The sequence below is a fragment of the Rhizobium sp. ZX09 genome, from assembly GCF_017357485.1.
Taxonomy (GTDB): domain Bacteria; phylum Pseudomonadota; class Alphaproteobacteria; order Rhizobiales; family Rhizobiaceae; genus Agrobacterium; species Agrobacterium pusense.
This window is the reverse complement of the sequence record NZ_CP031364.1, coordinates 851600-942500: the sequence shown is the minus strand read 5'-3', so window position 1 is coordinate 942500 and position 90901 is coordinate 851600. Positions and strand designations below refer to the sequence as shown.

General features: G+C 58.3%; 77 protein-coding genes, 1 tRNA gene, 2 rRNA genes and 3 pseudogenes (2 of these 83 cut by a window edge). 43 read left to right on the top strand and 40 right to left on the bottom strand.

The window, feature by feature from the left end:
* From BTN45_RS19035 to BTN45_RS19025, 3 genes are all read left to right on the top strand, one after another.
* Positions 1-2762 (top strand): 23S ribosomal RNA (locus BTN45_RS19035); it begins 38 nt to the left of the window's first position.
* Between the two features lie 265 nt (positions 2763-3027).
* Positions 3028-3142 (top strand): 5S ribosomal RNA (gene rrf, locus BTN45_RS19030).
* Between the two features lie 219 nt (positions 3143-3361).
* Positions 3362-3438 (top strand) — tRNA-Met (locus tag BTN45_RS19025).
* 189 nt (positions 3439-3627) lie between these two features.
* Here BTN45_RS19025 and BTN45_RS19020 read toward each other — a convergent pair.
* Together BTN45_RS19020 and BTN45_RS19015 are read right to left on the bottom strand one after the other, a co-directional pair.
* A pseudogene (locus BTN45_RS19020) lies at positions 3628-3847 on the bottom strand (IS3 family transposase); the annotation flags it as partial.
* Between the two features lie 23 nt (positions 3848-3870).
* Entirely contained in the window at positions 3871-4821 is a 951-nt protein-coding gene (locus BTN45_RS19015; protein WP_207590555.1) for an AraC family transcriptional regulator, read from the bottom strand.
* Between the two features lie 96 nt (positions 4822-4917).
* Between BTN45_RS19015 and BTN45_RS19010 the strand changes: the two genes are divergently transcribed.
* Positions 4918-5670 (top strand): SDR family oxidoreductase, encoded by a 753-nt coding sequence (locus BTN45_RS19010; protein ID WP_207590553.1) that lies wholly within the window; start codon positions 4918-4920, stop codon positions 5668-5670.
* 87 nt (positions 5671-5757) lie between these two features.
* Here the strand turns inward: BTN45_RS19010 and BTN45_RS19005 are convergent, their stop codons facing one another.
* A complete protein-coding gene (locus BTN45_RS19005) occupies positions 5758-6489 on the bottom strand; it encodes an SDR family oxidoreductase (protein ID WP_207590551.1) in 732 nt (243 codons plus the stop codon).
* Between the two features lie 81 nt (positions 6490-6570).
* On the opposite strand from BTN45_RS19005, the gene BTN45_RS19000 reads away from it, so the two are divergent.
* The 6 genes from BTN45_RS19000 to BTN45_RS18970 all read left to right on the top strand — a co-directional run bounded on the left by BTN45_RS19000 (position 6571) and on the right by BTN45_RS18970 (position 11981).
* Positions 6571-6963, top strand: a complete 393-nt coding sequence (locus BTN45_RS19000) for a helix-turn-helix domain-containing protein (protein WP_022563258.1) — start codon at positions 6571-6573, stop codon at positions 6961-6963.
* Between the two features lie 169 nt (positions 6964-7132).
* The gene (locus BTN45_RS18995; protein WP_207590549.1) at positions 7133-7762 is read left to right on the top strand and encodes a hypothetical protein; all 630 of its coding nucleotides are present in this window, start codon (positions 7133-7135) and stop codon (positions 7760-7762) included.
* 233 nt (positions 7763-7995) lie between these two features.
* On the top strand, positions 7996-8307 hold the full coding sequence (locus BTN45_RS18990; protein WP_207590547.1) for a hypothetical protein: 312 nt from the start codon (positions 7996-7998) through the stop codon (positions 8305-8307).
* Positions 8308-8486: 179 nt separating this feature from the next.
* Positions 8487-8876 (top strand): hypothetical protein, encoded by a 390-nt coding sequence (locus BTN45_RS18985; RefSeq protein WP_112416201.1) that lies wholly within the window; start codon positions 8487-8489, stop codon positions 8874-8876.
* A 224-nt stretch (positions 8877-9100) separates the two neighbouring features.
* Entirely contained in the window at positions 9101-9523 is a 423-nt protein-coding gene (locus BTN45_RS18980; protein WP_082055359.1) for a hypothetical protein, read from the top strand.
* 1498 nt (positions 9524-11021) lie between these two features.
* Positions 11022-11981, top strand: a complete 960-nt coding sequence (locus BTN45_RS18970; protein ID WP_207590540.1) for a 2-hydroxyacid dehydrogenase — start codon at positions 11022-11024, stop codon at positions 11979-11981.
* 610 nt (positions 11982-12591) lie between these two features.
* Here BTN45_RS18970 and BTN45_RS18965 read toward each other — a convergent pair.
* Entirely contained in the window at positions 12592-13695 is a 1104-nt protein-coding gene (locus BTN45_RS18965) for a hypothetical protein (protein ID WP_207590538.1), read from the bottom strand.
* A 149-nt stretch (positions 13696-13844) separates the two neighbouring features.
* On the opposite strand from BTN45_RS18965, the gene BTN45_RS18960 reads away from it, so the two are divergent.
* Positions 13845-14693, top strand: a complete 849-nt coding sequence (locus tag BTN45_RS18960) for a LysR family transcriptional regulator (protein WP_207590537.1) — start codon at positions 13845-13847, stop codon at positions 14691-14693.
* A gap of 266 nt (positions 14694-14959) precedes the next feature.
* Here BTN45_RS18960 and BTN45_RS18955 read toward each other — a convergent pair.
* From BTN45_RS18955 to BTN45_RS18945, 3 genes and pseudogenes are all read right to left on the bottom strand, one after another.
* Positions 14960-15790 (bottom strand): annotated as a pseudogene (locus BTN45_RS18955) (LacI family transcriptional regulator); the annotation flags it as partial.
* A 72-nt stretch (positions 15791-15862) separates the two neighbouring features.
* Positions 15863-17214, bottom strand: a protein-coding gene (locus tag BTN45_RS18950) for an IS3 family transposase (protein WP_111794956.1) whose coding sequence is annotated in 2 segments (ribosomal slippage) — positions 15863-16878 and positions 16878-17214 — 1353 coding nt in all. Because the reading frame shifts where the segments join, the coding sequence is not laid out codon by codon here.
* Positions 17215-17304: 90 nt separating this feature from the next.
* Positions 17305-17817: pseudogene (locus BTN45_RS18945) on the bottom strand (MBL fold metallo-hydrolase); the annotation flags it as partial.
* A gap of 123 nt (positions 17818-17940) precedes the next feature.
* On the opposite strand from BTN45_RS18945, the gene BTN45_RS18940 reads away from it, so the two are divergent.
* On the top strand, positions 17941-18837 hold the full coding sequence (locus BTN45_RS18940; protein WP_207590535.1) for a LysR family transcriptional regulator: 897 nt from the start codon (positions 17941-17943) through the stop codon (positions 18835-18837).
* Positions 18838-18904: 67 nt separating this feature from the next.
* On the opposite strand, the gene BTN45_RS18935 is transcribed toward BTN45_RS18940, so the two are convergent.
* Complete coding sequence (locus BTN45_RS18935; RefSeq protein WP_022563187.1) at positions 18905-19279, bottom strand: VOC family protein; 375 nt, start codon at positions 19277-19279, stop codon at positions 18905-18907.
* Between the two features lie 39 nt (positions 19280-19318).
* A complete protein-coding gene (locus BTN45_RS18930) occupies positions 19319-20125 on the bottom strand; it encodes a helix-turn-helix transcriptional regulator (protein WP_022563186.1) in 807 nt (268 codons plus the stop codon).
* A 220-nt stretch (positions 20126-20345) separates the two neighbouring features.
* Between BTN45_RS18930 and BTN45_RS26400 the strand changes: the two genes are divergently transcribed.
* From BTN45_RS26400 to BTN45_RS18905, 5 genes are all read left to right on the top strand, one after another.
* Positions 20346-20570, top strand: coding sequence for a hypothetical protein (locus tag BTN45_RS26400; protein ID WP_246751711.1), 225 nt, complete (start codon positions 20346-20348; stop codon positions 20568-20570).
* The gene (locus BTN45_RS18920) at positions 20567-22570 is read left to right on the top strand and encodes an FUSC family protein (protein ID WP_207590533.1); all 2004 of its coding nucleotides are present in this window, start codon (positions 20567-20569) and stop codon (positions 22568-22570) included. Before BTN45_RS26400 ends, BTN45_RS18920 begins: the two co-directional genes overlap by 4 nt.
* Positions 22567-22773 carry a DUF1656 domain-containing protein gene (locus tag BTN45_RS18915; protein ID WP_004446037.1) on the top strand — a complete coding sequence of 69 codons (207 nt, stop codon included), beginning with the start codon at positions 22567-22569 and terminating at the stop codon, positions 22771-22773. The genes BTN45_RS18920 and BTN45_RS18915 overlap by 4 nt, the downstream gene beginning before the upstream one ends.
* Positions 22774-22775: 2 nt before the next feature.
* Entirely contained in the window at positions 22776-23696 is a 921-nt protein-coding gene (locus BTN45_RS18910) for an HlyD family secretion protein (protein ID WP_207590531.1), read from the top strand.
* 109 nt (positions 23697-23805) lie between these two features.
* A complete protein-coding gene (locus BTN45_RS18905) occupies positions 23806-24666 on the top strand; it encodes an alpha/beta hydrolase (protein WP_207590529.1) in 861 nt (286 codons plus the stop codon).
* Positions 24667-24776: 110 nt separating this feature from the next.
* Here the strand turns inward: BTN45_RS18905 and BTN45_RS18900 are convergent, their stop codons facing one another.
* Genes BTN45_RS18900 through BTN45_RS18890 form a run of 3 tightly spaced genes read right to left on the bottom strand, consistent with a single transcriptional unit; the run spans position 24777 to position 28350 of the window.
* The gene (locus tag BTN45_RS18900) at positions 24777-26693 is read right to left on the bottom strand and encodes an iron ABC transporter permease (RefSeq protein WP_246751710.1); all 1917 of its coding nucleotides are present in this window, start codon (positions 26691-26693) and stop codon (positions 24777-24779) included.
* Between the two features lie 56 nt (positions 26694-26749).
* A complete protein-coding gene (locus BTN45_RS18895) occupies positions 26750-27607 on the bottom strand; it encodes an ABC transporter ATP-binding protein (protein ID WP_207590525.1) in 858 nt (285 codons plus the stop codon).
* Positions 27604-28350, bottom strand: a complete 747-nt coding sequence (locus BTN45_RS18890; RefSeq protein WP_035208712.1) for a helix-turn-helix transcriptional regulator — start codon at positions 28348-28350, stop codon at positions 27604-27606. Before BTN45_RS18890 ends, BTN45_RS18895 begins: the two co-directional genes overlap by 4 nt.
* A gap of 285 nt (positions 28351-28635) precedes the next feature.
* Here BTN45_RS18890 and BTN45_RS18885 point away from each other — a divergent pair, with 285 nt between their 5' ends.
* The 5 genes from BTN45_RS18885 to BTN45_RS18865 all read left to right on the top strand — a co-directional run bounded on the left by BTN45_RS18885 (position 28636) and on the right by BTN45_RS18865 (position 34583).
* Complete coding sequence (locus BTN45_RS18885; RefSeq protein ID WP_207590523.1) at positions 28636-30831, top strand: TonB-dependent siderophore receptor; 2196 nt, start codon at positions 28636-28638, stop codon at positions 30829-30831.
* A 35-nt stretch (positions 30832-30866) separates the two neighbouring features.
* On the top strand, positions 30867-31700 hold the full coding sequence (locus BTN45_RS18880; RefSeq protein ID WP_234826156.1) for an ABC transporter substrate-binding protein: 834 nt from the start codon (positions 30867-30869) through the stop codon (positions 31698-31700).
* A 235-nt stretch (positions 31701-31935) separates the two neighbouring features.
* Positions 31936-32454 (top strand): siderophore-iron reductase FhuF, encoded by a 519-nt coding sequence (gene fhuF / locus BTN45_RS18875; protein WP_246751709.1) that lies wholly within the window; start codon positions 31936-31938, stop codon positions 32452-32454.
* Between the two features lie 309 nt (positions 32455-32763).
* On the top strand, positions 32764-33225 hold the full coding sequence (locus tag BTN45_RS18870) for a DUF4126 family protein (protein ID WP_112556323.1): 462 nt from the start codon (positions 32764-32766) through the stop codon (positions 33223-33225).
* Positions 33222-34583 carry an FAD-containing oxidoreductase gene (locus BTN45_RS18865; RefSeq protein WP_207590519.1) on the top strand — a complete coding sequence of 454 codons (1362 nt, stop codon included), beginning with the start codon at positions 33222-33224 and terminating at the stop codon, positions 34581-34583. Before BTN45_RS18870 ends, BTN45_RS18865 begins: the two co-directional genes overlap by 4 nt.
* A gap of 400 nt (positions 34584-34983) precedes the next feature.
* Here the strand turns inward: BTN45_RS18865 and BTN45_RS18855 are convergent, their stop codons facing one another.
* From BTN45_RS18855 to BTN45_RS18845, 3 genes are all read right to left on the bottom strand, one after another.
* Positions 34984-36786 carry an NAD(P)/FAD-dependent oxidoreductase gene (locus BTN45_RS18855; RefSeq protein WP_207590511.1) on the bottom strand — a complete coding sequence of 601 codons (1803 nt, stop codon included), beginning with the start codon at positions 36784-36786 and terminating at the stop codon, positions 34984-34986.
* Positions 36787-36904: 118 nt separating this feature from the next.
* Positions 36905-37978 carry a 2,3-butanediol dehydrogenase gene (locus BTN45_RS18850; RefSeq protein WP_207590509.1) on the bottom strand — a complete coding sequence of 358 codons (1074 nt, stop codon included), beginning with the start codon at positions 37976-37978 and terminating at the stop codon, positions 36905-36907.
* Positions 37979-38142: 164 nt separating this feature from the next.
* Positions 38143-40029, bottom strand: coding sequence for a sigma-54-dependent Fis family transcriptional regulator (locus BTN45_RS18845; protein ID WP_207591677.1), 1887 nt, complete (start codon positions 40027-40029; stop codon positions 38143-38145).
* 285 nt (positions 40030-40314) lie between these two features.
* Between BTN45_RS18845 and BTN45_RS18840 the strand changes: the two genes are divergently transcribed.
* Entirely contained in the window at positions 40315-42081 is a 1767-nt protein-coding gene (locus BTN45_RS18840) for a diguanylate cyclase (protein ID WP_207590507.1), read from the top strand.
* Positions 42082-42320: 239 nt separating this feature from the next.
* Here the strand turns inward: BTN45_RS18840 and BTN45_RS18835 are convergent, their stop codons facing one another.
* The gene (locus tag BTN45_RS18835) at positions 42321-43394 is read right to left on the bottom strand and encodes an NAD/NADP-dependent octopine/nopaline dehydrogenase family protein (protein ID WP_207590505.1); all 1074 of its coding nucleotides are present in this window, start codon (positions 43392-43394) and stop codon (positions 42321-42323) included.
* Positions 43395-43781: 387 nt separating this feature from the next.
* Between BTN45_RS18835 and BTN45_RS18830 the strand changes: the two genes are divergently transcribed.
* The 10 genes from BTN45_RS18830 (at position 43782) to BTN45_RS18785 (ending at position 53426) form a co-directional block, all read left to right on the top strand.
* Positions 43782-44762 (top strand): LysR family transcriptional regulator, encoded by a 981-nt coding sequence (locus tag BTN45_RS18830; RefSeq protein WP_207590503.1) that lies wholly within the window; start codon positions 43782-43784, stop codon positions 44760-44762.
* Positions 44763-44815: 53 nt separating this feature from the next.
* Positions 44816-45916: an extracellular solute-binding protein gene (locus BTN45_RS18825; protein WP_052808808.1), complete on the top strand. Its 1101-nt coding sequence runs from the start codon at positions 44816-44818 to the stop codon at positions 45914-45916.
* Between the two features lie 80 nt (positions 45917-45996).
* Positions 45997-46980 (top strand): ABC transporter permease, encoded by a 984-nt coding sequence (locus BTN45_RS18820; RefSeq protein WP_077985860.1) that lies wholly within the window; start codon positions 45997-45999, stop codon positions 46978-46980.
* 9 nt (positions 46981-46989) lie between these two features.
* Complete coding sequence (locus BTN45_RS18815; protein ID WP_207590502.1) at positions 46990-47781, top strand: ABC transporter permease; 792 nt, start codon at positions 46990-46992, stop codon at positions 47779-47781.
* Positions 47782-47784: 3 nt separating this feature from the next.
* A complete protein-coding gene (locus tag BTN45_RS18810; protein WP_044459068.1) occupies positions 47785-48855 on the top strand; it encodes an ABC transporter ATP-binding protein in 1071 nt (356 codons plus the stop codon).
* A gap of 53 nt (positions 48856-48908) precedes the next feature.
* Positions 48909-50390 (top strand): NAD(P)/FAD-dependent oxidoreductase, encoded by a 1482-nt coding sequence (locus tag BTN45_RS18805; RefSeq protein WP_207590501.1) that lies wholly within the window; start codon positions 48909-48911, stop codon positions 50388-50390.
* Between the two features lie 10 nt (positions 50391-50400).
* On the top strand, positions 50401-50994 hold the full coding sequence (locus BTN45_RS18800; RefSeq protein ID WP_022563159.1) for a 2-hydroxychromene-2-carboxylate isomerase: 594 nt from the start codon (positions 50401-50403) through the stop codon (positions 50992-50994).
* 7 nt (positions 50995-51001) lie between these two features.
* Positions 51002-51508 (top strand): CMD domain-containing protein, encoded by a 507-nt coding sequence (locus BTN45_RS18795; RefSeq protein WP_042935840.1) that lies wholly within the window; start codon positions 51002-51004, stop codon positions 51506-51508.
* A gap of 1 nt (position 51509) precedes the next feature.
* Positions 51510-52088, top strand: coding sequence for a peroxidase-related enzyme (locus tag BTN45_RS18790; protein ID WP_207590499.1), 579 nt, complete (start codon positions 51510-51512; stop codon positions 52086-52088).
* Positions 52089-53426: an MATE family efflux transporter gene (locus BTN45_RS18785; RefSeq protein WP_077985855.1), complete on the top strand. Its 1338-nt coding sequence runs from the start codon at positions 52089-52091 to the stop codon at positions 53424-53426.
* A 24-nt stretch (positions 53427-53450) separates the two neighbouring features.
* On the opposite strand, the gene BTN45_RS18780 is transcribed toward BTN45_RS18785, so the two are convergent.
* On the bottom strand, positions 53451-53714 hold the full coding sequence (locus tag BTN45_RS18780) for a hypothetical protein (protein WP_077985854.1): 264 nt from the start codon (positions 53712-53714) through the stop codon (positions 53451-53453).
* Between the two features lie 165 nt (positions 53715-53879).
* Between BTN45_RS18780 and BTN45_RS18775 the strand changes: the two genes are divergently transcribed.
* Both BTN45_RS18775 and BTN45_RS18770 read left to right on the top strand, forming a co-directional pair.
* Positions 53880-54629 (top strand): cytochrome c oxidase assembly protein, encoded by a 750-nt coding sequence (locus BTN45_RS18775; RefSeq protein ID WP_246751708.1) that lies wholly within the window; start codon positions 53880-53882, stop codon positions 54627-54629.
* Positions 54626-55126, top strand: coding sequence for a CopD family protein (locus tag BTN45_RS18770; protein WP_034497460.1), 501 nt, complete (start codon positions 54626-54628; stop codon positions 55124-55126). Before BTN45_RS18775 ends, BTN45_RS18770 begins: the two co-directional genes overlap by 4 nt.
* Here BTN45_RS18770 and BTN45_RS18765 read toward each other — a convergent pair.
* The gene (locus tag BTN45_RS18765) at positions 55104-55601 is read right to left on the bottom strand and encodes a DUF2231 domain-containing protein (protein WP_004445991.1); all 498 of its coding nucleotides are present in this window, start codon (positions 55599-55601) and stop codon (positions 55104-55106) included. The genes BTN45_RS18770 and BTN45_RS18765 overlap by 23 nt on opposite strands.
* 51 nt (positions 55602-55652) lie before the next feature.
* Here BTN45_RS18765 and coxB point away from each other — a divergent pair, with 51 nt between their 5' ends.
* Both coxB and ctaD read left to right on the top strand, forming a co-directional pair.
* Positions 55653-56321 (top strand): cytochrome c oxidase subunit II, encoded by a 669-nt coding sequence (coxB, locus tag BTN45_RS18760; RefSeq protein ID WP_162699273.1) that lies wholly within the window; start codon positions 55653-55655, stop codon positions 56319-56321.
* Positions 56321-58819, top strand: coding sequence for a cytochrome c oxidase subunit I (gene ctaD, locus BTN45_RS18755; RefSeq protein ID WP_207590497.1), 2499 nt, complete (start codon positions 56321-56323; stop codon positions 58817-58819). The genes coxB and ctaD overlap by 1 nt, the downstream gene beginning before the upstream one ends.
* A gap of 403 nt (positions 58820-59222) precedes the next feature.
* Here the strand turns inward: ctaD and BTN45_RS18750 are convergent, their stop codons facing one another.
* The 7 genes from BTN45_RS18750 to BTN45_RS18720 form a co-directional block, all read right to left on the bottom strand.
* The gene (locus tag BTN45_RS18750) at positions 59223-60344 is read right to left on the bottom strand and encodes a P1 family peptidase (protein WP_207590495.1); all 1122 of its coding nucleotides are present in this window, start codon (positions 60342-60344) and stop codon (positions 59223-59225) included.
* A gap of 26 nt (positions 60345-60370) precedes the next feature.
* Complete coding sequence (locus tag BTN45_RS18745; protein WP_004445980.1) at positions 60371-61132, bottom strand: DeoR/GlpR family DNA-binding transcription regulator; 762 nt, start codon at positions 61130-61132, stop codon at positions 60371-60373.
* A gap of 141 nt (positions 61133-61273) precedes the next feature.
* Positions 61274-62026: a cysteine hydrolase family protein gene (locus tag BTN45_RS18740; RefSeq protein WP_044459075.1), complete on the bottom strand. Its 753-nt coding sequence runs from the start codon at positions 62024-62026 to the stop codon at positions 61274-61276.
* 10 nt (positions 62027-62036) lie between these two features.
* Positions 62037-62843, bottom strand: a complete 807-nt coding sequence (locus BTN45_RS18735) for an ABC transporter permease (RefSeq protein WP_004445974.1) — start codon at positions 62841-62843, stop codon at positions 62037-62039.
* Positions 62844-62846: 3 nt separating this feature from the next.
* Positions 62847-63743: an ABC transporter permease gene (locus tag BTN45_RS18730; RefSeq protein WP_207590493.1), complete on the bottom strand. Its 897-nt coding sequence runs from the start codon at positions 63741-63743 to the stop codon at positions 62847-62849.
* A 1-nt stretch (position 63744) separates the two neighbouring features.
* A complete protein-coding gene (locus BTN45_RS18725; protein ID WP_207590491.1) occupies positions 63745-64875 on the bottom strand; it encodes an ABC transporter ATP-binding protein in 1131 nt (376 codons plus the stop codon).
* A 29-nt stretch (positions 64876-64904) separates the two neighbouring features.
* Positions 64905-66044, bottom strand: coding sequence for a PotD/PotF family extracellular solute-binding protein (locus tag BTN45_RS18720; RefSeq protein WP_006697825.1), 1140 nt, complete (start codon positions 66042-66044; stop codon positions 64905-64907).
* A 305-nt stretch (positions 66045-66349) separates the two neighbouring features.
* On the opposite strand from BTN45_RS18720, the gene fabG reads away from it, so the two are divergent.
* Positions 66350-67123, top strand: coding sequence for a 3-oxoacyl-ACP reductase FabG (gene fabG / locus BTN45_RS18715; protein WP_207590490.1), 774 nt, complete (start codon positions 66350-66352; stop codon positions 67121-67123).
* A 58-nt stretch (positions 67124-67181) separates the two neighbouring features.
* On the opposite strand, the gene BTN45_RS18710 is transcribed toward fabG, so the two are convergent.
* From BTN45_RS18710 to aspT, 6 genes are all read right to left on the bottom strand, one after another.
* Complete coding sequence (locus tag BTN45_RS18710) at positions 67182-68510, bottom strand: aspartate aminotransferase family protein (protein WP_004445965.1); 1329 nt, start codon at positions 68508-68510, stop codon at positions 67182-67184.
* 9 nt (positions 68511-68519) lie between these two features.
* Positions 68520-69509: a phosphotransferase enzyme family protein gene (locus BTN45_RS18705; protein WP_207590489.1), complete on the bottom strand. Its 990-nt coding sequence runs from the start codon at positions 69507-69509 to the stop codon at positions 68520-68522.
* A 63-nt stretch (positions 69510-69572) separates the two neighbouring features.
* Positions 69573-69734, bottom strand: coding sequence for a hypothetical protein (locus BTN45_RS18700; RefSeq protein WP_207590488.1), 162 nt, complete (start codon positions 69732-69734; stop codon positions 69573-69575).
* A 133-nt stretch (positions 69735-69867) separates the two neighbouring features.
* The gene (gene dinB, locus BTN45_RS18695; protein WP_207590487.1) at positions 69868-70965 is read right to left on the bottom strand and encodes a DNA polymerase IV; all 1098 of its coding nucleotides are present in this window, start codon (positions 70963-70965) and stop codon (positions 69868-69870) included.
* Between the two features lie 418 nt (positions 70966-71383).
* Positions 71384-72973, bottom strand: coding sequence for a bifunctional aspartate transaminase/aspartate 4-decarboxylase (locus BTN45_RS18690; RefSeq protein ID WP_077985841.1), 1590 nt, complete (start codon positions 72971-72973; stop codon positions 71384-71386).
* An 18-nt stretch (positions 72974-72991) separates the two neighbouring features.
* Positions 72992-74677, bottom strand: a complete 1686-nt coding sequence (gene aspT / locus BTN45_RS18685; protein WP_207590480.1) for an aspartate-alanine antiporter — start codon at positions 74675-74677, stop codon at positions 72992-72994.
* Between the two features lie 128 nt (positions 74678-74805).
* Here aspT and BTN45_RS18680 point away from each other — a divergent pair, with 128 nt between their 5' ends.
* Positions 74806-75132: a hypothetical protein gene (locus tag BTN45_RS18680; RefSeq protein WP_207590479.1), complete on the top strand. Its 327-nt coding sequence runs from the start codon at positions 74806-74808 to the stop codon at positions 75130-75132.
* Between the two features lie 227 nt (positions 75133-75359).
* Complete coding sequence (locus BTN45_RS18675; RefSeq protein WP_207590478.1) at positions 75360-77234, top strand: methyl-accepting chemotaxis protein; 1875 nt, start codon at positions 75360-75362, stop codon at positions 77232-77234.
* A 148-nt stretch (positions 77235-77382) separates the two neighbouring features.
* On the opposite strand, the gene BTN45_RS18670 is transcribed toward BTN45_RS18675, so the two are convergent.
* Together BTN45_RS18670 and BTN45_RS18665 are read right to left on the bottom strand one after the other, a co-directional pair.
* On the bottom strand, positions 77383-78465 hold the full coding sequence (locus BTN45_RS18670) for an aldo/keto reductase (RefSeq protein ID WP_113381442.1): 1083 nt from the start codon (positions 78463-78465) through the stop codon (positions 77383-77385).
* A gap of 30 nt (positions 78466-78495) precedes the next feature.
* Positions 78496-79488, bottom strand: a complete 993-nt coding sequence (locus tag BTN45_RS18665; protein ID WP_207590477.1) for an MBL fold metallo-hydrolase — start codon at positions 79486-79488, stop codon at positions 78496-78498.
* A gap of 157 nt (positions 79489-79645) precedes the next feature.
* Between BTN45_RS18665 and BTN45_RS18660 the strand changes: the two genes are divergently transcribed.
* Entirely contained in the window at positions 79646-80560 is a 915-nt protein-coding gene (locus BTN45_RS18660; RefSeq protein WP_034497436.1) for a LysR family transcriptional regulator, read from the top strand.
* A 71-nt stretch (positions 80561-80631) separates the two neighbouring features.
* Here BTN45_RS18660 and BTN45_RS18655 read toward each other — a convergent pair whose 3' ends face one another.
* Together BTN45_RS18655 and BTN45_RS18650 are read right to left on the bottom strand one after the other, a co-directional pair.
* Positions 80632-81288, bottom strand: a complete 657-nt coding sequence (locus BTN45_RS18655) for a nucleotidyltransferase family protein (RefSeq protein WP_207590476.1) — start codon at positions 81286-81288, stop codon at positions 80632-80634.
* 366 nt (positions 81289-81654) lie between these two features.
* Positions 81655-82398, bottom strand: coding sequence for a helix-turn-helix transcriptional regulator (locus BTN45_RS18650; protein WP_207590475.1), 744 nt, complete (start codon positions 82396-82398; stop codon positions 81655-81657).
* 308 nt (positions 82399-82706) lie between these two features.
* Here BTN45_RS18650 and leuA point away from each other — a divergent pair, with 308 nt between their 5' ends.
* Positions 82707-84377 (top strand): 2-isopropylmalate synthase, encoded by a 1671-nt coding sequence (gene leuA, locus BTN45_RS18645; RefSeq protein ID WP_207590474.1) that lies wholly within the window; start codon positions 82707-82709, stop codon positions 84375-84377.
* A 340-nt stretch (positions 84378-84717) separates the two neighbouring features.
* Here leuA and BTN45_RS18640 read toward each other — a convergent pair whose 3' ends face one another.
* The 4 genes from BTN45_RS18640 to BTN45_RS18625 form a co-directional block, all read right to left on the bottom strand.
* A complete protein-coding gene (locus BTN45_RS18640) occupies positions 84718-87021 on the bottom strand; it encodes a xanthine dehydrogenase family protein molybdopterin-binding subunit (protein ID WP_207590473.1) in 2304 nt (767 codons plus the stop codon).
* Complete coding sequence (locus BTN45_RS18635; protein ID WP_207590471.1) at positions 87018-88007, bottom strand: xanthine dehydrogenase family protein subunit M; 990 nt, start codon at positions 88005-88007, stop codon at positions 87018-87020. Before BTN45_RS18635 ends, BTN45_RS18640 begins: the two co-directional genes overlap by 4 nt.
* Entirely contained in the window at positions 88004-88537 is a 534-nt protein-coding gene (locus tag BTN45_RS18630) for a 2Fe-2S iron-sulfur cluster-binding protein (protein ID WP_022563126.1), read from the bottom strand. Before BTN45_RS18630 ends, BTN45_RS18635 begins: the two co-directional genes overlap by 4 nt.
* 118 nt (positions 88538-88655) lie before the next feature.
* Positions 88656-89645 (bottom strand): XdhC family protein, encoded by a 990-nt coding sequence (locus BTN45_RS18625; RefSeq protein WP_022563125.1) that lies wholly within the window; start codon positions 89643-89645, stop codon positions 88656-88658.
* A gap of 228 nt (positions 89646-89873) precedes the next feature.
* On the opposite strand from BTN45_RS18625, the gene BTN45_RS18620 reads away from it, so the two are divergent.
* Positions 89874-90455, top strand: coding sequence for a TetR/AcrR family transcriptional regulator (locus BTN45_RS18620; protein WP_022563124.1), 582 nt, complete (start codon positions 89874-89876; stop codon positions 90453-90455).
* A 98-nt stretch (positions 90456-90553) separates the two neighbouring features.
* On the opposite strand, the gene ggt is transcribed toward BTN45_RS18620, so the two are convergent.
* Positions 90554-90901 carry the 3' end of a gamma-glutamyltransferase gene (gene ggt, locus BTN45_RS18615; RefSeq protein WP_207590470.1) on the bottom strand. The gene runs 1410 nt beyond the window's last position, so only the last 348 of its 1758 coding nucleotides appear in the window; the start codon falls outside the window, past its right edge — the gene reads right to left on this strand; the stop codon is at positions 90554-90556.

Below are 90901 nucleotides of genomic sequence, written 5' to 3'. Positions count from 1 at the left end.
ATGCACAGGCGAAGAAGGACGTGATACGCTGCGAAAAGCCGTGGGGAGCTGCGAATAAGCTTTGATCCATGGATCTCCGAATGGGGCAACCCACCTTAAATGCTTGGAAAATCCAGTCTGTTTTAACGAACGGCCTGGGTTTCCAAGCATTGTGATAAGGTATCTTACTTTCGAATACATAGGGGTAAGAAGCGAACGCAGGGAACTGAAACATCTAAGTACCTGCAGGAAAGGACATCAACCGAGACTCCGCAAGTAGTGGCGAGCGAACGCGGACCAGGCCAGTGGCAATGATGAATAAAGCGGAACGATCTGGAAAGGTCGGCCATAGAGGGTGATAGCCCCTTACGCGTAGAACAGTCATTGTCCTTGAGTAGGGCGGGACACGTGAAATCCTGTCTGAACATGGGGAGACCACTCTCCAAGCCTAAGTACTCGTGCATGACCGATAGCGAACAAGTACCGTGAGGGAAAGGTGAAAAGCACCCCGACGAGGGGAGTGAAATAGAACCTGAAACCGGATGCCTACAAACAGTCGGAGCCCGCAAGGGTGACGGCGTACCTTTTGTATAATGGGTCAACGACTTAGTGTAACTAGCAAGCTTAAGCCGGTAGGTGTAGGCGCAGCGAAAGCGAGTCTGAATAGGGCGATTGAGTTAGTTGCATTAGACCCGAAACCGAGTGATCTAGCCATGAGCAGGCTGAAGGTTGGGTAACACCAACTGGAGGGCCGAACCCATAACTGTTGCAATAGTTCGGGATGACTTGTGGCTAGGGGTGAAAGGCCAATCAAACTCGGAAATAGCTGGTTCTCCGCGAAATCTATTTAGGTAGAGCGTCGACCGAATACCCTCGGGGGTAGAGCACTGGATGGGCTATGGGGACTCACCGTCTTACTGATCCTAACCAAACTCCGAATACCGAGGAGTACTAGTCGGCAGACACACGGCGGGTGCTAACGTCCGTCGTGAAAAGGGCAACAACCCTGACCTCCAGCTAAGGTCCCCAAGTCATGGCTAAGTGGGAAAGGATGTGAGGATCCCAAAACAACCAGGATGTTGGCTTAGAAGCAGCCATCATTTAAAGAAAGCGTAACAGCTCACTGGTCTAAATAAGGGTCTTTGCGCCGAAAATGTAACGGGGCTAAAGCCATGCACCGAAGCTGAGGATTTGCACTTTGTGCAAGTGGTAGCGGAGCGTTCCGTAAGTCTGTGAAGGCGGACCCGTGAGGGCTGCTGGAGATATCGGAAGTGCGAATGTTGACATGAGTAACGATAAAGGGAGTGAGAGACTCCCTCGCCGAAAGACCAAGGGTTCCTGCTTAAAGTTAATCTGAGCAGGGTTAGCCGGCCCCTAAGACGAGGCGGACACGCGTAGTCGATGGGAACCACGTTAATATTCGTGGGCCTGGTGGTAGTGACGGATCTCGTGTGTTGTTCAACCTTATTGGATTGGTTGGGCGGCGAAGAGGTTCCAGGAAATAGCTCCACCGTATAGACCGTACCCGAAACCGACACAGGTGGTCAGGTAGAGTATACCAAGGCGCTTGAGAGAACTATGTTGAAGGAACTCGGCAAATTGCACGCGTAACTTCGGAAGAAGCGTGACCCTTTTGTACGCAAGTATGATGGGGTGGCACAGACCAGGGGGTAGCGACTGTTTATCAAAAACACAGGGCTCTGCGAAGTAGCAATACGACGTATAGGGTCTGACGCCTGCCCGGTGCTGGAAGGTTAAAGGGAGGGGTGCAAGCTCTGAACTGAAGCCCCAGTAAACGGCGGCCGTAACTATAACGGTCCTAAGGTAGCGAAATTCCTTGTCGGGTAAGTTCCGACCTGCACGAATGGCGTAACGACTTCCCCGCTGTCTCCAACATAGACTCAGTGAAATTGAATTCCCCGTGAAGATGCGGGGTTCCTGCGGTCAGACGGAAAGACCCCGTGCACCTTTACTATAGCTTTACACTGGCATTCGCCAAGGCATGTGTAGGATAGGTGGTAGGCTTTGAAGCAGGGACGCCAGTTTCTGTGGAGCCATCCTTGAAATACCACCCTTATCTTCGTGGATGTCTAACCGCGGTCCGTTATCCGGATCCGGGACAGTGTATGGTGGGTAGTTTGACTGGGGCGGTCGCCTCCGAAAGAGTAACGGAGGCGCGCGATGGTTAGCTCAGACCGGTCGGAAATCGGTCGTCGAGTGCAATGGCATAAGCTAGCCTGACTGCGAGACTGACAAGTCGAGCAGAGACGAAAGTCGGTCATAGTGATCCGGTGGTCCCGTGTGGAAGGGCCATCGCTCAACGGATAAAAGGTACGCCGGGGATAACAGGCTGATGACCCCCAAGAGTCCATATCGACGGGGTTGTTTGGCACCTCGATGTCGACTCATCGCATCCTGGGGCTGGAGCAGGTCCCAAGGGTATGGCTGTTCGCCATTTAAAGCGGTACGTGAGTTGGGTTCAGAACGTCGTGAGACAGTTCGGTCCCTATCTGCCGTGGGTGTAGGAATATTGACAGGATCTGTCCCTAGTACGAGAGGACCGGGATGGACGTATCTCTGGTGGATCTGTTGTCCTGCCAAGGGCATAGCAGAGTAGCTATATACGGAATGGATAACCGCTGAAGGCATCTAAGCGGGAAACCAACCTGAAAACGAGTGTTCCCTATCAGAGCCGTGGAAGACGACCACGTTGATAGGACGGGTGTGGAAGCACAGCAATGTGTGAAGCTTACCGTTACTAATAGCTCGATCGACTTCTTCGTTCCCATTGTTCATGCTCATCAAGCGAAGCTTGATGATCTGTTCTGTCTTCACGCTGACGTGGCCTTCGGCCACTACGCTGCAGACGGCGCGCCAAACGATTGGCGACGGACTAGCGTCCTGTATGGGCGCCACGCTCGACCTCGAGCAAGGCAACATACGGATAAGTCACAGAAACGACGTGTAAATTAAAAACGAAGCGCAAGCTTCCCAGCTTCTCGAAAACAACGTTCATGTGAAAACATGAACAATGTTGCGTTTTGCCGACCTGGTGGTTATCGCGGGGCGGCTGCACCCGTTCCCATTCCGAACACGGCCGTGAAACGCCCCAGCGCCAATGGTACTTCGTCTCAAGACGCGGGAGAGTAGGTCGCTGCCAGGTCTGCAAAACGCATCAAAAATCTTCTCATCACATCCCTCGGCCCAGCCGAAAAAAAGGGCCGCCAAAAGCGGCCTTTTGCAGTTTAAGACAAAACTTAAGGAAAACGCCAAGTGCGTCCCTTACAGGAGATAAATTGCTCCGCAATTTACTCCGGCAAAGATCCGTCGTCGCTAAAGCAACGACGTAACCGCGACATTCGGCCTTGCCGAATGCGCTGGACGCGGGGTGGAGCAGCCCGGTAGCTCGTCAGGCTCATAACCTGAAGGCCGCAGGTTCAAATCCTGCCCCCGCAACCAAACCCCTACGCTACAGTATTCCACAATAGCCAAAAAACTACGAGCCAGCGCGCTAAACAGCCACGATCAAACAGGCAAAATTCTCGACTTAACAAAGCTCCTCCGCGTCAGCGTCGAGGAGCTTTTTGTGTTTCTGTTGCGTGTCGATCTCTCAACCTCCATGACCTTTGACCCTGTCCCCAGACTTTGTCCAGTTTTGAGTTCGCTCCAGCGGTTTGGGTTGCTGTATTCTGGACGGTAACGGCGGGTTGAGGTGCGGATCCATTCTGGCTTCGCAGCACCTCATCACGTCACGTCGCGGGTTGATTGTCTGAGCGAAGAACTAGGCGGATGTCAGCCACCCGAGTCCAGAGTTTAGTCGATGATCGTTGGAATCGCTGCGCCAGTTTGAAGGCGCTGGTCGGGCGTATTGTCGATAGGCCAACTGCATTGTTATAATTCTGTCAGTGGCCGTAGCAATCGGTTGTCTCCTGCCTCGCCGTTCTGTGCGGCCATACGGGCGTATCGAGCAGGAGGGATGCCGGTGCGTCGGGCAAAAGCCACGCTGAACGTACTTGCTGATCCATATCCCACCCGCTCGGCTACATCGTCGATTGCGAGATCACCACTCCGCAAGAGCTGCCTCGCCAACGCCATACGCCATGTCAGCAGGTATTCCATCGGCGCAACCCCGACTATTCGGTTGAAGCGCGCAAAAAATGCCGAACGGGAGAGCGCCGCCTCTTTCGCCAGATCAACGACGGTCCAGGGATGGCCGGGACGGTCATGCATAGCCCGAAGTGCCGCCGAAAGGCGCTCATCACCAAGCCCTCTGCCGAGGCCCTGTGCAGAATTGGTGTCGGTTGAGGACCGTAATGCCTCGATCAACAGCACCTCGATAAGTCGTTCCAGAACCGGTTCGCGCGCTGCGCGCCGTTCCTGCGTCTCCTCGTCGATCAACTGCATCAACGTCGCAAGCCGGGGTTTCTCGCGAACCAGAATCACGTCCGGCAACAAAGAAACGAGCAGGGCCGCATCCGGTGTGCCGAAGCTGCAATGTCCGATACGCATTCGTAGTGCGGGTGGGCCGTCATGTGGTCCCACACGAAAATGTCCCTCATTGATCTTTGTCGGAACCGTTGCCGGCAAGTCGGCTGTGGCGTCGGAGCTTTCATTGACGAGATCGCGCATGGCAGGCGCGAGAATGAAGTCTCCGGCCTGCAGGATAAACGTTTGTCGGCCACCGAAAGTGACCCGGCATTGCCCTTCCAGGATGGCACAATAAAACGGATCGCCTGTGCCCTCACGACGTATGCGCCATGCACCGGCGCACTCCACCAGTTTCGACGCCCGGGCGGCGGGTTGCAGGAGTGCAACGATCTCGGTGAGTGGGTCTGTTGTCATATCCAGGACTATTACTAAAGAAATGAGGAGCCTGGAACATATAAAGTCTCCCTTCGGGTCGCTACCATAATGACACAGCCACCTATGGAGAAAATAATGCCCGCAATTCTGATAACCGGTTGTTCCTCGGGCTTTGGCCTGGAAACTGCAAAACTGTTCCTCGAAAAAGGTTGGGACGTGATCGCCACGATGAGAACGCCCGACGAGAGCTTACTCCCTGCGTCCGGGCGTCTGCGTGTTCTAGCACTCGATGTCACCGTCCCGGACAGCATCTCACAGCTTGTGAAGGCAACGGGTCAAATCGATGTGCTCGTCAATAACGCCGGGTTCGGAGCACCATCTCCTGTCGAACTGATTGCATCCCAGACCGCACAGGCACTCTTTCAGACGAACACGATAGGCACTCTGGCGATGATCCAGGCCGTCGGCCCGCAAATGCGTCGTCGCCGGGCCGGCGTCATTATCAACGTTACGTCCTCGGTCACACTGAAACCGCTGCCGGTCATCGGGGTTTATCGCGCCAGCAAGGCCGCAGTGAATGCGCTCAGCGAGTCCCTTGCGATTGAAATGGAGCCCTTCGGCGTTCGCGTCCACATCGTTTTGCCCGGACGTTCGCCGGAAACGAGTTTCGGCGCCAGTGCCCGCCCACACCTGCGCGGCATGGACGATGCGGACTATGCGCCTCTTTTGCAGCAGTTCGTCAGGAATGTTCAGGACGACAAGGGCCCTGTGACCCACGCGCGCGATGTCGCGGAAGCGATCTGGAAGGCTGCCACCGATCCGTCTGCGCCACTGCGCATACCGGCAGGTGCAGACGCAGCGCTATGGATGGCTGAGGCGGGCCTGTAATCAGCGAAATTGCGATCCGTCGCTTCTCTGTCGAGCGTTTGCTGTACCCGGTCATTCCAGATCGGGTACAGCGCTTCGAATTCTGGCTCAGACCTGCCGCAAGCCGCCATCGACGCACAGTTCGGCACCGGCGATGTAACTCGCCTCATCGCTCAACAGGAACAAGGCAGCTGCAGCCACTTCGGCGGGTCGCGCCATCCGTCCCATCGGGATCGGAGCGACAATGGCCGCACGCATGTCTGGCTGAACCGCAGCCATCATTTCCGTATCGGTTGGGCCCGGTGCGACGACGTTAACGCGTATACCTTTGGATGCCAGTTCTGCAGTCCAGGTTCGTGCATAGGAACGCACGGCTGCCTTGGTCGCAGCATATGTGCCATAGGAAGCATAGCCGCCGCTATCGGCAATTGACCCGACGAGGACGACCGAGCCGCCTTCCCTCATCGCCGTCAGAGCCGCCTGGAAGCCGAAGACCATTCCTCGAACGTTGATGTCGAAGTGGCGGTCAAAGTGTTCAGGCGTTATCTCCGTGATCTGGGCGGGCTCGGAAAGACCGGCGTTCAAGACCAGCGCGTCGATACGGCTGTGTTCCCTTCTCACTTTTTCGACCGCCTCCCGCATATCTTCGGGGAGCGCCGCATCGGCGACAATGCCGACCGCACCATGACCGATGGCACTTGCCGCCCTTTCGGCATCTTCGCTTCGGCGACTGGTGATGAAGACCATCGCTCCTTCGGCCGAAAGCCGCTCTGCAATTGCCAAGCCGATACCCTTGGCGCCCCCGACAATCAGGGCAACCTTGTTACTCATCCGAGCCATCGTAAGTCCTTTCAATTGATGGTCGCTGCATGATATACATTAGATATCTGGTATCAATTACGCACCTTAAGTAGCCTAGATATGGACGAGTATACTGACCTTGAAGCACTTTCTCAGTGCGCCCTTAGAGACATGGCGCAGGTTCGCCCCGTGCTCGACAAGATCGCGGACAAATGGACAATCCTGATCCTGACGGTGATTTGTCCCAGGCCCTCGCGCTTCAACGAGATCAAGCGCCGTCTCGACGGTATCACCCACAAGGCCTTGGCCGATGCTCTAAAGAGGCTTGAGCGGAACGGTCTTGTGACGAGGACCGTCCTGCCGACCCAGCCGGTGGGTGTAGAATACGCGATCACCCCGCTGGGCCATTCTCTGCGGCAACCGTTTGAGGCCCTGTGCTCATGGGCAGTAGCTAATGGCGATAAGGTCGAGGCCGCTGCGCTGCTTTATGACAACAGGGCAAATCATCGCTGATATCCCGATGGCCGCTTGAGCACCTGCTGGCCGGAAGGTTCGTCGTTTTAAACCGGAGAGCCATACCCGCTAAGCAGGGCGTTTCCGCTAATCTTAGAATGGTTCGGATCTGCGGTCGCCGAACAGTTCACCTCGTTGAACGAAAGGAGATCGGCATTATCTAGGAGAGATGCGGAAACTCGAGAAGAGCGATATCGAACTGATCAGGACGTGGATGTTGTCGCCTGCGATGACGCTGGGATCGTCCGTGCGAGCGAAAGGCATTCTGCAGGAAATGCAGGCCCGACTGCCTGCGGCTTTGAAGAAAGCGATCAGCCTGGAGGGCAACGAGATCACGCTCGCGATGCCAGCCCGCGACAAAAACGCCTTCGACGCCGCTGCGAGGACCGTGGCCGGCGTGATGATTGAAGCCGAAACTCTTCCGGTGATCCCGCGCGAGATACAGGACATCCTCGCCATCAAGACGAGCGAGCGACATCGCTGGCTTGCGGATGGGCGTCTCAAGAGCGCCGGGACGAGAACCGTGCGGCTGAACGGCCGTGCCCGGCGGATCACCTTCCATGTCTTCGATCCGAAGGTGGTCGAGGACCTTCTCGATCGCGGGGTCGTGGAAGAGTGGCGGGTGGAGGACGCCGAGGCGAAGGCAGAGAAACGACAGAAAGCGGCCTATCAGAGGCGGCTGGCTCGATCGCTCAAAAAGAAGATGACGCCGGGAGACAAGACGGGTCAAAAGGTCGACGAAGGTGCGACCGACCTTCGTGGATGGGGAGAGTTCGATCGGGATGGGTTCCTTCGGTAGGCAATCGGGCCAAACGTGGTGCCTCCAGCGTTACGGAACGTTCTGTTGTTATCACGCAGCATCAATCGCGGCGCGGGCCTGGGTCGACCTTCGCGGAATGGAAGGTGGCATAGACTTCCGGCCGGGACATAATGGAAGCCGCCCCACCACAATGTGGGATAAACTTCTGATTGAGGGAACAAACAGGGCAAAATCCCCGTTGCTCGTCACAATAATTTCTTTGGAGGCGCGTCATGAGACTCAAGCTGGCTTTAAGCGTGGTTCTAAGCGTTACCTTTACGGCGGCAGCGGCGGAAGTGCGGACCCAATTACATCTTTACGGCACCGTTCCGGTGACGGGTAGCCATGTACTGGAGATGGCCTATCAGGCAGCCCTCGACAGATGCAGTATCGAACGTTACCCATCATATGGCGACGTGGGTTTCTATGCAGGTGCCTATGGCTCCGCCCAGGTGCGCAGTTGCATGTATCGCAAGGGTTTCGTTTTTGAGAATGGTGAGCCTTTCGCATATCCTGTGAGAAAAGCGACCTACCTTTCATGGTGACGAGATCACGAAACGTCTGACGGCGGAGCGCCTGAGGGTTGCAACCTCGGAGTGAGGGCCGTCTTCGTAATTCACAAGTTGCGGATTTCAGGAGCATGTGATTTTTCAGTCGAGTGGCCCGAATCCGTATTGAAAACCGGCGGCAGAGTATCGATTTCAGGGGTAACCTGGAGGTCGAAATGATCTACGTTATTTTCGCGTTGTGCGCGCTCGCGGTAACATTCTTTGCCTGTCGGTATTTCGCCGCCAAGGCTCTCCTTGTCCAACGCGAAATCGACAAAGCCATCGCAAGGCGGTTTGAATCGAGCGGAAAGGTTATCGAACTGGCGAAGCTGCGAGAGGAAAATGCGGTCATGCGTAATCTTCTGCTGGATCTTCTGGAAAACGAAGCCGTTTTTCCAGTCCAGTCAGCACCTCCATCAAGGGTCGATTTGCGCAGGATGGGCGCCGCAAAGGTCCAGAGGTATCGCGAAATACTTGCTGAAAGTCAGTACGTCTTGCAACAGCGTGGAGCCATTGGGGTCTTCGAAGACCATGGCGCATTCAAGGACGATCAACGCAGGTCTTGAGTTTAGGAACAGCTCGCGGAGCTTCCTCGTGGGAGTGCGGTAGGAAGAAAGGCCTGAAGTTTTCCTTGTAGAGCGAGGCAGCCTCACGCTCCTGGATTGCTTTACCCGATGCGACCGTCTGACGAACCGGTTCTGCGTGGACTTCATCTGGAATTCCCGGTGTGTTTTGACTATCAGGGTAGCGCCTCGCGTCGCAGCTGGAGCGAAGCAAAGAGTGTATTCGCATGAGAGCTGACAAAGGAATCCGGATGTCGATCACTGTACAGAGAACAATTCCTGCCGAGCGGATGCGCCAGTTCCATCAGATGGTTGATCGCTGGCTGGAAGAAGGTCCGATCAAGCTCGCGACGAACGCAACGATAACCGCCATGGAGAACGCCGGCATCCCAAAGGCCGAACAGGCAGCGATCATCGAGGACCGCGATATCATCATGAAATACAATATGCGCCTCGGTGTAATCAGCGAGGTATTCGGCCCCGCCATCGAGAAGGCGGTGGGGTCGTACCGCTCGGGAAGTGAAGCACAGGACGAGATCGCGCGTTTGATTGTAACTGCCATGGGTCTCCGGCAGGACGATGACAGCGAACTGGTCACGTTCACCTTCACGACCCAGAGTGAGGCAGATGTATTCGAAAAAGCCACTTGAAACATCAAATTCTGCCCGCCGCGCGCGGTCGCCTGCGAATCAGAGCTTGGGAACGTGACCGTCAATGCGGCTGAAGAGCAGGCAAGATTAGCTCGGGGCTGTCATCGATCAATGTGATCTCGTCCTGGGCGAACTCATCGATGGTATCGGCGATGGGACCGATATCGCCGGCATGAAGCGCGGTCGTTTGTCGACACTTTCACCAAGACAGTCGGTCAGGCGCCAGCAGCATATCTCACGGATCGGTCTTGCACTGGGCCGGACGCACCTGCTTTCCGGCAGGAGCGTCAAGGCCGTCGCCGCATTCGTTGGGTTTGGTAGCGCTGAGGCCCTTTGTCGATCATTTAGCCGCAAACACGGCTATCCCCCCAGTCGGGAGGTTAGGGAGGCCTAGCAACCGTGTCCACGAGAACGGTTATGGGCGTTAAGGGAAGCGCATTCTTCTCTCAACCACGCTGAAAACAAACCTGCGCCCGTGCGCGGGCTTCGCCAGCGCATCTGCAACCAAACTCCTCGATCGCATTGATACCGCCTATCACTAAGCATGACTAAGCGCCCGGCAAGAACATCGTCAATAGCCAAGTGTTCGCTTAACAGCGCTGCACCTAGCCCCTCGATCGCAGCTCTGAGTATGGCTGTCGCTTCCCGCAGGCGAAGTGCCAAGAGTGTCGGGCTCTTTGGAACCGGCCCCTCCCCGAACCACCTAGACCAATCTGTCCCGAAGGTGTCAATTCTGGGTATGCCTTCAAGCGTATCTCCACACTCCCGATACAGCTTTGCTAATCGCGGCGCAGCGACCAAAACCAGGTGATCGACCCAAAGTAATTCGCTGTCCTGAGGTGGCGAAGCGATCGATGCGGTGACCACGCTGATGTCGGCTGCAGTATCGACAACCCCGGGGTTGGTCCCAACAACTTGTAGCGGCACATTGGGATGTAGTCTCTGAAACAAAGCTAGTCTGGGGAGCAGCCAATGGTTCAAGACCGATCTCGCACATGAAATTGTGACAGGTGTCTCCTGAGCCGCGACCGCATTCGTGGCCTCAAGCAGATCGTCGAGTATCAAGCTTAACCTGGTTCCGAATTGTGCGGCCGCTGACGTCAGTTCCACACCGGCCGGTATCCTATTGAAGAGATCGCGCCCCAGGTGTTTCTCGAGCTGGCGAACGGACTGGCTTACAGCAGACTGCGTGACATTCAATTCCTGGGCGGCGGCAGTAAAGCTACCCAATCTTGCGGATGCTTCGAATGCCCGCAGAGCGGTTAGGGGTGGAAGGTGTTTGATAGGCATCACTATTAGTACCACTAATGAGCGCGGCAAGAAAATACCGTTCGACGCAGTCCGGTCATTCGCAATATTAATGGCCATGCGCCGCCCGGCGAGCGTTCCATCGGACTAGCTATTACACGAACTCGCCACACGATTTGTGTCTTGTACCAGCGCCAATGTTATCGTTCGAGACTGCGGCAACCGTTCAATTCCCTACAAGGGCATATACATGCTTAAACCCAAGCTCCTCCTGGGCTGTAATTTTTCCGACCGGTTCAACCGCCTTCTTTCCATGCATTATACGATTGCAGGCCCCTTTGAAGTCTCGCGCATTGATGAGCTCCTGTCTGCTTCAGTCGATGCAAGGGCCCTCATCACCAAAGCAGGCCTCGCAAGCAATCAAGAGATCATCGATGTCTGCCCAAGCCTTGAGCTGGTGGCCTGTTTTGGCACGGGTTACGAAGGCATTGATTTGGCGCGTGCACTGGAGCGAAATCTCATCGTGACACATAGCCCAGGCGCAAATGCTTCGAGCGTCGCTGACTTCGCGATTGGTTTGATCCTCGCGTCCACACGTCAGATACTTGCAGCTGACCGCTTCGTTCGCGAAGGACACTGGGTTGATAGCGGAGTGGTCAATATGCCTGCAGTTCCGGGCTTGAGGGGCGCTAAGCTTGGCATCTTCGGGCTCGGGGCCGTCGGTAAGAAGGTGGCGAGTAGGGCGGTGGCTTTTGATATGGAGGTCGGTTACCACGGCCGGTCTCCTAAAGACGGCGTTCCCTACCTATTCCTTCCGACGCTGGAGGCGTTGGCAGATTGGGCTGACGTGCTGGTCATTGCTGCACGGGCTGATGGTAATAATCGGCATATCATCAACCAAGACATTATGAGACGCGTTGGTACCTCAGGACATATTATCAATATCGCGCGCGGCTCTTTGGTCGATCAAATGGCGCTTGTCGAAGCCCTTGAGAAAAAGACGCTGGCTGGCGCCGCATTGGATGTGTTTGAAAACGAGCCCAATCTGCCGGAAAGGCTATTGAAAGCGCCCAATCTCGTACTTTCCCCGCATTTGGCTTATGCAACCATTGACGCGCGAAACGCTCAGGAGGACATGGTATTGGCCAACCTGGAAGCACACTTTCACGGCTTACCCGCCCCAAATAGAGTACCATTTGTCAGCGACTGATCCACATTCGACGACAAGGCCTTCGGTGTATTTCGCGACCCTCACCGCGAAATCAGTTCCCAGTATCCCAGCGCGGCTGCCGACGTTGACGTCAGGTAGGATATTCCGCCTTTGGGGTCCAGTGGAAGCAACCCGCCACGAGCCGGTTTTCTCTTTTCCGCTCGCGGCCATTTTTTGGGGTCCAGAATGACCGACCATCCCTGCAAACGCTTATCGAGCCGCTGGCCGGTCCATGTCGGCAAAGACTTTGACGGCTTGATCAATTTTACACGGACGATGCCACGTTGGTTGTCAAGGCAGGCATGTATGCCAGAGGCAAAGATCAGATCAGAAAAGCGTCTGAAGCGATCTCCGCCATTTCCAAGGGTCGCTTGAGTGTTCGGCAGGGAAAGATGGAGATGATTGAGAATGGAGACATAGCGTTGGCGGGCCTCTATCGATCAATCCATCAATCGGAAAGCGCGACTGGAAACCGATATCGAATTGCCAGACGGATTGTTGGAAGCGTCTCCATAATATTCGATCGTGGCCGGCACGTCCGCGACATAGATCATTATGTAGCCAATCTCATTCGACGTTCCTTCTGCGGTTCAGATGCATATGCATCCCTCTAGTCGAACGCTCGCAACTCGCGCCGCATCAGGAGCCACCATGTCAGGGTCAAGAGAATACCGATCCCAGCGACGAGTATGGCGCTGAACGAAAACGATACCCAGCGCATGAGCCCGACAGTCAACGCCGCACCGATGCCTATGCAGATCTCCTTGATGAACATGGTTTTCTGCCGGACAGAATAGTAGTCGATATGACCAAAGGTACATTCTGCCAGCGACATCAGGAACACCCAGACCACAGCGCCGGTGAATGTATGCACGTGGAATGCACCCGGAAAAGCCAGAAGAAGAAAGCCGGAGAAGATAAAGGCAAAGATCACCAACAGTCGGAAGCGGCCGGTCATCTCGATGAATTTTAACGTCGGTATCTGGCCAAGGACCACCACCGCACTGTTGAGGATGATCATCAGACCATACCAAGCAGGAAGCGACTGCCCCGATTTCAAAATTGTCTGTGGTAGCACCGAAAAAACACCAAAAAGCATCATTCCCATTGCTGTGCCGACAGATATCCACGCGACGATGGCACCGGCTGATTGCCCCTGGAATATTTTGACGTGAATGAGGGTTGTATCGAAGCGTCGAGGCATTGCGACAAGCGCGCAACCCGCGATCAGCGCGGCGGCGCCCCAGAAAAACACGTCCTGTCTAAGAAATGGCAGCATGATCACAAGTCCCGCCGTGAACGCACCGACATTCATGGCGATGCGGTTATTGGCCGAGCCGCGTTTGGATTGCGCAGCGACGTTCTTGATCAGATAGCCGCTGTTTGCCGCGCCATAAGAAAAGAGGCATGCCGCAGAAAGCGATTGTATCAGGCTTCCATTGAGAGACAGCAAGCCGGCGCCTGCCGCCATGGCGGCAAGTGAGACCAGCAAGGACCGGCCACCAAACAGATGAATTGTCACTGGCAGCAAAACGAGGCCAAAGCGATAGCCGAGGGCCAGCACGGTATTCGTGGTAGCATCGAGCCAGATATTAGCTTCGCCCAAAACGGCAAAGAGCGTGACTGCCGTCACGATACGGATGCTGATTAGATTAAAATCATATGTCAATCGGCCACGGGAGGCCCCGATTTCAGGTTCGGCAATTTCAGCCACTTTTCAAGCTCCGCTGGACCTTAACGCGAGAGGCGTCCAGCCCTGTTGTTTTATGAATTGGATACGCCGTTTTTGCAGTCTGGGATGGCCTTTAGAAGCAGGTTGGAATAGATTTCAGTGATCACGATCTGGAATAAATGGCTTTACTAATGTTGGATCCCGAGGCGGTGCTGACCTTCATTTTGGTGAGCGAACACAAGAGTTTTACCAAGGCGGCGCACGCGCTTAACACCACTCAATCGGCCGTCAGCATGCGTTTGCGTCGGTTGGAAGAACAATTGGGGGTCCTGCTTGTCGAGCGATCGACACGGAGCCTGAAACTTTCCTCGCCAGGGCAGGCTTTTATACAGCCGGCGCGAGACTTTCTGAGCGCGCATGACCGGGCGATGGGAATGTTCGAAACGCATCGACCACAATTGAGCATAGGAATAAGCCACCATTTGGTGGGCCTCGACGTCTCACAGGTTTTAGCATCTATCGCTCGCGAGAATCCCGGCCTGATTGTCAATCTCACTGTGGACGGATCGCAGGCCCTTCTCGCCCGCTATGAGCAGGGCGAAATGGACGCAATTATTTTGATGAAGCACGCCTCAGGGAGACGGCATGGAGAGAAGATCGGCGTTGCCCGTTTTGGCTGGTTCGGGGCGCCGGATTTCGAGAGCGGGACGTGCGAAGAAATTCCGATCGTCATCTATCCCGAAGGATGCAGTATGCGAAATATGGTCATTAACTCGTTGGGCGATGCGAACGTGCAATGGCGCGAAGCCTTCATCGCTACGTCAGCCACTAACCTCCGCGCGGCGATCCTGGCGGGATTTGGCGTCGGCGCGCTATCGATCAATGTGACAGAAAACGGTTTGCTCGACCTTGGCGATACTTTCGGCCTTCCGCGGCTGCCGTCTCGCGATATTATGCTCTTGTCGCAGGTCCGCTCGCACCAGGCGCAGCGAGGCATCGAGACGATCAAAATGGCAATCAGCGATTTGAGTAACAGCTGAAGCGAACTGCGGTTTCGTCGGGCTTTCGGCAGGTCGGATTCCGTATGCGAAAGCGGCGGTCATCTTGTCGAGTTTACGACAGGTTGCCGACTGATCTGCGGGGCGAAAGGAGATACTCGTGGATGAAAACAGCCTCCACGTTCATCTTGCGCCGATCACCAGCGGTCGCCGAGGGTGCATTCGTCAGCCATGGCGCTCCAGTGCTCCAGCCGATTGAAATCTATCGCGACGCGCCGACCGTTGAGGTCACGTGGCATTACGCATGTTCATCGCGCCATGCGGCGCAATGCCAGGGGGTCCCATATGTCGTCGAGTGGACCTTCGAGAGCGGTTCGCGGCGAAATGAGCGTCGGTTCGATAATGGTGACTTCGGGTTCGGTCCGGTTCTCTGCCAGAAGTTCGAACCCCTTGTTGAGCATTTGCGCTATATCGGGCTTGATCATGTAGACCGGGAACGGAAGGAACGATGCGAAGGGGTCGTAGTCAAAACAGCCGACAACGATATCGCCAAACGCCTCGCCGTCATGGCGCCCCATGAAACGCAGCAATCCTTCGAAATTGATCGATGAATTGACGAAGAAGCAGCGGGGCAGGCGGCCTTTGCGTTCAAAGAAACGTTCGAAAGCGAGTTCCGTCATGCGTGGTGAATAGCCGGTGATTTCGATATCCTCTCCGTTATCGACCCCGAAATAGGCGGCCTTGGTGGCGTGGAAGCCATCTATACGAGCGCGGCTGGCGTGGTCCGCACCATGTCTGTTGTCGGAAATGACCGAGGGTACAAATTTGCCGGGAAGGTCAATATTGACATGCGGCAGTGCTGCGCGGGCGCAGACCTGGTGCACGCCGTCGGGATCGGTCGCGCCCGCAATGAAGAGTGCATCGATCGAATAGGCGATCAGTGTCTCCACCGTGCGGCGTTCTTCTTCAGGATCGCGCCGCCCCGATACAACCATCGGCGAAAGGCCGCGCTTGCGTGCCTGTCCCTCGAATGTTTGTGCCATCGAGGAAAAGAACCGGTTGTCATAAATCGGGACCAGTAGGCCAATGAGTCCGGATTTCGAGCTCCTCAAACCTCTCGCCTGCAGGTTGGCGGTGTGTCCGTCGTCGAATGATTTGAGACTTTTTGGGCTTTGGAAGAATGGAGTTTCGGGCTCGGTTAGCTGGTTAATTTAAGCCGCTTTGGCCTGGTGGTTCAAGCGGCGCTGTCTGATGGTTTCTCGTTTGATCCTTTCACGTTCGAGCAGGATTGTTTGGCCGCGTCCGAAGTAGACGTCGGCGGGCGTGAGATTGTCGAGGCTCTCGTGGTATCGGCGATGGTTGTAATGCTCGACGAAAGCCGCGATCTCAGCTTCGAGGTCTTCCCGGAAGAAGTAGTTTTCCAATAGGATGCGGTTCTTCAGCGTCTGATGCCAGCGTTCGATCTTGCCCTGTGTTTGCGGATGGCCGGGAGCGCCATGGACCTGGTCAATCTTGTATTTCTCAAGCCATTCACCGAGATCGGAAGCGACGTAACACGGACCGTTGTCGGACAGCAGGCGCGGCCTATGTTCGACCTTGACCTTGTCGCAGCCTGAGGCGGCCAGTGCCAGGTCGAGCGTGTCGGTGACATCATCGACTTTCATGCTGGTGCACAGCTTCCACGCAATGATGTAGCGGGAATAATCGTCGAGGATGGTCGACAGGTAAAACCAGCCCCAGCCGATGACCTTCAGGTAGGTGAAGTCGGTTTGCCACATCTCGTTCGGCCGCGTGGTCTTGTCCTTGAACTCGTTGTTGGCCTTGATGACGATATAGGCTGGCGAGGTGACCAGGTCATGGGCCTTGAGTAGGCGGTAGACCGAAGCCTCTGAGACGAAATAGCTTTCCATGTCGGTGAACTTCACCGCCAGCTCGCGTGGCGACAGATCGGCATGATCGAGCGCGAGTGTGATGATGCGATCCCTGATATCGTCGGGGATACGGTTCCACACCCGTGACGGCGCGGATGTCCGGTCTTCCAACCCCTCAACACCGTGGGTCTGGAAGCGATCATACCAGCGATAGAAGGTTGGTCTTGGAATGCCGAGCTTGTCGAGGGTTTGCCTGGCTGGCAGATGAGACCCCTCGACAAGCCGGATGATCTCGAGCTTTTCGGTGGCGGGATATCTCATTCTTCGTCGCCCCCATCCGCGATCATGCTTTTTTTAAGCAGGCGGTTTTCCAGGGTGAGGTCGGCCAGCGCCTCTTTCAGGTCGCGGCTTTCACGGCGCAGCGCCTTGACCTCGTCACTGGTGGCCGAACGGGCGGTGTCACCAGCAAGCCGCTTCTTGCCAGCTTCGAGGAATTCCTTCGACCAGCTATAATACAGGCTCTCGGCGATCCCTTCGCGGCGGCAGATCGCGGCAATACTGTCTTCACCGCGCAGACCTTCCAGCACAATGCGAATTTTCTCCTCCGACGAATGCAGCTTGCGCGTCGCGCGGCGAATATCCTTGATCGTCTTCTCGGCCGACGATGTCTGCGGCCCGGTTTTCTGTCTCATCTTCGCTTCCTTTGAATGAGCTACGATGAGCCGAAAATCCTCTCTTCTCAATTAAACCAGTTCTGTCTCATAGGCGTTGATGGCGGACAGATCGATATAGACTTCCGCGTTCGGATAGTTGTTCCTGCCGCCGGCGATCAGGCCGCCCATGTGGTCCTGATGCATGTGCGTCACGATCACCGCGTCAATCTGATCAAGCCGCAGACCGAGCCTGGCAAGCGCCTGCGGCAGGTTGCCGGTTTGCCCGATGGAGCCCGCTGCGCCGGCATCAATCAGGATGCGGCGTTGGCCGTCATCGACGAGATACTGATTGAACAGAAACCGCACTCCGCTTGGCCTGGCGGTGAACTGGGCGGCAGCCGCCTGTTCCACCTGGGCCGGATCCCGCCCCGGGAAGAAGTTGTAGGGCATATCCGCATAACCATCCGTCAGCGCCGTCACCGTAAAGCGGCCGATGCGGATCTGTGCCAGCGGGGTTACGCTGGCCAACGTCGCGACCGGTTCCGGCGTTGCGGCGATGGCCTGCGCACTATGGACCAGTCCTCCCGCGAGGAGGCCAAAAGGAAGGGCGCTTGCAAAGGCACGACGCGAAAGATCGGGCATGATGTCTTTCTCCTTATTGTGGCAATGGGGAAGATCCCCGACATCATGAAAGCTAGGATATCCAAAACCGATAGGGTATCCTGCGATTTCAGGAGATTACCTCTCAATTTATGGAAGGATGGAATGGATCGGTTTGAAGCGATGTCAGTGCTGCTCGCGGTGGTCGATGCCGGCAGCCTCTCGGCCGGCGCACGGCGATTGCAGGCGCCGCTCGCCACGGTCAGCCGCAAGGTCGCCGACCTCGAAAAGCATCTTGGTGCCCGTCTGGTGCTGCGTACCCGCCGCGGCCTGACCTTGACGGAGGAAGGGCGAAATTACGTCGCCGCTTCCCGGCGTATTCTGGGGGAACTGGACGCGGCTGAGCGGCAGGCGAGCGGCGATTACGGCGCGCTGCGCGGAGGGCTGCATATGACCGCTCCGATCGCGTTCGGGGAGCGCCACGTTCTGCCCATAGTGCTCGAATTCCTGAGGGAACAAACCGAAATCGACATGCGGCTGACGCTGACGGACCGCCAGATAAGTCTGGCGGATGAACCCGTTGACGTGGCGCTGCGTATCGGCCATCTGGCCGACAGCGCGCTGATCGCAACCCGTGTCGGTTCGGTCCGTCGAGTCGTCTGCGCCAGTCCTGACTATATCGCCCGGCGAGGCGTTCCGCTTGATCCCGATGACCTCGCCCAGCACGACGGTATAAGCTTCCAGGGCTTCGCAACCGCGCCCGAAGTTCGTTACCGCCGCGACGGGACGGCCTTCACTGTCGAACCCCGCCCCAGGCTTGCGGTCAACACGACAGAGGCCGCAATTCAGGCAGCCATGTCCGGTATTGGCATCATCCGGGTGCTCTCCTACCAGGTCGCCGATCAACTGCGTTCCGGCGCCTTACAGGAAATTTTGACCGAGTTCGCACCTGAACCTTTGCCTGTTAATGTCATTCATGGGCCGGCCGAGCCCTTGTCGATGAAAGTGCGGTGCTTTCTCGACTGGCTCACACCCCGCCTGCGCGAGCGGATGGCTCAATGAGGTCCGCTCCGGACCCACGGCCGATTTGCTTCATTTCTGCAGCCAACCGAGCGCAAGGTCGCCTGCCTCATGTCGTCGGAGGCGTTCGCGCGGTCAGTTTATTTCCATCCGGATCGCGAAGATATGCGACGAAAGCCCCGTTCGGCCGCGCCGTCGGCGGGCTCTCGATTGCCGTGCCGCCATGCGCGACGCCGGCGGCATGCCAGGCTAAAACATGATCGGGGGTCGCCGCCGCAATACCGATCGTTCCGCCGTTGGCGGCAGTCGCCGGCTTGCCATCGATCGGTTTCGTGATCATGAGCCGCCCACCCTCATGGGCGTAAATCAGTCGGCCTCTTGCATCCATTTCGCCGGGCTTGCCGCCCAGTGCAACAAAGACGGCATCGTAGAATTTCCTGGCCCGCTCCAGGTCGTTGCTGCCGATCATGACGTGGGTGAACATGTTTTATCTCCTCTCAGGTGTGGCGGTCTTTTCTGACGTTCAGCGGTCGAAATTTCCCAGATATCGGGCAGGTGATGTGCCAAGCGCTTTCTTGAACATGGTTATGAACGCAGACACGGATTGATATCCAAGATCGCCCGAAACCTGCTGCACCGTTGCCCCCGCGGCAAGGCTTCGGATCGCGACAATCACCTGCAATTGCTGTCGCCAGCGGCCGAAGGTCAGGCCCGTCTCGTTTTGGACGAGGCGGGCAAGCGAATTCTCGCTCATCGCCATTCGTTTTGCCCATTGTGCCATCGTACTACGGTCGGATGGATCTTCCGCCAGTTCCGATGCAATGCGTGCAAGCCGGGGCTCATCCGTCAGCGGCAGATGAAGATGCTCAACCGGCATCCGCGACAAGGCCGACAGAAGCAGGGTTGCCATGACTTCCGAGTCAGCAGTCGCCACAGCAGACTGGTCGGCCATCTCGATGATCAACTCCCTGACGAGCGGGGACAGGGAAAGCGTGCAGCACCGGTTCGGCAGATCGGCGGCTCCCGGCTCGATGAACAGGAAGAACAGACGCGCGTTGGCGGTCGCCACGTTGCTGTGACGCATGCCTCCTGGAACCCAGACGCCACAATGAGGCGGAACCATCCACATGCCGCTTGGGACGCGGCATGTCACGCCTCCCCGCAGAGGCATGACAAGCTGGCCCTTGCGGTGCTGGTGTTCCGGAGCCTCGCGTTCGTTCTGCGACACGTCGATCCTCACAGCGCGAACGCGCGACGAGGAGCTTTCGAGATCATGGTCGGCGAGGGCGCCGGACAGGGATATCGGCGTCTGGTGGTATTTAGTTATCATTAGAGAGAATATCTAAATTCTTCTTCCGGTTTTGTCGATAGGGTCATCCGGAAAGATGCTGGAGAAGAAGATTATGGCACTTCAAAAATACGACGACCGCTGGTGGTCGGATATTATCCGGACTGAAATTCGTCTTCCCCTGAAAGGACCTCGCGGGTTCTGCGCCCTTCTCCCGTTACGACCGGGAGCAAGGTTGGCCCGGGCTACGGTGCTGAAAAAGATGACAGACGGGCTCGTTTCGAAAGCCCGAGCGCTCGTTGCCCGCCACCCACCGGCCATGTCGACCGGTGAGTCCGCCGACCCGGCCGAAGCCTATCTGCACGCCTGCCTCGCCGTACCCTTCTTTTGTTATGTGTCGCCAGCGACTTATGGCCTCGCAGACGAGATCACCAGCAATAAACAAGGCATCGAGCGTAGCGCCCCCGCGCCGGAGGATGCGGTGTGAGCAGCCGGCCAGTTGTCACCAGCGGGAACGTCGTCTTTTCGCTGAAATCATTCCTTGCGGCCATGCTGGCATATTTTGTTGCCATCAGCTTCGATTTGAACCGACCGTCCTGGGCAGTTGCAACCGTCTATATTGTCGCTCATCCCCTCTCCGGTGCGATATCGTCGAAATCGGTATATCGGCTTCTGGGCACGGTCATCGGCGGCGGTGCGACGATCCTCATGGTCCCGAACCTGGTGAACGAACCGATATTGCTTTCCGGCGCGATCATCGTATGGGTCTCCGGGTGCACCTTTGTCAGTCTTCTCGATCGCACACCACGCAGTTATGTTTTTCTGTTAGCCGGCTATACCGTTCTTCTCGCAGGACTGCCGCTCGTCAACGCCCCGGCAAACACCTTCGATATTGTCGTTTCCCGCACCGAAGAGATCGGGCTCGCGATCATATGCGCGTCGATTGTCAGTCACGTTGTTTTTCCGGTTCACGTGGGGACAGCGCTTCTCAACCGGATCGATGGATGGATGGCCAGGGCGCAGAAGCTTTTCGAAGTCACAGCAACCGGCAAAATGGACGAAACCCAAAATCGGATGGAACGCCACGCCCTGGCGGGGGAGGCGGCCGATCTGCGGTCGTTCGCGGTGCATCTTCAGTATGACGGATCCAGATACCGAAGCAGAGTGGCTCTGGTGAAGTCGCTGCAGCACCGGATGGTTTCCTTCCTGCCCCTACTGAGCGAACTGGAGGATTTGCGACGATCGCTGGGGAGGTTGGACCCTGCCGGCCGGGAAAAGGCATTGGCGATAGTCGCGGAGGCGGATTCGCGTCCGGGAGGCTCCTTCTCCACGATCGGTGCGCTGGCCTTCCCCGGCTCGCTGCCGACATGGGAAAAACTCCTCCTTGTCAATTTCGCCCGAGACTTGCGGACTTTTTCCCGGCTCTCTGACGAGTGCCTTACTCTTCGAAAATCCATTGAAGATGAAAACGGAGCAAGAGGCGCCCGCGCGCCCGACAGAGCGCCCGCACCGCATCGCGATATCGGAATGGCGTGGCTGTCGTCGGTAACGGTTGCAGTATGCCTCGTAACATCGCTCTTCTTCTGGATCGCCACCGGCTGGTCCGACGGAGTTACCTTCGCCCAGATATCCGGTGTCCTTTGCTGCCTCCTTGCCACCATGGACGACCCGGTTCCTGCCATGCGCAAGTTTGTTAATGTGACGATCGGTGCAGCCATTGCGGCATTCGTCTACGGCTTTGCAGTCCTTCCGGCAATCGACGGGTTTGCACCGCTCTCTGCTGCTTTGGGGTTGTTTCTGATACCGGCGGGCATATGTCTTGCAGTGCCTTCACTCGCCATTGTCGGCATGGGGCTTTGCATAAACTTTCCCCTTCTTCTCACCCTTCAGGCATATCCCGCGACAGACTTCGGCACATTCGTGAATGCCGCGGGGGCGACCATACTCGCAATGGTCTGGACGATCACGGTTTGCGGTCTCTTTCGATCCGTGCGAGTTGAGACAAATGTGAGAAGGCTTCTTTCTGTTGTCCGGAAACATGTCGCGAACATCGCCGTTGGTAAACAAACCGACGTTCTCGCCGCCCATTATCGCATGATTGACGTTGCCGGCCTGTTCGCCTCAAGACTGGCGAAACTGCCTCCGGCGTCGGAGGTCGGCGGCTATGACCCGTTAAGGGATATCCGGGCAGGGCTGCATCTGATTGCAATGCAGGAGCTTTTACCCAAGGTTTCGAACGGTATTCACCTTGCTGCGCAACCGGTCTTTCAGGCGGTCACAATCCTATACCGCGGCCGTGCCGGTAAAGGTGGAGAAATCCTGGAAAGCGCCGTCCGGGCGCTGGATGATCTGATCCTTTCTCCTGCGGCCATCACCGTGATGGATGACGAACTTCTGCTGCGCGCCGCTGCTCTTCGCCTGTGCATTGCTCCGGACGCTGACGCGCCCGTTCCCCAGATACCCGGGTCTTGGAGGAAAGCCGCTTGAAGGAACAGGTCGATCTCTATGGCATTTTTCTGCCCTCGTTCGCAGCGCTCGCATTGTTTGCGTATGCAGGATTTCGTCTTCTCACATCACTTCTCGAAAAGATGGGGTTTTACCGGATGGTCTGGCACCGCTCCCTGTTCAACCTTGCGCTTTACATTACCCTTGTCGGCGGATTTTCTGCCGCTATCGACTGGTTTCCATGATCATGAAAAATCTGACGTTTACCGCGGGTCGAGTGCTTCTCACCTTCTCCATGACGGGATGCGCTGCGGTGCTGGGCTGGCACCTATGGTCTTTCTACATGGAGGCACCATGGACGCGTGATGCCCATGTCCGGGCGGATATCATCCGATTGGCACCAGATGTTTCCGGGCCTGTCGCCGAGGTTCTGGTGTCGGACAATGCACAGGTGGAGAAGGGAACGCCGCTGTTTCGCATCGAAACAGATCGCTTCGAGCTCGCGTTGCGCGAGGCAGAAGCGCAGGTAACAGCGACAAGGGCGGCGGCGGAGCTGGCGAAAACCGATTTCGAACGGTATCAACTGCTTGCGTCAAAGGAGGCGGCAAGCCTCAAGGAGCGTCAATACGCCGAAAGCCGGATGTATCAGGCAGAGGCCGCCTATCAGTCTGCGCTGGTTGCCCGCGATCTGGCAAGGCTCAACCTTGAGCGCACGACGGTCAGGGCACCGGCATCCGGTGCAATCACCAACTTTTCCCTGCGCAGGGGTAACTATGTCGTTTCCGGCAACGCCGTGGGAGCCCTGGTGGAAGAAGAATCCGTCTATGTCGCAGGATATTTTGAAGAAACGAAGCTCCCCCGGATCCACATTGGCGATCCGGTAACGATCAGTATCATGGGCGAAGCTCAGTCGGTCACCGGACGTGTCGCAGGCATTGCCGCGGGCATTGAAGATCGGGAGCGAAGCGATAATGCGGGTTCTCTGGCAAGCGTCGCTCCGACATTCTCATGGGTCCGACTTGCCCAGAGAATCCCCGTGCGGATTGAGATCGATGACGCCCCAAAGACGGTTCGGCTCGTTGCGGGAAGAACCGCAACCGTTTCGATCGAGCAGAGGAGTAACCAGGCGGCACTTCGTCATCCGTTACCCTCCGCGATGACACCCTGATCGCTACCGAAGCAGAGTTTTGAGGGGGGCCGCGGTTCCAAGCCACGGCAGGCCGAGATGGAACCGCTGGTGGCAGAGACCGTTCGTTCCATGATCCAGGGGGAGCGCGATGTTTGAAAATTTCAGGCTGGAAATGATCAATGTCCCGGAAACGACACTACGGGTTCGCCATGGCGGCAAGGGCCCGCCGCTTCTTCTGCTTCACGGACATCCGAGAACACACACAACCTGGTACAAGGTGGCTCCCATTCTGGCCGACAAGTTCACGGTTGTTTGCCCCGATCTGCGAGGTTTTGGCAAGTCTGGCAAGCCGTCTGACCCCTATGATCATGAAGCGTCGTCAAAGCGGGCCAAGGCTCGTGACTGTGTTGCGCTCATGGAACATCTCGGTTTCGACCGGTTCTTTCTGGCCGGCCACGACCGTGGAAGTTACACGGCATTTCGCACCGCGATGGACCACCCGGCAAGAGTTGAGAAGCTCGCGATCCTCGACGGTGTTCCGATCCTCGAAGCGCTGGAGCGATGTAATCTTCGCTTTGCACAGCAATGGTGGCACTGGTTCTTTTTTGCTCAACACGACAAACCCGAGCGGGCCATCCTTGCCGATCCCTTGGCATGGTATGGCGGGAGCGAGGCTTCGATGGGAAAAGAAAACTTTGCGGACTTCCGCTCGTCCGTCGAAGACCCCAGGACTGTTCAGGGCATGCTTGGTGATTATCGCGCGGGTATCCACATAGACCATCTCCACGATCTTGATGATCGAAATTGCGGAAGAAAGCTGACATGCCCACTTCATGTCCTTTGGTCGCTGCAGGACGATCTGGAAATGTTGTACGGAGATGTCCTGTCGGTATGGCAGCCCTGGTCAACCCTTCCCGTTTCGGGTCTGGGAATAGACGGCGGACATCACATGGCAGAAGAGGCTCCAGCGGAACTGGCGCATGAGCTCATCTCGTTTTTCACCGCATAAGGCTATCGATTTCGTCCGCCCCTTGCTGTGTAGGCGATGGGCATTGTCGCCGGATTTTACCGCCCCGCAGTCGAATACCCGAGACCATAGAGTTGCCCTCTTCCATTCGATCAGGACCGCGACCTCAATCCGGAACGGAGCAGCAGCATAAAGGCGGGCGCACCGATAATTGCGGTGATGATGCCCGCCGGAAGTTCAAGTGGCGCGATAATGCTGCGACCGATCGTGTCGGCGAAAGCGAGCATCACAGCGCCGAGCGCCATCGCGACAGGAAGGCTTTTTGCATGGCGCGCTCCGGCAAGGAGCCGAGCCGCGTGGGGCGCGAGCAAGCCAACGAAACTGACGGCTCCGATGGAAGAAACGGCGATTGCCACCGCGACGGCGGCATAGAGCATCGCGTATTTGCTCGCATTTCCCGTCGCGAGGCCCAGTGAGCGGGCTTTTTCGTCCCCAAGCAAAAACGCATCAAGATGACGGCTGAACAACAGGCCGGTGGCCGACAGGGCGAGGACCCATGGCATCAATACGACTGCGTCGGCGTAGCCACGGGCGTGCGTGGAGCCGATGAGCCATGAAAGTGCCTGCGCCGTTTGCAGGCGAGCCTCCACGACGATGATCGTTGCGGCCGCGCCCAGGCTTGCTGCGATTGCGACACCGGCCAGGACGAATTTCTCGGGAGAATATTTTGGCGCCAGCAACCGGAGCAGCAAGAGCACGGTAATGGCCCCGGCCAGAGCGACCGCCTGGAAAGTTGGCGTTGCGGGCGCAAATCCCAACAGGAGCGCGACGAGGCTAAACAGCGCTGCTCCCTGTGTAAGGCCCAGCGTCTCCGGCCCGCACAGCGGATTGCGCGTCACCGCCTGAAGGACGGTGCCGGCAGTAGCCAGCAATGCACCACAGCCAAGTGCCACAAGAAGGCGAGGCGCGCGCAGGTCGAGGTTTCCCGTCACCTCGGCAATCGTCAGTGACAGCCCGTCGCCTGTCGCGAGACTTGCCGCGATGACTATCAGGCCCAAGGCGGCAAGCGCTGCCGCGGCAAGGGGCAGGGGCGGGGGCGCTATCCCTACGGGCAAGCCGATTCGGCGCTCTCCCCCGATCTTCGCCTTCCGGAGCAGGAGCAGCATGGCCGGTGCACCAAGGCAGGCAACCGTAACGCCTGTGGGTATGCTCGTGCCATTGTGCGCGAGGGACTGCGTGACGACATCTGCGAGGAGCAGGGTGTTTGCTCCCCAAACCATCGAAAGCGGCAGATGGCGATGATGCCGAATTATACCCAATGCGCGCAAAACATTCGGGACTGCAAGGCCGATGAAGCCAATCGGCCCTGCGAGGGTAACGGCGGCGCCGCAGAGAAGAACGCCGACGAGCAGACCGAAAAGTGTGACGGCCCGCGTCACCCCGAGACTGGCCGAGGCCTGATCTCCCAGTCCCAGCAAGTCCAGGGCGCGCGCCATCACCATCAGCATCAGGAAAGAAAGTAACACCAAGGGGATCGCCGTGGTGACCCTGGCCCATCCGGTCTGGTCCAGGATACCGGAGGACCAGAGCAACAGACCGGACGCCCGTTCGTCGGCGAGAAGCACGATGGCCGATGATATGGCGGAAAAACAAAGTGATACGGCGATACCCGAAAGAGCCAGCCGGCCGGGCGCGGCTTGAAAGCCGCCTGCCAGCGCGAGACATGCAGCTGCGCCGGCGAGGCCGCCTGCGCTTGTTGCGATGATGGGTGGTAGAGCCAAGGGCAGCAACAAGGTCGATACAACGAGGAAAAGCTGCGCGCCGCTGGTAACGGACAGTATATCCGGAGCCGCCAAAGGGTTTCGCAAGACGGTCTGGAGAACCGAACCTGCCAGCGCGAGGGCGGCGCCAGTTGATATTGCTGCGACCATACGCGGCGCCCGGGTCGTTTCCAGAATTGCCTGCGCGAGTGTTTCCGGGGCTGTCGGAAAAAGAAACACGTCCCTCCAGCCGACCAGACTGCTCCCCACTCTGAGTTCCAGCGCCGCCAGGAGCAGCAAAAGGATCACGCCAACGGGCCAGACAAGGGATGGAGCCAATCGATGAAGGGTGAGGCGAGACACAGTCATGGTTGAGCCAAAGCCGGGCGGTTTTGCTGATTGCCGGTGCCGACCCAGTCGACCATGCAATAGGTTCGCCCGCTTCCGTCGGGATGTGGGACGAGATCGACGTGGCACTCAAAGGCCTGCCGCAGCAGGTCAGCCCGAAGCACCTGGTGTGTCGGCCCAGCCGCGAGAACCTGACCCTTCTGCATCAGGACGACGTCATCGGCGACATCCATAACCTGATTGAGATCGTGAAGCACCGCGATGATCGTGAGCCCTTTCTCCGAGTTGAGTTTGCGCAGGAGTGTCAGCAGCTCGGCCTGATGTCTGATGTCGAGAAAGCTCGTGGGTTCATCAAGAAAGAGGACACGCGGTTCCTGCGCCAGAGCCATGGCCAGCCAGGCGCGCTGCCTTTCACCGCCGGAGAGGGTCGTGAGTTGACGTGCACGTAAGTCCTGGAGGCCGACGCGAAAGATGGCGCTTTCGATAATTCTGCGGTCCTGTGCCGACAGGCGTCCCAGCCAGGGGCGATGAGGATAACGGCCTTGTTCAACGAGTTCCTCGACGCTCAGACCGATCGGAACCTCCGGCGTCTGGCTCATGACGGCAACCTGACGGGCGACGGTGCGCCGTGACAAAGCGTTGAGTTGCCGCCCGGCCAGGTGGACCTCACCCTCCGTCGGTTGTTCGAGCCCGGCGAGGCATTTGAGCAGCGTGCTTTTCCCGGAACCGTTCGCGCCGCATATGACGGTAATACGGCCTTCGAATGCGATTGAATCGACCTGCCGAAGCGCTTGAGCCTGATCATAGATGACGCTGAGACCAATCGCCTGAGCGGCGATTGTCTCCGTCTTCTGTTTGCTTGCGAGCCCCGTCATCCGGCAGCCTCGCGCATGGCTTTGCGCAGAGAGGACAGGCTGCGATAACCGACGTCTGCGGCCGCCTCTTCCAGGCGCGCTCCCTCCGCCTGCCGGCGCATGACATGCGCCATGCGCAAGCGACGCCGCCATTCGGCGAAACTCATGCCCGTCTGGATTCGGAATTTCCGGGTCATGGTGCGCCGGCTCATGCCGAGATTGTCTGCCCAGCGGTCTATATCAAGATCGAGCGATGGGGTTTCGGAAAGATCCCGACACAGCCGCTGCAATCGCTTATCACTTGGCATTGGAAGCGCAAACGGGCCTTCCTCCGCATTGGCAATTTCTTCGAGTATCAGAGCTGCCAGATGTCCGCCGCGCCCATTTTCGTCATAAAGAGTTGGTTCCTTCAGGAACGCTCCAACCGTGGCCGAAAGGAGCGTCGAGGTCGAGATGACACGTGGCGGCTCCCAGGGCATGGCGATCCCCGGGTCCGGCTCGATATAGACCGACTGCATGGAAACCCGCCCGTGCGAATGGACGGCATGTGGTATCTCGGGCGTTATCAGCAAACCGTAACCACAGGGGATGATGAACGAGGTGTCGGGGGTGCGGGCGGTCATGAAGCCGTCGATGATCTGGAGCAATTGCCCTCGGCGATGGCTGTGCCAGCCAAAATCGACGCTTTGCTCGTAGGTCCGCGCCATGGCAGCGACAGGCCGCGGCACATTTTGAAGATCGGCTGCCCTTTGCGGCTGTTTCATCGTGTTTCCAGGCAATGGGATTCCTCACGGGGGCCTTGCCGCCGCATCCAACGGGAAGAGCCATAGTCGCGTCGCGTCTGTATTTCAAAAGGAAAAATTGGCCTGATAGAGCAGAATAATATCATCTAACAGGATCGGGCCACAAAATGGCCCGCGAGAGCTCGATTTTGACCTGACAATGCTGATAAAAAAAGTCTAGTTAAGCGGCCAAGCGTGCGGGAAAAGAAAATCACTGCGGACAGTCCGGAGTAGCCCTTACGCAGTATTCCTATCACAGGTCCTCGAATGCAGAACACCCACCTTCGCCTTCGCACATCAACCTGCCACGTCACCAGACAGCAGCTCCTGTTTCTGGTGTCAGGCGTTGCGTTGGGAGCACTTGTCCTCCAACCGGGAAGGGTTGAGGCGCAAGAGGCAAATGGGTCCACCGTGCTCGAGCCGATCGTCGTACAGGGAAAGACGGCGGCCAAAGGGGCGCGTGTCGAACAGCGTGGCTACGTTGCGACGCAATCGGCCTCGGCCACCAAGACTACGACGGCGATTGCCGAGACGCCGCAATCCGTCTCCGTGATTACCCGTGGCGCGATGACGGATCGAGCCGTGCAGACGGTGGCGGACAGCCTGCTCTATAGCGCGAACGTCAACGGCCAACGCTACGGTAACGACCCCCGTTCGGATTACTTCAGCATCCGCGGCTTTAGCGCCGATCTCTATCTCGACGGCTTGCGCGTGCCGCAGATTGCAAACCAGACCGGTGGCTATGCCGGCTTTCGAGTGGAACCCTACTTCCTTAATCGCGTGGAAGTGCTGCGCGGACCAAGTTCGGCGCTTTTTGGACAAACGAATGTCGGCGGCGTCGTCAACATGGTCAGCAAGGATCCGTCAGAGACTGCTGGCGGAGAAGTCTACGCGCGCTTCGGAAGTTATAATCAGAAGGAAGCAGGGTTTGACGTCACGGGCCCTGTCGGTGCGGATTCAAATCTTACCTATCGCCTGGAAGGCATTATCCGCGATAGCGAAACAATGAACGATTTCGGCAAGAACGACCGTTTCGCCATCAGCCCGACAGTCAGGTGGTCGCCGGATGAAGATACCAGTCTCACGGTTTATGGCGCCTATATGAAGGATGACGCCGGCCAGGTGCCTTCGCTTATTCCAGCACTCGGGAGCATCTATTCCAATAGTCTCGGTTTGACGATACCGCGCAGCTTTTCGGACGGCGATCCCTCGTTGGCGATTTACGACAAGGAAACGGCCTATATTGGATATCGGCTCGAACACGCAATTAACGACGATCTCGTTCTACGCCAGAATTTCCGGTACTCATATCTGGACGTCAATTATCAAAACCTTTTCGGCAACGGCCTTTCCGCCAACCAGCGCACGCTTTCACGCCTCGTTTACAATGCGCAGCCAACGCTCAACGCCGTGGCGCTGGATACCAATCTTGAGTACAAGTTCGACAGTGGGCCAATCAGCCATACGCTTCTCGGCGGTATCGACGTGCAGTGGCAAAACCTTGTGAACAGGACAGGATCACGCAGTGGCCCCACACTCGACCTGTTCAATCCGGTCTACGGCATTGGCGTACAGCCGGCAGCACTGACGACACGTCTTGATCAGACGCAGCGTCAGGTCGGTTTCTATCTACAGGATCAAATGGAACTCGGCGGGCTTCGACTGACGGTTGGCGGCCGCCAGGACCATGTCAGCAACGATTCCGACAGCACCACGCTTGCCAGCGGTCTTACCACCCGATACCGGCAGGACGATAGAGCCTTCACCGGCAGGGTCGGTGCCGCTTATGTCCTTGATAACGGTCTTGTGCCCTACGCGCTTTATTCCACGTCCTTCTCCCCGGTGCTGACATTGGCGCCAACGCCGCTGAAGCCAACCAAGGGCGAGCTGAAGGAAATCGGCGTGAAATTTGCGCCACAGGGCGAGGACTTCAGCCTTACTCTTTCCGGCTTCGAGGCGACGCAGCAGAATGTCGTCAACCGTGTTGCAGGCGTTTATTACCAGACTGACGAGGTGCGCGTCCGCGGGATCGAACTGGAGGCCAACGCCACCCTTTGGGACAGTCTCAATGTTACTGCGGCGGCGAGCTGGCAGGATCCTGTGGTAACCGAGAGCCAGACGCCCACCCAGATCGGGAAAATGCCGTATACCGTTCCAAAGCAGCAGCAGTCGCTGTTCGTGAGTTATGATCTGCCGATGCCGGACAGCTGGAACGGCAAGCTGACAGTCGGTGGTGGTGTCCGACGCATCGGCAAGACTGCCGGGGATACCGCGAACTCATTCTTCGTTCCCGGTTATACGCTGGTCGATGCCTTTGCCCGTTACGAACATGATCGCTATTCGTTCCAGCTCAACGGCTACAATCTCGGAGACAAGACCTACGTCGCCGGTTGCAACACCACCACGCAGTGCTATTACGGGCAGGGTTTGACCGTTGTCGGAACAGTGAGCGTGAAGTGGTAGCGGGTATAGGCAGACGATCGTTCTTGAGTGGCGCGGTGGCTTTGATTGCGGCGCCAGGGTCGCTTGCCGCCTCAGGACCCTCACGCCTGGTCACGCTCGATTGGACTGCTACCGAGATTGCGCTTTCCCTTGGAATATCGCCGGCTGGATGCGCGGAAATCTCCGGGTACAGAACATGGGTCGATGTCGCAAATGAAGGCCTTTCCGATGCCGTCGAGGTGGGGCGACGACAGCAGCCCAGCCTTGAGGCGGTCCGCAAACTGCTGCCTGACCTCATCTTGACGTCGCGGTATCGGCACGCGTCCATCGCTCATGCGCTCGGTGAGATCGCTCCGGTTCATCTGATCGATGATCAGGAAAATGGCGGTGACATGCTGGCGAGCGTCTGTCAGAGCGCCCGTCAGGCGGGCGCAGCGCTTTCGCGATCGGATGACGTCGCAAGGCTCCTCGGACGTTTTGATGATGAGATCGAAAACCTGAAGTCGCGCCATGCCGGGCAGGTGGCAGGCCGCAAGCTGGTCGTGGCGCAACCGTTGCCGGGCGTTCCGCGGTTGCGCGTCTTTGCGCCCAACGCCGCAATTTCCGGCCTTCTCAGGAAGATCGGCTTTGCCGATGGCATTGAAATGTCACCGCAACCTTTCGGTTTTACGACAATCGATCTTGAAGGACTTGCCTCCCTTGGGAGCGACAGCACCTTGTTCATCCTCGGCGAGACCGTTCCGGCTGATCTTCTCAATGCTTCGCTCTGGCCCATGTTGCCGGTCGTAGCGCAAGGAAATGTCCGTTTGACCGGCATGCCATCCTGGCCATTCGGCTCCACGGCCTCACTGCAGCATCTGGCTCGCCAGATTGTCACCCGGCTCGTTTAGGCTGCGGGAGCGTATGCGAAGGTCGGAGGTTCTTGGCGAATTGCTGCGGCAGTCGGCACATTCGCAGTGGCGGGACTGCTTCCGGCGCAGGCGGCCCGCCGATCTGGCTTTCACTGAATTGCTGGAGCCCGATTGTCTTTTGGCTGTCCTTAACAGTTACGGTCGCCGCCACGGGGCGAACGCGCCCATTGCCGCCGTTGCCGGGGAGTGGTCAAAGCGGTACTTCGCAAGGGTGATGAGACCGATTGCCACCGCAGCCATCTTACTGGATTGGCGGGTAACTCTGACGCCGGCGGACTTGAGCATCGAAATAAGCGGTGAAGGGGAGGTCGTTTCGCTCGGCCTGACTGATTTCGGCCACCCGGTCCGAGCGAAGTCCGCAGAGGACCGTTTCGATTTTCTGATCAGGGGCAATATCGAAGCAGTTATCCGAGCTGTGTCCGAGGTGAGCGGGCTGTCTCGCAACGTCCTTTGGTCAAATGCCGGCAACCTGTTCGAAGGTATCGCCCGCGGTTACGCCGGGGATAATGATTGCCCTGGTGCAGGCGTCGCGGATGCACTGGCATTGCTTGAGCTGCCTCAGATGGCAGATGGCTCACGTAACCCGCTTTTCAGACCTATCCTTTACCCTGGAAGCGATGGCCAGCCGGAGCGGCTCCGCCGCGTCTGTTGTATCCGATATCTGATCGACGGACTGGGTTACTGCAAGACGTGCCCGTGCCCGGGGCGGCACTGTTCTTCGGGAAAAAATTAAGGGCCTGCCGAAAGCAGATAGCGTGCCCCCTTTCAGCAAATTTGCAGGACCTCAAACAACGGAAACGACGGGGCGCTGGCTCACGGCACCACGCAGCGGCCCTGTCGACCAAACTGGCGCGCCATGGTACGGTTGCGATCTGTCCGGTAGGTAACGGCAAGTTGAGGATCAATCCGGGACGCCGTCGCGGCCGATCTTCCGGCTTTCCTTCGGACGTGTCGACCGAGGACGGCCCAGACGGGCAAGGGAACTGTCAACTGCGCATCAGCCGGGCGCCGCGGCATGCCGACTTAGCTTAGGGGGATCTGAATGCTCATTCTTCTCGCAATGCTGATAGGGCTTGTCGCCGGTCTGCGCACCATGACTGCCCCGGCCGCAGTCTCCTGGGGCGCTTATCTCGGGTGGTTCGATATTTCTCCAAGCGTTCTCTCCTTCATGGGCTCGCTCTGGGCTGCGGCGATTTTGACTGTGCTTGCCATCGTGGAACTGATTGCCGACCAGCTTCCCGGCACGCCCTCACGCAAGGTACCCGTTCAGTTCGGAGCACGGGTTATAATGGGCGCTCTCAGCGGTGCGACGGTCGCCGCAACTGCAGGAATGGTGGTTCCCGGGCTTCTCGCGGGGGTCATCGGCGCTGTCGTCGGAACCTTCGGCGGTGCATCCGGCCGCGCTTATCTCGCCAGGCATTTCGGCCGCGACCTTCCCGCCGCCCTGATCGAGGATGCGGTCGCCATCCTGCTCGCACTGATCGTCGTGGTGTCCGTGTCATGAGGGAGTATGACGCGATCTTCATCGGGGCCGGTCAGGCCGGACCATTCCTTGCCGCCCGCATGGCGGCGATGGGGCGCAAGGTGGTCCTGATCGAACGCAAATATCTTGGCGGCACCTGTGTCAACGCCGGGTGCATGCCGACCAAGGCATTGGTCGCCAGCGCCAAGACCGCGGAGGTTGCGCGGCGCGCATCCGAATTCGGCGTCACCATCAGCGGTGAGCCGATAGTGAACATGCCGGCCGTAGCGGCCCGCGCCAGGAAGGTGACCCTTGATGCGAGAAACGGTTTGGCATCCTGGTTTGACAGTCTCGAGACGATGGATGTGATCCACGGCCAGGCCAAATTCGTCGGTGCGAAGGCCGTGTCCGTGGACGGGACAGACTATACCGCGCCGCAGATTTTTATAAATGTCGGCGCGCGGCCACACATCCCAGACATTCCTGGCCTTGAGGACGTGCCATACCTCACGAGCACGTCGGTGATCGCGCTCGAGAAATTGCCGAAACATCTGATTGTTCTTGGTGGCAGTTATATCGGACTGGAATTCGCCCAGATGTATCGGCGCTTCGGCGCCGAGGTGACGGTCATTGAGCGTGGGCAGCAACTGGCGCCCAGGGAGGACACCGATATCTCGCAAGCCATTGCGGAGATTCTGAGTGGGGATGGCATCGAGGTTCTTTTGAACCGCAGACTCCTGTCCTTCACCAAGGAAGATGTGGGCGTCGTCGTGCGGACCGATCAGGGTGAAGTCCGTGGGAGCCATGTCCTGGTCGCCCTCGGACGGCGGCCGAACACCGATGATCTCGGTCTCGATCTTGCTGGCATCGAGACTGATCAACGCGGCTTCATCACGGTGGATGAGCGCTTGCAGACCACCGCAGAAGGCATTTGGGCCCTTGGTGACTGCAACGGGCGAGGCGCATTCACGCATACGTCCTACAATGATTTCGAGATCGTCGCGGCAAACCTCCTTGATGGCGGCAACCGAAAAGTGTCAGACCGCACCCTCGGTTACGGCCTCTACATTGATCCGCCGCTCGGACGCGTTGGCATGACGGAGCGTCAGGCGAAGGAGGCCGGTCACCGGATCAAGGTCTCGACCCGACCGATGAGCCGCGTCGGCCGGGCCGTTGAGAAAGGTGAAACGCTTGGCCTCATGAAACTCGTCGCCGACGCCGAAACCGACCGGATACTCGGTGCCGCTTTCCTGGGGGTCGGAGGTGACGAGGCGGTCTATGGCGTGCTCGACGCCATCAACCTGGGGGCCACAACTGAAGAACTGCGCTGGGCGGTGCCAATCCATCCAACGGTCGGAGAGCTGGTGCCTACACTGATTGGCGACCTCAGGGAAACCTGACATCCAGCCGGCCCGGCGAGGAGCGCAAAGGCTTTTCCGGATCGATGAGGCGACTGTCGCTCGTTTCGTTGGTTCAACGTCGGCCTTCTGACGTCTATGGCGCCGCCGTTTCGCTGGACGAGGGTGACGATCTTACTATCCGGCTGGGCCTTTCGACCGATTACCAGAACAGAGACCCGGACGCTCGAAACTGCCGGCCGGTGATCGTGAGGTCGGATCCTCGCTAGATTACCGCTTCGATGAGTTCTTCCTTGTTTGCAACGCGCGAATAGGTTTTCGCCTTCGATACGTTCGCATGGCGCGCAATTTCTTCAAGCGTGAGGATGGGATCGGCCATTTAACTCAACAACGCAGGATGCTTACAAAAAGAGCGCCGGTAAAGCCGACGCTCTCTTTGTGCTTAGGCCAGGTGATGCGGCTTGGTCATTCCGTAGATGGGCGTCTCGATGCCCACCTGGCGGGCTTTCAACTGCAGCGACAGATATTGGGAGTAATGGCGTGACTGATGCAGGTTGCCGCCGTGAAACCACAGGGCTTCCTGCTGTGTCGGTTTCCACATGTTGCGCTGCTCGCCTTCCCAGGGGCCTGGATCCTTGGTGGTGTTGGAGCCGAGGCCCCAGCATTTTCCGACCTTGTCCGCCACGTCGCGCGAGATGAGATCGGCGGCCCAGCCGTTCATTGAACCGTAGCCGGTGGCGTAGACCACGAGGTCAGCCGGCAGCTCCGTCCCATCCTTCAGGATGACCGCGTTCTCTGTCAGATGCGAGACGTCGACGCCAGACTTCAGTTTGATCGAACCGTCGATGACCAGATCGCAGGCCCCCACGTCGATGTAATATCCCGATCCCCTCCGCAGGTATTTCATGAACAGGCCCGAATCGTCGTCGCCAAAGTCGAGCATGAAGCCGGCCTTTTCGAGCGCTTGGTAGAACTCGGCATCCCTTTCCCGAATCCTGTTGTAGATCGGGATCTGGAACTCATGCATGATCCGGTAGGGCAGGGACGCAAAGATCAGGTCGGCCTTGCGCGTCGTCATGCCGCCCTGAACTGCCCGCTCGGAATAAAGATCGCCAAGGCCGATCTCCATCAGCGAGTCCGACTTGACGATATGGGTCGACGAGCGCTGCAGCATGGTGACATCGGCGCCGGCTTCCCAGAGCGCTGCGCAGATATCGTGGGCCGAGTTGTTGGAGCCAATGACGACCACCTTCCTGCCGGCATAGGCATCCGGACCCGGATGCTGGGAAGAATGCTGCTGCTCGCCCTTGAAGATGTCCTGACCGGGGAATTTCGGCACATTGGCCTTGCCCGACATGCCGGTTGCCAGTACGAGCTGCTTCGGCTTGAGGACGACCTCTCTGCCGTCGCGATCGACGACGACGGTCCATTCGCCGGTCTTCTCGTCGTATTCGGCGGATTTGCAGGTCGTGGAGCCCCAGTAATTCAGTTCCATCACCTTGGTGTACATTTCCAGCCAGTCGCCCACCTTGTCTTTTGGGGTGAATATCGGCCAGTTTTCCGGGAAGGGAATGTAAGGAAGGTGATCGTACCAGACAGGGTCGTGCAGGCAGAGTGACTTGTAGCGCTTGCGCCAGCTGTCACCGGGCCGCTCGTTCTTCTCTATGATGATCGTCGGAACGCCGAGCTGGCGAAGGCGTGCGCCGAGCGCGATGCCGCCTTGGCCGCCACCGATGATGACGACATAGGGCTGGGACGTGTAACCGAGTTCCGCCGCCTCGCTTTCGCGCTTTTCCTTCCAGGTCGTGCGGTTTCTGTCATGGCCGTGCTCCGCCCCCATCGGGCGGCGGAAGCCCTTCGGCTCCTCATGGCCCTTCAGTTCGGTCATGGTGGTCAAGAGGGTCCAGATCAGGCCATCCTTCAAACGGATATGGCCATAGCCGCGGGCAACCCCCGTTTCGAATTCGAACCAGCCTTCGGTAACGCCGCCCGCTTCGGAAGCGGCCTCCCTGGTGTCCTGCACAAAGTTGGACGGTTTGGTTGCGGCAAGCTGGCTGGAAAGCATGTCGCGGACCTGCTCGCGGCCTTCGAGGGTCTTCAGGTTCCAGGTAAAGGTCACCAGATCTCGCCAGTAACAATCCGCCTGAAACAGGTTGGCGGCGGCGTCCACGTCGCCTTTCGCCAGCGCTCCTTCGAGCTTCGCAAGGGCCGTGTCGATCTTGGTTCCGGGGCTGATATCAAGCATTTATTCTCCTCCATGATTGCTTGGTGATGGTCACGGAACGCCGCTGCCGGGCGTTCCGTCAGAGCCTCCAAACCGCCGCCTTCAGGGCTCCTCTCCCTTCAGGCCTTGGCCGAGATGCTTATTTCGCGAGATCGATCAGGATCTTCAGGTGGGTGCCAGCCGGATCGAGGAGGGCGTCGAAGCCCTCTTTCACGGCCGTTTCAAGCGTGACGCGCTTGGTGACAATCTTCGTCGCCGGCAGGAGGCCGGATGAGATCAGGCTGATGACACGCGGCCAGTAATGGGTCGGATAGGCCCACGAGCCTTTGACCTCGAGATCGCGGAACGTGACCTGGAACCAGTCGATCGGATTCTCATGCGGATGCAGGCCTGTCTGAACGACGACGCCCTGCTTGCGCACAGCATCCACGCATGCCTTCAGGGCGTGTTCGTTGCCGACGCATTCGATCGCGACGTCACATCCCACCTGGCCCTCGGTCTGTGCGCGGACGACATCGCCAACCTTCTCGCGCTTCGGATTGATGGCGACAAGGTCGGGCAGGACTTTCTTGGCAAGCTCGAGGCGGGCATCGTTCAGGTCCGAGACGAACAGCTTGGTGGCGCCGGCCGCTCGGGCCGCCAGCAGCGTCAGCATGCCGATCGGGCCGGCACCCGTAACGAGAACGCTGTTACCGGCGGTGACGCCGCCACGGTCGCAGGCGTAGACGGCAACTGCCGTCGGCTCGACGAGCGCGGCCTCTTCATCGGTCATCTCGTCTGGGATCTTCTGGACATTATATTCGTGAACGAGCGCGGCTTCAGCCATGCCTCCGCTATTCCAGCTGAGACCCACGAGTGCGAGTTGCGGGCTGAGATGGAAAAGGCCGCGGTCGGCGAAGTAGTCGCCGGAGCGCGGCATGACGAGAGGCTGGATCGAGACGCGGTCGCCGATGGCGACCGAGGTCACGCCTTCACCGATGGCTTCGACAACGCCGCCGAACTCGTGGCCGAGGACCTGAGGGCCGTGGGCGCCGGTAAACGGATGCGGCTCGGTCGGGATGAAGATCGGGCCATAGCTGTATTCGTGAAGATCTGTTCCGCAAATTCCGACGAAGCGGTTGCGGACGATGACCTGACCCGGTCCCGCCTGTTTCGGCTCGGGAATGTCCTCGAGCCGCAAGTCCTTTGCGGCGTGAAATCTGAGGGCGCGCATGTTTCCTCCTTAAGGCTGCTTTTCATGCCATCAGGAGGAGCAACCGCCGTGCCAGCCGACCCGACCGTCGAGAGGGCTGGAAATCACAGCGTTTTCAGGGAATGTGACGACGATTGCGCCACAGCTGTGGCGCGACAGGTGTGGTGGATGCCGCAATGAATGGCTTAGTGCGGACGCTCTATACCGAACCGTCTCATCCGGCGATGGAGCGTTGTGCGATCGATACCAAGACGGCGGGCGGCTTCGGAGACGTTGCCCTTGCAACTCGTGAGAACGGCACGCAGGTCTGCTTCGAGGCTGTCGCCGACGCGCATGCTGGCAGGCTGCGACAAATGATCCGGCAGGTCCGTGATCTCGATCACACCATCGTCGCACAGTGCTGCGGCAAAGGCGATGGCATTGTCGAGTTCGCGGATATTGCCTGGCCAGCGATGGTTGAGAAGCAGCAGCCTCGCTGCGCCCGATAACGTCAGGCGGCTGTCCTTCGTATTGTGTTTATCGAGCAGTTGCTCGAGGAGCCACGGCAGATCCTCGCGTTCATGGAGCGGCTGTAGCGACAGGACGGCGGCGTTGAGCCGATAATAGAGGTCTTCGCGGAACCCGCCTGCCGCGACCATGTTGGCCAGCGATCGATGCGAAGCGGAGACGACACGGAAACCCACCTTGCGCGCGACCGAGCCGCCGACGGGAAGTACCTCGCCCTCGGCGAGAACCCTGAGCAACCGGCTCTGGGCGGCATAGGACATGTCGCCGATCTCGTCGAGGAACAGCGTTCCGCCCTCGGCCTCCTCGATCAACCCCTTTTTCCCCTTGGCCAGCGCCCCGGTAAAAGCCCCCGGGACGTAACCGAAAAGTTCACTCTCGATCAGCTGCTCCGGAATGGCGGCGCAATTGACTGCCACGAAGCGGCCAGAAAGCCCGCTCATCTCATGAATGATGCGGGCGAGATATTCCTTGCCCGTCCCGGTCTCTCCCTGCAGCAATATCGGCAGTCTGCTGGGTGCAAGTTTGACTACCTTGCGCCTGAGGTCGTCGATCGCCGGCACATTGCCGCCGAGCCTGTTGATCGCCGGCGATCGGCCGGAAGTGCGGGCAGAGGGCACGTTGCCTGTGCGTTGCTGCGGTTCTATGGCATGGGCAAAGAGCAGCGAGCCGTCGCGAACGGCGATCCGCCGTTCCTGGGGCAGGCTGGCCCGGGTCAGCGAGGCTAACTCGTCGAGCCCCGCATGGAAGAAGTCCGTAACGGGCTGGCCGATCAGAAGCTCGGGCGTGCGCCAGTCGAGACCGCGCGACGCGGCAAGAAGCCGGGCGCCGCCGTGGGTCATGCCGGTGATGCGCCCCGCACCGTCTACGGATATCGCCGCTTCCGGATCGACGTCAAGAAACTCCGGCGCTCCCGCAAAGCGCAGGACCAGATCGTGACGGCTGTTTGCCATGAGATTGGCAAGCTCGATCCGCCGCACCGTCGACGAGACGAGATGACGCGCCATGTTCTGGCTGGCTTTCAGGATTGGCGAACTGAGGAGTGAAATGTCGAGAACGGCCGCCAATGATCCTTGCGTATCATAGATTGGGGCTGCCGTGCAGGACAGGGGTGTGTGGGTGATGTCAAAATGGTCGGTCTGGTGGATCGTCAGGGCCTCGCCCGTGGCAATGCAGGCGCCCACCGCGCAGGTGCCGGCCCGGGGCTCGGACCACTCGGAACCGAGATAGAGCCCCGCTTTGCGCAGATTGTTGTTGAAGGAGGGGTCACCCAGGAATTCAACGGTGACACCAAGCCGATCCGATAACAGCAACACGTAATTCTGTTCGGCAACCTGCCGGTAGAGCCGCTCCAGGCCGGAGCGGGCGATGTGTACCAGATCTTCCACCTGCTGACGGTGTTCCCGCAGCCGTGTTTCCGAAACGATCACTGCCTCGCGCGCCTGCGCCGGATCGAGCTGGTAGGCGTCCAGACAGCGCCGCCATGACTCCAGGACAACGGCGTCGCGGCCCGTGTTGGTTCCCTGTCCGACCCGCTCGATTTCCTTGACGTGGTCCGTAAAACCCATCAATCACCGGCCCTCGAAGGCCGCCTCCCGTGATCTGCCACAATAACATAGCCGCAATTGTTCAGTGTGACCAATGCTTCGGCGAATGCCGGACATCATTTGGAACCTCGATCTCCGCGCGGGACGGAATGAATGATTTCCGTGGCGCTCTCGTTGACTGTCCAGTCAACTTCGGCCAGCTTGCTGAACTCTGGGCCTGCCGGCGCCGGCAATGTCGAGCACGCACCATGCAATCACAACCGGCGTCTTAATCCTCCCGCAAGCAGCGGTGTGTAGTATTAGAGAATGAGAATAAGCGCGATCACCAACTGGGCTTACGGAGTGACAGTCGTCTTGACGGCTTTGTCTGGCGCGGCCTTCATCATGTCGTCTCGCAGCGCCGTCGAAGAGCGTGTCGCGGTGGAAGAGCATCTGACGCTGGATAGTCTGGCGGAAGACCTCGCACTTGGCGCAGAGGTCCGGTCCGACGAGGCCAGGCTGTTTGTCATGCGTGGCGAAGAACGTCATCTCAACGCGTTCCGGGCCGAAGATGGAAGCGAGCGAAGCCGGGAAGCCGCAGTTGACCAGCTCTTGTCGAAGGCGCTGCCGAAGGCCGAGGTCGATGCGCTGCGAAAGATCGAAACGGATGCGGACGCACTCGACAAGTTCGAGATCGCGGCGGTCGAAGCATTTCAGCGCGGTGAGAAGAGCGCTGCCCAGTCCACGTTGTTCGGCCCCGAGCATGAAAGACTGCAAGAGGATCTTCTGGCGACTGTCGCGCATTTTCGCGATTTGACGGCCGCAAGGACCGGATCGCAGTTGGCCGCGGCGCGAGCGCGTAGCGACTGGTGGAGCGTCATCGCCAAGATCATGCTGGGGTTGACGGGGGGGCTGTTCCTGGCAGTGCTCTATTTCATCCTGAGACGCCGGATCGCCATGCCATTGGTGCGAATGAGCGGGATCATCGACCGGCTTGCAAAGCAGGATTATTCTGTCGAGGTGCTGCCCGACAGTCGCCGGGACGAGATCGGCGAGATGAACACCGCGATTGAAATCTTCCGGGCGAGCGGCATCGAGCGCGATCGGCTCGACGCGGAACGACGGGCAGACCAACAGACCAAGGACCTCATCCTGCAGATGATGCACCGCCTGCAGGCCTGCCAGAACCAGGGCGAGCTCGCCAGCATCGTCGCGCGCTTTGCGCCGCAAATCTTTCCCGGCATTGCCGGCGGCCTTTATATCCTGAACGAAAGCAAGAATATCCTCAACCGCAGTTCGGACTGGCTAGCGCCTGACAATGCCGGAGACAGTTTTCCTGCGTCTGCGTGCTGGGGGATGCGCCGCGGGCGGGCGCACGCCAACGGGTTCTCCGACACCGATGTGCCGTGTCAGCATCTGGATGATCCGGATGCTATCGCTCTTTGCGTCCCGTTGACCGCGCAAGGCGACATGATCGGGCTTTTTTACCTGGAAGAAAAAGAAGGGCAGGCGCTGCACCTCGATGCGTCACGGCTTTATCTCGAACTGATTGCCGAAAATGTCGGGCTTGCTATCGCCAATCTGCAGCTGCGTGAGAAGTTGACGCTGATGGCTATCGAAGACCCTTTGACCGGGTTGTTCAATCGCCGGCATCTGGATGAAAGGGTGCAACGTTTCGCGAGCGACGAATTAAAGACACCACTTGCCTGCCTAATGATCGATATCGACCACTTCAAGCGCTTTAATGACGAATATGGTCATGATGCCGGCGACAAGGTCATGCAGTATGTGGGCCGAACGCTTCATGACACGCTGGGCGATCACGGTGAGGCTTACCGTTATGGGGGAGAGGAATTTACCGCGCTCTTGCCGGGGATGCTCAAGGGCGACGCTGCCGGTTTGGCCGAAAAAGTGAGAACGGCAGTAAGTGCTACAGCGATTTCCCATGCCGGGAAACTTCTTGGAACCGTAACAATTTCCGTGGGTGTGGCAACCTCGCCGGAGGCCGGGCCGCTGGACACGCTGCTGGCGCGGGCGGATGCGGCCCTTCTGCTCGCCAAGGCACAAGGACGCAATAGAGTTGTGGCCTCGTGAATAACCGGCAACATCCGCGTCGGGCCAATTACGGCCATGACGGAAAGCGCTCACTTAGCTATGCCGTAACGATGACTGAGCCTGCCCAGCTGCTCATGTAATCGATCCAGGACTGCGGTTCGCGCGCCAGCCCGCCGTTGTAGGAAGCCGATCTCTCTCAGGATCTGTGGATTGCCAAAGGCCCGCTGAAAGGCCCTCGGCTCCTGCCGGTCGGGATCACGGGAGGCTCCTCTGCTCCGTTAAAATCCGCTCTCGCAAAGCTCCCGCAGCTCGCTCGGACCGAGATGATCAAGTGAAAGCTCCGGCAGCAGGTCATTGTCTGCTTCCAGATTGTGTGCGACCGATGCGGTAAAAATGCGAACGCCTGCCTCATGCAGAACCGCAGGCCGGTTGACTATGCGGCCGAGAAGCACGGTTGGCAGTAGACCGAACGGCACATCTTCGAAAATGTAGCGGCTTTCGATGGAGGAAGGGCCCATTCCGCCTCGTCCTTCACGATGCATCTGCTGGTTCATTTCGGAAACAGAGGCGAGGGGCACGTGGAAGGAGAGAGAAAAGTGTTCGCGAACTGTTTTAACCTCCAGCCCGAAGCTCTCGGCAATTGACAGTCGCTCGGCGTCGAGCGCCTCAATCAACTGACCGACCGCCGGTGTGACATGTTCGCCCTGTCCCCAGCCCTCCGCCTTTTCCATCCTTGTCAGGTTGAGCAATGCGATCCCGAGATGATTTTGAGGATTGAGGTTTGAGAGCGCGATGGCAAGCAAACCGTCACGTTCGACGAAGCGATCACCGAAGAGTTCAGTGCACAGGCTCCGACCTTCAGCGGCTGCCGACTTCGGCAGGGTGGCAAAGTCCACCTTCTGGCGGATGGTGTTGACGACGACGCTGCGCCCGTCGGTTTGGCGGCGGGCCGTCAGAAGCGTGGTCCCCCAAGCAACGATCGGCAGACGGAGCTGTCGTTCGGAAAGCCGCTTCGACAGATAGAGCGCTCCAAAGGAGCTATGGGAGCTGATGATGACGGGCAGTCCCGACCGCAAATGCGGCAGCGCCGCGTCGATGGCGGCACGATGACCGTTTGCGGGCATTGCAATGATGACCGCATCTGCATCCGCAATGGCGGTCTCGCAGGTTGCCGCGACCTCGACCGGACCGACGAAGTCCAACGCGCCGGTAGCGACGAGCGGTTCGCCTTCCGACAACGGCTTGGCACTGCGGCCGGAGGGCGACCATAGGCACGGATGATGCCCCGCATTGGCGAGGAAAGCCGCCATGCCATAAGCAATCGAACCCGCACCGAGAATGGCTATCCGCATGTCATCTGTCCTTTCGGTTGTAGGAGTGGACATGGCGCCACCCTCTGGTCTCTATCTTTCGCGTAGAACACAAACCGGTTCTGTACATTGCCCGCCGATCGTTGCGCAAATGCATCATTTTTTTTGGCGCGCCAGAGGCTGTGTTTTCGGTTCCCCTGCCTCATTTATCCGCGCGCCTGCCTACGCCCTCAGCAAATTCTGGCTCCTTCCAGTAAATGCATGTGCTGCACGAGCAAAAGCCACACCCCGAGGCTTAATTTTCTGCACAGTTCGAAGTCAGCAAGCCATCTTTTTCATCTTCCGCGTCCCAAACGAAAAATTCTCTTTTGTCACTAGCAGACATCATGCGTTTAATGCACATTAAATTTGTCATAATGCAAAGGATGCATGATAGCGATGGAGATACGCGAACTGGAGGCATTTCTTGCGGTTATGTCCGCAGGCAGCATCACCGGTGCTGCGCGCCTGCTTGACCGTTCGCAATCCCAGGTCACACGTCTTATCCAGGACCTTGAAACGTCGCTTGGATTTCCGCTGTTTGATCGCAATGGCCCGCGCATAACGCCGAGTGACAAGGGGATCGCTTTTCATTCTGAAGCGGAACGCTTCATCAGCGGCATCGAGCATCTGCGCAATCGAGCGCAAAGGATCAGTCTCAAGGAGCCCGAACCGGTCGAGATCGCCGCTACGCCTGCTTTTGCCACGGGTATGGTGCCGCTTGCTCTCGCCGAACTACCGGAAGCCCTTCTTCCGCATACGGTCTTTTTAAGAAGCATGCCTGCCGAAGCCGCCGTTCAGGCGGTGCTGGGGCGTACCGCCGATTTCTGCGTGACGTCGCTCCCGGCCGAACAGCCGGGCCTCGAAGCGCACGGATATTTTCAGGGTCGCTGTGCAGCCGTTCTGTCCGTTCACGATCCGCTGGCCGTCAAGGATGTCATTTCCGTGGCCGACCTGGCCGGCCAGACAGTCATTACGCTTGCTAATCCGTTCCGTCTGCGTCGCCGGGTGGACAAGGCTCTGCAGGAGGCAAATGTTCGCGCACAACGGATCATAGCGACGAGCGCGGCGATGAGTGCGGTGCAGATCGCGTCGACCGGGATGGGGATTGCGATTGTCGAACCGGCAACCGCTTACGGTCCCCTGACCGCGGGCGTGACTGTGCGACCGCTCGACGTCGACATCCCGTTCCTCTGGGGAATCTTCTCGGCAACAGCGCGCCCGCTGTCGGCCACTGCCCAGGAGCTGATCCAGTTGATCATCCGTGTTGCTTCCGCACGCATGCCCGATTTCACCGCTCACGATCCTGGCGCATCAGGACGTGTTGCGGATGTCACCTATGGGGGAACCGTCGAAGGAGACGTTCCCTAAAAATGCAAGTGCTCTGCCCATCAAACCGGTCAAACAAAAACAAGGAGATTGCCATGAAAGAGTTTAAAGCGACCCGTCGTTCCACCCTCAAGCTGCTCGCTGCCGGCTCTGGCATCCTGGCGGCGCCCAGCCTGATGCGCTCCGCCCACGCGCAGGGCAAGGTCGTCAATATCACGACATATGACAAGTTCGTGCCGCAGTCTTTCATCGACCAGTTTCAGAAGGACACGGGGATCGAGATCCGCATCCGTCTGACGGACGATCAGGGCAAGCAATATAACATTCTGACGGCCGAAGGCGCCACACCATCGACCGATATCGTGACGGTGACCGGCCACCGGCTCTCCCAGTTCATCGGTTCCAACCTCCTTTCGCCGCTTGATACCAGCCGACTGAAGAATTGGGACAAGCTGGCAGCAGCTTACAAAGGCGCACCGCAGCTCACCATCAACGGCTCTACCTACGGCGTTCCGCTTTTGGCGGGCTTTGAAGGTCTGGCCCGTAACACGGAGTACACCAAGCCTTCCGATAGCTGGGGCATGATGTTCGACGATGAATACAAGGGCCTGACATCCTACATCATTTCGGACTTCCTTTCGCTGACCATGCTCTATCAGGGCAATGACGGCGATTATGTCACCTATGAAGGCAAGGAAGCCGTTGCCCAGGAAGCCACCAACAAGGCGCGCGACTTCCTGATCAGCCAAAAGGACAAGGTTCGCAAATACTACGATGCGGGCTCCGAGGTTCAGCAGATGTTCCTGAATGAAGACATCTACGTTGCGCAGGCCTGGTCCGGTCCGACGTCCAAGCTGATCATGGACGGTCACCCCATCGAGCTGTCCGTTCCGAAGGAAGGCACCTACGGGTTCCTCTACTCCTTCAACGTGGTGAAGAACGGTCCGAATGCGGACGCTGCCTATACCTTCCTGGACGCTATCCTCGCCTCGCCGGAAATCGGGGCTGCCATGGTTCGGCAGTCGGGCTTCGCCTCGGCCTTTGATGGCGTCGACAAGCTGCTCAACGACCGCGAACGGGCCGCCATGGCGCTTCCACAGGACCAGATGGAGCGCATCAAGTTCTTCAGCTCGGTCAACCGGGCCATGAAGAACGCGATGATCGACAAGGCAGCTGCCGAAATCAAGGCTGCCTGAGTTACGGCTGCGATGCGAACCCGACCTCGGCCGGGTTCGCAGGACCCCAATAAAAAGCTTGTCCAGAGCTGGGAACGATCATGGTGAACACGACAATGACTGAACTCCGAGAGGAAAGCGCGCCAGCCCCGGCGCATTATTCCGGATGGATTGGCAAGGTGACAGGCTCAGCCCTTTACCGAACCACCATAGGCCGGCTGGCAGACAGTCGCCATGCGCGCCTCGCACTCCTTGCCGGGATACCCGTGATATGGCTTTTCGTCCTGCATGTCGGGCCGATCCTGCAAATGGCCAATATCAGCTTCACGGACAACTATCCGCCTCAACCGAACGAGGCCACGCGCTATACGCTCGCCAACTATGCCCTGTTCTTCTCGGATTCGATTTACGTGCTGCCCTTCATACGCAGCCTCGTATTTGCCGCCGTCGTTACCGTGTCTACCCTGGTGATCGTTTATCCGGTTGCCTATTACGTGGCGAAGGTGCTTCAGCCGAAGCAGCGTATGCGGGCGCTGCTGCTCCTGCTCATCCCATTCTGGGCCGGAGAACTGATCCGTACCTTCTCGGTCATCATGCTTCTGGCCAATCGGGGAGCCGTCAACGTCCTGTTGCGCGAGATCGGCGTCATCGATCGGCCCATCCCGATGCTCTACACGTCCTTCTCGCTGAGCTTCGGCGTTATCTACCTCCTGGCGCTCTACATGCTGCTCCCACTTTATTCAGCCATAGAAAAGATCCCGGTACAGCTGGTGCATGCCGCTGCCGATCTTGGCGCGAGCCCTTTCCAACGCTTCCGCCGCGTTATCCTGCCGCTGTCGAAAGACGGTATCGTGTCCGGCTGCAGCCTGGTTTACCTCACCGCCGTCGGAGTCTTCGCCGCCCCGCTGCTGCTCGGCGGGCCGAACGCCGTCATCTTCCCGGAGGTGATCGCGACGCTTTTCCACTCTTCCAACGACAAATGGCCTGAAGGCGCTGCCTTCGCCATGCTGATGCTCGCCGTGTCGCTGACGACGGTTGGTCTCTTCATGCGCGTCGTTGGCGGTCGCTCTGTCCGGCTGATGTAGGAGGTGATGATGCGGTCCCCCTTAAACGACCTTCCGAAGACGGCACTTGGCGCCTGTTATGCCATTTTCGTTATCTATCTGCTTTTGCCGCTGGCCCTGATGATGGCGATGAGCTTCAAGGATGCAAACTTCATCGCCTTTCCGATCAGTAACTGGACCCTGGATTGGTATGGCAAGGTACTTCAGGACAAGCAGTTCATCGAAGCCTCGCTTTATTCGGTCGGAATAGCGTTTGCCACCACGATCGGAGCGACCGTCATCGGTGTGTGGATTGCCCTGCTGATTTCGACCGAGGGCATCCGCGGCAGGGCCATTCTCTTTGCGCTCGCCTGCCTGCCTGCCGTTGTTCCCGGTCTCATCAACGCCATCTCAATGCGGATATTCATCCGGATGGTCGATATCCCCACGGGCACCTTCGCGATTATCCTCTCCCATACCGTCCATGCGGTGCCGTTTGTCGTGATCATGGTGCTGACACGCCTGCGTTCCATGCCCGCCAATCTCGTGGATGCGGCAAGAGACCTCGGGGCTGACGCATTTATCGCCTTCATGCGCGTTACGGTCCCCTACATCCTGCCGGCCCTGATCGGCGGCATGATTTTCTGTGTTTTGACCAGCATCGACGATTTCGTGCGCACCTTCTTCCTGGGTGGATACAAGCCGACGCTACCGATGCTCATCTTCGCCAAAGTCCAGGGCGGCATGTCGCCAGAGATCAATGCGATGGCGACCATCGTCCTCATCGTCACCGCCGCCATCGGCCTTTATGCCGAGCACTTCACCCGCCGTTCGAGGAGCTGAGTTATGCAGCCGGTTGTTCATTTTAAAAACGTCAACAAGTCTTACGGCGCTTCTCTTGCTGTCGATGATCTGGACCTGGCGGTCGCGCCGGGCCAATTCGTTACCCTGCTTGGCCCCTCCGGTTGCGGCAAATCCACGACGCTGAGAATGCTCGGAGGGTTCGAAACGCCATCTTCCGGCGAAATCTACCTCGACGGGCAGCCGATCTCGCATCTGCCGCCCAACAGGCGCAACGTCAATATTGTCTTTCAGGATTATGCCCTGTTTCCGCACCTGTCAGTTCAGCGCAACATTGCCTTCGGACTTGAACTGAAGGGGCTGGATTCGGCGTCCATCCACCGCCGGGTCATGGAACTCCTCGGTCTCGTCAAGCTGCAGGATTTTGCCGGGCGGATGCCTGAGCAACTGTCGGGCGGTCAGCGCCAGCGCGTGGCCCTCATGCGGGCGCTGGCGCCGGACCCGAACGTCTTGTTGCTCGACGAGCCGCTATCGGCACTCGACGCCAAGCTGCGCCATGAGATGCAGATCGAGTTGAAGTCAATCCAGCAGACGACCGGCAAGACCTTCATCTTCGTCACCCATGATCAGGAAGAGGCCCTGACCATGTCTGACGTCGTGGTGGTGATGAACAAGGGGCGGATCGAGCAGATGGGAGCGCCTGATGATCTCTATGCCCGCCCCCGTAGCCGCTTCGTCGCCGACTTCATCGGTCAGAGCAACTTTCTCGAAGGCCGGTTGGTGTCTGCCGAGGGCGATGTTGCAACAATTGAATGGCAGGGCAGTCTGATCCGGGCCGATCTTAACGGCCACCATCACGCGGTTGGCAGCCACGTCACGATCGCGCTGCGTCCGGAAGCCCTGTTCTGTCTGCCCGAGCAGCCGAGTGATCGTTTTGCCCTCAAGGGCCAGATCGAGCGGCGCGTGTTCAAGGGCGCGCACACGACGTTGACGATCCGCCTCGATAACGGCGCACTCCTGTCGGCCCAGCTCGATCCGGTGGCGCTCTCGCGTCTTGATGGCGAGACGGTCTGGGTGGGTTGGCGCGATCGCGACGCCGTGGTGCTCGCCGATTAATCCTCATGCCCGTCGGTGCCGATGGGCAACAGTGAATTTCAGGAGATCACCTGATGACTTTAGAACAGCAAGACCGGACCGAGCAGCAGAGACTAGCTGCGCTCAACGCCCGGGTGAGGCAGGATTTGTCCTACCTCAACTATCCCGCAGCAAACTGGTCGAAACCGGTCTCCACCTCAGACGGTCAGCTTGCCAGCGATGTCGTGATCATCGGCGGCGGCATGTGCGGCCTCGTCGCCTGGCATGCCCTGACAAGGGCAGGGATCGCCAATATCCGGATTGTGGACCGCGCCGCAAAAGGTGAAGAGGGGCCCTGGGTGACTTACGCGCGCATGGAAACCCTGCGCTCGCCCAAGAACCTGCTCGGGCCAGCGCTCGGTATGGCATCGCTCACCTTCAGGGCTTGGTACACCGCCCGCTTTGGCGAAGAGGCCTGGGAAGAACTCTTCCGCATCCCGCGACCGATGTGGATGGAATATCTGAGCTGGTACCGGCAGGTGATGGAGATCCCGGTTGAAAACAACGTCCACGTCACCCGCGTCATACCACGGCCCGATGGGCTTCTGGAGCTGGAGATCGACCGCGGGAAGGCTGACCCGATCATCACCCGGAAACTGGTGATGGCAACAGGCCGTGATGGCCTGGGAGAACCGACCATCCCGGATTTTGTGAAGGGCATGCAACGTCACGTCAGCTGGGCGCATTCCGCCGACATGATTGATTTTCAGCGTCTGAAGGGAAAACGCGTCGTTGTCATCGGGGTAGGGGCGTCCGCTGTGGACAATGCAGCGGAAGCGCTCGAGCAGGGGGCCGGTGAGGTGCGTCTTCTTGCCAGGCGCAAGACAATGCCGACGATCAACAAGTTGATGGGCATAGGATCATACGGTGTCACCGCCGGCTTCGCGAAAATCGACCCTGAGTGGCGCTGGCGTCTCATGGATTATTCCGTCAAGCAGCAGACCCCCGCGCCACACAATTCAACGCTGAGAGTGAGCCGACATCCCAACGCCTATTTCCATTTCGACTGCGGTATCCAATCGATGAAGGAAGAGGCCGGCGAAGTCGTCATCACCACAATCAACGGCCGCGTTTTTCGGACCGATTTCGTGATTTTGGGAACGGGATTCTCAATCGACCCCGTCAGTCGTCCCGAACTCGAAATGTTCAACGGGCAGATCGCCTGCTGGGACGACCGCTACACACCGCCACCAGGTGAGGAAAACCCTGGGCTCGGGCGATTCCCCTGGCTGCAAGACGACTTCTCTTTCACCGAGAAAGAGCCGGGTACCGCCCCCTGGTTGCAGCAGATCCATTGTTTCAATTACGGTTCATCGGTCAGTCTGGGCAAAGTCAGCGGCGATATTCCGGCCATCAGCGAAGGTGCGCTCTGGCTTGCGCGAGGTATCGCCGCTTCGCTGTTCATCGCCGACATCGATCATCACTGGGAGGCGCTTAAGGCTTACGAAAAGCCTGAACTCGATGGGTCCGAATGGACCGATGCGGATGCCGACCCCACCATGCAGAAGACAGCCTGAGGTTAAGGCGATGAGCAGAAAAACCGTTTATTATTACCATGCGCTCAGTTCGCCCTGGGCCTATCTGGGCTGGCCACAGTTCAAGGCGCTGATTGAAAAGCACGATCTCGATGTCGTCGTCCGCCCTACCCGCATCGTCACCGAAAACGGTGGTGTTCCGCTTCGTTCCAGACCTCAGCCGCGGCAGGACTACCACGCCGTCGAACTGGAGCGCTGGCGCAAGCGTCTTGGTATGCCGTTGGTGCTGAAGCCCAGATATTATCCCACCAACAACGAGTTTTCCGCGCGCATGGTGATTGCGGCCGACAGGCAGGGTTTGCCTGCACTGGAACTCAGTCATGCGCTTCTGCGGGCACTGTGGGCGGAGGAGCAGGACGTGACCGATCCGGACGTTCGCATCGCCGTGGCAAACGGCCTGGGTCTTGATGGTCGTGCGCTGCGTGCGCTCGAAGACACGCCCGAGATCATGGCAGCCTGGCATGACAGCCACGCCGAAGCACAGGCGCGTGGTGTCTTTGGAACCCCCACCTGGATTTACCGCGACACGCTCTACTGGGGGCAGGACCGCCTGACCTTCCTGGATGACGCTCTTTCCGAGGATTGAAAAAACAATGACAGCTACACCTCCAGAAGACGTGATCGACCGCGTCCTCGGCCTTGATGAAAGCTCCGATCTGCTGAAACTCCGCGAGCGGCGCTCTAAGCTCAAACACCTGACGCAGACCAGCTATCTTGCGGCTTTGAGGCCAGCAGAGCCACGCAACTTTTCCTACGCCCTGCGGGCGGCACTTGCCGCGCGTATGTCCGCTTTGTGGAAGGCGAAAGAACTCCATGCGCACTACATCGAGCGGCTTGCCGAGGAGGAGGGAGGCTCCGACCACGCATCAGTCGCTGATCCGTCATCGGTCCTTCAGCACGCGGATTCCCGCCTGCAAGCCATCCTGAACCACGTCGATCTCGTGACCCTTACGCCGAAGAACGCGACCCGGGAAAACATTGAGAAACTCTATGCCGTTGGTCTCGACGACCGCGATATCGTCACGCTCGCCGGCCTGATTGCCTATGTGAATTATCAGGTGCTGGTCGTCGCCGGCCTCAAGATGTTGAGGGACAATTAATATGTCACAGCCCGTCCATGAATTCACCCTCGATGCACTTGACTGGCATCCTTACGTCCAGCCTGTGGACCTTGCAAACGCGACCCCCGAGCAATTGTCGGCCCTGAAGGTCACCCCTTCCAATACCAAGGTATCGGCCTATGTCCTCGTACTCGCCAACGAGGCGGAGGCGCTGAACGAGCGCACCCCGCTCTTCAACGATATCATGTATAGTGAAGGCGGATTGTCACGCGGTGGGCGCGAGATCGGCGCGCTGGCGGCATCCTTCGTCAATCACTGCATTTACTGCGCCGCTGTTCACGCCAACCGTTATATCCAGCTGGAGAAACGGCCCGAGGTCGTGGACGAAATATACAAGAACGGGCTGGATGCGGACCTTCCTGATTTCGAGCAGGCGCTGTTCAATTTCGGTGTCGATCTGACCGCCCATCCAGACAATGTGGGGGTCTACCAATTTTATCACTTGCGGGAAATCGGTCTGGATGATCTTGAAATTCTCGATCTCATCCATTCCATCGCCATCTTCGGCTGGGCGAACCGGCTGATGCATACGTTGGGTGAACCACGTCGGAAAGAATAAGTGAAGGCAACGGCAATCACTGGGACCGAGGCAGCTGTCCGCCCGTTCGGCGTCGCGCATCGCGATGTCCTCAAAATCGCGATACCAATGATGATCGCCTATCTGTCGACCCCGCTTGTGGGTCTTGTGGCGACGGGCGTCATCGCGCATATGCGAAACGAGGCGCTGGTGGGCGGGGTGGCGCTGGCCTCGGTTATCTTCGATGTCATCTTCGTGACATTCAATTTTCTGCGCGGTGCCACCACCGGCTTTACGGCACAGGCAATGGGTGCCGGCGACCGGGTAGGTGAACAGCGCATGTTGCTGAGCGGCCTTATCATCGCACTGGTGGCCGGTCTGTTGTTGCTGCTGCTCCAGGGCCCGATCGGTGCGCTTGGCATGAGCGTCATGGGCGCAGAAGGGATTGTCGCTGAAGCCGCCTCGACCTATTTCCACTGGCGAATCTGGTCGGCCCCCTTCGTTCTCTTCAATTTTGTCGCCTTCGGCTGGCTCATTGGCCGCGGTGAGGCCATGTGGAGCATGATCCTCCAGACGCTGCTGAATGGCCTGAATGCCGCCCTCAGCGTTCATTGGGTCATAGGGCTCGGCTGGGGAGTGGAAGGTGTTGCTATCGCCACTTTGGTTGCAGAAGCCGTGACCGCCGTGGCAGGCGCAGCTTTGATCCTGGCCAAGACCGATCGCTCCTCCTGGCGGCTTCCTGATATACCGGCGATCAGACGATCCTTTGCGGTCAACGGCGACATGATGATCCGCTCGTTCGCATTGCTGATCGGCCTGTCCTTCTTCACCCGCCAGAGCGGCTTCCTCGGGATCGACGTGCTTGCCGCCAACACCATTCTGCTGCGTTTTTATTTCTTCGGGGTCGCCTTCCTTGACGGTGTCGCTACGGCAGCGGAACAGCTTGCCGGCCGCGCTGTCGGTGCACGTTATCGGCCGGCCTTTGACCGCACGATCAAGCTGACGACATTCTGGGGCCTGATTTTTGCAGCGCTGGTTTCCCTGGCCTTCCTGGCCGCCGGGGATTGGGTGATTGCGCTGACAGCGCCCTCCGACGCCGTTGCGAGACTGGCCGATACCTACCTGATTTACGTGGTGGTCTTGCCGGTTGTCGGCATCATCGCGTTTCAGATGGACGGCGTCTATATCGGGTCCACCTGGTCTCGGCAAATGCGCAACCTCATGGTGGCATCCCTGATCATCTATTTCGCCGCCTGGGCGATCCTGCAGCCCCTTTACGGCAACGATGGCCTATGGATTTCGCTTCTCTTGTTTCAGGGCGCCCGCAGCATCGCCTTCCGGTTCATGCTTCCGAAACTTGCGGCGGCGACGTTCCGGTAAAGATGGGACAAAATGAGTTCCCCATCACGGCTGTTTCTTCCTTGCCAGATTGAGGAAGGCTTCCGACGCCCTCACCAGATCCTTATGTGAAACGTCGGCGCGGACAATCAAACCCTGCTCAATTCCGCCTTTGTCAACATTTGCAGGGGTATGGCCGGCGTTTTCCTCCGATCCCTGATCGTAGGTTTTGACCTTAATGATGCGGCGATCCACGCCGATGTTCTCCAGATATTGGACGGCGCGCTTGGCGCCTTCTTCGTCTTCAAAAAGTCCCGTAACGATTGGCATTGTTTCCTCCTTCCTCGCGTCCCGGCCTGATGGTGAACCACGGGCGTGCCTCATCGTTCCTTCACAGTGATCACGGGTTGTTGTCCCGATCGTGAGCAAAGAGGGGAACGCATCTCCGCAAGCGGAGTTGGGTGAGGGGTAGAATTGACATGGGGGCTCGAGACTTTGAGCGAAACAACTGTTCCGTACTGCGGACCAGCACCTGATTTCACCGACCTTGCATATGCATGGAACCTCGATCCGGTTCTCATCGCGATGATAGCGCTCGCAACCGTTCTGCTGTTTGGGACAGCGACCCAACAGGGGTCTTTCTTGCAGTGCGCCGCCATAATCTGCATTCTTGTCGTTGCGTTCGTATCGCCGCTTTGTGCGCTGACGACGGCACTTTTCTCCGCACGGGTTTTCCATCATTTCATATTGATTGCCGTCCTTGCGCCATTGCTTGCGCTAAACCTTGAAGGACGCCTGCCGCGCTTACCCTGGCGGCTCCCAGCCCTGACGGAAATTCCGTTTCTCGCGCATACCATCGTCTATTGGGCCTGGCATCTGCCGCCGGGTTATTCATTCGCGCTTTCAAACTCCCTTGCTTACTGGGGCATGCAGCTCGCCTTGATTGTAACCGCTGTCTGGCTATGGAGGACGATGCTCGTCTCTGCCGGACCGGGAAGGAGAATTGCGCTCGCACTTGCAACGATGGCGCAGATGGGCTTCCTCGCAGCCATCCTGACATTTGCTCCTTATCCGCTTTTTGCAGAGCATCTGCTCACGACCGAGTCTTATGGGATGACAGCGCTCGAAGATCAGCAGCTTTCGGGCCTCATCATGTGGACATTCGGTCTTGTCCCCTATCTCGTCGTTGCGCTTTCCTCCGTCCGGACCATGCTGCACATGACTGCATGGCGGGGGGTGGAATGATCGCGCTCTTCAAATTTGTCCATTTTTTAGCGATCTCTGTCTGGATCGCAGGCCTTGTCAGTCTTCCCGGTCTCTACGTGCAACGTGCGCATGTCCAAAACGATGACGATCGTTTCCGCCTGCAAAAGATCGTGCGGTTTTCCTATGTAAAGGTGTTGTCGCCAGCCGCTTTTTTCGCAGTCGCGTCCGGAACCACGCTTATTTTCCTGCAATCCACGTACTTATCATGGTTCAGCGCAAAGCTCGCCCTTGTGGCTATTCTTGTGTTTCTACACGTGCTTACGGGCTTGGTCATTCTCCGTCTCTTTAACGACGGCGAGATCTATCCTGTGTGGCGTTTCATTGTCGTCACGGCGTTCACCAGCATCATAGCCCTTGGCATCGTCTATCTGGCGCTCGCGAAACCGGAGATACCCGCACTGCTGCCTGACTGGTTCCATGAGCCTGGGGCACTAAAGCGTAACATCGCCCCCCTCATTCCTTGGGAGACACCATGAGGCCGATGCCGTGATCGAATATCAGCTTTCCGCCGTGCCAGCCCGCGAGCGCGGTAAGGACCGAAGCAAGGAGGGACAGGCCGAGCCCATGCGGCAAAATCTCGATCATGCCGAATGTCCTCCCTCCCCAATTGGCGCCTGCCACGGAGATCAGCGCTATTGCGGCCACACCATGCGCCCAGCTGGCAACCCGGGCGCGAATTCCCGCGACAAGAAGCAGTTCCGCCGTGCCGATGATGCCGGCTGCGACGCCGCTGAAAAAAGCGCCTCCAGATGCCCAGACTCCGGCGCGAACCCAGAACTCGTCTGCGGACCACCAATAAAGGAGGTCGCAAGCCAATGTCGTGATGACAAGGGCAATAGGGAAATGAACGGTCATTGCGTGCAGTGGATGGCCGGCAACGGCGATTGCGGAGTCCGTCGTCTTCTCCTCCACCTTGGAGATGACCGGGTTGGGTGCGTCGCTTTTTTCCATCTGAAGTTTCCTTTTCGACCGCTAACCCGCGGGAGAAGCGCGGGGTTCCGTTTGATAGCGCTCATTCCTCTGCTTTTGCTGGTTTCCGCTTGCTCCGGTGACCTCTCGACACTGGCGCCGGCAGGCCCGGCCAGTCGCAAGGTCGCGCTGCTGTGGTGGGTAATGTTGGGCGGCGCCTGCGCAATCTTCATGCTGATTGCCGTTCTGTTGGCGTTGGTCTTTTTCAGCCCGGCCTCCCTTGCTCGGGTGAAAACGCACCATTGGCTGATCGGCGGCGGCATCGGGTTCCCCATACCGATCCTGACGGCCCTGGTGGCTTTTTCATTCATGCAAGGAGAATCCCTGCTGCCACAGTCCGGGAGCGATCCGCTTCGCATATATGCGGTTTCGCGCATGTGGAAATGGGAGTTTGCTTACGAAACACCGACCGGAGAAGTCCGCATTTCCGACGTGATGCATATGCCGGTGGGCCGTGATGTCATTGTAGAGGTCACCAGTGACGATGTCATTCACAGCTTCTGGGTTCCAAGGCTTGGCGGAAAGATCGACGCCATCCCCGGACTTTCCAACAAGATTGCCCTCAGGGCGGATCAGACCGGCACCTTCGGCGGCATCTGCGCGGAATATTGCGGTACCGGCCATGCCGGCATGAGTTTCCGCGTTGTTGCTCACACGGAGAGCGAGTTTTCAAAGGTGATCGGGGGTTTGGGACAACGCTGATGAATGATGTGCGCACACCGAAGAAACACTCGTCATTAAGGCTTCACCGCGAACTCAATGAGGTCTGGAGTTCGGGCACCGGATTTCGGCGTCTCGCAGCGGTCAACCACACCGTCATAGGCAAACGCTTCATGGTGACCGCGCTTGTTTTCTTTGCCATAGGCGGGTTCCTGGGCATGCTCATCCGGACACAACTGGCCACGTCATCAAACGCCTTCATGGATGCCGAGCAATATGCGCAGGTCTTCACGATGCACGGCACGATCATGATGTTTCTGTTCGCAATTCCTTTTTTTGAGGGACTTTCGATTTACGTCCTGCCGAAGCTCATCGGCGCCAGGGACCTCGCTTTTCCCCGCCTGTCCGCCTATGGCTACTGGTGTTACCTCTTCGGCGGCGGAATGCTGATTTTCGCCCTTATTGGCGGGGCTGCGCCTGCGGGGGGCTGGTTCATGTACACGCCGCTGTCGTCATCGCAATACAGTCCCGGGATCAATGCCGACATCTGGCTTCTTGGCATTACCTTCGTGGAGATTTCCGCTATCAGCGCGGCGATCGAAATCATCGTGACGATCCTGAGGTTGCGTGCACCCGGCATGTCCCTCGACAGGATGCCGGTCTTCGCCTGGTACATGCTCGTTGTCGCCGCGATGATGCTGATCGGTTTTCCGCCGCTGATCCTCGGTTCGATATTGCTGGAGGCTGAACGGGCCTTCGATATCCCGTTTTTTGACCCGCAACGCGGCGGTAGCCCGCTTCTGTGGCAACACCTCTTTTGGCTGTTCGGCCACCCCGAGGTCTACATCATCTTTCTGCCGGCGGCCGGAGCCCTGTCGACAATTATCCCCGTTCTGGCAGGAACGCGCCTGATTGGTTACAACATCATCGTTGCGGCGTTGATCGCCATGGCTTTCCTGTCCTTCGGACTGTGGGTGCACCACATGTACACGGTGGGCATCCCCCATGTGGCGCTGTCGTTTTTTTCTGCCGCGAGCGCGCTTGTCACCATCCCGACAGCGATCCAGATATTCGCCTGGCTTGGAACCATCGCAAGCGGCAAGCCGACGATGAGCGTTCCCATGCTCCACATCCTCGGGTTTTTCTGCGTGTTCGTCATCGGCGGCCTGACCGGCGTCATGCTGGCCATGGTACCCTTCGATCAGCAGGCGCATGATACACATTTTGTGGTGGCGCATCTTCATTATGTCCTGGTCGGGGGATTTCTCTTTCCCATGCTCGCCGGGCTTTATTACTGGGTGCCGCATATCAGCGGGCGCCAGCCCGTACAGCACCTTTCCAGGGCCGCGTTCTGGATGATCTTCATCGGCTTCAATCTCACATTCTTCATGATGCACCTGACCGGGCTGCTCGGCATGCCGAGGCGTGTTTTTTCCTATCCAGAGGCTTCCCCCTGGGAGTGGCTCAATCTTCTCTCCTCAATTGGTAGCTTCATAATGGCCGCGGGCTTCATGCTGGTGGTGCTGGACTTCGCGCTGCTGTTTCGCTACGGGCGCGCCTTCAGGCGCAATCCGTGGGATGCCGGTACCCTTGAATGGGCGATGCCGACCCCGCCAGCGGCCTATGCCTTTGCGTCACAGCCGGAAGTGACTGCTAGAGCGGACAGCCTTCCGATCAACCGGATCGCGGCGACGCTCGCCGCGGGTAAAGGGTACCTCGGCTTTGTGAGATCCAGGAAAATGGAGACCATGGGGACGGATGCCGTAACCGGTGCGCCGCTGCAGATCGTCGTGTTGCCAGGACCAAGCTTTCTTCCCTTGCTGACTGCCATGTCCACGGCCGCCTTTTTCATCGCATTGCTTCTCAAGGCCTATCCGGTGGCGGTTTTCGCTCTCGTCATTATTGCTTTGCTCTTCCTGGCGTGGACGCCGAACGATGATGCCAGACAGGAACGCGGACCCGTCGTCGCGCGTGGAGAAGAACGTTTTCCGCTTCATTACGAATGCGCCGATGCTCCGTCCGTCATGGCGGTGAAACTTGCCCTGATTGCGGATACGACGCTTTTTTCCTCATTGCTTTTCGGCGGGCTTTTCCTCTGGATTTCCGCTGGTGGCGAAAAGATCGTCTGGCCGCAGTCGATATCACTGCAGACGGTTTTCCTGTTGAGCGCCGCTGTAGCCGCCATCTTTGGCGCACTGGCGAGACATCTGAGAGCGGCTGTGACGATGGCGATCATCAGCACGATTGCCTACGTGGCGGCGATCGTCTGTGGTGCAATGGTGCTGCGGGAGGAATATACGGCGGTAAGCCATGCAATCCACGGCGTTTCGGCTGCGGTCAACGTTTATCTCCTTTTGCACGGATTTGTCGGCCTGATCCTTGTGGCATTCGGGTGTTGGCGTCTGTCGAATGGCTACGTCTCGGACCGTCGCCGAAACGACCTTCGCATAGGCACCCTCTGGCATGTTCACTTGCTTTTCGCGACAGGCATATCGTTTCTTTTCCTGCAGACACTACGGTCATTAACGGAGGGAGGCTGAGATGCGCTACCGAACAGCCTTCAGTCTTGCTGGGCCCTTCATCACCTGGGCCCTGTGCTTTCTCACATTATATGCTGTGCAATTCGTCGGCTGTGCCTGGGGGTGGGATACCCGCTCCTGGGCCGGCGTTTCGATCCTTCGATCCGTACTGCTTGCTCTGTTCGGCTTATCGCTTTTCCTGCTTGTGCTGTGGACGAGGAAATTGCGGAGCAATCAAAAGTTGGGGAGCGATATCCTTTCGGTAATCTCTCATGCGGCAGCGCTCGCGGCGTTTGCTTCCACCGCTTTGGTTTTTCCCGGCGTGTTTTGGCTTAGCCTGTGTTAAGGCGATAACATCCGTCGCCGCATGTTCAAAGCTGCATCTGCGCTTCCCGCGGGCGGGACGGAAGCGGCGCCGATGGGGTCAGCGGGGTGAACCCTCAGCCAGAAGTCTGGCAACCGCATCGGCGTCTATTGCCTCGATGCGGTATCGATCGTGCGGTGTGCCACCTGTTGTTTCCGCGGCGACCATCGCATTGATCACCGCCTCTTCCACGCTCTGCACCACGGCCTGATAGACCGGATCAAGCACATCGTCATTGACCATGTCGATGCTCAACAGCGGTCCGGCCTTATGGCGCATCGGGTGTGGATTGGCCGTCGAAAAAGCGAGAAAAATGTCGCCGGAACTATTGCCGCCGACTGTGCCATTGCGGCCGATGCCTATCGCGCCGCGCCGCGCCAGCTTCCGCAGCTGGTGCGGCGCAAGTGGCAGGTCCGTGGCAATCACAACGATGATCGAGCCTCGTTCGGACAGCCCCGGGTTTTCTTGTTGCAGCAGTTTGCCAACGGGTAGACCGCCAATTGTCAGCCAGTCCCGCTGGCCGTGATTGGCCTGCACCAACGCCGCGACGGTGAACTCCTTGTCGTTAATGGCGATCAGGCGCGACGCCGTACCGGTGCCGCCCTTGAAACCGTAAGCAATCATGCCCGTGCCGCCGCCGACATTACCCTCAGCGACCGGACCGCTTCTGGCAGCGTTCAACGCCTCCAGGACGTGCTCGACCGCGACGTGTTGGCCGTTGATGTCGTTGAGCATGCCGTCATATGTTTCTGCCACCACGGGCATGATCCACAAGTGGTCGTCTCCCTCGTAGGTCGATGCAAATCGGTCAATCATCCATCGCACGGCGCTTTGATGGGCGATACCTACGCTGTGCGTGTTGGTGATCAGGACAGGCCCGACAAAGTAGCCGCCGTCCTCGATCCAGTGAGATCCCGTCATCTCACCATTGCCATTGAAACGATGAATGCCAGCGAATACCGGTACTGGTTCGCCTGCTGCGGCGTGCGGCAGTATCGCCGTCACGCCGGTACGCACCGGCAACTTGCGACCGGGGCGGGGTGTCTCTTCACGGATCGTCGAAAAGCCGACATGGATACCGGCGATGTCGGTGATGGCGTTGAGCGGGCCGGGCGTGCCGTCGAAGGCAATACCGAAGTCACGCGCGCGTTTTTTGCCTGCTGAGGTCGTCTCGCTGATCATTGGTCCCTCCGATTTTCAGGCAGCGTTCAACAAATGGTCAGTTTCACGTCGTTGTTGTCCAGGCTTTCTGTCAAATCTTCGCCCAGCGCCTTATCGGTAACGACGTGCGTGATGTCCCGCCAAGCGGCATAGCGCGCGGGGAAGAGGCGGTCGTGCTTGGAATGATCGGCGACCACGACGGTGCGCGCTGCGCGCGAAACCATCGCGCTGTAGACCGCGCCACACTCCAGGAGGGCGTCCGAAGGGCCGTCTGGACCCAGACCGCTTGCGCCAAGAATGGCGAAATCGGCGTAGAAGGAATTGAGGAATGACACGGCATAGGCACCGACCGTCGCGCCCTCGGTGGCGTGGTAGTCGCCGGGGAGCATGACCACCTTGATTGTCGGGTTGATGGCAAGCACGGTCGCCACACCAAAGGAATGAGTGAGTACAGTGATGTTCTTCATCTCGACTGCTACGCGCCTCGCGGTGTGCACTGTCGTCGAGCCCGAGCCGATCATAAGCACCTGAGCGCCCTTAAGTATCTGGACGGCCGCCTTGGCGATCCTTTCGCGCTCGCCGACAAAGAGCGCATGGCGCTCGGTCACCGAAGGCTCGGTGGAAAGCGAACGCACGGCGCCGCCATAGGTGCGGTTGAGCAGACCCTGTTCGGTCATCTCGTCCAGATCGCGCCGGATTGTCTCTGTCGAGACGTCTAGGCGCCGGGCAAGTTCAGCAACGCGCAGGCTCGGTGCCTGGTTAAGTTCAGTCAGGATGCGCGACTGGCGCACGCTTTTCGGTTTTTTCATCGCGCCTCACTCCCAATGGCTTTCCAGCGCAAAACTTGGCCGCGTGAGGAACAGCTCATTGCGCCGTGTTCAACTGCAGCAGAGACGGAGGAATTCTTGTCGGCATAAAGGGCTTCGAGTGCTTTCATCGACCAAGTTGTGTCAGGAACACTCTGGGCGAACAAGCCCGGGGCGACTTTCGTCCCCGATTGTTTCATGCTTTGGCTGCGGCAGATAGCCGATCAACTCTTCCGTGGTCATCACGTTGGCATAGATCATGTGCAGTCTGGTCAGTTCACTGACGTGGAGTTCCATGGAGCCTGCTGCACACGCGTCATCGACGACGATGACGTCGAAGCTCTCGTCAGCGAGGCTGCGGACGGTGGAAGATACACACTGGTCGGTAAAAATCCCGGCGCAAACAACGTGGGTGATGCCCATATTGGTCAGCAAAAGCCTGAGATTCGTGCCCGTCAGCGCACTGTCTGTGGTCTTGGTGACAACGATCTCGCCGTCCTGCGGGGCAATTTTCGACAGGATCTGCGAAGCTTGCTCATCCTTCGGAAGCAAAAGATTGTTCCATCCCGGCTTCTTCTGACTGAGCGAACGATCCCGGCCATCGGTGCGCAGACAAGCAATTCGCGCGAAAAACACGTCGAGGCCGAGTGCGCGAAACCGTTCCATGAGACGCCGGGTATTGGGGATGACGGTGTCATGCATGCGCTCGTGAAACGGCGTCCAGGCGTGATAGCGGACAAGATCATCACCAGATAGCGTGTCGGGAGCTGGGCGATCGAGATACGTGTTCTGCATGTCGATGACGAGAAGCGCCACCTTGCCCTTTTCAAGCGTCGGATCGTCGGGTTCCGGAGCGCCCTGATAGTAGAAGGAACGGCGGTCGGTTTTCCAGTTCATCGAGGCGTCCTCATGTATCCGCCTGACGACGGCGGACCAGCATGATGGCGAGACCGCCAGCCAGCAACAATATGGCAGCCGATACAGTGCTCATCGTGCCGAGCGCCGGCACCATTGGCGAATACCCGGCGACCATCTTCGAATAGAGCCATTTCGGGATCGTAGAGTCGACGCCGGCTGTATAAAGCGACAACGGAAAATTGCCCCAGGAAAGCAGGAACGCGAAGAGCGCGCCGGACCAGATGCCCGGCCACAGAATAGGCAGGGTCACCTCGCGCAGAATGAACCAGCGGCCCGCTCCGAGGTCACGCGCAGCCTCTTCCAGTGTTGGATCAAAGGAATAGACCTGGATGGCAATGACGAGCGTCACCACCGGAACGATCCAGACGAGATGCGCAATAACGGCCGTCTGCCAGCTCGGGTTGATGCCAAGCGCGTTGAACCACAGGAGGAGAGCGAGCCCCAGCACTGGCTGCGGAAAGAAGACTGGCAGAAGGATCGCCTTCTGGAAAAGCTTGCGCCCCTTCCAGTCGTAGCGGGCGAAGGCGAGCGCGCCGAAGAAGGCGAATATCACGGAGACAAGCGTGACGATGAAAGCGATCAGGAGGGAGTTCTGCACGAGAGCCTGAATCTCGAGCGAGCCAAGGGTCTTGCCCCACCATTCGGTCGAAAAAGCGTTAATCGGGAAGCCGAAATAGCGTCCCCTGGACAGGCCGGCCATCGCTCCGCAGAGGATAGGAAGGTAAACGGCAAGGACGACAAAGGATGTCCAGACCTTGACGAAGGCTCGGGCGCGGATTTGCGAGCGGGTTTCCATGTCTCACTTCTTTCCCAGAATGCGGTCGAGATCGAGCTTGGACAGAACGTAGAGGGCAAGCCCGCTGACGATGACGACGAGCAGGAGGGCGAGCGCCGAGCCAAGCGGCCAGTTCTGTGCATACGTGAAAGCAACCTCGATATCCTGCGCGATGGTAATGACCGACTGGCCGCCGAGAATCTTGGATTCGGCGATCGCGCCGGCGCCGAGCACGAAGGTGAGCAACATCCCGATCAGGATACCCGGCATGGCGAGTGGCAACTCGATCTCGCGCCAGATCATCAGCCTGTTAGCCCCGAGGTCGCGGGCCGCATCGACAAGGTCCCGGGGGATCATGGCAATGCCAAGCGACATCGGGAACAGCATGAAAGGCAGATAGACATATGTCATGCCGAAGAGGATGGCGCCGGGTGTGTAAAGTATCTCGGGTCCGCCCGAGAAGCCGAGCCACTTCAGGCCGCCATCGAGCACCCCGTTCTTGATAAAGAACAGCACCCAACCGTAGAGGCGTACGTTTTCCGAGACGAACAGTGGGAAGACGAACAGCACGCCGACCAGGCCAGACCATTTGCCGAACATGCGATTGAGACCGTAGGCGATGGGATAGGCGATCATCGCAAGCAATATGACTGTCGCAAACGCATAGGCGATCGACCAGGCAAACGACATCCAAACGGTATTGGAAGGATCAAGGATCACCGTGAAGTTGGCGAGGGTAAAAGAGCGAAACACGTCGAAGCTCTTGGGCGTGGCGAAGGCATAGGCAGCTACCGTAAGAAGCGGTGCCAGAAAGCCAAGCAGCAGCAGGATCGTGACAGGAGCGGCCGCGCGCAGTCCTGCAGGGATAGACGGAAAATGCCTTTGTTCACCGGCCGCTTCAGCATGGGTCATGGTTACCATATCAGTCTCCCACCACGATCGCGTCGCGGGCGTCCCAGCCGATAGTGACCGTGTCGCCCGACGTGATGCCGGTCGCGGCGGCGCGTGCGGCCTCGACCAGATAGATCCGGTCGCCGGAATGAATCTGATACTGCATGCGCGAGCCGAGAGAATATTCGTTGTAGATCGTGCCGGAGATCAGATTGTCAGCGCTCGAGGAGCCGGTGACGAAGCGCATGGTTTCGGGCCGAACGATGACAGTTGCCGTCTCGCCAATCGTTTGTGCTACCGGGGCTACAGTGATCGGCCTGCCGTCGGCGAGCGTCCACACGCCTTGGTGGCCGCGCCTGACCTCAAAACTGTTCACCTCACCAAAAAATTCCGCGACGAAGCGCGTTGCCGGCTTGGTGTAGATTTCCTCTGGTGTGCCAATCTGAACGAGGCGGCCACGGCTCATTACCCCGACGCGATCAGACATGACCATGGCTTCCTCGAGCGAATGGGTAATGTAGACAAAGGTCTTCCCGCTTTCGCGGTGCAGGTCCTTGAGCTCCTTTTCCAGAACTTTCTTCAGTTTGTAATCGAGCGCCGATAGCGGTTCGTCGAAAAACAAGACGTCGGGGTCATAAGCAAACGCGCGGGCGAGCGCCACGCGCTGTTTTTCACCACCCGAGCAGCGCATCACGTTCTTGGAATAGTAACTCTCAGGCAGGCGCACCATGCGCATGAGTTCGAGAGCGCGCGCTTTGCGTTCGGCGGCCGGCATTTTGCGAACTTTTAGCGGGAACTCGATGTTCTCGCCGACGCTCTTGTGCGGGAAAAGCGCAAGCGACTGGAAGACGAGACATGTCGGACGCCTGTTGGACGGCACGTTATTGATCGTTTCGCCGCGCAGCGTGATATAGCCTTCTGATGGTGACTCCATGCCGGCCAGCATGCGCAGAAGTGTGGTCTTGCCGGACCCGGAGGGTCCGACAATGGTGACGAATTCGCCTTCTCTGATATCGACACTTATGCCATCTACCGCGGCAAAATCGCCGAAAATCTTTCGAACGTCGACAAGTTGCAGCACCGGTTTCGGCGTTGGATGGATCGGATCCTCGATTTTCGGCAAGACGTCGGATAGGGTGGGCGAGATCATCGCAAGGCTCATGTTCTGTTCTCCGTCGGGACAGGCTTTGCTCAGCCGCGCAGGCGCCTGGCGGCGGTCATCAGTTCCAGTGCCTTGTCATAGTCAGGCACGATGTCGTATTGCGCCGAACGCGCCATATCCTCCTCGAGGCTGTCCCATTGGATGGCTTCCATCTCGTCCTTGGTGAAGAGTTCGTAGCACTTCGGGTTGCCCATCTGGCTGACCGGGTTGAATGTGCCTTCAGCAAAGGCGACGGTGTGGGCGACGTGCGGATCCTGGACGTATTTCAGAAATTCCAGGGCGAGTGGCGAAAGTTCGGGATTGTTAACCGTCGAGGTGATCTCGATCCAGGAAATACCGCCCTTGCCATCCATCGGGCCCTTGAGTGGCGTAATGGCGCGCAAGTTCGCATAGCCGTCGGCACGCGCCGGAGAGACGGAATAAGTGCCACCGGTCATATAAAGGTCGATCTCGCCCGACACGAGAGCCTGATTGAGTGACGCCATGTCCCCGACCATCTTGGCGCCCTTGAAAACTTTTTCTGCGGTTTCGGCAAAGGCCTTGAACTCCTCCTCCGTATGCTCCCTGAAGGGGTCAATTCCGGCGATGAGGAAGATGTTGAAGACGTTCCAGTCGTCGGATTCCTGTATGCCGTACTTGCCGGCGATCGAGGCGTCGTTGAACAGGTCCCAGCCCTGTTCCTCCGCCGTTGCTTTGCTGACCTTGTCGGTGTTGACAACAAAGCTGTAGGGCCCGAAGCGCTGCGCCATGCCGAGCAGGTCCTTGCCGTCGTCGCTCATTGCCCAGCGATAAGGCGCCTTGAAGTTGGGGAGCATGGTCTCGAAATAGGGCTCGAACTCGGCGCGCGGCAGCGGCTTTATCAGCCCGGCCGGCCCCATCACCTTTCGGGCCCAGGGATTGTTGACGTTGATCAAGTCCCAGATTTTGGTCTCGCCCGCGCGCAGGCGGTTGATCATGGTCGGGTCGTTGGTCAGGCTTTCGGCCTTGACGGTCGCTGACTGGCTGGATCGGAAGGGATCCAGGACCTGTGCGGAATTGTAGCCTTCCCAGCACAGGATATTGAGCTCTTTTTCGCGACCCGCAAAAGCGCGGGTCGCGCTTGCCATTGGGCCGGTAAAAGCGGCCGCACCCATCATCTGCATCATGTTGCGTCTGGAGATTTTCATCATAATTGTTCCCCTTTTTCTTGGCCGCTTCCGTGGCTCGTGGATCGCTTATGTTGGAACCTTGTCGTAAAAATGTGTGATTTACAACATCTATTTTCTGCTTCATGGTGCGGAGCGTGATTGGAGCGGTAGCACCCGGAGGCGAACGTGACTTTTGCAAAAACGCAGTGCTAAACTCATAATATTACTGTGCATTTGTTTTGTGCAGGCAGCGCCGGCCGTGTGCCGATGTTTTAATCTGACGCCTCAAATTAAAGCAATAGCAGCACGTGAATTTGTGGAAATTGCAACAAAAAAGTGAGTGGAACATGTTGAAGTCACTGCAAGGGAAAACGGTCATTGTCACCGGCGCAAGCCGGGGGATTGGCAAGGGCATAGCATTGCGTTTCGGGGAGGCCGGCCTGAACGTCCTCGTTGTCTCGCGCAGCCAGGTCGATGCCGACAGAGTGGCATCCGAAATCGGAGCCAATGGCTCGGGATTTGCCGCGGATGTGAGTACAGAGGAGGGCTGCAGGGCGATGGTCGATGCAGCCATAACCCGCTATGGCGGCGTCGCGATCCTCTGCGCCAATGCCGGCATCTTTCCGGCGGCTAAGCTGGGCGAAATGACGGCAGCCGACTTCGACCAGGTGATTTCGACCAATCTTAAAAGCACCTTTCTCAGTGTTTCCGCCGTTTTGCCAGCAATGACGAAGGCTGGCTCAGGCCGTATCATCATAACCTCATCAATTACCGGCCCGATCACTGGATATCCCGGCTGGTCACATTATGGGGCGAGCAAGGCGGGTCAGCTCGGTTTCATGCGCACGGCTGCGATCGAACTGGCGCCAAAGAACATCACGATCAATGCGGTCATGCCGGGCAATATCATGACCGAGGGGCTTGAGGACAACGGCCCAGACTATATCGCCGCGATGGCGGCCTCTGTTCCGTTGCGTCGTCTTGGCGCGCCGGCGGATATTGCGAACGCCGCTCTGTTCTTCGCATCTGAAGAGGCTGCCTACATCACCGGTCAGTCAATTGTTGTCGATGGCGGCCAAACCCTTCCGGAATCGCTCGGAGCGCTCGACGCGATGGGCTGAAACCGGAAGAAGTCCGGGCGACATCGTCGCCCGGTGTACCTGAAAGATTTCAGGCGGCTCAACGCGCGTTCAGGATGCTGTCCAGCGTAGCCGAAAAAAGATCGGCATCCTCATTCGAAAAACACAGTGGCGGGCGGATCTTCAGCGTTGCGCCATACTTGCCTGCTGCCCCGATCAGGATACCGTTTTGTTTCAATTTATTGATCACTGTCGTTGCGAACGCCGTGTCCGGCTCCCCCGTGGCGGGGTCGACAAAATCGAGGCCGATAAAAAGGCCGGCCCCCCGCACGCCGCCGATGACCGGATGTCGGGTTTGTAAGGCCTGGAGCGATTGCTGGAAATGACCACCGACAGCGGCCGAACGTTCGATCAGATTTTCTTCCTCGATCACCCTGAGCACGGCATGGCCAGCGGCGGCCGCCACGGGATTGCCGCCGAAAGTATTGAAGTATCCGGTTTCCTCGCAAAATCTCTGGAGTAAGTCAGGACGCGTTACGACGCCACCCATCGGGAAACCGTTCCCCATTGGCTTGCCCATCGTGACGATATCGGGCGTCACGCCGTGGCGCTCGAAGCCCCAAAGACTGCCTCCCGTCCGGCCAAAACCCGGCTGGACCTCATCGGCGATCAACAGGCCGCCAGCACGGTGCACCACATCTGTCGCCTCCCTGAGAAAGCCGGCAGGATCGGCGTAGATACCGTCGCTTGAGAAGATCGTATCAACGATCAAGGCGGCGAACTTGATGCCGCGCGATTTGAGTTCGTTAATCGCCTGTTCCACAGATGCGGCAAAGCTTGCAGCAACGCTCATGCCGTCACGGGGCGCCGGCGCCGGAATGACCGCCACAAAGGGTGCGGGCTTGCGCTTGCGTAAGGACGAGGGGGAAATCTCGGTCACCAGCGCAGTATTTCCGTGATAGGCTGCTTCGGTGACGACGAAACCTTCGGCGCCAGTTCCGATGCGGGCGATGCGCATGGCAAGATCATTGCTTTCGCTGCCGGTGCAGGTCAGAACCACATTGCTGAGCGCCGCCGGGAATTTTGACAGAAGCTCTTCGCTATAGGACTCGACGACGCGGCTGAGGTAGCGCGTGTGGATGTTGAGTTCGCCAATCTGGCGCGCAACGGCCTCGACCACCCGCGGATGGCAGTGGCCGACCGACGGTACATTGTTGTAGACGTCGAGATATCTGCGTCCGCCGGCGTCATACAGGTAGGCGCCCTGTGCACGCACCATCTCGATCGGCTGCTCGTAAAAGAGCACGGATGACGCTCCAAACGTTGCCTGGCGCTTGGCGACGCGCTGCGCAAGTTCAGCCGGGAAGCCCTCGGCACGGCTTGCATCAAAACGGTTGAGATCTAGAATTTCCTTGGTGGCGACGCTCATCGGCTCTCCTCAACGGTGTTCGGCCAGATAGCGCTCCGCGAGCGCCACGGTGCCATCGGTATAGCCTGTGCCCATGGATTGGGCCGTCGGCGTTTCAGCATGGGAAGCGATCCACGCGGTGAGTTGCATGCGGCGAAGCATGATGAACATCGGCAGGGCCGCCTCATGTTGCTCATCAAGAGCGGTGACGCGCCGATAACCTTCGAGCCAGGCGGCTTTGAGATCGGGGATGAAAGGCTCATGTTCCATGAAGCTGATCGAGGCTGCAAAATCGTAGGCGTACCAGGACAGACCGCAATCATCGAAATCGATCACTCCCAGTCTGCCATTATCGACCAGAAGGTTGGCGGCGCGCATGTCGCAATGAACGAGGCCGAAGCGGTCCTCACCATAGCCGTAGGCGGAGGTCTGGGCTTCGAGCAGCTTGTGCGTTCTCTCTAAAACGGACTTGCCGCCGAGCGTCAGTCCGAGGGCGTCACGCCAGTCACCCCAATAGGCACCGTCCCCCAGAATTCGGTTGAAGCTCCATGTCTTGCGGACGAAGTTCTCCGGTCGCGTCCATCTGCGGCTGTGGGCGTGCAGTTTCGCATTGATTTCACCGAGTGTCCTGTACCAGTGGACAAGGTCGGACTCAGCATCTGGCTCCTTGCCCGCCATATATTCGAAGGCGACGGCATGGCGCAGGCTTTCGCCGTCCGAGAAGACTTGAAGGAGGCTGCCGTCGTTTGCCGTGACTGGCCGCGGCGTAACAACCACCCCATCTTGCCGTAGCGCATCAATCCATGCGAGCTCGGACAGTATCTCTGCTTGGGTATGGTAGTCAGGGCGATGCACACGCACGATCAGATCGCTTCCAGTGGTCTCATCAGCGATACGGAAGGTCGCGTTCTCGGAAATCGTCAGGAGCGTCAGGGTTGCATCCGGCGAGACGCCCCATACTGGTGAGAGGTCCTTGAGGCCTTGTCCCAACCTGGAAAGAAAATCTGTATGATACAACATTTATCGCGCCCGTTTTGATCATGATTGGCAAATCCAACAATATTAATGTTGGAATTGCAACATTTAATCCAAACCCATTGATGTTTTTGGATGTTCAAAGCGGCTGCTCGTCGCGACGTTCGCGACATCATCGGAAGGCTGATGAACATCAGTGGCGTGGTGACGACCGCCCGGCGTCCGGTCGCCATCAGCGGCCGCCTCGGCGCTCCGGGGGCGATCGATCAAGGTCGCCGCTCCGAGGACTCTCGGATACTGCTCTTTCCTCGCTTTGCCTGCGGAGGCAGCGACGCGATCAAGCCAACCCAGCTGACGCGCACGTCGCCTAAATCAACTCAGGCCCCGAAGCACATTCTTCTGATCAAAAACCCAGGCCCAGCTGCGATTGGTCCTCGTCTTCAGCCTCTTTGTCATTGGTGAGCGACGACAGCGTTACCCCAAGGAGCCGGACCGGCCGTTTGAATGGATAGACACCGGCCAGCAGGGTATTGGCCGCGTCTAGAATGTCTTCGGCGTTCGAATAGGGGATGGCAGTTGTCCTGCTCCGCGTCGCCTGGGTGAAGTCGGAATATTTGATTTTCACGGTCACCGTCTTGCCGCTGAAACCCTTGGCCTCGCAATAGGACCAAACCTTTTCGGCAAGTGGCCGGAGTTCCCTGGTTGCGAGCTTGAGGTCATCGATGTCCGCGGTAAATGTATCTTCCGCGCCGACCGACTTACGCACCCGGTCCGGCCTGACCTGCCGCTCATCGATGCCACGGGCGATGCCATAGAAGTACGGACCTGACTTTCCGAAATGCTCAACCAGAAACGGCAGGGATTTTGCTTTCAGATCCGCTCCGGTCTCGATACCAAGCCGGTGCATCTTTTCCGCCGTAGCCGGGCCGACGCCATGGAATTTCTTGACTGCGAGCTGTTCGACAAAGGCCGGACCGTTCTTCGGCGTAATCACCGCCTGACCGTTCGGCTTGTTCAGATCGGACGCCATTTTGGCCAGGAACTTGTTATAGGAGATGCCGGCCGAAGCGTTCAGCCCGGTCACCGCCTTGATCCGGGCGCGGATTTCCAGAGCGATTTCAGTGGCAATTGGCATATCCTTGAGATTTTCGGTGACGTCGAGATAGGCCTCGTCGAGCGACAGAGGTTCGATGAGCGGCGTATATTCCGCAAAAATCTCGCGTATCTGCTGGGAGACGGCGCGGTAGACTTCAAATCGTGGTTTCACGAAGATCAAATCAGGGCATTTTCGAGCCGCCGTGACCGACGGCATTGCCGAGCGCACCCCAAATTCCCGTGCCTCGTAACTTGCTGCTGCAACGACGCCACGGGCAGCCGCTCCGCCAACAGCGAGGGGTTTGCCACGCAGTTCAGGATTGTCGCGCTGCTCAACCGAAGCGTAGAAGGCATCCATGTCGACATGGATGATTTTTCTGACGGCTGAGGCGGTGGTGAGGTCCATTGCAACCAAGTTGGCTGGGAGAAACGAAACAAGAACATAACAGCTTGCGACGTGACATCCAAGTCACCATTCGCAGTTCGGCTCATAATGGTGTTGCCGGAACGGAAGCGACGTCGTCTGGTTACGACGGGTTTCAGAACCCATACATTGCCGAAATCGGTCAGGGCGGCATCCCAGGAGGCGCGGACAAATTTGCGAGGATCGTGTGCCGTGCAATTCACTCTCCTTATGGCGTGTCCATGCTGTGAGGTTAAGATTCAGTTTGGCGGCGTGCCGATGAACCTGTTCATGATCACGATTGGCACGACATAGCCGTTGTCCACCATGAGGATCCGCGAGAGCACTCTTACACTCTTTTGATCATCAGGGTGATCGGCGACAGAGGCGTCCCGCCATCTGGACGATGGCAGGAAGCGCGTTATCGATGCGTTTGCTGGAATTTCGCGTAGTACTCGTCAGCCATCTTACGGAGCGATCGGCCAATCGCCGCGTACTCGTACTCGTTGAGATTGGCAAGCGACGCCCGACCAGAAGGGTGCTGGGTTCCAAAGCCGCGTCCCGGCAGCAAAACGATTCCGGTCTCATCGGCAATTCTGAACAGCAACTCGTTCGGCGAAAATTCGTGTCTGACCCATGCTGCAAACTCGTCGCCAAAAAGCCGGCGGGAAATCTTCTCAAGATCCAGCAAGGTATAATAATCGACCGAATTTTCGTCGTCGGGAGTGTCCAGGCCGAGCTCAGCGTAGAGGGCTGCCTGTCTACGCCGGATAAGTCGCTTCAGTGTTTTCTTGTAGTTGTCGTTTTCGTCCATAAGCGCGAATAACGAAAACAGCACCGTTTGGACCTGCTGAGGCGTTGAGAGCCCTGCGGTGTGATTGAGCGCCACGGTACGGCTGTCAGCAACCAAGCGGTCGATAAACCTCAATGCGGAAACGTCTGTGACAATCGATGAATACCGCCTGTCGAGCGACGCTTTGTCTTCCTCCGGCAAGTTCCTGATCGCTTGATCGATCACGTTGTCCCGTCTTAATGCGATGGTTCCCAGCCGCCAACCCGTAGCGCCGAAGTATTTCGAGTAAGAGTAGACCAGGATCGTGTTTTTTGGGCAGACGGAGAACAGCGATTTGAAGTCGTCCGCGAAAGTCCCGTAGACGTCGTCGGTTAGTATCATCAAGTCTGGCCGATGATTGTCGACGATGTCGGCGATCTTTTCCAGGCTCCGTTGATCGAGCTTTACCGATGGAGGGTTGCTTGGGTTGATGCAGAAAAAGATCTTGATCGAGGGGTCTTTAAGCTTTTCGAGTTCGGAGTCCGGATACTGCCAGCCAGCCTCTGGGTCCGCACTGATCGAAACCTCTTCAAGCCCGTATGCGTCCAGTTGTGGAATCTCGATATACGGCGTGAACACAGGCATACCGATAGCCACCTTGTCCGATTTTTTGATCAGACGGTTTTTCTGCAGCGTGTCAAAAACATACGTCATTGCTGCCGTTCCGCCCTCAGTGGCAAAAACGTCTATATCCTGGGGCGATATTTGTCCGCCGATCATCTCTTTCGCCAAATACTGACGGACAATCTGTTCACTGACACGCAGCATGCGCGGCGGAACAGGATAGTTGCAGCCCAATATGCCTTCCACCATCTCGTGGAGGAAATCGGAAGCGGAAAGTCCGAGCTGGTCACGCACGTAACTTATGGCGCGACCAAGAAACACGACGCCTTCCTGGTCTCGATTGTCTGAGACGAAGCGTTCGAATCGCGCTTCGATGCCTTCTATGCGCGGTAAGCCACCTAGGTGCTGCTCCATGTAGGAGTATGAAAGCTCTGATTCCGCAACAGCGAATAGGCCGAGCCTGAAAAAGCCTCGCCGGGGCAGGGTTGCCAGAAAATTCGGGTTGCCGCGTCCCGCGTTCAGCATTTGTTTTTCTTTTTTCGTGGACGCCAGTTTGATGAGCTCGTCTTTGAGTTCGAAGGGGCTGAGTTTTGCGAACTGACTGTAATCGTTCATACTTCTCTCTCCTGTCTGTTAAACGAGTGCCACCACGAGTGGGCCCAGCAACGTCAGGAAAACGTTGGCAAGTGCATACGTTATGGCAAAAGGGGTCGTGGGAATGGAGTTTCCCGCTTTATCGAGGATTTCTCCGAAGGCGGGATTGGCGCTTCGAGATCCACTCAGAGCACCAGCGAAAACCGCGACGTTGTCGTACTTTAGAAGGTAGCGACCGACGAGCATTGTTATCAACAGCGGGAGCACCGTGACAACGACGCCTATCGCAAATATCGAAAGACCACTTTCGGCGACGGTGTGTACCGCTTGTTGACCTGACTGTAGGCCGACCACGGCCACGAACCCTGCCAAACCGAGATCTCTCAGGAGAGTTGATGCGGGTGTTGGCATGTTGCCAAGCGTCATATTGCGGCTGCGATACCAGCCAAATACGAGACCGGCGAGCAAAGCCCCGCCGCCCGCGCCAAGCGTCAGTGGGACCGAACCGATCCTCAACACGAGAAGACCAACCAGCAGGCCGATGGCCACACCAAACCCGTGGTATACGAAGTCTGTCTTGTCACTGGGAGTTATGACGTTGCCAACTTTGTTCGAGAGGCGCTGTAAATCCTCCTGTACTCCGTGCACGGTCACTATGTCGCCGGCACGTATAACGGTATCGTTGGTCAATTCCAGTTTCACACCGGCCCGAGTTACCTGGATCACGTAGATCCCATGGCGCAGGTCTTTGCTTCGCTCCAATATCCGAGCGACGGTTTGGTCGGCGAAGTCCCTGTCTTTTACGACGATGTCGCGCGTTGTGACCACGAGTTCCAGGCCTTCCGCCGCGGCCACCTCCCTGCCGATCAGGTTTTCAATACCGACGACGCCCGCACGACGTCCGACTATCAGCACAAGATCACCGTTCTGCAGACGAAGCTCGGGTTCAACGCCAACCAGAGCGCTGCCGCGTTTCACGCGTTCGATCGTGATGGGCCCTTTTGTCGACAGTGCTTCCAATTCGGCAATGCTTTTCCCAGCCGCACCCTCGACCCTGAATATCCGTCCGACGAGGTCCGGAAGGGCAGGTGCTTCACCGACGCCATATACTCGGGCGCCCTTGAGCATCTCTGCTTCCGCTTTCACGGCGTCATCCCGTATCCCCCGTTTCATGAACCAGGGAAGAATATTCACGCAGACGATGATCGCTCCAAAAGAACCAAATATGTAGGTGACCGCGTAACCGATCGCGACGTTCGCCTGGAGCCTCTGCGTCTCATCGGCGGCAAGGCCAAGTTTTTCAATAGCGGAGCTCGCCGTTCCGATAATGGCCGATTGTGTCAGTCCCCCGGCAGCAATCCCCGCGGCGATGCCCTTGTCAAGGCCTGTCAATTTTGCGAGCACGACCACGGTGGCAAGACCGCTGATCGCAAGAACCGCAGCCAAGATGATCTCTCGTATAGATTGTTTTCCCAAGGAGCGGAAAAACTGCGGCCCGCTTTCAAAACCGACCGCGTATATGAAGAGGGCAAAGAGAACGGATTTGATCCCATTGTCGATTTGAACTCCCACCTGGCTTATCACGACCGCTACGAGAAGGGAGCCCGCGACGCCTCCGAGCTGAAACCTGCCGAACTGGACCTTTCCGATCCAATAGCCAAAAGCCAGAGATAAAAAGAGCGCGATTTCAGGGGATTGGCGGAAAATTTCGGCAACGAACGACATTCGACATCCTCTCAAGATGTGTAATCAAGCGTACAAACCGGCCGGGCTAGAGCTACGCGCATGACGAGCAAATTGTCTAGGGAATGCCCTGCAAAAATCCCCTTCAGGAAGATCGTGGTTACCAAAACATGACGGCTAAGCGGTCTGTGCTACCAAATGCAGCTATCGAGACACAGGAAAACGTATCAGAAAGTATTTTAGCAACCAAAAGTTCCATGGCCTGTTCGTTTCGCGAAGCGATTAAACAACATCATCGACTGATGGCGAGCGAAAAGACTGACCTGAAATGGCGTGAGCCTCTTAGAGCGGCAGTTCATTTCGAGATGCGGAAGGAAGAAACCAAGGCCCTTGAAAGTAGCCGAGACAAGTGGGCACCCCGTCGGAACCACGCAACTGGCCCATTGGCCAAAATCGCGGCTTTGAAAGCGCTCTTCTTTTCCACGATCAAAGTTTAAAGGCGGCCGGCTTTCACATTGCCGGTGGAATTTTGAGTGAAGGTTTGTATCACGCGCAGTCCATAGAATATTTGCGCCGACAGCTCTAATTAAAGATAGGACAGCGCGAATGTTATTGTTCCATCCGAGACATCAGATTTCTCGGAGACACCGTAGATAATTGTTGTGACAGATAATTAAGAATAACGGGGTATTATTTTCCAAGGCCGAACCTTGGGAACAGTGTCATGGCATCCATTCAGCAGAAGATCATCTTTGCGGGCGTGGCAATATTTGCAATAGCCGGGGGCACCGCCGGGGTGGGGATATGGTCGGCATCGACGCTGACGCACAACTCTGAAAACGTAACCCGATCGGCTCAGATCCTCCGCAACCATATGCAGGCGGACATGATGCATGACGCCCTGCGCGCAGATGTGTTTGCGTCTCTCCTTGCTTCCAATCCAGCGGCCGGCGTCGCATTCGACAGCGTCAAGGCCGATCTTTCAGAACACGTTGAGTCATTTCTCAAAATGATTGCCGCCAACAAAGCGCTTGCAACGGATGCGGCCACCCAGACGGTACTGGCCGGGGTCGAGAAACCCTTGCTCGCCTACATTGATAGTGCGAACAAGATCGTCGGTACGGCAGAAAAGGATCCGATCGTCGCCCTGGCGGCATTGCCCGATTTTATGAAGCAGTTCTCAGCCTTGGAAACCGCCATGGAGGAGACGGGCGACCAGATAGAGCAAGTGTCGGAATCTATCTCCGCCGAAAGCGCCCAGACAGCCGCTGCCATGCAGGATGTGCTGCAAGCTCTTCTCGGCCTGGCAGGATTGTTTTCGATCTTGCTCTTTGTCCTGTTCCGCCGCACCGTGAGCAAACCCATCCTCGCGCTCTCTGCCGACATGACAAGGCTGGCTGACGGTGAGACCAACATCACCTGCGCGGGCACCGGACGGAAAGACGAGATCGGGACGATGGCGGCGGCTGTCGAGGTCTTCCGCAAGGCGGCAATCGTCAACAGGCAGCTGGAGGAGGATGCGGAGCGTGCACGCGGGCAAGCCGAAGCTGACAGGCTCGAGGCGCAGCAGCAGGCTGAGGCCGATGCCGCAGAACGGCTGCAGGTGGCGGTATCCGGTCTTGCCAATGGTCTCAAAAGACTGTCCTCCGGTGACCTTTCCTTCCAGCTCGATGAGCCTTTCGCTCCGGATTTCGAAGCCCTCAGGCATGACTTCAACACGTCACTGAAGCAACTGGGTAGGACGCTGAGCGCGATTTCCGAGAGCATTACGGTCATCGACAACGGCACGCGGGAGATCGCATCCGGTGCCAACGACCTCTCGCGTCGAACGGAGCAGCAGGCTGCCTCGCTGGAGGAAACTGCTGCTGCCCTTGATGAGATCACCGCCAATGTGACCAATGCCAGCAGACGGACAGAGGAGGCACGCGGTGCGGCGACGGAGGCCGATCAGAGCGCTTCCCGCTCGGCTGCAGTGGTCAGCCAGGCTGAGGAAGCCATGCAGCGGATCGAGAATTCCGCGCAGCAGATTTCCAATATTATCGGTGTGATCGATGAGATCGCCTTCCAGACCAATCTTCTGGCTTTGAATGCCGGCGTGGAAGCTGCCCGGGCCGGCGACGCCGGCAAGGGTTTTGCGGTCGTTGCACAGGAGGTGCGCGAGCTGGCGCAACGTTCCGCGACGGCGGCAAAGGAGATCAAGACATTGATCAATACCTCCACCGCCGAGGTCGACGGCGGCGTGAAGCTTGTGCGCGAAACTGGTGTGGCACTCAAGGAAATCGGCGAGCGCATCTCCGGCATCAACCGGCATATGGAAGCCATCGCGACGGCGGCCCGGGAACAGTCGACCGGTCTTTCCGAAGTCAATGGGGCGGTCAATACGATGGACCAGACGACGCAGCAGAACGCGGCGATGGTCGAGCAGTCAACGGCGGCATCCGCTGCTCTCGCGACCGAGGCGAGAAAGCTGCGGGAGCTCGTCTCGCAGTTCCACCTGGAGGCGGCCGGCTCCGTTACTTCTGCAGCGCTTAGACAAACCGCCCGCACCATGGCAGAGCCAGCAGCTCGCGTTGTGCCCGTCGTAGCAGCCGTTAGGTGACTCTTTTACGGTCTTTTGGGGCATCCTAACTCAAGCGCAAGCGATATATCGGCAGGCTGGTCGAAACCATCCGGCCCACCGAATGCCAAAAACTATCTCGAGAATACAGGGTGAGGCGAAATGCTCTAAGGCGAGCTGGCCGCGTATTTTACCGCAGGCGCTGCGCCGCATTGGCCTGCGCCTCGCGGATGAGGCCGGAATACATATTCTCCTTGCCTGGGTACCATGGCATCGTGCCGATGGAGCCGAACCCGGAAATTGTTTCCATATGCGCGACCATCCGGGCACGCATGCGCTCGTCCGGAAGCGGGCCTGTCATCGCCTGGACATTGTCACTCATATGGTCAGGGTTTGACGTACCGCAGAGCACGCTCGTAACGGCGGGGTGTGCCATGACCCATTTCAGAAAGAACTGCGCCCAGCTGGTCGCTCCAAACTCGGTTGCGAATCCGGGAAGCGGTTGCCCCTCGACGACCTTCATCAAACGTGCCTTTTCCAGCGGTAGATTAATGAGGACGCCAACGCCCTTGTCGGCGGCGGCTGGAAGGAGGCGTCGCTCCGCATCGCGATTGAAGATCGAGTAGTTCGTCTGAATGAAATCGACATCGTCGCGTTGAACAATCGCCAGCAGCTGGTCCTGTGCCGCCGACTCGTGATGGGTCACGCCGACATGCCGTATAAGACCTTCCTTCTTCCATGCCTTCATCAGCGGAATAACGACCGGCGCATTGGTGATGCTGTGGCATTGCATCAGGTTGATCGTGTCACGCCATGTCCGCATGCGTGATTGCCGAAAGCTTTCAACGGCATGGCTTTCGTCTCCGAGATATTCTCCTGTCGACCAGACCTTGTTGGCGAGGAACATCTCATCCGATCCCTCAAATTCGCCCATGAACTGACCGACGCTGACCTCCGCCGAGCCGTAGAGAGGCGATGTGTCGACCACGCGACCGCCTGCAGCGACGTATCGCTCAAAGACCTGTCGCAGGGCATCGCGGCGATCCCCGGGCTTTAGATCAAATGTCAGAAAGGTGCCGAGACCGAGGGCTGTGACCCGTTCCCCGGTGCGAGGCAAGGTCCGGGTCAGCACCTCCGGGTTCGAGGCAGATGCGGCCGACGACACGTTCGTGCCTTGAGCCTGCGCGGTAGTGCTGCTGGCGAGTGCAAGTCCGGTTGCCGCCGCACCCACCGTGCCGAGAAAGCCGCGACGATTGATCTTTGACTGATCCATGGGAGATTTCCTGCTCGATTGTTGTTGACGTCAAAACTGCCAGTTGGCGGGGACCCAGGCATAGCCGCCATCGGTCTTCAGCATCCGGCCAAGACCGGGGAAAGGATAATGAAAGCCAAGAACCGGCATACGCTCGGCGGCCGCCCTGTCAAATATGCGACGACGGGAGGAAAGGGCTGTTTCCTTATCGCGGTCGGGGCCTGGCACCCAAGGCCTGTCGACGTTGACGACAGGGTGATAGGCAAGGTCTGCCGTCAGCAGCAGCTGGTCATTTCCGGAATGAACGAGGAAGGTCGCCATGCCGGGTGTGTGGCCAGACGCGACGATCGTCGCCAGACCCGGCGCAATCTCGGTGCCGGCCTCATATAGTTCAACATCGTTCCTGAAGGGTTCGAGGCTGTTCTTGATGTTTGCCGCAAATCGTGTCCGGAAATCCTCCGGGACAGGCATGTAGGATAGGTCCGGATCGGTGCGGACAAAGAAGTCCCAATCCGCCCTCGGGACAAAGACTGTGGCACGAGGGAAGGCCTTGCCACCGTCTGCAGTTCTTAAGTTGCCGACATGGTCGGGGTGGGTATGCGAGATGACGATCACATCAATGTCAGCGGCATCGAGACCGATTGCCGCGAGGTTATCGAAGATGCGGCCACCGTTCGGACCCATGGTCTTGCCAGCGCCGGCTTCGATCAGAATCCGCCGGCCACCGGTTTCGATCAGCAGCGTGTTGAGATTGAGCGTCATGTGGTCGGTCGGCAGAAATGCCTGTCGCAGCACATCCTGAAGCTCGGCCTCCGGGGCATCACTGGCGTAAATGCGTGGCGGACCACCAATCACCCCATCGCTCAAGACGGTCGCGCTGATCTCTCCTACCCGAAAGCGATAAAAACCGGCATTGCCGGCCGTTGCTGAAGCCGTCTGGGCATGGGCATTGCCCGGGCCGCCCAAGCTTGGGAGGATCATGCTTGACGCGCCTGCGACCGCGGACAGCATGATGGCACGTCTGTTCAGAGTGAAGGCGTTCATCTTTCTTTCCTCTTTCATTGAGCGCACTGCCTCGGTTCGCCCCTCAATCGGGCAGAGGTGCACCAGAGCGCAGGCCTTAACTCAGGGAACCATGACATGACGTCATTGATCTGATAACCTGCATTAACTTTATCAACTTGATTAGAAAAACTTAGCAATGGACCCTGTTCGGCTAGACAGCTTCGACGTGTTTGTCGCCATCGTGCGCTGCGGCGGCTTCCGCGCCGCGGCATTTGAACGGGGGGTTTCTTCATCGGCCTTGAGCCAAACGATGAATGCTCTGGAGGAAGCTCTGGGCATCCGGCTTCTTAATCGAACAACGAGGAGCGTTTCTCCGACCGAGGCAGGGCAGCGTCTTCTCGAGCGTCTCGCGCCTGCATTGAGCGACATCAGGCTCGCCATCGCAGAGGTCGATGAATTACGCGATAGCCCGTCGGGGACCCTCAGGATCAACGCGCCTGCGCCTGCAGTCGATCACTTCCTCTGCCCACTGGTCTTCGATTTTATGGAGGTATACCGCGAGGTGAAGATCGAAATTATCAGCGACGCGGCCGTCATAGACATCGTGGAACAGGGTTTCGATGCCGGTGTCAGGTTCGGCAAGCAACTGGCGCAGGATATGATCGCTCTGCCGCTTGGTCCTGCACTTCGTTATGCAATCGTTGCTTCTCCTGATTACATCGAGAGGTGCGGGCAACCACAGACGCCGCACGAACTTGTCAGTCATGACTGTGTCAAACGCCGCTTTCCCGGCGGCACGCTGGTCACCTGGCGATTTGCCGAGGGCGACGAGGAAATTGAAGTCACCCCAACCGGCCGCCTGACGGTCAGTTCGGCGCACAATGAACTACAGGCAGCACTTGCGGGAAGAGGTATCGCCCATGTCTTTGATGATTACGCCAGGCCCTACCTTCAGGATGGTCGACTGGTGGAGTTACTCCCCGACTGGAGCCCGACCCTGCCGCACTGGTTCCTGTATTATCCCAGCCGCCGCCTTCCGAGCGCGGCCATGCGTGCGTTCCTCGACTATATGAAGAACTATAAATGGGAGAAGGCGAGATCTTCAATCTAAGGGTCCCTGACATTGCACTGATGAACAACGAGCGACGGGTCTTGCTACGCTGACCGACGATGGCGCTAGGACTAACCTTTCAGCGTTCCGCCCGCGGCGTGTATCGCATCGGGCGTGTCTAAGTCGAGCAACGCACCTTCTCCGATCTCCACATAAATGATGGGTAGGCCGGATGTTTCTATGATCCGACGAGCCCCAACATCGCCTTCGAGGTGGGTGACGGCCTCAAACAGCGATTTAGGAAGTATTACGGGATTCCCCGGCTTCCCGTTTCCCGTCGCACGTACAACCGCTTCACCATCGGTCGTTCGAAAAGCCGCAATGAGCCGATCGAGATCGCCGCTTGCCAAGCCCGGCATGTCGGCAAGCTGGACCAGAACTGCATCCGCTCCCCGAGCATGGCAGTATGAGACCCCCGCCGCAATCGAGGTCGCCATGCCGCGGCCGTATAGCGGGTTTTCGAGACACTCGACTCCCAGGCCATCAAGCGCAGCTTCGATTTCAAGCCGGCGGTGCCCCGTTACAACGACCACACTGTCGGCAGTCGACCCGAGCGCGACCTGCGCAGAACGTCGTACGAGAGCAACGCCGCCAAATTCCGCAAGCAACTTGGATGCACCTGTCTCTCCCATGCGACTGGAACGCCCTGCGGCAAGCAGGATAACGAAAACACGGGGCCCGACGGGGCGTTCTTTGGGCGGCCGATCATTGTCGTCTCTGTTGGACACAGTCTTCCTCCCATGGTTTGTGGGCTTTCCATGAGCCTCTGTGACGAGGCGCTGCTGGAACCTGCAATATCCTATGGACGTGATCAATGGCTGGATTCCGCGGGGAGCGGAAGTCGTGCATCTCGTCGCTCAGCAACCGTTCGGTCTGTCGGTTTAACCTCGCGGGTTTGGCGGCCCCGTTACGGCGTTCAAGTTGTTGACCGGCGGTGGCGATGCGGATTGCACAGGGGTGGACGGATCAGCGCGACAAGCCGAATTCAGCCTCATGCGGGATTGACTGCAACTGAATTGCGGAGGCTTGATCGTCTGGCATGCAAACGCGCAGTCGATGCGCTAAACGAGGTGATGACCAGAATCCGGGCTGGCTTAAAAATAAGTGCTGGGCGGGCACCCGAGTGATCGGCGAAACACGGCAGAAAAGGCGCTTGGGCTATTGTAGCCACACTCAAGGGCGACATCGAGGACGCTTCTGCCTTCTGCCAGCATCGTCAAGGCATCAAGCATCCGGGCCTGTTGACGCCATTGCCCGAAACTCATGCCGGTTTCACGCCTGAATGTCCGCATAAAGGTGGCTCTGCTCATGTGAAGCCTGGTCGCGGCATCTTCGATGGAGAGATTTTCCGCCAAATTGGTACGGAACTGCTCGCACATTTGCGCCAAGCCGGAATGCTTCGGTATCGGCAGGTTGAGCGGCTGCGCTGGCTGAAAGGAAAGTTCCATCAGAAGCAGCCTGACGATGGCGTCCGCTTGCTCCCGACTTTGTGGCTTCTCAGCAAGCTCGGCAAGTTTCAGAATCAATTCCCGCAAAAGAGGGGTGATCGTCACCACAAGGCATTCGTCGGGAAGCCCCCCTATTTCGCTTGTGTCAATCAGAAGTGACCGGAACTGCACGCCTGCATGGCTCGACGTTTCGTGCGCCAGCTTGGGCGGTAGCCAGACCGCCCGGCTTGGCGGAACGACCCAAGTGCCCCGGTCCGTCCTAATCGATACAACCCCGCTGACGGCATATAGAAGCTGAGCCTCTTCGTGACTGTGCCTCGGCCCCGAAAAGCGGTTTTCGTCGTGGGTGATGACGGCGATCTCGTTGGTAATGTTTATGCCGCTTTTCAAAACTGATCCTTTTGCGACGATCGATGATCACCCGGCGTTAGAATATCAGCTTCGCGCTCACTACGGTAGGCCATCTAACAGCAGAGAGTTTTCGCCAGGTGACCGACCGCAACCGCCTTATTGACTGCATCGAAGAGCCGTATCCTGCGGCGCTCGGCGTGGCCGTTGGACACGCGGCCCCAGCGCTTGCCTGTTTGATGGTTTGCGTTGTGCTGCGACTTACCGGCGATCGCCGGGCCTGACGGCTTCCCGGCGATCGTAATGGCCGTGTCGAATCCTTCACAAAACGCATCGCAACGGATCGCGCCATGTTGACCAATCCTGAAATCAAATACCGCCCTTTCGTCTCTCCCATCGAGCTGCAAGACCGCAGGTGGCCGTCCAACCGGCTCACGAAAGCGCCCCGCTGGTTGTCCACCGACCTGCGCGACGGCAATCAAGCGCTTGCCGATCCGATGGATGTGGAACGCAAGCTACGCTTTTACGACATGCTGCTCGCCGTAGGCTTCAAGGAAATTGAGATCGCCTTTCCATCGGCGTCACAGACCGAATTCGACTTTGTCCGTGCGCTGATCGAAGAAGATCGGATTCCCGACGACGTAACGATTCAGGTGCTTACCCAATCCCGTAAAGATCTTATTGTCCGCACCTTCGAAGCGCTCGAGGGCACGCGCCGGGCGATCGTTCACCTCTATAACGCAACGGCTCCGCTGTTCCGCCGCGTGGTCTTCGGGATGGAGCGGCATCAGATCATCGATCTGGCCGTCACCGGCGTCACAGCGATGCAGGAGGAAAGCCTGAAGCGACCCGACACCCACTGGACCTTTCAGTATTCGCCCGAAACCTTCTGCTTCACCGAGCCTGATTTTGCGCTTGAGATTTGTGAACGGGTGTTGGACGTTTGGCAGCCGACCTCCGAACGTCCAGCGATCCTCAACCTGCCGGCAACGGTCGAAGTCGCGACACCCAACGTTTATGCCGACCAGATCGAGTGGTTCGGCCGCAACATCTCGCGCCGTGATGCGGTGGTTATCAGCGTGCATCCTCACAATGATAGGGGAACGGCCGTGGCGGCGGCCGAGCAGGCGTTACTTGCCGGGGCCGACCGTGTTGAGGGATGCCTGTTCGGGAATGGCGAGCGGACCGGCAATGTGGACCTGGTGACGCTGGCAATGAATTTCTACACCCAAGGGATCGATCCAAAACTCTATTTTCCCGCGATCCGCGATGTTGTGAATACCGTTGAGCATTGCAACGGACTGCCGGTGCACCCGCGCCATCCCTATGCCGGCGAACTGGTGCACACGGCCTTCTCGGGCTCGCACCAGGACGCGATCCGGAAAGGGTTCACGGCCCACAGAAAGCGCAATGACGGTATCTGGGAAATGCCCTATCTGCCAGTTGATCCGGCGGACATAGGCGAGACATACGAGGCAGTCATCCGCGTCAACAGCCAGTCCGGCAAAGGAGGTATTGCCTGGGTGATTGAACAGGACAAGGGTTTGAAACTGCCGCGCTCGCTTCAGATCGATCTCAGCCGCCGTGTGCAGGAGTTCGCTGAGAGCACCGGCAGGGAAATCACGGCCGCTATGATCTGGTCGATCTTCGAAGATGCTTACCATCTAACCGGGCCGCAGCCGTTTGAACTGGTTGATTATCAGGATGAAAGCCGTCGGAGCGCCGGGAAGGAACGCGTTTTTGTCGGGCGCATCCGTCACAGAGGTCGTGTGATTGCGATCACAGGTCGTGGGAATGGCCTGATCTCCAGTGCGGTCTCGGCGCTGGAGGAGGGCTGTGGGGTGACGTTGGAAGTCCTCGACTATCACGAACATTCTCTGAAACGCGGCGCGAATTCCCAAGCGGTCGCCTACCTGGAATGCCGCACTCGTGATGGCGTCACGGTTTTCGGGATCGGCATCGACGATGACATCGCCACGGCTTCGGTCAAGGCCGTCCTCAGCGCAGCCAACAACGGCTAACCTCTCGCTATGACTGCCGCGTGATCCGCCCAGGAACAAACGAATGCCGTAGGTCATGCCCGGAGCGCTAAGGAGGCCGCCAGAGCGGCCAACTCGACCGTATGCAAACCGCAAAAACCATAGGCGAAGGGTAATGCCGGTGGTCTCTGCGCTCTTTGCCGATGGGCAGGGCTTACTGCCCATCCAGGCAGACAGATTTTGTGGACCGTTTACCGATATTGCTGTCGCTTGCAGGCGGGGTCGAGGTCCAAGCTGGACCTCGAATTCTAGCGCTCCGTGTCGGCGGCGAGCGGTTTGGACCTGGGTGGCAGTGCTGAGGGCGTTGATGTTGTCGAACGCGTCAGTCGAGACCGGCCATCAGCTTGTCCAGGGTGACGGGCAGATCGCGAACACGAATACCCGTTGCGTTATGGACTGCGTTTGCAACGGCTGCGCCAACCCCTGTTATACCGATTTCACCGATGCCACGTGCGCCCATCGGCGCCTGCGGGTCGGGCTTGTTGGTGTAGAGGATTTCAATAGGCGGTACGTCCATTTGCACCGGCACATGATAATCCGCCAGGGAGGCGTTCACGATGCGTCCAGTCCGCTCATCGAAATAGGTTTCTTCGGTCAGGGCAAGCCCGATGCCCATTATGATGCCGCCTTTGAACTGGCTGGTCGCCATTTTGGGATTGAGGATTTGCCCGGCGTCGAAGGAACCCAGGAAGCGGGAGACGCGCGTCTCGCCGGTGAGTGCGCTGACGCGCACCTCGCAGAACTGCGCACCATAGGAATGCATTGAAAAAGCTTCCATTTCGGCTGGGGCTGGTGCCTCTGCCTCGCAGACGAACTCTTCTCGACCCGCCCTCTGGAGGATCGATTGGTAGCTCTCAAACCGGCTGCTATCGTTCACATGCGATAGCCCACCATCTCTTGCCTCGACTTCAGGAAGCGACAGCCCCGCAAGGGGCGAGTCATTCCCGGCAAGCTTGATCAACTCTTCCATGAAGACCTCGGTTGCGGCAATGATCGCCCCGCCTATGGAGGCGGTCTGAGTGGAGCCTCCGGCGATCACGCCTCTCGGCAGTCTGCTGTCGCCATACTCGAACGTGACATGCTCAAGCGGCAGGCCCAGTCGTGCCGCCAGGTGCTGCACCTGAGCCGTGGCGGTGCCCATACCCATGTCATGGACGGCCGTCGACACGGTAACATGGCCGTCTGCTGTCAGCTTGATCCGGGCCGCGGCGCCGGGAAAGCGGTGGTAAGGATAGGTCGCGGTGGCGCATCCCATGCCGATAAGCCACTCGCCTTCACGTCTTTGACGTGGTGTCCGGCTCCTTTTATCCCAGCCGAATTGCTCTGCGCCCTTGTCGTAAGCTTCGATGAGATAGCGCGACGAGAACGGCTTGCCGGTCGTCGGGTCCTTTTCCGGCTCGATCCGCCGGCGCAACTCGATGGGATCCAGTTCCAATTTCTCCGCGAGTTCATCCAGTGCACATTCAAGTGCGAAAGTTCCGACGGACTCGCCCGGCGCACGCATGAAAGTATTTGCCAGCATGTCCAGATCGGCGACATCCTGACCGATGCGGAACGTTCTGGCGCCATAGAGATGGCGGGCCGGAAAGGTGAATTGTTCCGGACAGGAATTGTGCGTCGTCATCGCCGCGGTTCCGGTGTGGATCAACGCATTAAGTGTTCCATCGGTCCTGGCACCCAAGGCCACGCGCTGTTCGGTTACGGTGCGACCGCCGATGATCCTGAAGACACCTTCCCGCGACAGCATGATGCGCACGGGGCGCCCCGCAAGTTTGGCTGCCGCGCAAGCCAGGATCTGATGATCCCAGAAACATTTCCCACCGAAGCCACCGCCGACATAGGGCGAGGTTACATGGACCTTGCTGATATCGAGCCCGAATATATCCGCGAGCTGGCCTGTGGTAAGGTCCAGCAGCTGGCTCGCATCATGAACGCGCAGCTCATCATCGTTCCAGACGATCGTTGCTGCATGCAGTTCTATGGCATTGTGATTGTGTCGTGGTGTTCTGTAGATGAGATCGACCTTCACCTCCGAATTTGCGAGCGCGGCTTCCGCGTCGCCGATTTCAACAAATGGAGGCTGACCAAGCAGGTTTTCGAGCTGCCTGGGCGATTTCTTGGCTTCATCGAAGGACGTGACCGCCGGCAGCAGTTCATACTTTGCCGTGACCAACGATGCAGCGTAATCCGCCTGTTCCTGCGTTTCGGCCAGAACCAGAGCGATCGGCTGACCGTTCCAGTGGATTTCGTCGTTTTGCATGACGGGAAGATTGCTCGCCCCGGCAGCTGTCGGAGACGACATCATCAGCGACGGCGCCTTCATCCTCGGTGCGTTTCTGTAGGTCATGACGAGAATGACGCCGGGCGCGGCCTCCGCTGCACTCACATTCAGCTCGGAGATGCGTCCGCGGGCAACGGTGCTGAAAGCGAGCGCCGCATAGCTGATGTTGTCATAGGGAAATTCCGCCGCAAATCGCGTCCTGCCCTGAACCTTCATGGGACCTTCGATGCGCGATATGGATTGCCCGAGGGCGCCATGTTTGCGCAGCAGCGGATCTTTCGTAACGGCAGGTTGCCAGCGACCTTGTCTGCCCGCTTCCGGCAGCGTGTGGGTATCAGCGCTCATGCGTTTTCTCCCTTCAGTTCTTCCAGAACGGCGACAATAGTGCGTTTTGCCAGTTCGATCTTGAAAGCATTGTCTCGTAAACCGACAGCGTCCGCGAGTTCGGCCTCCGCCGCAGCGCGGAAACTCTTCGCGTTTGCCGGCTGCCCTTTAAGATGCGATTCAGCCGTGAGAGCGCGCCACGGCTTGTGCGCGACGCCGCCGAGCGCCAGCCTCACGTCGTTCACGTTACCTGCGCTATCGACATCAAGCGCCGCGGCGACGGAAACGAGAGCGAAGGCGTAACTCGCACGGTCCCTGACCTTTCGGTAAGCGGATCTTTTTGCAAAAGGCAGCGCTGGGATTTCGACGGCCGTGATGAGCTCGTCCGGATGAAGTGCCGTTTCTATCTGGGGTGTGTCGCCCGGCAGACGGTGAAGATCGCGCAGCGGCAGGCTGCGCGTGCCGGATGGCCCCTCAAGGTGCACCATTGCATCCAGTGCGACGAGCGCAACGCACATGTCGGAAGGATGGGTCGCGATGCAGCTTTGAGATGCCCCAAGGATTGCGTGGTAGCGGTTGAAACCTTCCAGCGCGTCGCAGCCCGAACTCGGTTCACGCTTGTTGCAATGGGCGGCATTGTCATAGAAATACCGACACCGGGTGCGTTGGAGGATATTGCCTCCGACCGTCGCGACGTTTCGAATCTGCGCGCTTGCTCCTGCCAGGATGGCCCGGGAGATAACCGGGAATTGGGTCCGCACCGCGCCATGGGCCGCGAGCGCCGTGTTCTTCACCCCCGCTCCGATCAGCAGGCTGCCATCGGTGCGCTGTTCGATGTTGCTCGATAGCCGCGTGACATCGATCAGCGTTTCCGGTCTTTCGACCGTCTCGCGCATGAGATCGACAAGATTGGTGCCGCCGCCCAGATATTTCGCCGCCGGCCCGGCCTGTTTGAGCGCGATCGCCGACCCAGCATCAGATGCCTGGTGATAGGAGAAGATATTCATGCCCGTGCCCTCTCATCGGTTTGGACCGCCGTCTGCTGCACCAGCGCTTCAGATATGGCTTCAACGATGCCGTTATAGGCTCCGCAGCGACAGAGATTGCCGCTCATGCGTTCGCGAATCTCGGTGTCGTCGACGGCGATGCTGTCGCTCGAAAGATCGGCGGTGACGACGCTCGGAATGTTTCGTTCAATTTCTCCCGCCATGCCGACGGCGGAACAGAGTTGGCCGGGTGTGCAATAGCCGCATTGAAAGCCGTCATGCTCTATGAAGGCTTTTTGCAGGGGATGAAGGTTGCCGTTTGCGGCGAGGCCCTCGACAGTCGTGATGTTACGCCCCTGATACTGGACCGCGAGCGCGAGACAGGAATTGATGCGCTCGCCATCCACCAGAACGGTGCACGCGCCGCATGCGCCTTGATCACACCCTTTCTTGGTGCCGGTAAATCCCAGATAGTTGCGCATGAGATCAAGCAGCGAAGTGCGGATGTCTGCCTCGACCTCCACTGCCGTTCCGTTGATGTTAAATCGCATTGGACATCTCCCTCGTCTGAAGGCCCGCGCTGGAGGATCTGTCGCGGCACCCATGGAACTCACGGTAATGGTTTGCCTGTGACCAGCCGTCGGCTTGTTGATTCGACGACCTTCTGCTCTAGCTGTTTGTTACGTTGAGCTGTCGCGACGCTGCGATGTCGGCGATGACCGACAGCGCCAGTGACTGAGCGTCTCTTGCCCGCCCGAAAACGCCGATCGGAGCCTTGATCCGGGCGATTGACTCATCCGAATGACCCCTCTGGCGCAATCGCTCGACGCGTTTCTCATGGGTGCGGGAACTGCCGAGTGCGCCAATGTAAAAAGGCGATGCGCGCAGAGCGGCCTCAAGTAACGGGATTTCCCGATCCAGGTCATGCTGGAGAACTGCAACGGCCGTGTCGGGATCAATCAACGATGCATCGATGTTGGTTCCCGGCGAATCCTCAAGGAGAACAACGTCGTATCCTGCAGCTCTCGCGACGCTGACGGCGTTTTCCACTTCGAGCGAGCGCCCGGAAAAAACCGTCCGTACTTTTGGCCGATAGTGGGTGACGAAGACATCGCCATCCCAGCCGGTCGGCTTGCTCTGGAGGCCGGGCGAAAGTTGCTCGAGACCCGGTGCATAACAAAGAGATGCGCATTGCCGGTGATCGACCTGCATGTTGGTGGAACAGAGCGGTTCAACGTTCCTGACAAGATGAATCGCAACCGTAATGCCGCCTCCGCAGGGCAGCACGATATCGAAGAACGGCGAGCCTTCGCCCAGCATGACGAAGCGATCATGGCCGCTCTTCATGGCTTGCAAGGCTTCGGCGGCGATAGCCGCTTCCGTGCATCCGCCAGAAACATATCCGCAGTACCTGCCATCCTCCGCGACCGCCATATGCGCGCCAAGCGGCCGGGACGAGCCTCCGCGTATTTCCACCAAGGTGCACAGCGCCACCTCAAGCCCTGCCTTCATGGTCTCGATGGCAAAGTTCAGGACGTCGTAGGCCCTGTCAGTGGAAAAAGCTTGCTGAGGTGTTGCCAAGATTGAGGCATCGGCACTGCGACGCAACCAATCTGCGGGATTATCGTTATGTCTGATGCTATCGGCCGATCGTGTCATAAGTGCCTCCTGCATTGTGACATCAGAATGAGCGACAGAAGGTTAAGTTCCTCAGGAACTCTGGAGTTGTCGGGAGCTCATCAGCGCCAATCGTTGATTTCGGCATGACATCCGCCTCATATCTGATTTAAAGAAGCGAATGGCGCACCCATAAACGGAGGCGCCTCCGTTTAACTTAGTGGCTTGCAGTCGTCCGTCAAGCTATTTTTTAATGGAGCGGCCTTTCACGTGCCCAAGGAGCAGACGCCTCCGGTTGAACCGGCCCCTTTGCGTGCAGACGCCCGGCGAAATCGGGAAAAGCTGATTGAAGTCGCGGCGCTGGCATTTTCAGAGCAGGGCGCGGCGGCTTCGCTGGAAGATATTGCCAGGCGTGCAGGCGTTGGCATAGGGACGCTGTACCGGCACTTCCCGACGCGCGAACATCTGGTGGAGGGCGTCTATCGGCGCGAGCTGGAAATTCTTGCGACGGCCGCGCGCGACCTGATCCGGGAAGAAGAGCCCGCGAAAGCCGTTGAAGAATGGATGAACCGGTTTGTTAGCTACATGGCGGCAAAAAGGGGCATGGCCAACAGTCTGAAACTCCTGTTCACCTCCAACTCCGCCCTTTTTGCGGAGGGCTCGAAGCTCTTGCATACGGCGTTCGAGGAGCTACTCGACAACGCCGTCAAGGCTGACGCCGTAAAGGGAGACATCGCAGGTGCGGATGTCCTGAACGCGCTCTTCGGCATCTATTCCATACCGGAAGGGCCGGATTGGCGTGACCGCGCGCACAGGATCGTCCGGCTGGTCATGGATGGGCTGCGGCGTTAGTCAGGTATCCAGATCATATGGGAACTGTCGCCTCGTGCCTGCAATCTTGGCGGATAGACACCCTCCACGCTGTTCTGGTGCTCGTGGCCGTGACGCATTCACTCTCCGACAACGGCTCCCTCGCGCCGGGGATCGGCGCTGCCGGCCAACCCGTTTGCGGTCATCTCAATGGCATGCAAACCGGAATTCATTTCACCCGGTTTTACCTCGTAACCCAGCGCCTTGAGCGATCCCACCAGATCTTCTGCGCTGGTGCCGGCCTCGATATCGTATGTGCCAAACCGGTTGATGAGATGTGGCTGGGCGACGATCGCCTCAACGGGCATGCCCCAGTCAATGTAGGCGATCAGCGCCTGTGCCACATAGCCGATGATCTGGCTGCCGCCGGGTGAACCAATGGCGAGCAGGGGTCTACCATCCTTCATCACGATAGTCGGGGCCATCGA

What these genes read in the sequence shown, in the direction of transcription:
- BTN45_RS18960 (WP_207590537.1), top strand. Translation starts at nt 13,845, where the DNA reads ATGTTGGATCCCGAGGCGGTGCTGACCTTCATTTTGGTGAGCGAACAC.
- BTN45_RS18735 (WP_004445974.1), bottom strand. Translation starts at nt 62,843, where the DNA reads ATGGAAACCCGCTCGCAAATCCGCGCCCGAGCCTTCGTCAAGGTCTGG.
- BTN45_RS18905 (WP_207590529.1), top strand. Translation starts at nt 23,806, where the DNA reads ATGTTTGAAAATTTCAGGCTGGAAATGATCAATGTCCCGGAAACGACA.
- BTN45_RS18780 (WP_077985854.1), bottom strand. Translation starts at nt 53,714, where the DNA reads ATGCCAATCGTTACGGGACTTTTTGAAGACGAAGAAGGCGCCAAGCGC.
- BTN45_RS18890 (WP_035208712.1), bottom strand. Translation starts at nt 28,350, where the DNA reads ATGAAACAGCCGCAAAGGGCAGCCGATCTTCAAAATGTGCCGCGGCCT.
- BTN45_RS18630 (WP_022563126.1), bottom strand. Translation starts at nt 88,537, where the DNA reads ATGCGATTTAACATCAACGGAACGGCAGTGGAGGTCGAGGCAGACATC.
- dinB (WP_207590487.1), bottom strand. Translation starts at nt 70,965, where the DNA reads ATGGACCTCACCACCGCCTCAGCCGTCAGAAAAATCATCCATGTCGAC.
- BTN45_RS18825 (WP_052808808.1), top strand. Translation starts at nt 44,816, where the DNA reads ATGAAAGAGTTTAAAGCGACCCGTCGTTCCACCCTCAAGCTGCTCGCT.
- BTN45_RS18635 (WP_207590471.1), bottom strand. Translation starts at nt 88,007, where the DNA reads ATGAATATCTTCTCCTATCACCAGGCATCTGATGCTGGGTCGGCGATC.
- BTN45_RS18710 (WP_004445965.1), bottom strand. Translation starts at nt 68,510, where the DNA reads ATGAGCGTCGCCACCAAGGAAATTCTAGATCTCAACCGTTTTGATGCA.
- BTN45_RS18625 (WP_022563125.1), bottom strand. Translation starts at nt 89,645, where the DNA reads ATGACACGATCGGCCGATAGCATCAGACATAACGATAATCCCGCAGAT.
- BTN45_RS18660 (WP_034497436.1), top strand. Translation starts at nt 79,646, where the DNA reads ATGGACCCTGTTCGGCTAGACAGCTTCGACGTGTTTGTCGCCATCGTG.
- BTN45_RS18995 (WP_207590549.1), top strand. Translation starts at nt 7,133, where the DNA reads ATGCGGAAACTCGAGAAGAGCGATATCGAACTGATCAGGACGTGGATG.
- BTN45_RS18855 (WP_207590511.1), bottom strand. Translation starts at nt 36,786, where the DNA reads ATGCTTGATATCAGCCCCGGAACCAAGATCGACACGGCCCTTGCGAAG.
- BTN45_RS18740 (WP_044459075.1), bottom strand. Translation starts at nt 62,026, where the DNA reads ATGAACTGGAAAACCGACCGCCGTTCCTTCTACTATCAGGGCGCTCCG.
- fabG (WP_207590490.1), top strand. Translation starts at nt 66,350, where the DNA reads ATGTTGAAGTCACTGCAAGGGAAAACGGTCATTGTCACCGGCGCAAGC.
- BTN45_RS18815 (WP_207590502.1), top strand. Translation starts at nt 46,990, where the DNA reads ATGCGGTCCCCCTTAAACGACCTTCCGAAGACGGCACTTGGCGCCTGT.
- BTN45_RS18725 (WP_207590491.1), bottom strand. Translation starts at nt 64,875, where the DNA reads ATGAGCCTTGCGATGATCTCGCCCACCCTATCCGACGTCTTGCCGAAA.
- BTN45_RS18935 (WP_022563187.1), bottom strand. Translation starts at nt 19,279, where the DNA reads ATGTTCACCCACGTCATGATCGGCAGCAACGACCTGGAGCGGGCCAGG.
- BTN45_RS18870 (WP_112556323.1), top strand. Translation starts at nt 32,764, where the DNA reads ATGCTCATTCTTCTCGCAATGCTGATAGGGCTTGTCGCCGGTCTGCGC.
- BTN45_RS18750 (WP_207590495.1), bottom strand. Translation starts at nt 60,344, where the DNA reads ATGATCAGCGAGACGACCTCAGCAGGCAAAAAACGCGCGCGTGACTTC.
- BTN45_RS18895 (WP_207590525.1), bottom strand. Translation starts at nt 27,607, where the DNA reads ATGACGGGGCTCGCAAGCAAACAGAAGACGGAGACAATCGCCGCTCAG.
- BTN45_RS18835 (WP_207590505.1), bottom strand. Translation starts at nt 43,394, where the DNA reads ATGCGGATAGCCATTCTCGGTGCGGGTTCGATTGCTTATGGCATGGCG.
- BTN45_RS18820 (WP_077985860.1), top strand. Translation starts at nt 45,997, where the DNA reads ATGGTGAACACGACAATGACTGAACTCCGAGAGGAAAGCGCGCCAGCC.
- BTN45_RS18705 (WP_207590489.1), bottom strand. Translation starts at nt 69,509, where the DNA reads ATGTTGTATCATACAGATTTTCTTTCCAGGTTGGGACAAGGCCTCAAG.
- BTN45_RS18675 (WP_207590478.1), top strand. Translation starts at nt 75,360, where the DNA reads ATGGCATCCATTCAGCAGAAGATCATCTTTGCGGGCGTGGCAATATTT.
- BTN45_RS18970 (WP_207590540.1), top strand. Translation starts at nt 11,022, where the DNA reads ATGCTTAAACCCAAGCTCCTCCTGGGCTGTAATTTTTCCGACCGGTTC.
- BTN45_RS18690 (WP_077985841.1), bottom strand. Translation starts at nt 72,973, where the DNA reads ATGAACGATTACAGTCAGTTCGCAAAACTCAGCCCCTTCGAACTCAAA.
- BTN45_RS19005 (WP_207590551.1), bottom strand. Translation starts at nt 6,489, where the DNA reads ATGGCTCGGATGAGTAACAAGGTTGCCCTGATTGTCGGGGGCGCCAAG.
- leuA (WP_207590474.1), top strand. Translation starts at nt 82,707, where the DNA reads ATGTTGACCAATCCTGAAATCAAATACCGCCCTTTCGTCTCTCCCATC.
- BTN45_RS19015 (WP_207590555.1), bottom strand. Translation starts at nt 4,821, where the DNA reads ATGACAACAGACCCACTCACCGAGATCGTTGCACTCCTGCAACCCGCC.
- ctaD (WP_207590497.1), top strand. Translation starts at nt 56,321, where the DNA reads ATGAATGATGTGCGCACACCGAAGAAACACTCGTCATTAAGGCTTCAC.
- BTN45_RS18680 (WP_207590479.1), top strand. Translation starts at nt 74,806, where the DNA reads ATGACGGCTAAGCGGTCTGTGCTACCAAATGCAGCTATCGAGACACAG.
- BTN45_RS18745 (WP_004445980.1), bottom strand. Translation starts at nt 61,132, where the DNA reads ATGAAAAAACCGAAAAGCGTGCGCCAGTCGCGCATCCTGACTGAACTT.
- BTN45_RS18980 (WP_082055359.1), top strand. Translation starts at nt 9,101, where the DNA reads ATGAGAGCTGACAAAGGAATCCGGATGTCGATCACTGTACAGAGAACA.
- BTN45_RS18665 (WP_207590477.1), bottom strand. Translation starts at nt 79,488, where the DNA reads ATGAACGCCTTCACTCTGAACAGACGTGCCATCATGCTGTCCGCGGTC.
- BTN45_RS18910 (WP_207590531.1), top strand. Translation starts at nt 22,776, where the DNA reads ATGAAAAATCTGACGTTTACCGCGGGTCGAGTGCTTCTCACCTTCTCC.
- BTN45_RS18800 (WP_022563159.1), top strand. Translation starts at nt 50,401, where the DNA reads ATGAGCAGAAAAACCGTTTATTATTACCATGCGCTCAGTTCGCCCTGG.
- BTN45_RS18930 (WP_022563186.1), bottom strand. Translation starts at nt 20,125, where the DNA reads ATGATAACTAAATACCACCAGACGCCGATATCCCTGTCCGGCGCCCTC.
- BTN45_RS18850 (WP_207590509.1), bottom strand. Translation starts at nt 37,978, where the DNA reads ATGCGCGCCCTCAGATTTCACGCCGCAAAGGACTTGCGGCTCGAGGAC.
- BTN45_RS18720 (WP_006697825.1), bottom strand. Translation starts at nt 66,044, where the DNA reads ATGATGAAAATCTCCAGACGCAACATGATGCAGATGATGGGTGCGGCC.
- BTN45_RS18770 (WP_034497460.1), top strand. Translation starts at nt 54,626, where the DNA reads ATGATCGCGCTCTTCAAATTTGTCCATTTTTTAGCGATCTCTGTCTGG.
- BTN45_RS18865 (WP_207590519.1), top strand. Translation starts at nt 33,222, where the DNA reads ATGAGGGAGTATGACGCGATCTTCATCGGGGCCGGTCAGGCCGGACCA.
- fhuF (WP_246751709.1), top strand. Translation starts at nt 31,936, where the DNA reads ATGAGACCGATTGCCACCGCAGCCATCTTACTGGATTGGCGGGTAACT.
- BTN45_RS19010 (WP_207590553.1), top strand. Translation starts at nt 4,918, where the DNA reads ATGCCCGCAATTCTGATAACCGGTTGTTCCTCGGGCTTTGGCCTGGAA.
- BTN45_RS19000 (WP_022563258.1), top strand. Translation starts at nt 6,571, where the DNA reads ATGGACGAGTATACTGACCTTGAAGCACTTTCTCAGTGCGCCCTTAGA.
- BTN45_RS18805 (WP_207590501.1), top strand. Translation starts at nt 48,909, where the DNA reads ATGACTTTAGAACAGCAAGACCGGACCGAGCAGCAGAGACTAGCTGCG.
- BTN45_RS18670 (WP_113381442.1), bottom strand. Translation starts at nt 78,465, where the DNA reads ATGGATCAGTCAAAGATCAATCGTCGCGGCTTTCTCGGCACGGTGGGT.
- aspT (WP_207590480.1), bottom strand. Translation starts at nt 74,677, where the DNA reads ATGTCGTTCGTTGCCGAAATTTTCCGCCAATCCCCTGAAATCGCGCTC.
- BTN45_RS18990 (WP_207590547.1), top strand. Translation starts at nt 7,996, where the DNA reads ATGAGACTCAAGCTGGCTTTAAGCGTGGTTCTAAGCGTTACCTTTACG.
- BTN45_RS18845 (WP_207591677.1), bottom strand. Translation starts at nt 40,029, where the DNA reads ATGGGTTTTACGGACCACGTCAAGGAAATCGAGCGGGTCGGACAGGGA.
- BTN45_RS18640 (WP_207590473.1), bottom strand. Translation starts at nt 87,021, where the DNA reads ATGAGCGCTGATACCCACACGCTGCCGGAAGCGGGCAGACAAGGTCGC.
- BTN45_RS18795 (WP_042935840.1), top strand. Translation starts at nt 51,002, where the DNA reads ATGACAGCTACACCTCCAGAAGACGTGATCGACCGCGTCCTCGGCCTT.
- BTN45_RS26400 (WP_246751711.1), top strand. Translation starts at nt 20,346, where the DNA reads ATGACAGACGGGCTCGTTTCGAAAGCCCGAGCGCTCGTTGCCCGCCAC.
- BTN45_RS18790 (WP_207590499.1), top strand. Translation starts at nt 51,510, where the DNA reads ATGTCACAGCCCGTCCATGAATTCACCCTCGATGCACTTGACTGGCAT.
- BTN45_RS18985 (WP_112416201.1), top strand. Translation starts at nt 8,487, where the DNA reads ATGATCTACGTTATTTTCGCGTTGTGCGCGCTCGCGGTAACATTCTTT.
- BTN45_RS18840 (WP_207590507.1), top strand. Translation starts at nt 40,315, where the DNA reads ATGAGAATAAGCGCGATCACCAACTGGGCTTACGGAGTGACAGTCGTC.
- BTN45_RS18730 (WP_207590493.1), bottom strand. Translation starts at nt 63,743, where the DNA reads ATGGTAACCATGACCCATGCTGAAGCGGCCGGTGAACAAAGGCATTTT.
- BTN45_RS18765 (WP_004445991.1), bottom strand. Translation starts at nt 55,601, where the DNA reads ATGGAAAAAAGCGACGCACCCAACCCGGTCATCTCCAAGGTGGAGGAG.
- BTN45_RS18885 (WP_207590523.1), top strand. Translation starts at nt 28,636, where the DNA reads ATGCAGAACACCCACCTTCGCCTTCGCACATCAACCTGCCACGTCACC.
- BTN45_RS18940 (WP_207590535.1), top strand. Translation starts at nt 17,941, where the DNA reads ATGGATCGGTTTGAAGCGATGTCAGTGCTGCTCGCGGTGGTCGATGCC.
- BTN45_RS18830 (WP_207590503.1), top strand. Translation starts at nt 43,782, where the DNA reads ATGATAGCGATGGAGATACGCGAACTGGAGGCATTTCTTGCGGTTATG.
- BTN45_RS18810 (WP_044459068.1), top strand. Translation starts at nt 47,785, where the DNA reads ATGCAGCCGGTTGTTCATTTTAAAAACGTCAACAAGTCTTACGGCGCT.